This is a genomic window from Pseudomonas sp. MWU13-2862 (genome assembly GCF_023242495.1).
In the GTDB taxonomy this organism is placed as follows: Bacteria; Pseudomonadota; Gammaproteobacteria; order Pseudomonadales; family Pseudomonadaceae; genus Aquipseudomonas; species Aquipseudomonas gingeri_D.
In genome coordinates this window covers 282,006-394,902 of the sequence record NZ_JALMEZ010000001.1, presented here as the reverse complement: position 1 = coordinate 394,902, position 112,897 = coordinate 282,006, and the positions used below count along the sequence as shown (strand labels likewise).

Annotated in this window: 100 protein-coding genes and 5 tRNA genes (1 of these 105 running past the window's edge); 55 read left to right on the top strand and 50 right to left on the bottom strand. The window is 62.4% G+C overall.

The features are described 5' to 3' along the window. On the top strand, nt 1–867 hold the 3' portion of the coding sequence (cysS, locus tag M5C56_RS01890) for a cysteine--tRNA ligase (protein WP_103499463.1). 516 nt of this gene lie to the left of the window's left edge; only the last 867 of its 1,383 coding nucleotides appear in the window; its start codon lies off the left edge, out of view; it ends in the stop codon at nt 865–867. 94 nt (nt 868–961) lie between these two features. On the opposite strand, the gene folD is transcribed toward cysS, so the two are convergent. Further along, nucleotides 962–1,816 (bottom strand): bifunctional methylenetetrahydrofolate dehydrogenase/methenyltetrahydrofolate cyclohydrolase FolD, encoded by an 855-nt coding sequence (folD, locus tag M5C56_RS01885; protein ID WP_103499462.1) that lies wholly within the window; start codon nt 1,814–1,816, stop codon nt 962–964. A gap of 279 nt (nt 1,817–2,095) precedes the next feature. Here folD and M5C56_RS01880 point away from each other — a divergent pair. The 10 genes from M5C56_RS01880 to M5C56_RS01835 all read left to right on the top strand — a co-directional run bounded on the left by M5C56_RS01880 (nt 2,096) and on the right by M5C56_RS01835 (nt 11,805). Continuing rightward, nucleotides 2,096–2,172 (top strand) — tRNA-Arg (locus M5C56_RS01880). 32 nt (nt 2,173–2,204) lie between these two features. After that, nucleotides 2,205–2,280, top strand: a tRNA-His gene (locus M5C56_RS01875). Nucleotides 2,281–2,336: 56 nt separating this feature from the next. Beyond that, nucleotides 2,337–2,421: transfer RNA gene (locus tag M5C56_RS01870), tRNA-Leu, on the top strand. An 84-nt stretch (nt 2,422–2,505) separates the two neighbouring features. Continuing rightward, a tRNA-His gene (locus tag M5C56_RS01865) sits at nt 2,506–2,581 on the top strand. 730 nt (nt 2,582–3,311) lie between these two features. Further along, on the top strand, nt 3,312–4,622 hold the full coding sequence (tig, locus tag M5C56_RS01860) for a trigger factor (RefSeq protein ID WP_103497806.1): 1,311 nt from the start codon (nt 3,312–3,314) through the stop codon (nt 4,620–4,622). Between the two features lie 92 nt (nt 4,623–4,714). Further along, nucleotides 4,715–5,350, top strand: coding sequence for an ATP-dependent Clp endopeptidase proteolytic subunit ClpP (clpP, locus tag M5C56_RS01855; protein WP_017736926.1), 636 nt, complete (start codon nt 4,715–4,717; stop codon nt 5,348–5,350). Between the two features lie 113 nt (nt 5,351–5,463). Next, nucleotides 5,464–6,747, top strand: a complete 1,284-nt coding sequence (gene clpX / locus M5C56_RS01850) for an ATP-dependent Clp protease ATP-binding subunit ClpX (RefSeq protein WP_103497808.1) — start codon at nt 5,464–5,466, stop codon at nt 6,745–6,747. Between the two features lie 138 nt (nt 6,748–6,885). Next, nucleotides 6,886–9,282 (top strand): endopeptidase La, encoded by a 2,397-nt coding sequence (lon, locus tag M5C56_RS01845; RefSeq protein WP_103497809.1) that lies wholly within the window; start codon nt 6,886–6,888, stop codon nt 9,280–9,282. 148 nt (nt 9,283–9,430) lie between these two features. Further along, nucleotides 9,431–9,703 (top strand): HU family DNA-binding protein, encoded by a 273-nt coding sequence (locus M5C56_RS01840; RefSeq protein ID WP_002552737.1) that lies wholly within the window; start codon nt 9,431–9,433, stop codon nt 9,701–9,703. Between the two features lie 242 nt (nt 9,704–9,945). Further along, nucleotides 9,946–11,805, top strand: coding sequence for a SurA N-terminal domain-containing protein (locus M5C56_RS01835; protein ID WP_103497810.1), 1,860 nt, complete (start codon nt 9,946–9,948; stop codon nt 11,803–11,805). Between the two features lie 97 nt (nt 11,806–11,902). Here the strand turns inward: M5C56_RS01835 and M5C56_RS01830 are convergent, their stop codons facing one another. From M5C56_RS01830 to gloB, 7 genes are all read right to left on the bottom strand, one after another. Then, nucleotides 11,903–13,516 carry an ABC transporter ATP-binding protein gene (locus M5C56_RS01830; RefSeq protein WP_103497811.1) on the bottom strand — a complete coding sequence of 538 codons (1,614 nt, stop codon included), beginning with the start codon at nt 13,514–13,516 and terminating at the stop codon, nt 11,903–11,905. 1 nt (nt 13,517) lies between these two features. Then, on the bottom strand, nt 13,518–14,537 hold the full coding sequence (locus tag M5C56_RS01825; RefSeq protein ID WP_103497813.1) for an ABC transporter permease: 1,020 nt from the start codon (nt 14,535–14,537) through the stop codon (nt 13,518–13,520). Nucleotide 14,538: 1 nt separating this feature from the next. Continuing rightward, entirely contained in the window at nt 14,539–15,612 is a 1,074-nt protein-coding gene (locus tag M5C56_RS01820) for a microcin C ABC transporter permease YejB (RefSeq protein ID WP_103497814.1), read from the bottom strand. Nucleotide 15,613: 1 nt separating this feature from the next. After that, nucleotides 15,614–17,455 carry an extracellular solute-binding protein gene (locus M5C56_RS01815; RefSeq protein WP_103497816.1) on the bottom strand — a complete coding sequence of 614 codons (1,842 nt, stop codon included), beginning with the start codon at nt 17,453–17,455 and terminating at the stop codon, nt 15,614–15,616. After that, complete coding sequence (locus tag M5C56_RS01810; RefSeq protein ID WP_103497817.1) at nt 17,452–19,284, bottom strand: extracellular solute-binding protein; 1,833 nt, start codon at nt 19,282–19,284, stop codon at nt 17,452–17,454. Before M5C56_RS01810 ends, M5C56_RS01815 begins: the two co-directional genes overlap by 4 nt. Before the next feature lie 247 nt (nt 19,285–19,531). Further along, complete coding sequence (locus M5C56_RS01805) at nt 19,532–20,938, bottom strand: transglycosylase SLT domain-containing protein (RefSeq protein ID WP_103497819.1); 1,407 nt, start codon at nt 20,936–20,938, stop codon at nt 19,532–19,534. 98 nt (nt 20,939–21,036) lie between these two features. Continuing rightward, nucleotides 21,037–21,816, bottom strand: coding sequence for a hydroxyacylglutathione hydrolase (gloB, locus tag M5C56_RS01800; RefSeq protein WP_103497820.1), 780 nt, complete (start codon nt 21,814–21,816; stop codon nt 21,037–21,039). A 74-nt stretch (nt 21,817–21,890) separates the two neighbouring features. Here gloB and M5C56_RS01795 point away from each other — a divergent pair, with 74 nt between their 5' ends. From M5C56_RS01795 to M5C56_RS01780, 4 genes are all read left to right on the top strand, one after another. Continuing rightward, nucleotides 21,891–22,649: a methyltransferase domain-containing protein gene (locus M5C56_RS01795; protein ID WP_103497821.1), complete on the top strand. Its 759-nt coding sequence runs from the start codon at nt 21,891–21,893 to the stop codon at nt 22,647–22,649. A 94-nt stretch (nt 22,650–22,743) separates the two neighbouring features. Beyond that, the gene (gene rnhA, locus M5C56_RS01790; RefSeq protein WP_100942753.1) at nt 22,744–23,196 is read left to right on the top strand and encodes a ribonuclease HI; all 453 of its coding nucleotides are present in this window, start codon (nt 22,744–22,746) and stop codon (nt 23,194–23,196) included. Further along, nucleotides 23,189–23,944, top strand: a complete 756-nt coding sequence (dnaQ, locus tag M5C56_RS01785) for a DNA polymerase III subunit epsilon (RefSeq protein ID WP_103497822.1) — start codon at nt 23,189–23,191, stop codon at nt 23,942–23,944. Before rnhA ends, dnaQ begins: the two co-directional genes overlap by 8 nt. 165 nt (nt 23,945–24,109) lie before the next feature. Beyond that, on the top strand, nt 24,110–24,682 hold the full coding sequence (locus M5C56_RS01780) for a GNAT family N-acetyltransferase (RefSeq protein WP_100942751.1): 573 nt from the start codon (nt 24,110–24,112) through the stop codon (nt 24,680–24,682). 12 nt (nt 24,683–24,694) lie between these two features. Here M5C56_RS01780 and M5C56_RS01775 read toward each other — a convergent pair whose 3' ends face one another. Beyond that, nucleotides 24,695–25,585 carry a LysR substrate-binding domain-containing protein gene (locus M5C56_RS01775; RefSeq protein WP_103497823.1) on the bottom strand — a complete coding sequence of 297 codons (891 nt, stop codon included), beginning with the start codon at nt 25,583–25,585 and terminating at the stop codon, nt 24,695–24,697. A 99-nt stretch (nt 25,586–25,684) separates the two neighbouring features. Next, complete coding sequence (locus M5C56_RS01770; protein ID WP_103497825.1) at nt 25,685–25,921, bottom strand: hypothetical protein; 237 nt, start codon at nt 25,919–25,921, stop codon at nt 25,685–25,687. 217 nt (nt 25,922–26,138) lie between these two features. Here M5C56_RS01770 and M5C56_RS01765 point away from each other — a divergent pair, with 217 nt between their 5' ends. Next, on the top strand, nt 26,139–26,699 hold the full coding sequence (locus M5C56_RS01765) for an NADPH-dependent FMN reductase (RefSeq protein ID WP_103497826.1): 561 nt from the start codon (nt 26,139–26,141) through the stop codon (nt 26,697–26,699). Here M5C56_RS01765 and M5C56_RS01760 read toward each other — a convergent pair. Next, nucleotides 26,696–27,358: a TetR/AcrR family transcriptional regulator gene (locus tag M5C56_RS01760; RefSeq protein WP_103497827.1), complete on the bottom strand. Its 663-nt coding sequence runs from the start codon at nt 27,356–27,358 to the stop codon at nt 26,696–26,698. The genes M5C56_RS01765 and M5C56_RS01760 overlap by 4 nt on opposite strands. A 53-nt stretch (nt 27,359–27,411) precedes the next feature. On the opposite strand from M5C56_RS01760, the gene M5C56_RS01755 reads away from it, so the two are divergent. Continuing rightward, nucleotides 27,412–28,515, top strand: coding sequence for a DUF2855 family protein (locus M5C56_RS01755; protein ID WP_103497829.1), 1,104 nt, complete (start codon nt 27,412–27,414; stop codon nt 28,513–28,515). 9 nt (nt 28,516–28,524) lie between these two features. Here M5C56_RS01755 and phnX read toward each other — a convergent pair whose 3' ends face one another. Both phnX and M5C56_RS01745 read right to left on the bottom strand, forming a co-directional pair. Further along, a complete protein-coding gene (phnX, locus tag M5C56_RS01750) occupies nt 28,525–29,352 on the bottom strand; it encodes a phosphonoacetaldehyde hydrolase (RefSeq protein WP_103497830.1) in 828 nt (275 codons plus the stop codon). A gap of 155 nt (nt 29,353–29,507) precedes the next feature. Continuing rightward, complete coding sequence (locus M5C56_RS01745) at nt 29,508–30,617, bottom strand: 2-aminoethylphosphonate--pyruvate transaminase (protein ID WP_103497832.1); 1,110 nt, start codon at nt 30,615–30,617, stop codon at nt 29,508–29,510. A 113-nt stretch (nt 30,618–30,730) separates the two neighbouring features. On the opposite strand from M5C56_RS01745, the gene M5C56_RS01740 reads away from it, so the two are divergent. Next, complete coding sequence (locus M5C56_RS01740; RefSeq protein WP_103497833.1) at nt 30,731–31,615, top strand: LysR substrate-binding domain-containing protein; 885 nt, start codon at nt 30,731–30,733, stop codon at nt 31,613–31,615. Here the strand turns inward: M5C56_RS01740 and tssI (M5C56_RS01735) are convergent. After that, nucleotides 31,561–33,393: a type VI secretion system tip protein TssI/VgrG gene (gene tssI / locus M5C56_RS01735; RefSeq protein ID WP_103497834.1), complete on the bottom strand. Its 1,833-nt coding sequence runs from the start codon at nt 33,391–33,393 to the stop codon at nt 31,561–31,563. The two genes, M5C56_RS01740 and tssI (M5C56_RS01735), sit on opposite strands and share 55 nt — an antisense overlap. Nucleotides 33,394–33,607: 214 nt before the next feature. Here tssI (M5C56_RS01735) and M5C56_RS01730 point away from each other — a divergent pair, with 214 nt between their 5' ends. Continuing rightward, nucleotides 33,608–34,312 carry a YebC/PmpR family DNA-binding transcriptional regulator gene (locus M5C56_RS01730; RefSeq protein ID WP_100942741.1) on the top strand — a complete coding sequence of 235 codons (705 nt, stop codon included), beginning with the start codon at nt 33,608–33,610 and terminating at the stop codon, nt 34,310–34,312. Between the two features lie 44 nt (nt 34,313–34,356). Here the strand turns inward: M5C56_RS01730 and M5C56_RS01725 are convergent, their stop codons facing one another. The 9 genes from M5C56_RS01725 to M5C56_RS01685 all read right to left on the bottom strand — a co-directional run bounded on the left by M5C56_RS01725 (nt 34,357) and on the right by M5C56_RS01685 (nt 43,819). Further along, nucleotides 34,357–35,667, bottom strand: a complete 1,311-nt coding sequence (locus M5C56_RS01725; protein ID WP_103497835.1) for a leucine-rich repeat-containing protein kinase family protein — start codon at nt 35,665–35,667, stop codon at nt 34,357–34,359. 88 nt (nt 35,668–35,755) lie between these two features. Then, nucleotides 35,756–36,901: a cell division protein ZapE gene (gene zapE, locus M5C56_RS01720; protein WP_103497836.1), complete on the bottom strand. Its 1,146-nt coding sequence runs from the start codon at nt 36,899–36,901 to the stop codon at nt 35,756–35,758. Between the two features lie 316 nt (nt 36,902–37,217). Next, complete coding sequence (locus tag M5C56_RS01715) at nt 37,218–38,270, bottom strand: ABC transporter substrate-binding protein (protein ID WP_103497838.1); 1,053 nt, start codon at nt 38,268–38,270, stop codon at nt 37,218–37,220. Between the two features lie 33 nt (nt 38,271–38,303). After that, nucleotides 38,304–39,419: an FAD-dependent oxidoreductase gene (locus tag M5C56_RS01710; protein ID WP_103497839.1), complete on the bottom strand. Its 1,116-nt coding sequence runs from the start codon at nt 39,417–39,419 to the stop codon at nt 38,304–38,306. Continuing rightward, complete coding sequence (locus M5C56_RS01705) at nt 39,416–40,771, bottom strand: FAD/NAD(P)-binding oxidoreductase (RefSeq protein ID WP_103497840.1); 1,356 nt, start codon at nt 40,769–40,771, stop codon at nt 39,416–39,418. Before M5C56_RS01705 ends, M5C56_RS01710 begins: the two co-directional genes overlap by 4 nt. A 54-nt stretch (nt 40,772–40,825) precedes the next feature. Further along, nucleotides 40,826–41,116 carry a (2Fe-2S)-binding protein gene (locus M5C56_RS01700; RefSeq protein ID WP_103497842.1) on the bottom strand — a complete coding sequence of 97 codons (291 nt, stop codon included), beginning with the start codon at nt 41,114–41,116 and terminating at the stop codon, nt 40,826–40,828. 7 nt (nt 41,117–41,123) lie between these two features. Next, entirely contained in the window at nt 41,124–41,918 is a 795-nt protein-coding gene (locus M5C56_RS01695) for an ABC transporter permease (RefSeq protein ID WP_103497845.1), read from the bottom strand. After that, entirely contained in the window at nt 41,919–42,794 is an 876-nt protein-coding gene (locus tag M5C56_RS01690) for an ABC transporter permease (RefSeq protein WP_103497847.1), read from the bottom strand. After that, nucleotides 42,791–43,819, bottom strand: coding sequence for an ABC transporter ATP-binding protein (locus tag M5C56_RS01685; protein ID WP_103497848.1), 1,029 nt, complete (start codon nt 43,817–43,819; stop codon nt 42,791–42,793). Before M5C56_RS01685 ends, M5C56_RS01690 begins: the two co-directional genes overlap by 4 nt. Nucleotides 43,820–44,064: 245 nt before the next feature. Here M5C56_RS01685 and M5C56_RS01680 point away from each other — a divergent pair, with 245 nt between their 5' ends. Then, on the top strand, nt 44,065–44,901 hold the full coding sequence (locus M5C56_RS01680) for an IclR family transcriptional regulator (protein ID WP_103497850.1): 837 nt from the start codon (nt 44,065–44,067) through the stop codon (nt 44,899–44,901). A gap of 13 nt (nt 44,902–44,914) precedes the next feature. Here the strand turns inward: M5C56_RS01680 and M5C56_RS01675 are convergent, their stop codons facing one another. Together M5C56_RS01675 and M5C56_RS01670 are read right to left on the bottom strand one after the other, a co-directional pair. Further along, nucleotides 44,915–45,664, bottom strand: a complete 750-nt coding sequence (locus M5C56_RS01675) for an anti-sigma factor (protein WP_103497852.1) — start codon at nt 45,662–45,664, stop codon at nt 44,915–44,917. Continuing rightward, on the bottom strand, nt 45,661–46,167 hold the full coding sequence (locus M5C56_RS01670) for a sigma-70 family RNA polymerase sigma factor (RefSeq protein WP_103497854.1): 507 nt from the start codon (nt 46,165–46,167) through the stop codon (nt 45,661–45,663). Before M5C56_RS01670 ends, M5C56_RS01675 begins: the two co-directional genes overlap by 4 nt. A 185-nt stretch (nt 46,168–46,352) precedes the next feature. On the opposite strand from M5C56_RS01670, the gene M5C56_RS01665 reads away from it, so the two are divergent. Beyond that, nucleotides 46,353–47,432 (top strand): catalase family peroxidase, encoded by a 1,080-nt coding sequence (locus M5C56_RS01665; RefSeq protein ID WP_103497855.1) that lies wholly within the window; start codon nt 46,353–46,355, stop codon nt 47,430–47,432. Beyond that, nucleotides 47,429–47,968 (top strand): cytochrome b, encoded by a 540-nt coding sequence (locus M5C56_RS01660; protein WP_103497857.1) that lies wholly within the window; start codon nt 47,429–47,431, stop codon nt 47,966–47,968. Before M5C56_RS01665 ends, M5C56_RS01660 begins: the two co-directional genes overlap by 4 nt. Nucleotides 47,969–48,107: 139 nt before the next feature. Here the strand turns inward: M5C56_RS01660 and M5C56_RS01655 are convergent, their stop codons facing one another. Then, the gene (locus M5C56_RS01655) at nt 48,108–49,322 is read right to left on the bottom strand and encodes an MFS transporter (protein WP_103497859.1); all 1,215 of its coding nucleotides are present in this window, start codon (nt 49,320–49,322) and stop codon (nt 48,108–48,110) included. A gap of 98 nt (nt 49,323–49,420) precedes the next feature. On the opposite strand from M5C56_RS01655, the gene M5C56_RS01650 reads away from it, so the two are divergent. Then, nucleotides 49,421–49,873: a helix-turn-helix domain-containing protein gene (locus M5C56_RS01650; protein ID WP_103497860.1), complete on the top strand. Its 453-nt coding sequence runs from the start codon at nt 49,421–49,423 to the stop codon at nt 49,871–49,873. A gap of 137 nt (nt 49,874–50,010) precedes the next feature. On the opposite strand, the gene M5C56_RS01645 is transcribed toward M5C56_RS01650, so the two are convergent. After that, nucleotides 50,011–50,727 (bottom strand): FadR/GntR family transcriptional regulator, encoded by a 717-nt coding sequence (locus M5C56_RS01645; protein WP_103497862.1) that lies wholly within the window; start codon nt 50,725–50,727, stop codon nt 50,011–50,013. 352 nt (nt 50,728–51,079) lie between these two features. Between M5C56_RS01645 and M5C56_RS01640 the strand changes: the two genes are divergently transcribed. The 4 genes from M5C56_RS01640 to M5C56_RS01625 all read left to right on the top strand — a co-directional run bounded on the left by M5C56_RS01640 (nt 51,080) and on the right by M5C56_RS01625 (nt 55,814). After that, nucleotides 51,080–52,435: an MFS transporter gene (locus tag M5C56_RS01640; protein ID WP_103497863.1), complete on the top strand. Its 1,356-nt coding sequence runs from the start codon at nt 51,080–51,082 to the stop codon at nt 52,433–52,435. Nucleotides 52,436–52,463: 28 nt separating this feature from the next. Further along, nucleotides 52,464–53,816: a glucarate dehydratase gene (gudD, locus tag M5C56_RS01635; protein ID WP_103497864.1), complete on the top strand. Its 1,353-nt coding sequence runs from the start codon at nt 52,464–52,466 to the stop codon at nt 53,814–53,816. A gap of 242 nt (nt 53,817–54,058) precedes the next feature. After that, on the top strand, nt 54,059–55,051 hold the full coding sequence (locus M5C56_RS01630) for a diaminopimelate epimerase (protein WP_103497865.1): 993 nt from the start codon (nt 54,059–54,061) through the stop codon (nt 55,049–55,051). Between the two features lie 172 nt (nt 55,052–55,223). After that, a complete protein-coding gene (locus M5C56_RS01625) occupies nt 55,224–55,814 on the top strand; it encodes a hypothetical protein (RefSeq protein WP_103497867.1) in 591 nt (196 codons plus the stop codon). A gap of 6 nt (nt 55,815–55,820) precedes the next feature. On the opposite strand, the gene M5C56_RS01620 is transcribed toward M5C56_RS01625, so the two are convergent. From M5C56_RS01620 to M5C56_RS01610, 3 genes are read right to left on the bottom strand one after another with little or no spacing between them, the layout of a single operon-like run. Then, complete coding sequence (locus tag M5C56_RS01620; RefSeq protein ID WP_103497869.1) at nt 55,821–56,792, bottom strand: hypothetical protein; 972 nt, start codon at nt 56,790–56,792, stop codon at nt 55,821–55,823. After that, nucleotides 56,789–58,033 carry a cytosine deaminase gene (gene codA / locus M5C56_RS01615; protein ID WP_103497870.1) on the bottom strand — a complete coding sequence of 415 codons (1,245 nt, stop codon included), beginning with the start codon at nt 58,031–58,033 and terminating at the stop codon, nt 56,789–56,791. The genes M5C56_RS01620 and codA overlap by 4 nt, the downstream gene beginning before the upstream one ends. Before the next feature lie 26 nt (nt 58,034–58,059). Then, nucleotides 58,060–58,836: a helix-turn-helix transcriptional regulator gene (locus tag M5C56_RS01610; RefSeq protein WP_103497872.1), complete on the bottom strand. Its 777-nt coding sequence runs from the start codon at nt 58,834–58,836 to the stop codon at nt 58,060–58,062. A gap of 110 nt (nt 58,837–58,946) precedes the next feature. On the opposite strand from M5C56_RS01610, the gene M5C56_RS01605 reads away from it, so the two are divergent. Then, a complete protein-coding gene (locus tag M5C56_RS01605) occupies nt 58,947–59,756 on the top strand; it encodes a sulfite exporter TauE/SafE family protein (RefSeq protein WP_103497873.1) in 810 nt (269 codons plus the stop codon). A 122-nt stretch (nt 59,757–59,878) separates the two neighbouring features. Here the strand turns inward: M5C56_RS01605 and uvrB are convergent, their stop codons facing one another. Continuing rightward, entirely contained in the window at nt 59,879–61,894 is a 2,016-nt protein-coding gene (uvrB, locus tag M5C56_RS01600) for an excinuclease ABC subunit UvrB (RefSeq protein ID WP_103494202.1), read from the bottom strand. A 325-nt stretch (nt 61,895–62,219) separates the two neighbouring features. On the opposite strand from uvrB, the gene M5C56_RS01595 reads away from it, so the two are divergent. Continuing rightward, nucleotides 62,220–63,416, top strand: a complete 1,197-nt coding sequence (locus M5C56_RS01595) for an amino acid aminotransferase (RefSeq protein ID WP_103494201.1) — start codon at nt 62,220–62,222, stop codon at nt 63,414–63,416. A gap of 346 nt (nt 63,417–63,762) precedes the next feature. After that, entirely contained in the window at nt 63,763–65,091 is a 1,329-nt protein-coding gene (locus M5C56_RS01590) for an OprD family porin (RefSeq protein WP_178129749.1), read from the top strand. Here M5C56_RS01590 and M5C56_RS01585 read toward each other — a convergent pair whose 3' ends face one another. The 4 genes from M5C56_RS01585 to M5C56_RS01570 are packed head-to-tail and all read right to left on the bottom strand — an operon-like array spanning nt 65,092 to nt 68,124. Next, nucleotides 65,092–65,907: a GGDEF domain-containing protein gene (locus M5C56_RS01585; RefSeq protein ID WP_103494200.1), complete on the bottom strand. Its 816-nt coding sequence runs from the start codon at nt 65,905–65,907 to the stop codon at nt 65,092–65,094. 22 nt (nt 65,908–65,929) lie between these two features. Beyond that, nucleotides 65,930–66,319 (bottom strand): DUF1987 domain-containing protein, encoded by a 390-nt coding sequence (locus M5C56_RS01580; RefSeq protein WP_100942705.1) that lies wholly within the window; start codon nt 66,317–66,319, stop codon nt 65,930–65,932. Between the two features lie 19 nt (nt 66,320–66,338). Then, a complete protein-coding gene (locus M5C56_RS01575) occupies nt 66,339–66,908 on the bottom strand; it encodes a SiaB family protein kinase (RefSeq protein ID WP_103494199.1) in 570 nt (189 codons plus the stop codon). Then, complete coding sequence (locus tag M5C56_RS01570; RefSeq protein WP_247263017.1) at nt 66,901–68,124, bottom strand: SpoIIE family protein phosphatase; 1,224 nt, start codon at nt 68,122–68,124, stop codon at nt 66,901–66,903. The genes M5C56_RS01575 and M5C56_RS01570 overlap by 8 nt, the downstream gene beginning before the upstream one ends. Nucleotides 68,125–68,435: 311 nt before the next feature. Here M5C56_RS01570 and M5C56_RS01565 point away from each other — a divergent pair, with 311 nt between their 5' ends. The 9 genes from M5C56_RS01565 to M5C56_RS01525 all read left to right on the top strand — a co-directional run bounded on the left by M5C56_RS01565 (nt 68,436) and on the right by M5C56_RS01525 (nt 73,972). Further along, entirely contained in the window at nt 68,436–68,708 is a 273-nt protein-coding gene (locus M5C56_RS01565) for a DUF2282 domain-containing protein (RefSeq protein ID WP_103494197.1), read from the top strand. Further along, nucleotides 68,705–69,142, top strand: coding sequence for a DoxX family protein (locus M5C56_RS01560; RefSeq protein ID WP_103494196.1), 438 nt, complete (start codon nt 68,705–68,707; stop codon nt 69,140–69,142). The genes M5C56_RS01565 and M5C56_RS01560 overlap by 4 nt, the downstream gene beginning before the upstream one ends. Before the next feature lie 56 nt (nt 69,143–69,198). Further along, the gene (locus M5C56_RS01555) at nt 69,199–69,963 is read left to right on the top strand and encodes an alpha/beta hydrolase (protein WP_103494195.1); all 765 of its coding nucleotides are present in this window, start codon (nt 69,199–69,201) and stop codon (nt 69,961–69,963) included. Nucleotides 69,964–70,022: 59 nt separating this feature from the next. Then, nucleotides 70,023–70,289: a hypothetical protein gene (locus M5C56_RS01550; protein ID WP_103494194.1), complete on the top strand. Its 267-nt coding sequence runs from the start codon at nt 70,023–70,025 to the stop codon at nt 70,287–70,289. 193 nt (nt 70,290–70,482) lie between these two features. Next, nucleotides 70,483–71,328 carry a DUF692 domain-containing protein gene (locus M5C56_RS01545; RefSeq protein ID WP_103498965.1) on the top strand — a complete coding sequence of 282 codons (846 nt, stop codon included), beginning with the start codon at nt 70,483–70,485 and terminating at the stop codon, nt 71,326–71,328. Next, entirely contained in the window at nt 71,325–72,071 is a 747-nt protein-coding gene (locus M5C56_RS01540) for a DNA-binding domain-containing protein (RefSeq protein WP_247262999.1), read from the top strand. The genes M5C56_RS01545 and M5C56_RS01540 overlap by 4 nt, the downstream gene beginning before the upstream one ends. A gap of 98 nt (nt 72,072–72,169) precedes the next feature. Next, nucleotides 72,170–72,451, top strand: coding sequence for a metal-sensing transcriptional repressor (locus M5C56_RS01535; RefSeq protein WP_103498967.1), 282 nt, complete (start codon nt 72,170–72,172; stop codon nt 72,449–72,451). A gap of 64 nt (nt 72,452–72,515) precedes the next feature. Continuing rightward, entirely contained in the window at nt 72,516–73,823 is a 1,308-nt protein-coding gene (locus M5C56_RS01530; protein ID WP_103498968.1) for an MFS transporter, read from the top strand. A gap of 73 nt (nt 73,824–73,896) precedes the next feature. Then, nucleotides 73,897–73,972: transfer RNA gene (locus M5C56_RS01525), tRNA-Asn, on the top strand. Between the two features lie 103 nt (nt 73,973–74,075). Here M5C56_RS01525 and M5C56_RS01520 read toward each other — a convergent pair. After that, nucleotides 74,076–75,467, bottom strand: a complete 1,392-nt coding sequence (locus M5C56_RS01520; protein ID WP_103498969.1) for an aldehyde dehydrogenase family protein — start codon at nt 75,465–75,467, stop codon at nt 74,076–74,078. A 100-nt stretch (nt 75,468–75,567) separates the two neighbouring features. On the opposite strand from M5C56_RS01520, the gene M5C56_RS01515 reads away from it, so the two are divergent. Further along, nucleotides 75,568–76,446: a LysR family transcriptional regulator gene (locus M5C56_RS01515; RefSeq protein ID WP_103498970.1), complete on the top strand. Its 879-nt coding sequence runs from the start codon at nt 75,568–75,570 to the stop codon at nt 76,444–76,446. A gap of 36 nt (nt 76,447–76,482) precedes the next feature. On the opposite strand, the gene M5C56_RS01510 is transcribed toward M5C56_RS01515, so the two are convergent. After that, on the bottom strand, nt 76,483–77,022 hold the full coding sequence (locus M5C56_RS01510) for a hypothetical protein (protein ID WP_103498971.1): 540 nt from the start codon (nt 77,020–77,022) through the stop codon (nt 76,483–76,485). Between the two features lie 247 nt (nt 77,023–77,269). Between M5C56_RS01510 and M5C56_RS01505 the strand changes: the two genes are divergently transcribed. The 9 genes from M5C56_RS01505 (at nt 77,270) to M5C56_RS01465 (ending at nt 88,071) form a co-directional block, all read left to right on the top strand. Beyond that, nucleotides 77,270–77,692, top strand: a complete 423-nt coding sequence (locus M5C56_RS01505; RefSeq protein WP_103498980.1) for a hypothetical protein — start codon at nt 77,270–77,272, stop codon at nt 77,690–77,692. A 102-nt stretch (nt 77,693–77,794) separates the two neighbouring features. Continuing rightward, complete coding sequence (locus tag M5C56_RS01500; protein WP_247262998.1) at nt 77,795–78,136, top strand: hypothetical protein; 342 nt, start codon at nt 77,795–77,797, stop codon at nt 78,134–78,136. A gap of 101 nt (nt 78,137–78,237) precedes the next feature. Next, nucleotides 78,238–79,503: a TolC family protein gene (locus M5C56_RS01495; RefSeq protein ID WP_103498972.1), complete on the top strand. Its 1,266-nt coding sequence runs from the start codon at nt 78,238–78,240 to the stop codon at nt 79,501–79,503. Then, nucleotides 79,500–80,759, top strand: coding sequence for an efflux RND transporter periplasmic adaptor subunit (locus M5C56_RS01490; RefSeq protein WP_103498973.1), 1,260 nt, complete (start codon nt 79,500–79,502; stop codon nt 80,757–80,759). The genes M5C56_RS01495 and M5C56_RS01490 overlap by 4 nt, the downstream gene beginning before the upstream one ends. Beyond that, on the top strand, nt 80,756–83,875 hold the full coding sequence (locus M5C56_RS01485; RefSeq protein ID WP_103498974.1) for an efflux RND transporter permease subunit: 3,120 nt from the start codon (nt 80,756–80,758) through the stop codon (nt 83,873–83,875). The genes M5C56_RS01490 and M5C56_RS01485 overlap by 4 nt, the downstream gene beginning before the upstream one ends. Nucleotides 83,876–84,132: 257 nt before the next feature. Beyond that, nucleotides 84,133–84,447 (top strand): cyanide-forming glycine dehydrogenase subunit HcnA, encoded by a 315-nt coding sequence (gene hcnA, locus M5C56_RS01480; RefSeq protein WP_103498975.1) that lies wholly within the window; start codon nt 84,133–84,135, stop codon nt 84,445–84,447. Continuing rightward, complete coding sequence (hcnB, locus tag M5C56_RS01475; RefSeq protein ID WP_103498976.1) at nt 84,444–85,844, top strand: cyanide-forming glycine dehydrogenase subunit HcnB; 1,401 nt, start codon at nt 84,444–84,446, stop codon at nt 85,842–85,844. Before hcnA ends, hcnB begins: the two co-directional genes overlap by 4 nt. A gap of 3 nt (nt 85,845–85,847) precedes the next feature. Continuing rightward, nucleotides 85,848–87,089, top strand: a complete 1,242-nt coding sequence (gene hcnC / locus M5C56_RS01470) for a cyanide-forming glycine dehydrogenase subunit HcnC (RefSeq protein WP_103498977.1) — start codon at nt 85,848–85,850, stop codon at nt 87,087–87,089. A 61-nt stretch (nt 87,090–87,150) separates the two neighbouring features. Beyond that, the gene (locus M5C56_RS01465; RefSeq protein ID WP_103498978.1) at nt 87,151–88,071 is read left to right on the top strand and encodes a LysR family transcriptional regulator; all 921 of its coding nucleotides are present in this window, start codon (nt 87,151–87,153) and stop codon (nt 88,069–88,071) included. A gap of 6 nt (nt 88,072–88,077) precedes the next feature. Here the strand turns inward: M5C56_RS01465 and M5C56_RS01460 are convergent, their stop codons facing one another. Continuing rightward, nucleotides 88,078–89,019: a cupin gene (locus M5C56_RS01460; protein WP_247262997.1), complete on the bottom strand. Its 942-nt coding sequence runs from the start codon at nt 89,017–89,019 to the stop codon at nt 88,078–88,080. Nucleotides 89,020–89,263: 244 nt separating this feature from the next. On the opposite strand from M5C56_RS01460, the gene M5C56_RS01455 reads away from it, so the two are divergent. Then, nucleotides 89,264–89,659 (top strand): DUF4280 domain-containing protein, encoded by a 396-nt coding sequence (locus tag M5C56_RS01455; protein ID WP_103498584.1) that lies wholly within the window; start codon nt 89,264–89,266, stop codon nt 89,657–89,659. Between the two features lie 3 nt (nt 89,660–89,662). Here M5C56_RS01455 and M5C56_RS01450 read toward each other — a convergent pair whose 3' ends face one another. From M5C56_RS01450 to tssB, 10 genes are all read right to left on the bottom strand, one after another. Further along, complete coding sequence (locus M5C56_RS01450) at nt 89,663–90,208, bottom strand: toxin-antitoxin system YwqK family antitoxin (RefSeq protein ID WP_103498583.1); 546 nt, start codon at nt 90,206–90,208, stop codon at nt 89,663–89,665. Between the two features lie 9 nt (nt 90,209–90,217). Continuing rightward, on the bottom strand, nt 90,218–92,227 hold the full coding sequence (tssI, locus tag M5C56_RS01445; protein WP_103498582.1) for a type VI secretion system tip protein TssI/VgrG: 2,010 nt from the start codon (nt 92,225–92,227) through the stop codon (nt 90,218–90,220). 87 nt (nt 92,228–92,314) lie between these two features. Then, on the bottom strand, nt 92,315–93,274 hold the full coding sequence (locus tag M5C56_RS01440; RefSeq protein WP_103498581.1) for a hypothetical protein: 960 nt from the start codon (nt 93,272–93,274) through the stop codon (nt 92,315–92,317). A 52-nt stretch (nt 93,275–93,326) separates the two neighbouring features. Further along, on the bottom strand, nt 93,327–95,882 hold the full coding sequence (tssH, locus tag M5C56_RS01435) for a type VI secretion system ATPase TssH (protein WP_103498580.1): 2,556 nt from the start codon (nt 95,880–95,882) through the stop codon (nt 93,327–93,329). A 2-nt stretch (nt 95,883–95,884) separates the two neighbouring features. After that, complete coding sequence (gene tssG / locus M5C56_RS01430; RefSeq protein WP_103498579.1) at nt 95,885–96,904, bottom strand: type VI secretion system baseplate subunit TssG; 1,020 nt, start codon at nt 96,902–96,904, stop codon at nt 95,885–95,887. After that, the gene (gene tssF, locus M5C56_RS01425) at nt 96,868–98,661 is read right to left on the bottom strand and encodes a type VI secretion system baseplate subunit TssF (RefSeq protein WP_103498578.1); all 1,794 of its coding nucleotides are present in this window, start codon (nt 98,659–98,661) and stop codon (nt 96,868–96,870) included. The genes tssG and tssF overlap by 37 nt, the downstream gene beginning before the upstream one ends. Then, a complete protein-coding gene (tssE, locus tag M5C56_RS01420) occupies nt 98,645–99,094 on the bottom strand; it encodes a type VI secretion system baseplate subunit TssE (RefSeq protein ID WP_103498577.1) in 450 nt (149 codons plus the stop codon). Before tssE ends, tssF begins: the two co-directional genes overlap by 17 nt. 15 nt (nt 99,095–99,109) lie before the next feature. After that, the gene (locus tag M5C56_RS01415) at nt 99,110–99,607 is read right to left on the bottom strand and encodes an Hcp family type VI secretion system effector (RefSeq protein WP_103498576.1); all 498 of its coding nucleotides are present in this window, start codon (nt 99,605–99,607) and stop codon (nt 99,110–99,112) included. Nucleotides 99,608–99,683: 76 nt separating this feature from the next. Further along, complete coding sequence (gene tssC, locus M5C56_RS01410) at nt 99,684–101,171, bottom strand: type VI secretion system contractile sheath large subunit (RefSeq protein WP_103498575.1); 1,488 nt, start codon at nt 101,169–101,171, stop codon at nt 99,684–99,686. Between the two features lie 28 nt (nt 101,172–101,199). After that, nucleotides 101,200–101,751, bottom strand: coding sequence for a type VI secretion system contractile sheath small subunit (tssB, locus tag M5C56_RS01405; RefSeq protein WP_103498574.1), 552 nt, complete (start codon nt 101,749–101,751; stop codon nt 101,200–101,202). 251 nt (nt 101,752–102,002) lie between these two features. On the opposite strand from tssB, the gene M5C56_RS01400 reads away from it, so the two are divergent. Genes M5C56_RS01400 through tssA form a run of 5 tightly spaced genes read left to right on the top strand, consistent with a single transcriptional unit; the run spans nt 102,003 to nt 109,483 of the window. Further along, nucleotides 102,003–102,428, top strand: a complete 426-nt coding sequence (locus M5C56_RS01400; protein WP_103498586.1) for a type VI secretion protein — start codon at nt 102,003–102,005, stop codon at nt 102,426–102,428. A 43-nt stretch (nt 102,429–102,471) separates the two neighbouring features. Beyond that, complete coding sequence (tssK, locus tag M5C56_RS01395; protein WP_103498573.1) at nt 102,472–103,803, top strand: type VI secretion system baseplate subunit TssK; 1,332 nt, start codon at nt 102,472–102,474, stop codon at nt 103,801–103,803. An 18-nt stretch (nt 103,804–103,821) separates the two neighbouring features. After that, a complete protein-coding gene (locus M5C56_RS01390; RefSeq protein WP_103498572.1) occupies nt 103,822–104,583 on the top strand; it encodes a DotU/TssL family secretion system protein in 762 nt (253 codons plus the stop codon). Then, on the top strand, nt 104,580–108,389 hold the full coding sequence (locus tag M5C56_RS01385; RefSeq protein ID WP_103498571.1) for a type VI secretion protein IcmF/TssM N-terminal domain-containing protein: 3,810 nt from the start codon (nt 104,580–104,582) through the stop codon (nt 108,387–108,389). The genes M5C56_RS01390 and M5C56_RS01385 overlap by 4 nt, the downstream gene beginning before the upstream one ends. Beyond that, a complete protein-coding gene (tssA, locus tag M5C56_RS01380; RefSeq protein ID WP_103498570.1) occupies nt 108,386–109,483 on the top strand; it encodes a type VI secretion system protein TssA in 1,098 nt (365 codons plus the stop codon). The genes M5C56_RS01385 and tssA overlap by 4 nt, the downstream gene beginning before the upstream one ends. A 34-nt stretch (nt 109,484–109,517) precedes the next feature. Here tssA and M5C56_RS01375 read toward each other — a convergent pair whose 3' ends face one another. Together M5C56_RS01375 and M5C56_RS01370 are read right to left on the bottom strand one after the other, a co-directional pair. Next, nucleotides 109,518–110,840: an Nramp family divalent metal transporter gene (locus M5C56_RS01375; protein ID WP_103498569.1), complete on the bottom strand. Its 1,323-nt coding sequence runs from the start codon at nt 110,838–110,840 to the stop codon at nt 109,518–109,520. A 154-nt stretch (nt 110,841–110,994) separates the two neighbouring features. Then, nucleotides 110,995–112,821 carry a glycoside hydrolase family 15 protein gene (locus tag M5C56_RS01370; protein WP_103498568.1) on the bottom strand — a complete coding sequence of 609 codons (1,827 nt, stop codon included), beginning with the start codon at nt 112,819–112,821 and terminating at the stop codon, nt 110,995–110,997. Nucleotides 112,822–112,897 lie beyond the last annotated feature (76 nt).

The following is a 112,897-nucleotide window of genomic DNA, read 5'->3' as shown; positions in this document are numbered from 1 at the left end:
GAAGCCAAGCAGGATCCGCTGGACTTCGTCCTGTGGAAAGGCACCAAGCCCGGCGAGCCGAGCTGGGAGTCGCCATGGGGCGCTGGGCGTCCGGGCTGGCATATCGAGTGCTCGGTGATGTCCACCTGCTGCCTGGGCGAGACCTTCGATATTCATGGCGGCGGCAGCGACCTCGAGTTCCCGCACCATGAAAACGAAATCGCCCAGAGCGAGGCGGCCACCGGCAAGACCTACGCCAATGCCTGGATGCACTGCGGCATGATCCGCATCAATGGCGAGAAGATGTCCAAGTCCTTGAACAACTTCTTCACCATTCGCGATGTGCTGGACAAGTACCACCCGGAAGTCGTGCGTTACCTGCTGGTGTCGAGCCACTACCGCAGCGCCATCAACTACTCGGAAGACAACCTCAAGGATGCCAAGGGCGCCCTGGAGCGTTTCTACCATGCGCTCAAAGGCCTGCCGAATGTGCCGGCAGCCGGTGGCGAGGCGTTCGTCGAGCGTTTCACCCGGGTGATGAACGATGACTTCGGCACGCCGGAAGCCTGTGCGGTGCTGTTCGAGATGGTGCGTGAGATCAACCGTCTGCGCGAGAGTGATCTGGCTGCGGCGGCCGGTCTGGCGGCGCGTCTGAAAGAGCTGGCCAGCGTGCTCGGCGTCTTGCAGTTGCAAGCCGACGACTTCCTGCAGGCGGGTGCCGAAGGGCGGGTCGATGGGGCTGAAGTCGACGCGCTGATCCAGGCACGTCTGGCAGCACGGGCCAACAAGGACTGGGCGGAATCCGACCGTATCCGCGACCAGATCACCGCCATGGGCGTGGTGCTGGAAGACGGCAAGGGCGGGACCACCTGGCGTCTGGCTGACTGAGCCGGGTTCCTGTGGCAACAAAAAACCGCCGATTGGCGGTTTTTTGTTGGGTGAAGGCCTTCAGCGTTGTGGTGTCGCTGAAGGCTCCATCGCCTCAGGCATGCAGCGTTTCGGCGGCATACAAGGTGTTTTCCAGCAGGCAGGCGCGGGTCATCGGGCCGACGCCACCCGGAACCGGAGTGATCCAGCCGGCACGGGGCAGGGCGGTCTCGTAGACCACGTCACCCACCAGCTTGCCGTCTTCCTGGCGGTTGATGCCGACGTCGATGACGATGGCGCCTTCCTTGATCCACTCGCCCTTGACCAGGCCCGGCTTGCCGGCGGCCACCACCACCAGATCGGCGCGGCCGACGTGGCCGGCCAGGTCCCGGGTGAAGCGGTGGGTGACGGTCACGGTGCAGCCGGCCAACAGCAGCTCCATGGCCATCGGCCGACCGACGATATTGGAGGCGCCGACAATCACCGCATCCATCCCGTACAGATCGACCCCGGTGCTTTCCAGCAGGGTCATGATGCCTTTCGGGGTGCACGGGCGCAGCAGCGGAATGCGCTGGGCCAGGCGACCGACATTATAAGGGTGGAAGCCGTCGACGTCCTTGTCCGGGCGAATGCGTTCCAGCAGCTTGGAGGCGTCCAGATGTTCGGGCAGCGGCAATTGCAGCAGCACGCCGTCGATCTGCGGATCGTCATTGAGGCGATCGATCAGGTCGGTGAGCGCCTGTTGGGTGGTGTCGCTAGGCAAGTCGTAGGCTTGTGAAATGAAGCCGACCTCTTCGCAGTCTTTACGCTTGTGCGAAACATAAACCTGAGAGGCAGGATCGCTGCCGACCAGAATCACCGCGAGGCCTGGCGTACGCAGGCCCTGCTGGCGACGCTCGGCGACACGTTGGGCGATCTGCTGGCGCAGACGGGCGGCGATCGCTTTGCCGTCGATTAGTTGTGCAGTCATGACGCGTGATTAACCATCGAGAGGGGTTGAAAAAGAGTGCGCATTCTCGCATGTCGTGGCGCGAGGGCAAAGGCGCTTGGTCCGGATATTCCCCTAAGCCCTTTATATATCTGAATTTTTTTTAGAAAAGAGTTGACGATCTTTCGGCTCGTCTATAACATTTGTCGCGCTTGTCGGGCATAGCCTAGCACTGGTTGAGAAGGTCGAGCAGAGTTGATGTCTGGCTCAGCAAGATTGAAGCACTTGGTTTGTAGTCGTCACCGAGTACAGATTAATAAGGCGCCCGTAGCTCAGCTGGATAGAGCATCCGCCTTCTAAGCGGATGGTCGCAGGTTCGAGTCCTGCCGGGTGCGCCATTAGGCAGCTTTGGCACAAGTAACGCAATATGGTGGGCGTAGCTCAGTTGGTAGAGCACAGGATTGTGACTCCTGTTGTCGTGGGTTCGATCCCCATCGTCCACCCCATATTTCGAAAAGCGCTAGATTAACAGTCTGGCGTTTTTGCTTTAAAGGCTTCATGCGCGGATGTGGTGGAATTGGTAGACACACTGGATTTAGGTTCCAGCGCCGCGAGGCGTAAGAGTTCGAGTCTCTTCATCCGCACCAAATAAAGTTTCATCAAGGCCGCTGGGTGTTGGTGAGGCTTAACAAGGAGGTCGATCTGATCGGTCTTTTTGAACAGGCAATATGGTGGGCGTAGCTCAGTTGGTAGAGCACAGGATTGTGACTCCTGTTGTCGTGGGTTCGATCCCCATCGTCCACCCCATATTCGAATAAAAACGCCAGATTAATTATCTGGCGTTTTTTTTTTCATCAGGTTTCGCCAAGGTCCGCTGACTTTTGCAAGGCCCAGTAAAGAAGCCGCCTTGAGCGGCTTTTTTATTGTCTCGAATTTCGCCATTCCTCGTTGCCTTGGGCACATTTCCAGCTTGTTCGTGAAGGTGTCTCTGTGCCTCGATCGGAATTTACTTGGCTGCAGCCTTCCAGTCCTTTTATCGGGTGGAGAGGGTTGCCTGGTGGCGTGGCTGATCTTGCCGAGTCAAGGCGTGGGATATAACGACGGCGATAATGGCGATGGCACGAAGGCCATCGATGTCCTGGCGATACGCAATAGGCGAATGGCTGGCGGCATGCTTCTGTGGCGGCGAACGTCCTGGTGAGGTCATCGTTGCCGGTTGCTCCAGTGCATGGCTTGCATGATAAATCGGCGCAGGTTGACTGTTAACCCGCCAAGGCAAAAGGCGGATCGCCGACCTGCGGGGGTCTGTCGGTGTGCTGGCGCAATGCTCTCCCGCGGCTCTTCTATATAGTAGAAAGGTGATTGAGTGACCGCCTGTCCGGGACGCCTGGCTCAAGGGTGGCCCATGCCCAATGATTACCTGCTGTTTTTAGCCCTTTTCAGTAGGGTGACTTCTTGAGTCTGACCCTCTAGAATGCTTGCCCTTGCTTCTGAGGTCGGAAACGGCCGGCTAATGTCTGTGCAACGAGGAATATCCATGCAAGTTTCTGTTGAAAATACATCGGCTCTTGAGCGCCGCATGAGCATCACCGTGCCAGCTGAGCGCATCGAGACCCAGGTCAACAAGCGTCTGCAGCAGACTGCCCAAAAGGCCAAGATTGCAGGCTTCCGCCCTGGCAAGGTGCCAATGAGCGTGATTCGCCAGCGTTACGAGGCGGATGCCCGCCAGGAAGCCGTGGGCGATGTGATCCAGTCCTCCTTCTACGAAGCCGTGGTTGAGCAGAAGCTGAACCCGGCTGGTCAGCCTTCTGTCGAGCCGAAAGTGCTGGAGAAGGGCAAAGACCTGGAATACGTTGCTACGTTCGAAGTGTTCCCTGAGTTCACCGTTGCCGGTTTCGACTCCATCGCTGTCGAGCGCCTGAGCGCCGACGTGGCGGACTCGGATCTGGACAACATGCTGGAAATCCTGCGCAAGCAGAACACCCGTTTCGAAGTGGCCGATCGCGCCGCCCAGAACGAAGACCAGCTGAACATCGATTTCGTCGGCAAGGTCGACGGTGAAGTCTTCGCCGGTGGTTCCGCCAAGGGCACCCAACTGGTGCTGGGCTCCAATCGCATGATCCCGGGCTTCGAAGATGGCCTGGTAGGCGCTAAAGCCGGTGAAGAACGCGTTCTGAGCCTGACTTTCCCTGCTGACTACCAGAACCTGGACCTGGCTGGCAAAGCTGCCGAGTTCACCGTGACCGTCAATACTGTGTCCGCACCGACCCTGCCTGAGCTGAACGAAGCCTTCTTCGCCCAGTTCGGCATCAAGGAAAGCGGCATTGACGGCTTCCGCACCGAAGTTCGCAAGAACATGGAGCGTGAGCTGCGCCAGGCGATCAAATCCAAGGTCAAGAACCAGGTCATGGACGGTCTGCTGGCCGCCAACCCGATCGAAGTGCCGAAGGCCCTGCTGTCCAACGAAGTGGATCGTCTGCGCGTGCAGGCCGTTCAGCAGTTCGGCGGCAACATCAAGCCTGACCAGCTGCCGGCCGAGCTGTTCGAAGAACAAGCCAAGCGCCGCGTCGTGCTGGGCCTGATCGTGGCTGAGGTGGTCAAGCAGTTCGAGCTCAAGCCTGACGAAACCCGCGTGCGTGAGCTGATCCAGGAAATGGCCTCGGCCTACCAGGAACCAGAGCAGGTTGTGTCGTGGTACTACAAGAACGACCAGCAACTGAACGAAGTTCGTTCGGTTGTGCTGGAAGAACAAGTTGTGGATACTGTTCTGCAGAAGGCGAATGTGACCGATAAATCGGTCTCCTACGAAGAAGCAGTCAAGCCGGTGGAAGCTCCACAAGCCGACTGATTTTCTGACTCGTTGGAAATACACACCATAAGCCAGCCTCGCGCTGGCTTATGCGTATTCAAGACATGACTATTTGGGAGTGACTGCAGAGCATGTTCCGTAATTCTTATATTCAGCAGAACTCTGATATCCAGGCCGCAGGCGGCCTGGTCCCGATGGTTGTCGAGCAGTCCGCTCGTGGCGAGCGCGCCTATGACATCTACTCGCGCCTTCTCAAGGAGCGGGTGATTTTTCTGGTGGGCCCGGTAGAGGACTACATGGCCAACCTGATCTGTGCGCAGCTGCTGTTCCTTGAAGCGGAAAACCCGGACAAGGACATCCATCTCTATATCAACTCCCCGGGCGGTTCGGTGACAGCGGGCATGTCGATCTACGACACCATGCAGTTCATCAAGCCAAACGTGTCGACCACCTGTATCGGCCAGGCGTGCAGCATGGGCGCGTTCCTGCTGACGGCCGGTGCCGAAGGCAAGCGTTTCTGCCTGCCGAACTCGCGTGTGATGATTCACCAGCCACTGGGCGGTTTCCAGGGCCAGGCGTCGGATATCGAAATCCATGCCAAGGAAATCCTCTTCATTCGCGAGCGTCTCAACACGCTGATGGCCAAGCATAGCGGGCGCACGCTGGAAGAAATCGAGCGCGATACCAACCGTGACAACTTCATGAGCGCAGAAGCCGCGCGTGACTACGGGTTGATCGATGCAGTGATCGACAAGCGCCCCGCTTAACATTAAGCAGCGCAAAATAGGGCTGGTCGGCTGTTCCGATCACCAGCGGGCTTGAAAAAGCCCGCAATAGCCTTCATCTTGTGTTGCAAGCCTATCGGATTTGGATCGAACGAATGACTGACACCCGCAACGGCGAGGACAACGGCAAGCTGCTCTATTGCTCCTTCTGCGGCAAAAGCCAGCATGAAGTACGCAAGTTGATCGCCGGCCCCTCGGTCTTTATCTGCGACGAGTGCGTCGACCTGTGCAATGACATCATCCGTGAGGAGGTGCAGGAAGCACAGGCTGAAAGCAGCGCGCATAAATTGCCTTCGCCTAAAGAAATCAGCGGCATCCTTGATCAGTATGTGATTGGTCAGGAACGTGCGAAAAAGGTTCTGGCGGTAGCGGTCTACAACCACTACAAGCGTCTGAACCAGCGTGACAAGAAAAGTGACGACGTCGAGCTCGGCAAAAGCAACATCCTGCTGATCGGTCCGACCGGCTCGGGTAAGACCTTGCTGGCTGAAACCCTCGCTCGCCTGCTGAATGTGCCGTTCACCATCGCTGACGCAACCACCCTCACCGAGGCGGGTTATGTGGGCGAAGACGTGGAAAACATTATTCAGAAACTGTTGCAGAAGTGCGACTACGATGTGGAAAAGGCCCAGATGGGCATTGTCTACATCGACGAAATCGACAAGATTTCCCGCAAGTCCGATAACCCGTCGATCACCCGGGACGTTTCCGGTGAAGGCGTGCAACAGGCCTTGCTGAAGTTGATCGAAGGCACGGTGGCCTCCGTTCCGCCCCAGGGCGGTCGCAAGCACCCACAGCAGGAATTCCTGCAAGTGGACACCCGCAACATCCTGTTTATCTGTGGTGGTGCGTTCTCAGGTCTGGAAAAGGTTATTCAGAACCGTTCCACCCGTGGTGGCATCGGTTTCAGCGCCGAAGTGCGTAGCAAGGAAGAAGGCAAGAAGGTGGGCGAGTCCCTGCGTGAAGTCGAACCTGACGATCTGGTCAAGTTCGGTCTGATCCCGGAATTCGTCGGTCGCCTGCCGGTCCTGGCCACGCTCGACGAGCTGGATGAGGCTGCGTTGATGCAGATTCTCACCGAGCCGAAGAACGCCTTGACCAAGCAGTATGCCAAGCTGTTCGAAATGGAAGGGGTTGACCTGGAATTCCGTGCCGATGCACTGAAATCCGTCGCCAAGCGTGCCCTGGAGCGTAAAACCGGTGCCCGTGGTCTTCGTTCGATCCTCGAAGGCGTCCTGCTCGACACCATGTATGAAATCCCCTCGCAGTCCGAGGTGAGCAAAGTGGTGATCGATGAAAGCGTGATCGAGGGTAAATCCAAGCCGCTGTACATCTACGAGAACAGTGAGCTGCAGGCAAAGGCCGCGCCTGACGCCTGAGTGCGGCAGACTGTGACCTGACAAGGGGCCTTCGGGCCCCTTTTCTTTTGGCGCTTGTTTTTTTCCGAACAAGCCCCCATCTTGGTTTCAAGCTTATCCATCTGTTTCCGGCCGTACGGCCGCCGTAGAGGCGAAATCATGAAGACAACCATCGAATTGCCTCTCCTGCCATTGCGTGATGTCGTGGTGTATCCGCACATGGTGATCCCGCTGTTCGTGGGGCGCGAGAAGTCTATCGAAGCCCTCGAGGCCGCGATGACGGGCGACAAGCAGATCCTGCTGTTGGCCCAACGTAATCCTGCCGATGATGACCCGGGCGAAGATGCGCTGTATCGCGTAGGTACAGTCGCCACCGTATTGCAGTTGCTGAAATTGCCTGATGGCACCGTCAAGGTGCTGGTCGAGGGCGAGCAGCGCGGCACCGTCGAGCGTTTCAGCGAGGTTGACGGCTACTGCCGCGCCGAAGTGGCGCTGATCGACGAGGTCGATGCCCCGGACCGTGAGTCCGAAGTCTTTGTCCGCAGCCTGCTGGCACAGTTCGAACAATATGTGCAGTTGGGCAAGAAAGTCCCGGCTGAAGTACTGTCGTCGTTGAACAGCATCGACGAGCCGAGCCGCCTGGTCGATACCATGGCCGCGCACATGGCCTTGAAGATCGAACAGAAGCAGGAAATTCTCGAAATCGTCGACCTGTCGGCCCGTGTCGAGCACGTGCTGGCCCTGCTCGACGCCGAAATCGACCTGCTGCAGGTCGAGAAACGCATCCGTGGTCGCGTCAAGAAGCAGATGGAGCGCAGTCAGCGCGAGTACTACCTGAATGAGCAAATGAAAGCCATTCAGAAGGAACTGGGCGACAGCGACGAAGGCCATAATGAAGTCGAAGAGCTGAAAAAGCGCATCGATGCCGCCGGTCTGCCGAAAGATGCCATGACCAAGGCCCTGGCCGAGTTGAACAAGCTCAAGCAGATGTCGCCGATGTCCGCGGAAGCGACCGTGGTGCGCTCCTACCTCGACTGGTTGGTGCAGGTGCCGTGGAAGGCCCAGAGCAAGGTGCGCCTGGACCTGGCGCGGGCCGAAGATATTCTCGACGCGGACCATTATGGCCTGGACGAAGTCAAGGAACGTATCCTCGAATACCTCGCCGTGCAGAAGCGCGTGAAGAAAATTCGGGGGCCGGTACTGTGCCTCGTCGGACCTCCGGGCGTGGGTAAAACTTCCCTGGCTGAGTCGATTGCTCACGCGACCAATCGAAAATTCGTACGCATGGCCCTCGGTGGTGTGCGTGACGAAGCGGAAATTCGTGGTCATCGACGGACTTATATCGGTTCGATGCCAGGAAGATTGATACAAAAGATGACAAAGGTTGGCGTGCGCAACCCGCTGTTCCTGCTCGATGAAATCGACAAGATGGGCAGCGACATGCGTGGCGATCCGGCCTCGGCGCTGCTCGAGGTGCTGGACCCGGAACAGAACCACAATTTCAACGACCACTACCTGGAAGTTGACTACGACCTGTCCGATGTCATGTTCCTCTGCACCTCCAACTCGATGAACATCCCGCCGGCGCTGCTCGACCGGATGGAAGTGATCCGCCTGCCGGGTTACACCGAGGACGAGAAGATCAACATCGCCACCAAGTACCTGTCGCCCAAGCAGATCCAGGCCAATGGCCTGAAGAAGGGCGAGCTGGAATTCGAGGTCGAGGCGATTCGCGACATCATTCGCTACTACACCCGCGAAGCCGGTGTGCGGGGGCTGGAGCGGCAAATCGCCAAGGTCTGCCGCAAGGCGGTGAAAGAGCACTCCTTGGAAAAACGCTTCTCGGTCAAGGTCACCTCCGACCTGCTGGAGCATTTCCTCGGCGTGCGTAAATTCCGCTACGGCCTGGCCGAGCAACAGGATCAGATCGGTCAGGTCACGGGCCTGGCCTGGACCCAGGTCGGTGGCGAGTTGTTGACCATCGAAGCCGCCGTGGTACCGGGCAAGGGCCAGTTGATCAAGACCGGCTCCCTGGGCGATGTCATGGTCGAGTCGATCACCGCCGCGTTGACCGTGGTGCGCAGCCGCGCCAAGAGCCTGGGGATCCCCCTGGACTTCCATGAGAAGCGCGACACCCATATCCATATGCCGGAAGGGGCGACGCCGAAAGACGGCCCTAGCGCTGGTGTAGGAATGTGTACGGCCCTGGTGTCAGCCTTGACTGGCATTCCTGTGCGTGCCGACGTGGCCATGACCGGTGAAATTACCTTGCGCGGTCAGGTGCTGGCCATTGGTGGTTTGAAGGAAAAATTGCTGGCGGCACATCGTGGTGGGATCAAGACCGTCATCATTCCAGAAGAGAATGTGCGCGATCTGAAGGAAATTCCTGACAATATCAAGCAGGATCTTCAGATTAAACCGGTTAAATGGATTGACGAGGTCCTGCAAATTGCGCTGCAATACGCGCCGGAGCCCTTGCCAGATGTGGTTCCGGAGATCGTCGCGAAAGATGAGAAGCGCGACTCCGATTCTAAGGAAAGAATCAGCACGCATTAAGTACGGATCAAGCCTGGGTGGCTTCCTTGACAGCTTTTTAGAGCCCTTGTTATAAAGCGGCTCTTAAGTGTCTGTAGGCCATTCAGCACAGGTTTAGCTTTCACCCAAAAACTTAGAAATATACTCAATAGATATAAGGGGACTTAGAGTGAACAAGTCGGAACTGATTGATGCTATCGCTGCATCCGCTGATATCCCGAAAGCTGCTGCTGGCCGTGCGCTGGATGCAGTCATCGAATCCGTCACTGGCGCTCTGAAGGCTGGCGACTCCGTTGTACTGGTAGGTTTCGGCACCTTCTCCGTGACCGACCGTCCTGCTCGCATCGGTCGCAACCCTCAGACCGGTAAGACGCTGGAAATCGCTGCTGCCAAAAAGCCAGGTTTCAAAGCCGGCAAAGCACTGAAAGAAGCTGTCAACTGACATTCGTTCAAGCCTTTGCCTATCCGGGTCGGGTTATTGCCTGATCTGGCCGCGGAGCGGTGAAGCGGTCGGCCAGGGTCCTTTTTCAGGGCCGGCCTGACACGCCGAGGGACGCGTATCGAGCCCTCATCCGCTCTGCCAGTTACGAGAAGGCGCATCCTCGGATGCGCCTTTCTTCTATCCGGATTCTACCCACGCTCCACGGTTGCCCACATTGAAGTTCAACCGTTTCTGGGGGACGCATGCTGCAAAATATCAGGGACAATTCACAAGGCTGGATTGCCAAGACCATCATCGGAGTCATCGTCGCATTGATGGCGCTGACCGGTTTCGATGCCATTTTCAGGGCCACCTCCACTAGCCAGGACGCGGCCAAGGTCAACGGTGACGAGATCACCCAGACCGAGCTGAGCCAGGCGGTCGACATGCAACGTCGCCAACTCATGCAACAGCTGGGCAAGGATTTCGATGCCTCGTTGCTGGATGAGAAAATGCTCCGCGAATCCGCCCTCAAGGGGCTGATCGATCGCAAGCTGCTGCTGCAGGGCGCCGAGAAGTCGAAGTTCGCTTTCTCCGAGGGTGCTCTGGACCAGGTCATCCTGCAAACCCCTGAATTCCAGGTGGACGGCAAGTTCAGCTCCGATCGTTTCGACCAGGTGATTCGTCAACTGGGCTACGGTCGTATGCAATTCCGCCAGATGCTGGCTCAGGAAATGCTGATCGGCCAGATCCGTGCCGGTCTGGCGGGCAGTGGTTTCGTCACTGATGCCCAGGTACTGGCGTTTGCCCGTCTGGAAAAACAGACCCGCGATTTCGCTTCGCTGAACGTGCCGGTCGATCTGTCGGCGGTCAAGCTGACCGATGACGAGGTCAAGGCCTACTACGACAAGCACGCCAAGGAGTTCATGACGCCGGACCAGGTGGTCGTCGATTACCTGGAGCTGAAGAAGTCCTCGTTCTTCGATCAGGTCACCGTCAAGGATGAAGACCTGCAGGCGCTGTATCAGAAAGAAACCGCGAACCTCGCTGAACAGCGTCGTGCCGCGCACATTCTGATCGAAGTGAATGACAAGGTGAACGACGCACAGGCCAAGGCGAAGATCGAAGAGATCCAGCAGCGCCTGGCCAAGGGTGAGCATTTCGACGCCCTGGCCAAGGAGTTCTCCCAGGACCCGGGTTCGGCCAGCCATGGCGGTGACCTCGGTTTCGCCGGCCCGGGTGTCTATGACCCGGCCTTTGAAAAGGCGCTGTATGCCTTGACCAAGGACCAGGTGTCGGGACCGGTGCGCAGCGAGTTCGGTTATCACCTGATCAAGTTGCTGGGCGTCGAGGCACCGCAAGTGCCGACCTTCGCCAGCCTGAAGGACAAGCTGACCCGCGAGCTGAAAAACCAGCAAGTGGAACAGCGTTTCGTCGAGGCGACCAAGCAGCTCGAAGACGCCTCGTTCGAAGCTTCCGACCTGGCCCAGCCGGCCCAGGACCTGAACCTGAAGGTGCACACCTCAGCGCCGTTCGGGCGTGAAGGTGGTGAAGGTGTAGCAGCCAACCGTGCCGTCGTGACGGCGGCGTTCAGTCCGGAAGTGCTGGATGAGGGTGCCAACAGCACCGCCCTCGAGCTGGATCCGGACACCGTGGTGGTATTGCGTGCCAAGGAACACCACAAGCCTGAGCAACTGCCTCTGGCCAGCGTGGATGCGCCGATTCGCAAGCAATTGACCAAGGAGCACGCCACGGCGGCGGCCAAGGTCAAGGCTGACGAACTGATCGCCAGCCTGCGTGAAGGCAAGGCACTGCCGGCCGGCCAGACCTGGAAAACCCAGGAAGCCGTCACCCGCGGTCAGGAAGGTGTTGATCCGGCAGTGCTGCAAGCGCTGTTCCGCATGCCCAAGCCCGAAGGCAAGGACAAGCCGACCTTCAGCACCGTGACCCTGGCTGATGGCAGCCTGGTGCTGGTGCGTCTGAACGGCGTGAACGAAGGCGCGGCACCAAGCGAAGAAGAGAAGGCGTCCTATCGTCGCTTCCTCGCCTCCCGTGCCGGCCAGCAGGACTTCGCGGCCTACCGCAAGCAGCTGGAAGGCCAGGCGGACATCAAGCGCTTCTGAGGCACTTGATTCAGCCAACGCTCGCTACATAAAAAAAGACCGCTCATTGAGCGGTCTTTTTTTATGTCCGGGAAACAGGAGTCGTCGCTCGGCGTACCTACACTGGACCCGTCCCGGGCACCAGGAACGCCGCTTCCAGCAACTGTTTTGTATAAGGATGTTGCGGCGCGGCAAAGATGTCCTTTGCGTCGCCTTGTTCAACGGCCTTGCCATGCTTGACCACCATCAGCTGGTGGCTCAGCGCCTTGACCACCGCCAGGTCGTGGCTGATAAACAGGTAGGTCAGGTTGTACTTGATCTGCAACGAGCGCAGCAGTTCGACGACCTGGCGCTGCACCGTGCGGTCGAGGGCCGAGGTCGGCTCGTCGAGCAGGATCAACGCCGGCTTGAGCACCAGCGCCCGGGCAATGGCGATGCGCTGGCGTTGTCCGCCGGAGAACTCGTGGGGGTAGCGGTTGCGGGTTTCCGGATCCAGGCCGACTTCTTTCAGCGCCGCGATGATCGCCGCTTCCTGTTCCTGCTCGTTACCGATCTTATGGATGCGCAGACCTTCGCCGACAATCTGGCTGACGCACATGCGCGGGCTGAGGCTGCCGAACGGGTCCTGGAACACCACCTGCATTTCCCGACGCAACGGTCGCACCTGCTTCTGCGACAGGCCGCTCAACGACTGGCCTTCGAAACGGATATCGCCCTGGCTGCCGATCAGTCGCAGGATCGCCAGGCCGAGGGTGGATTTGCCCGAGCCGCTTTCGCCGACAATGCCCAGGGTCTGGCCCCGGGGCAGGCTGAACTGGATGCCGTCCACGGCCTTCACATGGTCCACGGTGCTACGCAACAGGCCTTTCTTGATGGGGAACCAGACCTTGAGGTCGTCCACCTCCAGCAGCGGCTCACCGACCTCGGTCACGGCCGGTTCGCCACGGGGTTCGGCGCTGAGCAGTTCACAGGTGTAGGGATGTTGCGGGGCCTGGAACAGGGCTTCGCAGTCGGCCTGCTCGACGATCCGGCCGCGCTGCATGACGCACACCCGGTGGGCGATCCGGCGTACCAGGTTGAGGTCATGGCTGATCAGCAGCAGGGCCATGCCCAGGCGTGCCTGCAGTTCCTTGAGCAATTCGAGGATTTTCAACTGCACCGTCACATCGAGGGCGGTGGTCGGTTCGTCGGCGATCAGCAGCTCCGGCTCGTTGGCCAGGGCCATGGCGATCATTACACGCTGGCGCTGGCCGCCTGAGAGCTCGTGTGGGAGGGCTCTGAGGCGTTTGTGTGGCTCGGGGATGCCCACCAGCTCCAGCAGCTCCAGGGTGCGTCGAGTGGCCACCTTGCCGGTCAGGCCCTTGTGTATGCCGAGCACTTCGTTGATCTGCTTCTCGATGGAGTGCAGCGGGTTCAGCGAGGTCATCGGCTCCTGGAAGATCATCGCGATGCGATTGCCGCGGATGTGGCGGATGGTCTTCTCTTTCAGGGTCAGCAGGTCCTGCCCGGAATACTGGATCGTGCCGCTGGGATGATGGGCCAGGGGGTAGGGCAGCAGGCGCAGGATCGAGTGCGCGGTGACCGACTTGCCCGAGCCGCTTTCGCCCACCAGGGCCAGGGTTTCACCGCGACGGATATCGAAGCTGATGTTTTCCACTACCCGCTGGCGCTGCTCGCCGACCACGAACTCCACCGAGAGGTCGCGCACTTCGATCAGATTGTCCTGATTCATCTTACTTCCTCGGGTCGAAGGCATCGCGAGCGGACTCGCCGATAAACACCAGCAGGCTGAGCATCAAGGCCAGCACGGCGAACGCGCTCATGCCCAGCCAGGGCGCCTGCAGATTGGATTTGCCCTGGGCCACCAGTTCGCCCAGGGACGGCGAGCCGGCCGGCAGGCCGAAGCCGAGGAAGTCCAGGGCGGTCAAGGTGCCGATGGCGCCGGTGAGGATGAACGGCATGAAGGTCATGGTCGAGACCATGGCGTTGGGCAGGATATGGCGGAACATGATCGCGCCGTTCTGCATGCCCAGGGCCCGGGCCGCGCGGACATATTCCAGGTTGCGCCCACGGAGGAACTCGGCGCGCACCACGTCCACCAGGCTCATCCAGGAAAACAGCAGCATGATCCCCAGTAGCCACCAGAAGTTCGGCTGGACGAAGCTGGCGAGGATGATCAGCAGGTAGAGCACCGGCAGCCCGGACCAGATTTCCAGGAAACGCTGCCCGGCCAGGTCGACCCAGCCGCCATAGAAGCCCTGCAAGGCGCCGGCGATCACGCCGATGATGGAACTGAGCACGGTCAGGGTCAGGGCGAACAGCACCGAGATGCGGAAGCCGTAGATCACCCGGGCGAGCACGTCGCGGCCCTGGTCATCGGTGCCCAGCAGGTTGTCCGCCGATGGCGGGGCGGGGGCCGGGACACGCAGGTCGTAGTTGATGCTCTGATAGCTGAACGGAATCGGCGCCCACAACGTCCAGGCGTCCTTGGCCTTGAGCAGTTCGCGGATGTACGGGCTCTTGTAGTTGGCTTCCAGCGGGAACTCACCGCCGAAGGTGGTTTCCGGATACCGCTTGAGGGCCGGGAAATACCAGCCGCCGTCGTAGTGCACCAGCAGTGGCTTGTCGTTGGCGATCAGTTCGGCGCCGAGGCTCAGGACGAACAGCACCAGGAACAGCCATAGCGACCACCAGCCGCGCTTGTTGGCCTTGAAACGTTCGAAGCGTCGGCGATTGAGGGGGGATAACTGCATCTCAATGCTCCCGATGTTCGAAGTCGATCCGCGGATCGACCAGGGTGTAGGTAATGTCGCCGATCAGTTTCACCACCAGCCCCAGCAGGGTGAAGATGAACAGGGTGCCGAAGACGATCGGATAGTCGCGGTTGATCGCCGCCTCGAAGCTCATCAGGCCCAGGCCGTCGAGGGAGAAGATCACTTCCACCAGCAGGGAGCCGGTGAAGAAGATGCCGATGAAGGCCGAGGGGAAACCGGCGATAACCAGCAGCATGGCGTTGCGAAACACATGACCGTAGAGCACGCGGCGCTGGGTCAGGCCCTTGGCCTTGGCGGTGACCACGTACTGCTTGTTGATTTCATCGAGGAAGCTGTTCTTGGTCAGCAGGGTCATGGTGGCGAAGTTGCCGATGACCAGGGCAGTGACCGGCAGCGCCAGGTGCCAGAAGTAGTCGAGAATCTTCCCGCCGAAGCCCAACTGATCGAAGTTGTTCGAGGTCAGTCCGCGCAAGGGGAACCAGTTCAGGTAGCTGCCTCCGGCGAACACCACGATCAGCAGGATCGCGAACAGGAACGCCGGAATCGCATAACCGACGATGATCGCCGAACTGGTCCAGACATCGAAATGACTGCCATGGCGAGTGGCTTTGGCAATGCCCAGCGGAATGGAGACCAGGTACATGATCAGGGTGCTCCAGAGCCCGAGGGAAATTGATACCGGCATCTTTTCCTTGATCAGGTCGACGACCTTGGCATCGCGGAAGAAGCTGTTGCCGAAGTCCAGGGTCGCGTAGTTCTTGATCATGATCCACAAGCGTTCCGGCGCCGACTTGTCGAAGCCGTACATGTGCTCGATTTCCTTGATCAGGGCCGGGTCCAGGCCCTGGGCGCCGCGATAGCTGGAACCGGCCACCGAGACTTCCGCACCGCCGCCAGCGATCCGGCTGGTGGCGCCTTCGAAGCCTTCGAGCTTGGCGATCATCTGTTCCACGGGGCCGCCGGGGGCGGCCTGGATGATCACGAAATTGATCAGCAGGATGCCGAACAGGGTCGGGATGATCAGTAGCAGTCGGCGAAAAATATAGGCCAGCATCTTATTGCTCCGCGCTCGTGCTGTCGGTTTGTAGCGGTACCGCCGGCTTGGCATCCGGCTTGATCCACCAGGTGTCGAGGCCGATATCGTAGGCCGGCGAGACTTTCGGGTGGCCGATATGGTCCCAGTAGGCCACGCGCCAGGTCTTGATATGCCAGTTGGGGATCACGTAGAAGCCCCATTGCAGCACGCGGTCGAGGGCGCGGGCATGCTCCACCAGGCTCTGCCGGGAGTCGGAATCGATCAGCGCTTCCACCAGCTCATCCACCGCCGGGTCCTTGAGGCCCATGAGGTTGCGGCTGCCGGGTTTGTCGGCGCTGGAAGATTTCCAGAACTCGCGTTGCTCGTTGCCCGGTGAGTTGGACTGCGGGAAGCTGCCGACGACCATGTCGAAGTCCCGCGAGCGCAGGCGGTTGATGTACTGGGAAACATCGACCCGGCGAATCACCAGATCGATGCCGATGTCGGCGAGGTTGCGCTTGAACGGCAGCAGCACCCGCTCGAAATCGGTCTGGGCGAGGAGGAACTCGATGCTCACCGGCTTGCCCTGGGCGTCGACCATCTTGTCGTCGACGATGCGCCAGCCGGCCTCCAGCAACAGCTGGTAGGCACGGCGTTGTTGCGGACGGATCATGCCGCTGGCGTCGCACACCGAGGGTTCGAAGGCCTGGGTGAAGACCTGTTCGGGAATCTTGCCCCGCAGTGGTTCGAGGATGGCCAGCTGGGCGGCGTCCGGCAGGCCGGTGGCGGCCATTTCCGAGTTTTCGAAATAGCTGCGGGTACGGTGGTAGGCGCCGTTGAACAGCTGCTTGTTGGTCCACTCGAAGTCGAACAGCAGGCTCAGGGCCTCGCGCACGCGGATATCCTGGAACATCGGTTTGCGCAGGTTGTAGATGAAGCCCTGCATGCCCGTCGGATTGCGATTGGGGATCTGCTCCTTGATCAACCGACCCTGGGCGACCGCCGGGGTGTTGTAGGCGTTGGCCCAGTTCTTCGCGCTGTTCTCCAACCAGTAGTCGAATTGCCCGGCCTTGAGGGCTTCCAGGGCTACGGTGCCGTCACGGTAGTAGTCCATGACCATGGCATCGAAGTTGTAGAAACCGCGGTTGATCGGCAGGTCCCTGGCCCAGTAGTCCTTGACCCGCTCATAGCGTACCGAGCGTCCGGCCCTGACCTCGGCCAGCTTGTACGGCCCGCTGCCGAGGGGGAACTCCAGGTTGCCCTTGTTGAAGTCACGGTCGGCCCACCAGTGCTTGGGCAGCACCGGCAGCTGGCCGAGGATCATCGGCAGTTCACGGTTGGTGGTGCGCTTGAACTTGAACAGCACCCGCAACGGGTCTTCGGCGATGACGTCGTCGACGTCGGCGTAGTAGGTCCGGTACAGCGGGGCGCCATCCTTGATCAGGGTCTGGAAGCTGAACACCACGTCTTCGGCGCGCATCGGGTGGCCGTCGTGGAAGCGTGCCTCAGGGCGCAGGTAAAAGCGCACCCAGCTGTTGTCCGGGGCCCTTTCGATTTTTTCCGCCACCAGCCCGTATTCGGTGAAGGGCTCGTCCAGGCCATGGCGCATCAGGGTGTCGTAGATCAGGTCGAGACCATCGGCCGGCACGCCCTTGCTGATAAAGGGGTTGAGACTGTCGAAACCGCCCATGGACGACTGGCGGAAGGTACCGCCCTTGGGGGCGTCGGGATTGACGAAGTCGACATGCTGGAAATCGGCCGGGTATTTCGGGGGTTCGTTGTAGAGCGTCAGGGCATGTTGTGGAGCAGCGACGGCAAGGCCGGCCAGGGCGCTGAACAGCAGGCCGCTGAAGGGCAGGAACAGGACGCGCGAAAACATCATTGGGCTTTCTCCGAAGCTTTCATCCACCAGGCGCTCAGGCCCAGGGTGTACGGCGGCGTGGTGACGAAGGCGAACCGGTTGCGGTAGGCCAGGCGATGATAGTCAAGGTACCAGTTGGGAATCATGATGTGTTGCCAGAGCAGGACCCGGTCCAGGGCACGACCGGCGGCCAGTTGCTCGTCGCGGGTGTGGGCCGCCAGCAGGGCTTCGAGCAGATGGTCGATCACGGGGCTTGCGACCCCCGCGTAGTTCTTGCTGCCCTTGACGCCGGCCTGGCTGGAATGGAAGTACTGCCACTGCTCGAGTCCCGGGCTGAGGTTCTGGTCCAGGGTCATCAGGATCATGTCGAAATCGAACTGGTCGAGACGTTGTTTGTACTGGGCACGATCCACTGTTCGCAGGCGGGCGTCTACACCTATGCTCGCGAGGTTTTCGACGTAGGGCTGGAGGATCCGTTCCAGGTTCGGATTGACCAGCAGTATTTCAACGCGCAGGGGTTGGCCGTTCTTGTTCAGCAGGCGCTGGCCGTCGAGTTTCCAGCCGGCGTCGCCGAGCAGGGCGAGGGCGCGGCGCAGGGTTTCGCGGGGGATGCCGCGACCATCGGTCTGCGGCAGGCTGAAGGGTTCGCTGAATAGCCGGGCCGGCAGTTGTTCGCGGTAAGGCGCCAGCAGCAGCCATTCCTGCCCGGCTGGCACGCCCGTGGCGGAAAACTCGCTGTTGGGATAAAAGCTCATGGCCCGCCGGTAGGCTCCGCCGAACAGCGTGCGGTTGGTCCATTCGAAGTCGAACATAAGGCCCAGGGCTTCGCGCACCGGGTCCTGGGCAAAGCTGGCACGGCGGCTGTTCATGAACAGACCCTGGGTCTGGGTCGGGATCCGGTGGGGGATCCGGGTCTGGATCACTTCGCCCCGCTCGACGGCTGGAAAGCGGTAGCCGCTGGCCCAGTTCTTGGCCTGGTGTTCGATATAGATATCGAACTCACCGGCCTTGAAGGCTTCGAAGGCGACGTCGCTGTCGCGATAGAACTCCACTTCGACGCGATCGAAATTGTATTTGCCGCGATTGACCGGAAGGTTTTCGCCCCACCAGTTCCTGACCCGTTCAAAGACCAACTGGCGACCCGGTTGCACCTTGCTGATGCGATAGGGGCCACTGCCCAGTGGCGGCTCGAAGGTGGTGGCGGTGAAGTCGCGGCCTTGCCAGTAGTGCTGCGCCAGCACCGGCAGTTCACCCAGGCGCAGGATCAGCAGCGGATTGCCCGAGCGTTTGAAGACGAAGCGGATCCGCTGAGGCGTAAGCACGTCGACCCGGGCCACTTCCTGCAGGCTGGTGCGGTACTGCGGATGACCTTCCTTGAGTAGCAGGCGGTAGGAAAAGGCCACGTCGTAGGCGGTAATTGGCGTGCCGTCGTGGAAACGCGCCTCGGGCCGCAGGTTGAACACCACCCAGCTGCGATCCTCGCTGTACTCCACCGACTGGGCGATCAGGCCGTAGCTGGCGTTCGGTTCATCCCCCGAGGGTGCGTACTGGCCGGTGCCGGCCATCAGGGTGGCGTTGAGCTCGTTGACGCCGTATTGCAGGAAATTGGGCGTGCTGACCGGGCTGGTGCCCTTGAAGGTATAGGGGTTGAGGGTGTCGAAGGTGCCGAACGCCATCACCCGCAAGGTGCCGCCTTTGGGGGCATCGGGGTTGACCCAGTCGAAGTGGGTGAACCTGGCGGGGTACTTGAGCGTGCCGAACTGCGCATAACCATGGCTTTCGCTGATCGTCGCGCTTGCGGGAGAGCTCAAGGCCAGGCTGATGAACAGCAGGAGGAGGGGACGCGTCAAGGCAGAGATCCGATCCAGGCGGCTTGGGCTATAGGGCCAGTACCTTAACAGCTTGTATCGGGTGGAAAAAGGCGTGCCGGAAGAGGCGCAATCCCCTTGTGAATGTCAGGTTGGAAATCTGGGCTTGCAGGCGACGCCGAACCTGTAGGAGCAGGGCTTGCCCGCGAAGCTTTTGGCGGTATCGAGGCCGCCTTCGCGGGCAAGCCCTGCTCCTACAGGGGCGTGATGTTTTCGCGGTCGTTGGCGATTAGCGCGGTTGGGAAACCGTCAGGATCTGCCCGGGCTTGAGCGCCTGGCCAGTGCGCGGGTTCAAGCGCTTGAGGTGCTGCATCTCGACATTGAAACGCTTGGCGACGATATACAGCGAATCGCCTTTCTGCACCTTGTAGGTGGTAGCGGCCTTCTTGCTGGCCACGGCCTTGACGTTGTCCTGCATGACCAGGGTCTGGCCGACCTTGAGGTGATGCCCGGAAAGCTTGTTCCAGTGTTGCAGGTCCTTGACGTCGACCCGGTTGGCCTTGGCGATCGAGGTCAGGTTGTCGCCGGTCCTCACCTTGTAGCGGCGGGTCAGGCGTGCCGGTGAATTGCCGGCGAGGGATTCGAACACCGGCTTCTTCGGCCGCAGGCTGATCAGCTCTTCGGGGTTCATTCGCGACAGGCTGGCGGTCAGCAGTTGCGCCTTGGAGCTGGGCACCAGCAGGTGCTGCGGGCCGTCCATCGTGGCTTTCTGCTTGAAGGCCGGGTTGAGCTGGATCATCTCGTCTTCGTCGATCTCGGCCAGGGCCGCGACCCGGCTGAGGTCCATGGGCTGGTTGACTTCGACGGTGGCGAAATACGGTTCGTTGGCAATCGGGTTCAGGTTCACGCCGTAGGCTTCGGGGGCCATGACCACCTGGGACAGGGCCAGCAGCTTGGGCACGTAGTCGCGGGTTTCCTGGGGCAGCGGCAGGTTCCAGTAGTCGGTGGGCAGGCCGAGCTTTTCATTGCGCTCGATGGCCCGGCTGACCGTGCCTTCGCCGGCATTGTAGGCGGCCAGGGCCAGCAGCCAGTCACCGTTGAACATGTCGTGCAGGCGGGTCAGGTAGTTCATCGCTGCGATGGTCGACGCAGTGATGTCCTTGCGCCCGTCGTAGAAACGGTCCTGGCGCAGGTTGAAAGAGCGGCCGGTGGACGGAATGAACTGCCACAGGCCGACGGCATCGGCTCGTGAATAGGCCATCGGGTTGTAGGCGCTTTCGATCACCGGCAGCAGCGCCAGCTCCAGCGGCATATTGCGTTCTTCCAGGCGCTCGACGATGTAATGAATGTAGAGGCTACCGCGGGAGCTGGCGTTTTCCAGGAATTCGGGGTTACTGGCGAACCACAGGCGCTGTTGTTCGATACGCGGGTTCACACCCAGGCCGTCCTGCAACTGGAAGCCCTGGCGCATGCGCTCCCAGACGTCCTGGGGCGGCGTGTGCTTGGCCTTTTCGCTGAGCCAGATCGGTTTCTGCTTGATCCGGGCGCTGAGGTTCGGGGTCGGTTCGTTGTTGCTGTCCACCGGGGTATGAAGGCTTGAACAGCCGGCCAGGGCGGCGGACACAGCCACGGCAACAGCTTGAGCCAATCGCGTCAATGCGTCTGAATGGGTGGGTTTTCGGTTGGATGACGACATTGGCTGGAAGTGAGTTCCGGGCGAAAATGTCGGGCGATTCTAGAAAGCGCTCAGGGTGCGGTCAACCATTCAGATTTTTTGTGTTGACCGCACCTCGATCAGAAGCTGTCTTTCCAGCGGCGCAGGGCCGCAAAAACCTCACTCGGCGAGCCGTTGTCGAGGCCGTTCCGTTCGTCTGCTTTTTCTTTAACAGATGTTTCGCCGACCCGCAGAAACGGGTTGGTCTTCAATTCCAGTGCCAGGTTCGAGGGCAGGCTGATGCGTCCCTCGGCCCGCCATTGGCTGACCTGTGCCATTCGTTCGGCGATGTCCGGGTTCTGCGGTTCGACCGCCTGGGCAAAACGCAGGTTGCTCAGGGTGTACTCGTGGGTGCAGTACACGCCGGTGGTCGCCGGCAGCGCCGCCAACCGGCCGAGGGAATGGTGCATTTGTTCTGGCGTGCCTTCGAACAGGCGACCGCAGCCGGCGGCGAACAGCGTGTCGCCGCAGAACAGCAGCGGGCGGGCGGCATCGCCATGGTAGAAAGCGATATGCCCCAGGGTATGACCGGGCACGGCGAATACCTGGAACTCGAGGCCGAGCACCGTGACGCTGTCGTTATCGCTCAGTGCCAGGTCGCGAGCCGGGATGTTTTCGCTGGCCGGACCCAGTACCCGGGCGCCACTGGCCTGTTTCAGGCGCTCGACACCGCCGACATGGTCGTGGTGGTGATGGGTGACCAGGATGTCCTCGAGTTGCCAGCCCGGATGCTGTTCCAGCCAGGCCAGCACCGGCCCGGCATCGCCCGGGTCGACCACGGCGCAGCGGCGGCGGGCGGTATCCTGTAACAACCAGATGTAGTTGTCGGTGAAGGCGGGCAGCGCGTCGATCTGTATCATGGTGCAATTCCCAAGCGCAAAACAATGGCGCATCTTAGTGCTTGTAAAGCACCTGTGGCGAGTTGGAGAAGGCAATGACCGATAAAGCGTTCGCTCAGGCTGATCCTGACTGGCTGGCACTGATCAGCGCGGCCCGCGACTGGCTGTCCGGTCCCCTCGGGCAACTGCTGCTCGATGAGGAGCGGCGCATGCTCGAGGACGAGTTGGGGCGGTATTTCGGCGGCTACCTGGTGCATTACGGCCCCTCGGCCGAGACCCCGCCGCAGGCCGACCAGGTGCGCCGCAACGTGCGCCTCGGCGCGCCGCTGCCGGGGGTGGAGATCGTCTGCGAGGAGCAGGCCTGGCCGCTGAGCGAGCATGCCGCCGATGTGGTGGTGCTGCAGCACGGCCTGGATTTCTGCCTGTCGCCCCATGGCCTGCTGCGTGAGGCGGCCGCCGCCGTGCGTCCCGGCGGGCACCTGCTGATCCTCGGCATCAATCCCTGGAGCGCCTGGGGGCTGCGCCATGTTTTCGCCCATGACGCGCTGCGCCAGGCCCGCTGTATTTCACCCTCGCGGGTGGCTGACTGGCTCAACCTGCTGGGCTTCGCGCTGGAGAAACGCCGCTTCGGATGCTATCGTCCGCCGCTGGCGTCGGCCGCCTGGCAAGCGCGGTTGGCGGGCTGGGAGCGGATCGCCGGCGGCTGGCAGCTGTCGGGTGGCGGCTTCTATCTGTTGGTCGCGCGCAAGATCGTGGTCGGCCTGCGGCCCGTGCGCCAGGTACGCCGCGAACCGGTCGGCAAGCTGGTACCGCTGCCGATGGCCAAGGTCAACCGGCGACAAAGCGAAGAGTAAGCATTTTTTTCCTTGAGGGTCGAGCCTGCTCGGCCCGGGATGCGTCGGTCAGTTACCGGCGCGCCACGGGGTCATTTTCGATGGAAAGGTTGTAATGAGCGATACTGTTGAACTCTTCACCGACGGTGCCTGCAAGGGCAATCCCGGCCCAGGCGGCTGGGGTGCCTTGCTGGTCTGCAAGGGCATCGAGAAAGAACTCTGGGGCGGCGAAGCCAACACCACCAACAACCGCATGGAGTTGATGGGGGCGATTCGCGGCCTCGAAGAGCTCAAGCGTCCCTGCGAAGTGTTGCTGGTGACAGACTCGCAGTACGTGATGAAAGGCATCACCGAGTGGATGGTCAACTGGAAGAAACGCGGTTGGAAGACCGCGGCCAAGGAACCGGTGAAAAACGCCGACCTTTGGCAGCTGCTCGACGAGCAGGTCAGTCGGCACACGGTGAAATGGAAGTGGGTCCGCGGGCATATCGGCCATCACGGCAACGAGCGTGCCGACCAGTTGGCCAACCGTGGCGTGGATGAAATACGGGGGATCAAACATGCGTAGCGTGGTGCTCGATACCGAAACCACCGGTATGCCGGTCACCGACGGCCATCGTGTCATCGAGATCGGTTGCGTCGAGTTGATGGGGCGCCGCCTCACCGGCCGGCATTTCCACGTGTACCTGCAACCTGACCGCGAAAGTGATGAAGGCGCCATTGGCGTCCACGGTATCACCAACGAATTCCTGGTGGGCAAGCCGCGTTTCGCCGAGGTGGCCGACGAGTTCTTCGAATTCATCAAGGGCGCCCAGCTGATCATCCACAACGCGGCGTTCGACGTGGGGTTCATCAACAACGAATTCGCCTTGATCGGTCAGCAGGACCGTGCGGACATCACCCGCCACTGCAGCATCCTCGACACCCTGATGATGGCCCGGGAACGTCACCCGGGGCAGCGCAACAGCCTCGATGCCCTGTGCAAGCGCTACGGCGTCGACAACTCCGGCCGCGAACTGCACGGCGCCTTGCTCGACTCGGAGATTCTCGCCGACGTCTACCTGACCATGACCGGCGGTCAGACCAGCCTGTCCCTGGCCGGCAACGCCACCGATGGCAATGGTTCCGGTGAAGGCTCGGGCAACCAGGCCAGTGAAATCCGCCGCCTGCCGGCCGATCGCCAGCCGGCGCGGATCATTCGTGCCAGCGAAAGCGACCTGGCCGAACACCTCGTGCGTCTCGAAGCGATTGCCAAGTCCGCCGGCGCCCCGGCGCTCTGGACCCAACTGGCCGAGGCCGACGCGCAACGCCACTGAGCAGCGCGCGGATGATCTTTTGTGCAGCGGCGATTGACCTTCTAAGCTGAAGGGACCGGTGCAGCGAGGTCCACTGTCCGGGGACCGGATGTCCCCGGACAGGACCCCGACGTTTCTCCTCCCGATCGTGCACCGTGACATCAAGGCTTGAGGATGATTGGCCCAATGCATTTAGTCACGAACCCGAAGTATCCCGAGGTATCGGTCCGTGTAGCTGACGCTGGTTTCTCCGAGTACATCTGGGGCAGCGATTTCAGTTTTCAGGTCAAGGCCCATGGCTTGGCTGAAATCGGCAAGCGGGTCGACCAATGGCCACTGGTGCCGGTGGCGCCCTATCGCAAGTGTTATGGCATCGACCCCGAGGAGTTCGCCAGCTATCGCGCGGCGGTGGACAGCGAAATCTTCATGGCCTACCTGGACGGTCGTGCGGTCGGCCATGTGGTGGTCAGTACCAACTGGAACGGTTTTGCCCATGTCGATGAGCTGGCGGTCGACGCCTCGGCGCGGCGTCACGGCGTGGCCCGGGCGCTGCTGGATGTAGTGCGCTTCTGGAGCCACAAGAAGAACCTGCCGGGGATCATGCTGGAAACCCAGAACAACAACCTGGGCGCCTGCCGCCTGTACGAACGTTGCGGTTATGTACTGGGCGGGATCGATCATCTGCGTTATCGCGGAATCGATGCGCAAACCGCCGAGGTGGCGGTCTTCTGGTACCTGTTGTTTGCCGGACAGCCCTGACGGGCGGCCGGCTCAGAGCAGCATCGCGGTGGCTTTCTCGCCGACGATTTCCAGCAGGGCCTTCAAGGCGGCGCTCGGTTCGCGGTCCTTGAGGGTCAGGGCGTACAGGGTGACACCAATGGCCGGCGACACCGGGCAGACATCCAGTCCGCCGGCCCTGGCCCCGACCGCTGTGAACGGGTCGACAATCGCCAACCCTTCACCGGCTTCGACCATGCTGCGCATCATCTGGTAGGTCTGCACCCGCGTCTGTACCTGGGGTGCCGGCCGCAGGGCCTGCAGCTTGCTGTCGAGCATCAGGCTGAGGGTGTCCTGCTCCTCCAGGCCGACCATCGATTGCCCGGCCAACTCCTGCAGGGCGATGTATTTCTGCTTGGGTTGCAGCCAGCCGTGGGGCGCCAGCAATTGCAGCTTGCCCTCGGCCAGGGCCTGGGCGTGGATCTGTGGATGATCGGGATTGTGCAGGCTCAGGCCCAGTTCGACCTCCCTGAGCAGTAGCTCACGGACGATCTCGCGGGTGTGCTGGCTGGCGAGGGTGCAGGGGGTTTCGCGAAAGCGTCGGCGCAAGGCCGCCAGGCTCTGGGGCAGCAGTTGCTGGGCCAGGGTCGGTGTGCAGACCACCCGCAGGGCGGGGTCCTGATGTTGACGCAGGCTGCCGGCCAGTCGCCGCAGCGGTTCCACTTCCGCGTACAGGCGGTGGAGCAGGGGTTGCAGCTCGCGGGTTTCCCGGGTCGCCTGCATCCGCCCGCGCACGCTGGCGAACAACAGGAAGCCCAACTGCTGCTCGGCGTCCTGCAGGGTCGCGCTGACGGTGGCCGCTGGCAGTTGCAGCAACTCGGCGGCGGTGCCGAGGTTGCCGGTCTGCAGGAGGGCCTGGATTACTTCGATATGGCGTAAACGCATGCTTGAAGTCCGTGTCCAGCCGGGAGGGGGTCAGTGGACTGATCCTAACTCAAGTCTGCGCACATGACTTCAGGTGGCTGTTGCGCCTGTTGTCCCAGATCAGGAAGCGGTCGAGGTCTCGGGTTCACGGGTGAGCGTGACCCCGGATTGAACCAGCTGAAATGAGTTGTGGTCGATTTTGTTGACGCGATCGCCAATGGCCAGTTTGTAGGTGGTGACAGGCTCCGTGCCGGCCAGGCCTTCGGCTGAAGGCGTGGATTCCTGGAATTCATGCACGGAATAGACGCGACCTTCCGCATCCCTGGCATGAAATTGTCCGACGAGTACTGCGGCCATCTGTTTAGAACCTCTGGAAATGAAAACCCGATTTGCGGCTCAGTAGACCGTGGTTTGGCGGGGGAAGTTTTGCAAGGTGGAAAATATAGTCGCTCTACTCTACAGGCTCCGGGGCATCGAAGGGGAAAGCAGTGGACTGACGGGAGAAAATCGTCGGAACAATAGCGGCCGATCATCTATAACTACTGTTCCTTCGCCCAGATAGTCGGGAGTTCTTATGAGCAACGTCTACACGGTCGCTGTGCTGGTTGGCAGCTTGAGAAAACAATCCATCAATCGCAAGGTGGCGCTGGCCCTGGCCGGGCTGGCACCGGCGAACCTGAAGCTGACGATTGTCGAGATTGGCGATCTGCCACTTTACAGCGAGGATATCGATACCGACGCGCCGCCGGCGGCCTACAAGGTCTTTCGCGAACAGGTCCGGGCCACCGATGCGGTGCTGTTTGTCACCCCGGAATACAACCGTTCGGTGCCTGGAGTCCTGAAAAACGCCATTGATGTTGGCTCGCGGCCCTATGGCAAAAGTGTCTGGAGCGGCAAGCCGGGGGCGGTGATCAGCGCCTCGCCGGGAGCGATTGGCGGTTTTGGCGCCAATCACCACTTGCGCCAATCCCTGGTGTTCCTCGACGTACCGTGCATGCAACAGCCGGAAGCCTATCTGAGTGGGGCGGGCAGTGCGTTCGACGAGGCGGGCCACCTGTCGGAGACGGTCAAACCTTTCCTGCAGAGCTTTATCAATGCCTATGGGCACTGGGTCGAGCGCAACAGGAAGATCTAGAGGGGATTTGCCAGGCGCTGATGGATCAGCCCCTGGGTTTCCCGCAGCCAAGCCTCCACCTGTGTCGCGGACAATTGCGCGGTGATGCAGTAACGCCGCCCGCCCCAGACCAGCACCAGCCAGGCATCGATGGCCTGGTCCGAAGGTCTGGAGGCGAGGTCCGTGCAGGCGTCGAAGGCCTCCCGCCATTTCTGCGACAGTTCCTGGAATACCCGTTGATGGTGCTTGGGCTCCGCGATCTCATGTTCGAGCATCAGCAGCGGGTAGTCGAACAGCGGCTGCTCGGAGCTTGCCGGATGACCGCTGAGCTGTACCAGACGCTCGACCCGTGCCTGCCAGTCCAGGCCCTCGGCACGGATCACCTGGTCATCGAGCTGACACAGCAAGCGCTCGACGCTATGGCGCACATAACCGGACAGCAGCGCGGCCTTGCTCGGGAAATAATCGTACAGCGTACCGATGGCCACCCCGGCTTCCAGGGCGACCGCGCGGGTGGTCAGGGCGGACCAGCCGTTGTGCTGCCAAATCCGAACAAAGGCTTCGTAAATGGCCTCGACGGTGAATATCGCCCGGGCCTGACTGGGCCGCTTGAGCGGCTTGGCGCGGGGCTTGAGGCTATGTGCAGCCGGCTTGCCGGCGTTTCCGAACCCGTTCTTCATGGTCTGCCATTAAGCTGGTTCCACCCGCAATCGTCGCAGAGAGGAGTCTGATTATGCCAAGTGCCAGCACGGTAACACGACTGATCACCCGCAAGAACGACCTCGGCCAGAGCCGGATCGAAACGCAGGAACGTGCCCTGGTGGTCGGTCCCGGCGAGGCGATCCTCAAGGTCGAACGTTGCTCCCTGACCACCAACAACATCACCTACGCCGCCTATGGCGACTCGATGAACTACTGGGGCTTTTTTCCTACCGCGGAGGCGGAGTGGGGGCATATACCGGTCTGGGGCTTTGCCGATGTTTTGCTGTCGAATGTCGATGGGGTGGCGGTGGGGGAACGCTTCTACGGTTACTTTCCGATGGCCAGCCATTTGTGGATGAAACCGGAACGGGTGACCGAACGGGGCTTTTATGACGGTGCCGAGCACCGCAAGGACCTGACCTCGGCCTACAACCAGTACACCCGTTGCAGTTGGGACCCTTACTACAGCCCGGATACCGAGGACCTGCAGATCCTGCTCAAGCCGTTGTTCCTGACCTCGGCGATGCTCGCCGACTTCCTTCAGGACAACCAGTTCTTCGGCGCCACGCGCCTGGTGTTTTCCAGTGCGTCGAGCAAGACCGCCTTTGGTACGGCGGTGTGCCTGGAGGGGCGGCCCGAGTTGACCCGTGTGGCGTTGACGTCCTCGGCCAATCGGGCGTTTGTCGCCGAGCTGGGCTGTTATGAGCAGACCTTGGCCTACGATGAACTGGACCGGCTGGAAACCGACCAGCCGACGCTGTATGTGGATTTTTCCGGTGATCTGGCGTTGCGTGACCGGGTGCATCAACGCCTGGGCCGGCAACTGGTCTACAGCTGTTTCGCCGGCTCCGCGCAAACCACGGGGGAGGCGCAACTCACGGCGATCGAGGGACCGCAGCCGGTGTTCTTCTTTGCGCCGATCCAGATCCGCAAGCGCAATGCCGAATGGGGGCCGGAACGGGTCAGTCAGTATATCGGCGAAGGCCTGCAGCGGTTCTATCAGACGGTGAGCGAAGGGCCGGCGCCGCTGCTGGAGGTGGTCGTCGATGAAGGCTACGAGGCCGCCCGACAGTTGGTCTCACGCCTCTATCACGGGCAGGTGCCGCCGACCCAGGGCAATATCATCAAGCTCTGAAGCCCTGCATCAGTTGCCCTGGGGCATTTCACCCTTCGCCAGACGCTTGTTGATATCGTCGATTACCTGCGGCAGATCGTTGAGGGTGTCGATCAGGTAATGCGGCCGGGAGCCGGCGAACAGTTCGTGGATACGTTGGCGTTCGGCGTCCAGGGTCGCCCGGTCGAGGTCGCGGTACTGCTCGTAGGTCAGCCCCAGCGCGTTGCCCGAACATACCAGGGCGACGGTCCACATGCCGGCTCGACGGCCTTCGAGGATTCCCGGTACGGTGTCGTCGACCTTGACGCAGGCGGCGACATCGTCGATGCCCAGCGCGATCACGTTGGCCAGGGCCTGGGCCGGCCAGGGGCGACCGTTCGGCACCTCGTCGGTGGCCACTACATGGTCGGCAACATAACCGTTGCCAGCGGCCAGGGCCACGACCTTTTCCATGACCCGGGCCGGATAACCCGAGCACGAACCGATCTTCAGGCCTTGCTGGCGCAGTGTGGCGATGGTCTCCAGGGCTCCTGGAATCAGCGCCGAGTGTTCGGCGATCTTCTCGATCTGCAGGGGCATGAAGCGCTGGTAGATGGCGGTGACGTCTTCATCGCTCGGGGCGCGGCCGAAGGCTTGGCGGTAGCGTTCGGTGATCGCCGGTTGGTCGCACAGCGTGCGGATATGGTCCCATTTGCCCATGCCCATGGGGCCGCGGGCTTCTTCGATGGAGACTTGCACGTCGAACTCGGCGAAGGCCTCGACAAAGATCTGGGTCGGGGCGAACGAACCGAAATCGACGACGGTGCCGGCCCAGTCGAGGATCGCGGCTTGCAGTTGGGTGGGGTTGCGGTAGTTCATGTCGATCAGCCTTGAATACAATAAAAGAGTTGGAATACAAACCTGTAGGAGCCGGCTTGCTGGCGATGCGATCTGATCGTCGCCATCGTTGTCGCCTGGAAAAACGCTATCGCCAGCAAGCCGGCTCCTACAGGGGGCGTGTTCAGTCTTGGGCTCTAGATATCCAGCACTTCCATTTCCCGCAGGACCTCGGCGATAGCGGCAACCGCCGCCTGCATATCGCCGCGCCCGACCTGGCCGATACAGCCCACGCGAAACGTCTCGACCCGGGTCAGCTTGCCCGGATAAAGAATGAAACCCTTGGCCTTGACCCGTTCGTAGAACGCCTTGAACTGGTAGCGCGGATCTTTCGGCGCATGGAAGGTCACGATGATCGGCGCCTGGATCGCCGCCGGCAGGAAACTGCGCAAGCCGAGCCTGGCCATTTCTTCCAGCAGCACCTGGCAGTTGTCGGCATAACGCCCGAGGCGGGTGGGCAGGCCACCTTCCTCGTGGTATTGCAACAGTGCCTCGTGCAGCGCCGCGACCACATGGGTCGGCGGGGTGAAACGCCATTGGCCGGTCTTGGCCATATAGGCGTGCTGATCGTGCAGATCCATCGCCAGCGAATGGGAGTTGCCGGCGGCCGCGGCCAACGCTTCCTTGCGGGCAAACACAAAACCCATCCCGGGCACGCCTTCCAGGCATTTGCCGGAAGCGGCGATCAGCGCATCGAACGGCACCTGGCGGGCGTCGATGGGCAAGGCGCCGAACGAGCTCATGGCGTCGATGATCAGGCGTTTGCCGTGGCGCGCGACCACCTCGGCGATCTCCGCCAGCGGGTTGAGAATGCCGGTGCTGGTTTCGCAGTGGATCAGCGCGACATGGCTGACGGTCGGGTCGGCGAGCAGCAGGTGCTCGACATCAACGGCGGTGGTCGGTTGGTCTTCGGCGGTTTCGAAGGTGCTGAACGAACGGCCCAGCACTGCGCAGATCTTCGCCAGGCGCTGGCCGTAGGCACCGTTGATCAGCACCAGCACTTTGCCGTCCCGTGGCACCAGGGTACCGATGGCCGCCTCCACGGCAAAGGTGCCGCTGCCTTGCAAGGGTACGCAGTGATGGCTGTCGGCACCCTTGACGATTGCCAGTAGTTGCTCGCACAGGCTCGCGGTCAGCTGGTTGAAGCCTTCATCCCAGGAGCCCCAGTCCTGGCTCATCGCCTGGCGAGTGCGGGCCGAAGTGGTCAGGGGGCCCGGGGTGAGCAGGATGGGAGCGGCAGTACGCATGCGGGTTTCTCGCGGCGGGGATCGTTGACGGGATACAGGGCATAAATTGCCGTTTGGCTTGTCATCAATCAAATTGTTTGTTGTTATGCGAGCTATCAGTGAGGCCGATAGCTATGAACCTGTTCCAACTGCGCGCATTCGATGCCGTGGCCCGCGAGGGCAGTTTTACCCGTGCCGCGGCCCGGTTGTTCATCAGCCAGCCGGCGGTGACCGGACATATCAAGGCCCTGGAAGAGCACTACCAGATCACCTTGCTCAGGCGCACGGCGCGACGGGTGGAACTGACCGCCGAGGGCACCCGGCTGGCGGCGATCACCCGGGCCATGTTCGGTCTGGTGGAGGAAGCCCAGGCGATGCTCGAAGCCAATCGACAACTGCTGACCGGACGCCTGGAGATTGCCGCGGACGGGCCCCATATGGTCATGCCGATGCTTGCGCGGCTGCGGGCGCGATACCCGGGGATCACCGTCAACCTGAGGCTCGGCAATGCCCAGGAAACCCTGGCGGCGCTGTTGTCCGAGCATGCCGATGTGGCGGTGCTGACCGAGGTGGAGCCGCGCAAGGGCCTGTACCTGCAACCCCTGAGCGAGTCGCGGATCTGTGCGCTGGTGCCCCAGGGGCATCCGTGGTTGGCCGAACCACAGGGCATTGCCCTGGAGCAACTGGACCAGGTGATCATGGTGCTGCGCGAGCCGAGCTCGATCACCCGGCGCACCTTCGATCAGGCCTGTGCCCTGGCCGCCGTGAGTCCACGGGTGCTGCTGGAACTGGACAGCCGCGAGGCGGTGACCGAAGCGGTGGCCGCGGAGCTGGGGGTGGGTATCGTCTCGTCGTTGGAAGTCAGTCCCGACCCCCGGGTACGGGCGCTGCCGATCAGCGGTGAGGGGCTGGGCAACCGGCACCAGATCGGTTGCCTGGAGCGCCGCAAGGAACTGCGGCTGATTCAGGCATTCCTTGGGCTGGTGCCGCAAACGCCGGGGGCATTCAGCCCGTCCTGAAGAAAGGCCTGGCGCTGGCGCTGGCTCCAGTGCTGCTGGATGTAGGCGTGCAGGGCCACGCATTGTCCTGGGTAGAGCAACCACAGCTGTTCCGGCGTGGCGGCCAACTCCAGGGCCAGTCGCCGTCTGTCGGCGGGGCTCAGCAAGGCCGCGCCACGGCTGTCACTGCGGCCTTCCAGAAGGATGTCATCACGGCTCAGGCGCGCCAGTTCCTTGAGTCCGGGCCGGGGCATTCGCACGACGTACCAGATGTTTTCGCCCAGGCAACGGGCGGTGGTTGTCGGCGGTTCATGGGGTTGCTCATACAGATAGAACTCCCCGGGGTCATCATCCGGTGCGCCGCCGCTCTCCTGTCCCTCCCACGGCGCGGCGCCGCCAGGCGGCCGGTCGGCCAGGGGCGGCGGGTCAATGGCGGCGTACAGGTCCCGATCGGTGAGAAAACCACAGATCACCGGTTGCTCCGCCTCGTTCTCGACAAAGTCGATCAGCACCTGGCTGCCAACCCGGGGGGCCTGGCTTTGCGCGACGCCGGGCGAGGCCCAGCAGCCCGGTGCGCAGTCCGCGGGCTGGACGCTGTTCGACAACTGTACCCGCAGGCGCCCCTGGGCATCCGGCCGGGCGGTGCCGGCATGCGCACCCAGTAGCGTGCCGATCTGATAACCCTGCGCCGCCGGGCGTTTTTCCCGTAAGGAGGGGCGAAACGGCGTGGCCCAGGGGATGGCCCTGAAGTGATTGCTGTAGCCGTCGCTGAAACACTCGTCATGCAGGCCGTCGTCCGCCTCGACACTGAAGGCGTCGACGGGGTATCGATCCAGGCACTGTTCGCCCAGATGCTGCACCTCGGTGATCAGCCATTGATCGTTGAGCGCCTGTCGTGGATGGCCGCCGATCCGCCGGACTTCGCCGCTGCGCAGGCTGTCCAGGTTGCTGTAGCCCTGGATCTGGCGTTGTTCGCAACGCAACCGTTCGAGGCTGCGCTGGCTGCGTTGCTGTTCGTGGCGCTGGCGCGGTGTGGGGGGGGCGGTGTGCAGGCCATAGGCGTTGGCCTGGTTGGCGGCGCCGTCGTCGGGTGCTTCCGGCGGCCAGGCGGGAGCATGCCCGGGCAGTCGGCTGTCATGGCTGGCGAGCATCTGGTGACGCTCGTAGAGTTGGCTGATAAAGGGCTGTTCCAGTCCCGCGGCACTGTCGTGACAAGGCACCACGCCGGCTCGTTCGGGAAAGCTTTGCGGGTCTTCGGCGAACACCAGGACATGTCGGTGCGACGCCTGTTCGAAGTGATAGTGGATGCCTTCTTCCTCGCAGAGCCGGTTCAGCAACTGCAGGTCGTTTTCATCCTGTTGCAGGCACAGGGCCCGGCGTGGGTACAGGCCACGCTCAAGCTCGAAGCGGTAATCGGCGGCCTCCAGGTCGTGGGCTTCAAGCAGTCGCAGGAGAATCGCCGGTACGCTCAGATCGCAGAAGGCCCGACGTCGTTGGCAACGTGCCAGGGCTTGCAGGCGCGGCACCAGCACCACCTGGTAATGACAGAGCCGTGGCTCCAGGTAGCGACTGCTGATCTCCTCAATGATCCCATGCCAGCTGGCCTGCCCGCGGCCCAGGCTCAACAGGGCCGGACGATGCAGCAGGGGTTCCAGGTCCAGGGCGGTGTCGCCCAGCAGTTCCATTTCGAAGCGGAAGGGTTCGTTCAAGGCCTCGCGGCCCTTGAAGCGGATGACCGGCAAGGGGTCAGGGAGCAGGCCGATGGTCAGTGAGATCTGTCGTTCCTTGTCCTGAGGCATTTCGTCTCTTCTCCACGGATTTGTGGCAGAGGGTACGAAAAGCCGTGGGCGCCTGGACACCGCAAAACGATGTTTGGGAAATTGCCTACGAACATCAGGGTAGAGTCGTAATCTTCGTCAGGTTTTGGTCGATTGGCGGGGACTGGCCGTATAAACTGGGCGGCAAAGCGTCGGCCAATAAATGTCACGACGCCTCTGATCGAGAGAGTGAGTAATGGGCGCACAGTGGAAGGTTAAACACAAAGAAGCGGCGGCCAACGCCAAGGGCAAGATTTTTGGCAAGCTGGTCAAGGAAATCACCATCGCCGCGCGCAACGGTGCGGATGTCTCCACCAACGCACACCTGCGGCTGGTGGTCGAACAGGCGAAAAAGGCCTCGATGCCTCGCGAGACCCTGGAACGCGCCATCAAGAAAGGCTCGGGCCAGTTGGGCGAAACCGTGCAGTATCACCGCGTGACCTACGAAGGCTTCGCCCCGCACCAGGTGCCGCTGATCGTTGAATGCGTCACCGACAACATCAACCGTACCGTGGCGGAAATCCGCGTGGCGTTCCGCAAGGGCCAGTTGGGCGCGTCGGGCTCGGTGTCCTGGGACTTCAACCATGTCGGCCTGATCGAGGCGTCCCCGGATAGCCCGGATGCCGACCCGGAAATGGCGGCGATCGAAGCCGGTGCCCAGGATTTCGAGCCGGGCGAAGAGGGCGCGACCCTGTTCCTCACCGAACCGACCGATCTCGACGCGGTGCAGAAAGCCCTGCCGGAGCAAGGTTTCACCGTGTTGTCGGCCAAGCTGGGTTACCAGGCGAAGAACCCGGTCAGCGGCCTGAGCGACGAGCAGATGGCCGAAGTCGAGGCTTTCCTCGAAGGCCTGGACAACCACGACGACGTGCAAGACATGTTTGTCGGCCTGGCGGGCTGATCCGCCAAGCCCCCCTTGTCACAAGGGGGGCTGATGCCCGGCAGTTATGCCAGGGTTGCGCAGATCGCCTCGAACCCCGGTCGCGCCAGCACATCCGGCTGGATGCAGCGCAACTGCAGGTCCTTGAGCGATTCAAGCACGCGCGGCTCCATCGCCCCGTCGATCCGTTCCAGCAGTTCGCCGAGCAGAATCCCGAACGCACGCACCTCGATCCGTTGCAGCGCGCGGGTTTCCAGGCTGTCGGTCGGTGCATGGAACGACGCGGCGCCAAAATCCCCGAGCAGGCAATCCCCGGCCTCGTTGTAGAGAATATTGTGTGCGTACAGGTCGCCATGGCAGAGCCCCAGGCGATGCAGATGCGCGCCCACCGAGGCGATCCCGCGGGCCATGCGCAAGGCTTGTTCCGGGCTGAAGCGGGTCTCGTCCCGGTACACATCACGGCTGCACGAATCGAGGCTCGGCAGTGCCGCAAGATTGGCGAACTGCGGATCGATCAGTTCCATCACCAGGCCGGCCTGGGCATCGGGGTGACCGCCGATGCGCCCTTCGACCTTGATCAGGTTCGGATGCAGGCCCGCCGCGATGCAGGCATTCATTTCATTCAAGGGCGAACCGTCGCTGGTCATGCTGCCCTTGTACAGCTTGACCGCCACCGGCAAGGCCGGCGCCTCTGGACGGCTCCAGCGTGCCTGGCTGATCACCCCCGAGGCGCCTTCGCCCAAGCGTTGCGCCAGTTGCAGCTGGCTCCAGTCGATGCTCGGGGTGGTGTCGCCGACCAGCACCTCACCGGTGTGATCAAGCTTCGGGTTACCGGCATAGGCGATCCAGGCCAGGCCCGGCAGGGTCAGCAGCCACTCGGGCAACTCGTCCAGCTGGTTGGCGGCGATGCGGATCAGCTCCAGCCGGTGACAGTCCGCCAGGCTGGCGGGCAGGGTGCGCAGGCGATTGCCTGCCAGCATGAGTTTCTGCAGCAGGGGCCGGCGGCCGAGTTCTTCCGGTAGCTCGGTGATGCGGTTGTCGGTCAGGATCAGCCAGCGCAGCTGGGGCGGCAGGGCGGCGGCCGGCACTTGCTCGATGCGGTTGGCCTTGAAGGCGACCATGCTCAGTCTGGCGCACTGGCCCAGGCACACCGGCAACTCGGTGAACTGGTTGTCCGAGCAGAACAGGATGCGCAGGTGTGGCAGCCGGTACAAGTCGTCCGGCAGGCTGCTCAGGGCATTGCCGCTCAGATTGAGGATTTCCAGGGAGTCGGCCAGCTGGAAAATCTCCCGGGGGAACTCGGTCAGCCCGCAGGACAGGTCGAGTCGCTTGATACCGGTCAGTTGACCGGCGCGCAATTGGGCAAGGGTATCCATAAGCGGGCGTGAGTACTCGTCGCGATCATCAAAAAAAGATCGCCATGATAGCAATGTTGTTCAGCAACGGCGCTGTGATGAGTGGGTGTCAGCCCTGGTTGAGGGACTCGGGTCCGACTTCGACCAGTTGCCCCAGGCGGCTGCGGGTCCGTGCCAGGTCGATGGCATTACCGCCCAGGCTGTCGCGCAGCGGCCGTTCGCCGATCAGCAGCAGGCGTTTGTCCTGGTCGTACAGCACGTCGATCAGGTTGATAAAACGCTGCTGGGCCGCGATCGAACAGTCTTCCAGGCTGGGCAGTTCATCGACGATCCAGGTGTCGAAGCGTCGGCACAGTTCCAGGTAGTCCATCACGGCGGTGGGCTGGTCGCAGAGGTCGGTGAACTCGAAACGCACGGTGCGCTCGCTACACAGACGCGCCTTCAGTTGCCGGGCGCCGACCTGCAGGGCAAAGGCCGGAGCCTGGCGCTGCGGCAATAGCAAGGCCTGGCGTTGTTCCGCAGTGCCCGGCCAGACGTACTGGCCCTGGGTGAATTGCTGTTGGCTATGGCTGCGTGGTTGGCTGCGGTAGTCATGGGGGCCGCCGACCTCCATGACCTCCATGCGGGCGTTGATCAGGTCGATTACCGGCTTGAAGCGGGCGTGATAGAGCGGGTTGGGCAACAGGCCTTCGGGCGGGTAGTTGGAGGTCACCAACAGCAGCACGCCACGTTGGAACAGCGCCTTGAACAGCCGATTGATGAGCATGGCATCGCCGATGTCATGGACATGGAACTCGTCGAAGCACAGCAGCCGGCAGTCTTTGAGCAGCTCATCGAGGGTCCGGCCCAGGGCATCGGGGGTTTCCCGGTGGAGGAACATGCCCTGGTGCAGGTGGGTAAAGAAGTCGTGGAAGTGCACCCGCTGTTTCTCGGCAATCGGCACGGCCTGGAAAAAGCCGTCCAGCAACCAGCTCTTGCCACGTCCGACCGCGCCGTGCAGGTACAGGCTGCGTTGGCGGCCCTGGTGCGCGCTGTACAGCAGCGCGCTGGCCTGCTGTGCCATGCGTTCGATGACCCGCTGCTGGCTCAGGCTCAGGGTGTAGCCCTGGTGGTTGGCCTTGCGTCGGAAATACTCGTGCACGTCGTGGGACAGCGGTGCGGCGCTGCCCTTGCCGGCGAAAGCCTTGCCGAAAAAGCGGCGCAAGGCTGGCCAACGGGATTTCACGCCAGGGCGATGGGGGGGCAGAGCAGCCAACGGAGAGAATCCCCTTGCATGAAGGTCCGGAGCGAGTTCATTCGTCAGATAGATCAGAAAAGGCGTGAAGGCATATCGATTAATCTTTAACCAGTTTCAAGTTTTACCGTGACGCTTCAATCAAGGCAACCACTATCCAACAGGAATGATGCCTTGGAAGGCTCTATTGTTTTGGTATTGTCCCTTGTGCATCGACGATGCATTTGTGGTGGCTGGCACCAAGGGTTGCTCGAGGGTCTACACCGACCAGAGCACGCCGTCGGCAGGGACCTGCACCGACAACGTGATTCTGGATGTGGGTTTTTGAAGGGGGGGTCTAGCGCTCGATACTGCGGTTCCAGCGCGCGTTCCACTCAGGCCGCAGCAGGTTGACCTGATCCCAGTCGATGGCCACCGCGGTGTCCAGGTATTTTTTCATGGCCTCGACCTGGCCGCGGGTCTTGTCGGTGGTCGGGGTGTTGGGGTTGGACGGGATCTGGTCGCCATCTTCCAGCGCCGCCGCCTGGGCCTCGGGAGTCAGGAGGAACTCGGCGAGTTTCTGCGCCAACGCCGGCTCAGTGTTGTTGGCGATCGCACATTCGGCGACGTTCAGCACCACCGCGCCTTCCTTGGGTTGCGCGTACTCCACCGGGATGCCCTTGAGCTTGAGCGCGGTAACCTGGGTCGGGGTCAGCGGGAACAGTGCCGCTTCATCGGTCTGGACCATCTCCGAAAGCTTGGCCGAACTCGGGATGTACTCCAGCACATTACGCCCTACGCTGTTCGGCCAGGCCTTGAAACCCGGTTCGACATTGGTCTCGCTGCCGCCCTGGAGCCGGTTGAACATCAGGAAACCGTGCAGGCCGAAGGTCGAGGACGACATCGACTGGAACACCAGCTTGTCCTTGTACTTGCTGTCCGCCATGTCCATCCACGAGGTCGGCGCGGCCCAGCCTTTGGCCTTGAACAGCCGCGTGTTGTAGGCCAGCCCGGTCACCCCCAGGCTGACCGCCACGGCCTGGTCCTTGATCCGGCCCTTGGCCGGGATCTGTGCCAGGGTCGGGCTGTCTTCGAGCTTGCTGCACAGGCCCATGGAGATCGCCCGGTACATGATCCCGTCATCGAGGAAGATCACGTGCAACTGCGGATTGTCCTTGCTCGCCTGGACCTTGGCGAGGATGTCGGCGGAGGTGCCCGGCACAATGACTACCTTGACGTGATTGGCCTTTTCGAAGGGCGGCAGCACCTCGTCGGTGTACAAGCGTTCCATGGTCCCGCCGTTCATGCCCAGGTACAGCGTGGGCTCGGCCTGGGCCGGCGCGGCGCCCAGCAGGGCCATGAGAGGCAGGCAGGACAAACCGATCAGGGCATTGCGTTGAGTCTTCTTCATGGCGCGATCTTCCTCTGGGTTCTGACGGCCCGCTCAAACGGCGGGAGTGGCGTGGAAACGGGTAATGGAAAAAGCTTCTATCGGCGTCGACGACTGGCCCTGGCACACCAGTTCGGCGAGGACTTCACCCACCGCCGGAGCGATCTGGAAGCCCGCCCCGGCAAAACCGAAGGCGTGCAGCAGGCCGGGTTGGGTACTGCTCGGGCCGATCACCGGCTGGCGGTCGGGCAGGTAGCCTTCGGTGCCGCTCCAGGTGCGGATCGCCTGGGCCCCTTGCAGAAACGGATAGAGCTCGACGGCCTGGCGCAGAATCTCCAGCACGGCGCTTTGTCCCGGTCGGGCACGGGCGTGGTCGAGGGCAAAACCCTGGCCGCCACCCAATACACAGTTGCCGCGACTGACCTGGCGGGCATAGATGCCACCGCCCTCGACACCGGTGCTGGCGTCCATCACCAGGGGCAAGGGCTCGGTCACCAGCATCGCCGGATGGCCGGAGTGCATCGGCACCGCCTCACCGAACTGTGCGGCGAGTCCGCCGGCCCAGGCGCCGGCGCAATTGAGCAGCCAGGGCGCGCGGACTTCGAGGCCCTTTTGCGTGCGCAGGAGAAAACCTTGGCCGTCGTGCTCGACCTGGGTCACTTCGCTCTGTTCCAGCACCGTCGCGCCGAGCAGACGAGCCGCCCGGGCAAACGCCGGGGAGACCAGCCGGGGGTTGGCATGACCGTCGTCGGGGCAGAAGGACGCGCCCTCGGCGACCTGGCCGACCCACGGAAAACGTCGGTGCAACTGTTCGCGGTCAAGCACTTGCAGATCGAGCCCGAAGCCCTGGCTGCTGTCGGCATAGGCTTGCAGGGCGGCCAGGTCGTCGAGGCTGCGGGCCAGCTTGAGATGCCCCGAGCGCTGGTATTCGCCGTCGATGCCGATCAACTCAGGCAGGCGAGCCCAGATCCCGTGGGCACGCTGGGACAGCGGCAACTGCGACAGCGGCCGACCCTGGCGGCGCACACCGCCGTAGTTCACGCCGCTGGAATGCGAGCCGCAGAAGTCCCGCTCCAGCAACGCCACGCTGCGGCCTTGGCGACTCAAGGCGAGGGCCGCCGAAGCACCGACAATGCCGCCGCCGAGAATTACTACGTCGACTTCGATCATGGTGCGACCTCCACGCCGAACGGCAGCGGCTTGATCGGCGCCTGGGCCCGCAGACGGCCAATACTGTCCAGGGCCAGGCCGCTTTCACAGGCAATGATTTCCGCTGTCGCCGCGCCGCAGATCCGCCCCTGGCAGCGGCCCATGCCGACCCGGCAATGGGCCTTGACCCGATTGATTTCCCAGTGGCCTTCGCGGACCACCGCACGCACCTCGCCGACGCTGACTTCCTCGCAGCGGCACAGCATCAGCGTGTCAGGGACGTTCGCCGCCCAGCGCTCGGGGAAGGGGAAGGCCTGTTCCAAGCCTTGGCGGAAGCCATCGATACGTTGCAGTTGGCTCTCCAGAAACGCTATTCGATGGGGATCGACGGCGCGTCCCAGGTCTTCCAGCAGGGCCAGGGCGGCGCGCTCGCCGGCCATTTCCGCCGCATCGGCGCCCATGATTCCAGCGCCATCACCGGCCAGGTAAACCCCCGCCACACTGCTACGCCCGGCGCTATCGCGCTCCGGCAGCCAGGCGCGGTTCAAGGGGTTCCAGGCGAAACGACAGCCGAGCAGATCGGCCAATTGGGTTTCGCTGCGCAGCCCGTGGGCGAAGGCCAGTGCGTCGCAGTCAAGCGAGCGCAGGAGGCCGCCCTGGCGCCAGCGCAACGACTGCACGCGTTGTTCGCCGTCAATCTGTTGCAGATGGGCGTTCTGATGTACCGGAATACCGTGGGCCGTCAGCCAACCGCGGTAATACAGGCCCTTGGCGAGGGTCAGCGGCTGCCTGAGCAGACCGGGCAGGGCGCGGCACTGGGCGCTGAACGGCGTGCTGTCGAGCACCGCGACCACCTTGGCCCCGGCCTTGGCGTATTGGTAGGCCACCAGGTACAGCAGCGGTCCGCTGCCGGCGAACACCACCCGTTGGCCGATGGCACAGCCCTGGTATTTCAGGGCAATCTGCGCGGCACCGAGACTGTAGGCACCGGGCAAGGTCCAGCCGGGGATCGGCAACACCCGGTCGGTGGCGCCTGTGGCGACGATCACCTTCGTGTAGTCCAGGCGCCCGGCACGGCCTTGCTGCAAGGTGTCGAGGGCGCCGTCTTCGGCATTCCACACCAGTGTGTCGGGCCGGTAGTCGAGTTGTTCGCGCAGACGGTCCAGGGTCTGGTGAATCGCTACCGCCTTGCGGGCTTCGAACCCATAGAGTTTCACCGGAGAACGGCGGAAGTTCTCCGGTTGACGGCGATAGATCTGCCCGCCGCCGCGTGCGGCTTCATCCAGCAGGCAGGGGCGCAGGCCATGGGCAACCAGGGTTTGTGCGGCGCGGATACCGGCCGGTCCGGCACCGACGATCACTATCTCAGACATGCTCGACCCGCCGTCTTCTGGAAAAAATGCCACGGCCTTTTACCGACGTGCGGGTCATGCTGGCTTTCTCCCTTCCCGACTCACCTGCTGCCCGGCTTCGAGCATCGTCGAACAGGCGCGCACCCGGCGCCCGTCGGCCAGCCTGACCCAGCAATCCTGGCAAGCGCCCATCAGGCAGAACCCGGCACGGGGTTCGCCACTGAAGTCGCTGTGGCGCAGATATTCACCGGCGGTCAGCAGCGCGGTCAGCAGGGTATCGCCCTGCAATCCGCTGGCCGGTTCGCCGTCGAGGGTAAAGTCCAGGGCCGGGCGATCGCCTTCGGCCAGTCGTGTCAGCAGCGCCATGTCGGCCTCATTGTTTGCCTACCAGTACCCGGTCCAGGCCATAGACCCGGTCGAGCAGAATCATCGTCAGCGCGGTCAGCGCGATCACCAGGGCCGAGACCGCCGCCATCATCGGATCGATGGATTCGGTGGCGTACACGTACATGCGCACCGGCAGGGTCTGGGTCGAGGGGGAGGTGACGAAGACCGACAGCGTCACTTCGTCGAAGCTGTTGATAAAGGCCAGCAGCCAACCACCGGCCACGCCGGGGAGGATCATCGGCAGGGTGATCTGGCGGAACAGCGTGAAGCGCCCGGCCCCCAGGGATTCGGCGGCCTGCTCGGCGCTGCGGTCCATGCCGATGGCGGCGGCCAGTACCAGGCGCAGCACATAAGGCGTGATCACCAGCACATGGGCGGCGATCAACCAGGCGAAGCTGCCGTTGACCCCCATCAGGGCGAACAGGCGCAACAAGGCGACCCCGAGCACCAGGTGCGGGATGATGATCGGCGAGAGAAACAGGCCATTGAGAAAGTCCCGCCCGGGAAACTGATGACGGGTCATCGCCAGGGCCGCCGGGACCGCGATCAGGGTCGCCAGGCTGGCGGCGCTGAAGGCCAGGATCAGGCTGTTGTAGAACGCCTGGACAAAGTCCGCGCGTTCGAACACCGCGCGGAACCAGCGCAGCGAGAAGTGCGTGGTCGGCAGGCTCAGGGTGTTTTCCGGGGTGAAGGCCACCAGGCACACCACCACCAGCGGCGCCATCATGAACACCACGATCAGGCTATGGAACAGCAGGGCCAACGGGCCGTTTCTGGACATTTACGCGGCCCCCAGGGATTTTTTGTAGCGACGCTCGATCATCCGGTTCCACGACAGCATGATCAGCAGGTTGAGCAGCAACAGCACCACGGCAATCGCCGCGCCCATCGGCCAGTTGAGTTCCGAGAGGTACTGGTCGTAGACCAGGGTCGCGACCATCTTCAGCCGGCGTCCGCCGAGCAGGCCGGGAATCGCGAAGGAACTGGCGGACAGGCCGAACACGATCAGCGTTCCGGACAGCACCCCGGGCATCACCTGCGGCAACACCACCAGGCGCATCACCGTGGTGTGGCTGGCACCGAGGGACAGCGCGGCCTGTTCGGCGGCCGGATCGAGCTTTTGCAGCGAGGTCCAGACCGGAATGATCATGAACGGCAACATCACGTGGACCAGGGCGATTACCACCGCGAACGGCGTGTAGAGCAGTTTCATCGGCGCCAGGCCGAAGGCTTGCAGGCTCTGGTTGACCAGGCCGTCGGCACCCAGCAGCAGGCTCCAGCCGAAAGCCCGGACCACCACCGAAATCAGCAACGGGGTGAGGATCAGGATCAGGAAGATCGAGCGCCAGGGCGTGCCCATGCGGCTGAGGATGTAGGCTTCGGGCACCCCGATCAGCACGCAGAGCAGGGTGGTCAGGCCGCTGATCCAGAAGGTCCGCAGGAAGATTTCATAGAAGTACGGATCGCTGAACAGCAGGCCGTAGTGTTCCAGGGTGTAGGCGTGGTTTTTGACCCCGGTCTGGTAATCGAAGACGTTGAACGACAGCACGGCGGTCAGGCCCAGCGGCAGGATCAGCAGGCCGAGGTAGAGCAGCAGGGCCGGCGCCGACAACAGGTAGCCACGGCGCCCCTGGCGCATCCGCACGAGCAGGTTCATGCCGGCACCTCGCCGTGCTCCAGCACCCGCAGCAGCTCGGCCGGCCAATCCAGGCCCACCGCCGTGCCTTCGTTCAGCGGTGCCGAACCGTCATTGCGGCGCACCACCGTGATCTCGCCGATGGCGGTGTCGATCCGGTACAGCCACTGGCTGCCGAGAAAGAACCGGCTGAGGATTTTGCCGGGCAGACGTCCGCTACCCGCGGCCAGCAGGTCGATCTTTTCCGGGCGCAGGCTCAGGGTCAATTCGCCTTCGCCCGGCAGTTGCCGCACTTGCGGGCAACCACTGGCATCGCGGTCTCCCGGTAGCAGGTTGGCCTTGCCGACGAAGCCGGAAATAAAGCGCGTGCGCGGGTGTTCGTAGAGTTTGTAGGGTTCGTCGATCTGGGTGATGCGCCCGGCCTGCATTACCACCACGCGGTCGCTGATGGACAGAGCTTCGGCCTGGTCGTGGGTGACCATCAGGGTGGTGATACCGACTTCGCGCTGGATGCGGCGAATCTCGAACTGCATCTCTTCGCGCAGATTGGCGTCGAGGTTGGACAGCGGTTCGTCGAGCAACAGCACCGGCGGTTCGATCACCAGGGCCCGGGCCAGGGCGACCCGCTGGCGCTGGCCGCCGGACAGTTCGCGCGGATAACGCTCGGCGTGCTGGTGCAGGCGCACCAGCTGCAACACCGTCGCCACCCGCTTGCGCACTTCGGCGGCCGGTACCTTGCGCATGCGCAGGCCGAAGGCGACGTTGTCCTCGACACTCATATGGGGAAACAGCGCGTAGCTCTGGAATACCACACCGAGGCCGCGACTGCTGGGCTTGGCGTGGGTGATATCGCGGTTGTCGAGAAGAATCGCGCCGGCGCTGACTTCGACGAAGCCGGCGATCATTTGCAGGGTCGTGGTCTTGCCGCAACCGGAGGGACCGAGCAGCGAGACGAACTCGCCCTTGTCCACCGAGAGATGCGTGGCGACTACGGCTTCGATCTCGCCATAACGCTTGCACACGCCTTCAAGTCGTAGAAAGGCCATAACTGCGTTCCACCTGTGTGTTGTTGTGTACGCCGGGGCGCACTTTTTTGTCATGGGCAGAGACGAAAGGGTATTGCCGGGGTGCGTGGTGCTCGACGTGTGTCGGCTACCGGTGTTGTTCGAATCGCCCCTTGTGGACGCAGAGTAGGACGAAGCCTAGGATGTGCGAAAGAGTGAATTTCACTGAAAGAATGATTATTTTCACTTTCATTCATTGAATAAATTTTCAGTCGAGAAAAGTGCCAATGGATTCCACTGAGCGGAATGACAAGAAAAACGAAGTGGGTGTCAGCGCGGTGTCTCGGCTGTTTGCCGTGTTGCGCAGCCTGGGGGAGACACCGGAGGGCGGCGAACGGGTGACCCAGTTGGCCGAGCGGGTCGGTTTGTCCCAGCCGACCACGCATCGGTTGCTGCGCAGCCTGGTGGACGAGGGCATGGTCGAGCAGGACGGGCGCAGCAAACGTTATCGCCTGAGCCTGGATTTTTTTGCCCTGGCGGCCCGGGCCGGGCAGACCGGCAATCTGCGTGAACTGGTGCGGCCGGCGTTATTGCGTTTGTCGGCATCGCTGGGGGATTCGTTGTTTCTCCTGGCCCGCAGCGGCTTTGATGCGATCTGCCTGGACCGTAGCGAAGGACCGTTTCCGATCCGCACCTTTACCGGCGATATCGGTGGGCGCGTGGCCCTGGGGGTGGGGCAGGGCAGTTTGGCGATTCTCGCCTTCCTGCCGGAGGAGGAGCGGGAAACGGTGATCCGCTACAACCTGCCGCGTCTGCGGGATTTCCATCTGTATGACGAAGTGCTGCTGCGTTCGGAAGTGGAGAATGTGCGCAAGCTCGGGTATGCCGGTCGCAATACCGGGGTGCTGCAGGGCATGGCCGGGGTGGCGGTACCGATCCTGGATCGCGAGGGACGGGCGGTGGCGGCGTTGAGCGTGGCCACCATCAGCGACCGCCTGGGACCGGATCGCCTGCCGACGGTGGTGGAGTTGCTCAAGCGCGAGGCGGCGACGATCGGGCCGCGGATCAATCCGTTTGATCCGTTGTTGCGGCGGCCGTCGCAGATATTTGCTGCCGCGCAGTAGTGGTTTGCCTTACCTAGAACCGCGTGGTCTGCTGCAACAGCTGCGCCGCCGGGCTGTCCGCCGGGGTCACCATCGCGTAGTTGTAGCCGCTGCCGGACCAGTACTCGGCCCGCAGTTCACCATCCCGCCGCCCACCGCGCTCCAGCAGATGATTCTGCGGTCCCGGCGGTCGTACGTAGTAGCTGATCCGTTGCCCTTGCGGGTTCTCATACAGCACCATCGCCGCCGCGCCCTGCTCGGTGCTCAGCAAACGTGCACTGACCGGCTTGAACCCGGCGTTCTGCAAGTTCGGCAAGCGGTTGGCCTGGGTGAAATAGCGGTCGAGCCAGCCTTGCAGGTCGCCGCTCTGCTCGACCTTGAAGTCCGCCGGCAAAATGTCCTGGGTGGCGAACATGCGATAGGCCTGCACCGCATCGGCCATTGGCGCAGGCTGCGGGAAAGTCATCTGCCGCGCCTGCCAGCCGCTGACACCACCGATGCTCACGGCAATCAGCAGCACCGCGGCACTGGCCAGGTGCCGGCGGGACTGACCACGCAGGCGTCGGCGAATCACGCTCGGATCCAGCGCCGGGTTCGCCGGCATCTGCAAGGCACCGCCCAGGGCCGCGCGCAAGTGCTGGGCATCACGCTGCCAGTCGCGGACCTGTTCGGCCAGTTCCGGGTGGCTCGCCAGGTACGTCTCCAGCAACTGCCGGTCGGCATCGCTGAGCTGATGATCGACGTAGGCGTGCAGGTCGCGTTCGCTTGGAGGAATAGTGATCATTTCAATATCCGCAGGGAGGGGCTGGTGATTTCGCCTTCGCTGAGCTGACGCAGGGCCTGGCGGGCGCGGGACAGACGCGACATCACGGTGCCGGTGGGGACGTCGAGAATCTCGGCGACCTCCTTATAACTCAAACCTTCCACCGAGACCCAGAGCAACAAGGCCCGTTGCTCGGTGGGCAGCAGCTCGAAGGCTTCCAGGGTCGACTGGGCCACCACCGTGCGTTCCACCGAGGGCTGGGCATCGTCGCGGTCGGTAAAGAACTCGAGCATCCGCGCATAACGCTTGCCGCGACGGTGGGCGTCGATGAATTGGCGATACAGGATCGAGAACAGCCAGGCCCGCAGGTCGCCCTCGGCACGCTTGTCGCCCCAACTGGACAGGGCGCGCTCCAGGCTGGCCTGGACCAGGTCGTCGGCGCTGCTGGGATTGCGCGTCAACGACACGGCGAAACGCCGCATTCGCGGGATCAATTCACGTAACTGCTCATCGAGATCGTTCATGGAATCCTGCGGGTTTTTAACCAGTCACTACGCTTGGACTAGCAAGACGCCTGGCCTCGAAGGTTATTCCAACGGCCGGAAAATAAATATTCGAAAAATAAATCGGGGCGCCTGGAATAAACCGGGACGGCCTTCGTCTTATAGCTCCTTCACCCTGTGGCCGCCTGAGGCCCTGGAGTTTTTTCATGGTAGATCACACACCACCGCCCCTCAGCGGTTCGAGCAAGGTCTTGCGCCTGGCGGGCATCGCCGCCGTGCTCGCCGTCCTGGTCGGGGCCTTTGCCTATGTCAACGGTCGGCTCGATCCGGCGCGCCTGACCCCCGGACGGATCGTCAATACCTTCGAGAAAAACAACGGCCTGCATGCCGGCTTCAGGCGTAATCATGCCAAGGGCGTGTGTGTGGCCGGGTATTTTGAAAGCAGCGATGCCGCCCGTGCCTATTCCACCGCCCAGGTCTTCCGCGAAGGCAGCGTGCCGGTGGAAGGACGCTTCGCCTTGCCCAGCGGTAACCCTTACGCGCCGGACAGCAGCGTACCGATTCGCAGCCTCGGTTTGCGCTTCACCCAGGCCAACGGCCAGCAATGGCGCACCGGGATGAACAGCATGCCGGTGTTTCCGGTGGGCACCCCCGAGGCATTTTTCCAGCAACTCAAGGCGGCCTCGCCCGATCCGAGCACCGGCAAGCCGAACCCGGCGGCCATGGCGGCGTTCTTCGCCAGCCACCCGGAAACCGCGCCATTCCTGCAATGGGTCAAGACCGCCAAGCCGTCGGCCAGCTATGCCACCGAAAGCTATAACGGTTTGAATGCCTTCTATCTGGTCGACGCGGCCGGCCGGCGCCAGGCCGTGCGCTGGGGACTGCTGCCGTTGAGCCAGGATGCCGCGGGGGCGACGGCGCCGGACGGTGCCGACTTTCTCGCCAAGGACCTGGCCCAGCGCCTGGCGGCAGGCCCGCTGAAATGGCAATTGCGCCTGACCCTGGCCAATCCCGGCGATCCGACGGACGATGCCAGTCGGCAATGGACCGGCGAACACAAGGTGCTCAACGCCGGCACCCTGGTGCTGGAAAGCACCCAGCCCCAGGACGACGGCGATTGCCGCGATATCAACTACGACCCGCTGATCCTGCCGAGCGGTATCGAGGCTTCGGCCGATCCCCTGTTGGCGGCGCGTTCGGCGGCCTATGCCAGTTCCTATCTGCGTCGCACCAGTGAAGTCGGCTCCCTGCCTGCCGCCCATTCGTCACAGGAGTCCCGCCCATGAGCGCCCCTTCGAATCACTTCGCGCCCCTGGCGCGCCTGCTGCATTGGTTGATGGCACTGATGATCCTGGCGATGCTGTTTATCGGTGCTGGCATGGTGGCCTCGGTGTCCGAGCGGCATGAATGGTTGCTGCACCTGCACAAGCCGCTGGGGATTGCGATTCTGCTGCTGGTGGTGGTGCGCCTGCTGGTGCGTTTCAGTACCCGCCAACCGCCGTTGCCGAAAGACTTGCCGGGCTGGCAGGCGCTGGCGGCGAAGCTGTCCCATGTGTTGCTGTATGCGTTGATGCTGGTATTGCCGCTGCTGGGTTGGGCAATGATTTCGGCGGCGGGGGATCCGGTGATGCTGAGCAGTTCGCTGCAATTGCCGGCGATCATGTCGGCCAATCCGACGACTTTTGCCTTTTTGCGCAAGGCCCATGGGTACCTGGCATATCTGTTGTTCCTGACGGTGTTGGTGCACCTGGCCGCGGCGCTGTTCCATGGCTGGATTCGTCGGGATGGGGTGTTGGAAAGCATGGTGCGCGGTAAGGATTGAAGTCATTGGTTGTTCGGGAGGGCCTCTTCGCGGGCAAGCCCTGCTCCTACAAGTTCCGGGTGTACGCAAGATTTCGGTACGACTCGATCCTGTAGGAGCAGGGCTTGCCCGCGAAGGCGTCCGTCCCGGCACCACTGATTCAATGGTTTTTCACCACCCTCAGCGACCACCCCCAATACCCCAACGCCAGCGTATTGAGGCCCGCCCCCAACAGACAAACCCCCAACCAACCTGCCCAGGCATACATCGCCGTCGCCCCGATCGACCCCGCCGCGCTACCCACTGAATAAAACACCATATAACCCGCCGCCAGCCGGCTTTGCGCCTGCGGCCTGACGCTATAGATCAGCGTCTGGCTGGTGACATGCACCGCCTGCAAGCCCAGGTCCAGGGCAATCACTCCCAGCAGCAAGGCCCACAGCGACGATTGGGTAAAGGCAATCGGCAGCCAGGACAACAGCATCAGCAACAAGGCGCCGCCGCTGGTCCACTGCGCCCAGCCGCGATCCGCCAGTTGTCCGGCCCGGGCGGCGCCCAGGGCGCTGGCGGCACCGGCCAGGCCGAACAGACCGATCTCGGTATGGGACAGCGACAGCGGCGGGGCGCTCAGGGGCAACACCAATGGCGTCCACAACACCGTCGCGGCGGCAAAGATCAACATCGCCAGCACGGCTCGATCCCGCAGGACCTTTTCCTCCTTGAACAGCGTGAAGACCGAAACGATCAGCGCTCCATACGCCCGCCGTGGCCGGGGCGGCTCGACCCGCGGCAGGGCCCGCCACAGCAGGCCCGCCATTAACAGCGTCAGGGCACCGGACAACCCATAGACCGAGCGCCAGCCGGCCAGGTCGGCCATGCCGCCGGCCACACTGCGGGCCAGCAGCAGGCCGACCACGATGCCACTGGTGACCGCCCCGACCACCTGGCCGCGCTCACCCGGTGCTGCCAGATGGGTGGCGTAGGCCACCAGCACCTGGGTCACCACGGCCAGCAAGCCGACGCCGGCCAACCCGATCAGCAGCCAGGCACTGCTGGGGGCCAGGGCAGTGACCAGCAGCGCCACCACCGAAAGCAGCATCTGCCCGACGATCAGACGTCGGCGGTTGAACAGGTCGCCGAGGGGGACCAGCAACAGCAGGCCCAGTCCATAGCCGATCTGGGTCAGGCTGATCACGATGCCGACGCTGGCAGGGTCCATGGCAAAGGTCTCGGCCATGGCGTCCAGCAGCGGCTGGGCGTAGTAGACATTGCCCACCGACAGCCCGCAGGCAAAGGCGAACAGCAGCACCACCGCGCCGGGCAGGTGTGTGGCAGTGTCCAGGGCATGGGAGGTGAGCGGTGCTTCAGATTCCATGATCGGCTCCGGGATTTGTGGTTGCTTTTTGAAACCAGTTGTACCCTAGAGTGACTGGTTTTATATTGCAACCACATTTATCGGCGGAGCTTCAGGCCATGGTCAAGCGTTCGAGTCTGGAGGGGGGCGAATGTCCGGTGGCCCGGTCACTGGACGCCATCGGTGATGGTTGGTCATTGTTGATCATCCGTGATGCATTTGACGGCATCCGTCGTTTTGGCGAGTTCCAGCGCAATCTGGGCATGGCCAAGAATATTCTCGCGACGCGACTAAAAAGCCTGGTGGCCCATGGCGTGCTGGAGATCGTCCCGGCGTCCGATGGCAGTGCGTATCAGGAGTACGTGTTGACGACGAAGGGTAAGGCCCTGTTTCACCTGATCATCGGTTTGCGCCAGTGGGGCGAGGCGTATCTCTACGAGCCGGGAGAGCGCCATTCAGTGATGGTGGATCAGCAGCAGGGTGCGGCGTTGCGACCGCTGGAGTTGCGTGCCGAGGATGGCCGCTTGCTGGGGCCGGAGGATTGTCGGCGGATTCCGGCGGATGAGGTGTGACCACCGCTGACCTTGAAGTCGACGCCGCTTTTGTAGGAGCCGGCTTGCTGGCGATAGCGATCTGCGGGGCGCCGCCAGAACCTCAGCCTATCGGCTGATCGCCTGCAAGCCGGCTCATAAAGATCAGCGTATGGCGGTTATTCGCGGGAAAACCGCTCGCGGCTGTTGCTCAAGTGCGTCCACATCGCTGCCCGCGCCGCATCCGGGTCCTGGCGGCGGATGGCGTTGAGGATCGCCTCGTGCTCCAGGCTGGCGAGCTGGCCCAGTTGCGCCAGGTCGGCATCGCCGCGCTCCGCCCCCGGCACCCGGGTGCGCGGAATCATCGAGCTGCCCAGGTGCAGCAAAATCTCGGAAAAATAGGCGTTGCCGGTGGCTTCGGCGATCAGCAGGTGAAAACGCTGGTCGGCCGCCACACAGCTATCGTTGTTGGCCAGCAGGCTCCGATACTCGTCCAGCGCCGCACGCATCTGCTTGAGGTGCTCATCGCTGCGCCGCCGCGCCGCCAGCGCCGCCGCCTGGGTTTCCAGACCCAGGCGCAGTTCCAGCAGATCGCGCACGCTCAACGCGGTTTCCACATTCAGGCGCAAGCCGTGGGGCTCCTGGCGCTCCAGCACGAAACTGCCGACACCATGATGGGTTTCCACCCAGCCGGCGGCCTGCAATTTGGAAATTGCTTCGCGCACCACCGTACGGCTGACCTTGTGCTCAGACACGATGGCACTTTCCGACGGCAGTTTGTCGCCCGCTTTCAAATGTCCCAGGCGAATCTGCTGGGTCAGATGATCGACCAGGTCATGGGCCAGGTTGGGGCTGCGTTTGCGCCGCGGCGCAGAAGGGGCGGTTTCAGTGTTCATGGGCGTGTCACACAGGAGCGAGGGCAAAGCTTAACACTCGTATGACAAGAGGCGTAGGGGGGGGCGCCAGCATGTATGACAACTTGAAATCAGGAGCGTCTGACTTCGAATGATGGCTTTGGCCAAACATCCCCGGATGATTTTTTTGGGTATTTTGATTTTATAAAAAATACTTATAAATCAATTAGATAGATATTTTTTTTGAATGATTTTACGTTCAGCATCGGTCATTTGTCCCAGGAAACCCCGCAGGAGCACTTGTTGAGCTATTTTTCTACTCGTATGATGACTGTCGACTGGCTCGTCTGATCCAGCACCCCCGCACACAAAAATAACCCGTGGGAGACCTGTCGTGAACAACACCCTAGATCCGTCCGCAGCAGCGGAACGCGATTCCCTGCTGGCCGTCGCCGTGGCGAAGGTCAAGCGCCATGTGCTGCCGCTGTTCGTCATCATGTTTATCGTCAACTACATCGACCGGGTGAACATCGGTTTCGTGCGCACGCACCTGGAACACGACCTGGGGATCGGCGCCGCCGCCTACGGTTTTGGTGCCGGATTGTTCTTTATCGGTTATGCGCTGTTCGAAGTGCCGTCCAATATCCTCTTGCAGAAGGTCGGCGCACGGCTCTGGCTGACCCGCATCATGTTCACCTGGGGATTGGTCGCCACGGCCATGGCCTTTGTCCAGAACGAAACCCACTTCTACATCCTGCGTTTCCTGCTCGGGGTGGCCGAGGCCGGCTTCTTTCCCGGGGTGATCTACTACTTCACCCGCTGGTTGCCAGGGGTCGAGCGCGGTAAGGCGATCGCCATCTTCCTCAGCGGCTCGGCCGTGGCCTCGCTGATTTCCGGTCCGCTGTCGGGGGCCTTGTTGCAGATCGAAGGCTTCGGCTGGCACGGCTGGCAGTGGATGTTCGTCATCGAAGGGCTGGCGTCGGTGGTGCTCTGCGGTTTCACCTGGTTCTGGCTCGATTCCTCTCCCAAGGACGCCAAGTGGTTGAGCGTCGCCGAACAGCAACGGTTGGTGCAGGTCATCGAGGATGAACAGCAGCAGCGCGACGCCTCGATGCCGGTCAAACCGTCGATCTGGAGCCTGCTCAAGGACCGCCAGATCCTGCTGTTCTGCGTGTTGTATTTCTGTATCCAGCTGACCATCTATGCCGCCACTTTCTGGCTGCCGAGCATCATCAAGAAGATGGGCCAGATGAGCGACCTGCAGGTGGGCTTCTTCAACTCGATTCCCTGGCTGATCTCGATCATCGCCATGTATGCCTTCGCGGCTGCCTCGGGCAAGTGGAAACACCAGCAGGCCTGGGTCGCCTCGGCCCTGCTGATCGCGGCGCTGGGGATGTTCATGTCCACCACCGGCGGGCCGATCTTCGCCTTTGTCGCGGTGTGCTTCGCGGCCATCGGCTTCAAGTCCGCCTCGTCGCTGTTCTGGCCGATTCCCCAGGCCTACCTGGATGCGCGCATCGCCGCGGCGGTGATTGCCCTGATCAACTCCACAGGCAACCTCGGCGGCTTTGTCGCGCCGGCCACCTTCGGCCTGCTGGAGGAGCGCACCGGCTCGATCCAGGGCGGCTTGTACGGCCTGGCGGCGGCCTCGGTGATCGCCGCGATCCTGGTGTTCTTTGCCCGGACCCAGCCCAAGCCGACCCAGACATTACCGGGATCGGTCAGCCCGGCCCTGAACAAATCCCATTGAAGACTGCGGTTGAACACAGGTACGAATCATGACGACAAATACTCTCCACGCGGCCGGCCAGGCCCCCGTCATCACTGGCTTGCAGGTCATCCCGGTGGCCGGCCACGACAGCATGTTGCTGAACCTGAGCGGTGCCCACGGCCCGTTTTTTACCCGCAATATCGTGATCATCACCGACAGCAGCGGCCGCACCGGCGTCGGTGAAGTGCCGGGAGGCGAACGTATCCGCGCGACCCTGGAGGACGCCCGCTCGCTGTTGCTGGGGCAGTCCATCGGCAACTACCAGAAGCTGCTCAACGAGGTGCGCCGCACGTTCGCCGAACGCGATGCCGGCGGTCGTGGCCAGCAGACTTTCGACCTGCGGATTACCATCCATGCGGTGACGGCACTGGAAGCCGCGCTGCTCGACCTGCTCGGTCAGTTCCTCGGCGTACCCGTGGCAGCCTTGCTGGGCGAGGGGCAACAGCGTGATGCGGTGAAGGTGTTGGGTTACCTGTTCTATATCGGTGATCGCGGCAAGACCGACCTGGCCTACCGTCACGAAGCCGAGGCGGATGACGCCTGGTTCCGCCTGCGTCATGAAGAGGCGATGACCCCCGAAGCCATCGTCAAGCTGGCTGAAGCCGCCCAGGCGCGCTACGGCTTCAATGACTTCAAACTCAAGGGCGGCGTGCTCAGTGGCGCGGCGGAAATCGAAGCGGTCACGGCGCTGGCCGAGCGCTTCCCCCTGGCGCGGATCACCCTCGACCCCAATGGTGCCTGGTCGCTGAAGGAAGCCATCGCCCTGTGCCGTGATCAGCATCATGTGCTGGCCTATGCCGAGGACCCTTGCGGTGCCGAGAACGGCTATTCGGGTCGTGAAGTCATGGCCGAGTTCCGCCGGGCCACGGGCCTGCCGACGGCGACCAATATGATCGCCACCGACTGGCGGGAAATGGGCCATGCGATTCAGTTGCATGCCGTCGATATTCCCCTGGCCGATCCGCATTTCTGGACCATGCAGGGCTCGGTTCGGGTCGCGCAGATGTGCCATGAATGGGGGCTGACCTGGGGTTCGCACTCCAACAACCACTTCGATATTTCCCTGGCGATGTTCACCCATGTCGCCGCTGCCGCGCCGGGTGAGATCACTGCCATCGACACCCACTGGATCTGGCAGGACGGCCAGGGCCTGACCCGGGATCCGCTGCAGATCGTCGACGGTTTTATCCAGGTTCCGCAAAAGCCGGGGTTGGGCATCGAACTGGATATGGACGCGGTCGGCCGTGCCCATGAGTGCTACAAGAACATGGGCCTCGGTGCCCGCGATGACGCCGTGGCGATGCAGTTCCTGATTCCCGGCTGGTCGTTCAACAACAAGCGCCCGTGCCTGGTGCGCTGAGGCCTATTCGGGGCTGAACAGGGTCACGGCGACGATCTGCTCGCCGTCGACGCGTACTTGCAACACGCTACGGAGGCCTTGCTGTTCATGCTCTGTCCTCTGCGAAAAAGTAGGGTTCGCGCGTCGACGTCAGCAGGATATCGACGGGTGGACACCTAGCCAATCCGTTGGAAAATACTCCCGGGAAGCAAGGTTTTGCCACTAGAGTGGCGGGTCTGAAAGCAGGATTGCGGAGAGGCTGCATGCCAACGTTTTACGATGCGCGCGGGAATATCTATGCCGTGGCCAGTCCCGGGGAAGTGCGGGCATTGGGTCTGGATGTGCCGACGAATGCCGCGCAGGCGGCGCTGTCACGCCAGGACTGGGCGCTTGAGGCGGTGGAGGCACTTTGTGGCTGGGGAGGGCAGGTGCCTGCGCGAGGTGGCAAACACCATCGTTCCGATGGCCTGCTGGTCGGGCCGTTCCAGAGCGAAGCGCCGTTCGACCTGTTGATTATCAATACCGACGGCACCCTGGCCGAGCGCAGCGGCAACGGCTTGACGATTTTCGCCCAGGCGCTGACCGAGCAGGGCTTGATGCCGGTTCAGGGCGCTTGTCTGTTGCGGGTTCATCACGATCAGCCGGGGGGCCTCTCTCCGGTCGCCACCTTGGTCGAGCCGGCACAGGTCGAGGATCAACAGGGGTTCTGGCTGGACCTGGGGAAACCGGCGTTCGGTCCGGAGGCAGTGTCTGCCCGGCGTGTCGGTGAGGCGCAGTTGAATGGCCGCCAGTTGAGCCATGTCGCACAGTTGTCGAGTTTGAACGCCGGCTGGCAGCGCAGCCAGTTTGTGCGTATCGGCAATCCGCATTGCGTCACCCTGGTCGACGAGCCGACGTTGCTACCGAGCAACGCACAAATGGGCGAGTCGGCCCTGGAGCCTGGCCTGACCCGCATCGCCTTTGCCCCACCGACCGGTGCCGGCGAACCCTGTCCGGCGGGAGTGAATCTGCAATGGGCAACCCGGGTGGCGCCGGGACAATTGCAGGCCCGGGTGTTCGAGCGCGGTGAAGGACCGACGGCGTCTTCCGGCACCAGTGCCAGCGCGGTGGCCTGTGCGGCCTGGCGGGTCGGTTGGGTCGAGGCCGGCGAAGTCCGGGTCGGCATGCCGGGCGGCACGGCGCCGATCCGCCTGGTGGCCCTGGACGACGAGTTGCAGAGTGTCCACCTGTTTGGCGCGGCCCGGCGTCAATCCTGAGGCCGACATCGAGACCAGAAAAAGTCCCCCCTGCGCAGGCCTGTTCGGCCCTTGTCCGACCCTGGCGGTTTTGGCTTGATGAGTCGACAGGGTGGAAGGCCGACGAGCGCCTTGCCCTGATCGGCCCGTGAGAACGGGTCCGAATTTCCGACTCGTTTAAAGGGAATTTACGATGAGAGCAATCAAAGGTTTATTCAGCGCGCTGGTGTGTGCCGGGCTGGTGTTCAGCACCGCCTCCACGTGCGCTCAGGCGGTGCCCGAGCCGGCCATCAGCGATAAGAAAGTGGTTTCCTCCACCACTACCGATGCGGTTGAGTCCAGTCCGGCGGAACTGCTGGAGGGCAGTCGAACCGACTATTTTTCATGCTCGGTGGGCCGCTTCAGGGGCGAACTCGAGGCGAGGGTGGTGTTCGCCTCCGCCGGCAGCACGGCTTACTTCGATGTCAGTACGGTGCGCTACCGGATTGTCCGCAGCAGCGGCCAGGGTGGCGGCAACAAGGCCAATATCAACTTTCACCTGGACACCCTGAACAAGCAGGGGGTGACCAGGGCCAGCGACCAATACCGTTCGCCGGACTCCTTGCGCCAGGATGGCAGCTGGCACCTGCTGGACGTCAACCGGATCGTCCGCACGGATTATCAGGGCGCGGTGACCTTCGAGTTCGTGTTCGACCGCTCGGTGGCCAGTGACACCCGATGTGCGGCCCACAAGACCTACCAGTGGGCCGGTGCCTCGACCGCGCGCACCGGCGCGGCGGATTGAGCCGGTTCAAGGGGCATCAAGTCCTGGCGCCTGGCGAATCAGGAAGTGATCCAGGTTGTCGATTTCACAACTGAACACGCTGAAGGTCTGGTCCGGGTTCTTCTTGCTCGGCACTTGCTTCAATTGCGGCGTGACACCGTAGAAGAAGCAATACAGGTCTTCAGCCTGGTCGATGACACTCTTGATCTCTTCCAGGAACACCGTGCGCTGGCGGTAGTTCTCGATCAGGCTTTTGCTCAGGTAGACATTGATCGAGTAGCGCTTCTTGTCGGCCCACACCGGTTTGTCGAAAACCACGCTGAAGCTGGTCTTGTAGTCCTTGATTTCCTTTATTTTTCCCCAGTAGATCAGGCCCTGGCGGTCCTGGCAGTATTCGACCTTCTTGAAGAAGGTGTTGTAGTTCAGGGTCAGGTCGCCAATGGTCAGGGGCATGCGTTTGAGCAGGTCCTTGTTGGCGTGGTTGGAGACGAAGCACTCCACCGGATGGGCGAACACGCTGGTGCGGTTCGGTGGGGCCTTGGTTTCCTGGACGGCGGGAGTATCGATGATGACTGGCGTCGGTTCCGCTATTGGTTGCGCCGGTCGGGTGTCGACGCTGGCCGGCGTCTTGCGGGCATAGGTGCGGCGGGTCAGCAGCAGCTCGACGGGGAAGTTCTGTTCGCCTTCGATATCGTCCGGCGGCTGTTCCCCATCGAGCCCGCTCGGTGCGGTTTCCGCGCTCAGGTACGGGCAGTCCGCCAGGTGCCGGGTACTGGGCATGTTCTTGAAATGCGGGGTGCGTTTGAAGCGTGGGTTGCTGGCGTTGTAGGTGGTCAGCCGGTTGCTGCTGTCGAACGCCGCGCGGCAGGCATCGTTCGGGCACTGGAAGCTTTCCCGGCTGGAGTCGAACTCCACCGTCTCGTCGAAGTTCAGATCGCGGACGTCATAGATCGTCAGTTTTTCGTCGAGGCTGATGCAGTAGGCCTTGTCGAATTTCATAGCGGGTCCTGCCACTGCAACTGCGCCGGCTGGCGTTTCACCAGGACCTTGCCGTCACGGATCGAATACAGCGGCAGGCCCTGGCTGCGGATCATCTCGTAGTCGCTGTCGGCCGAGAGGATCAGCAAGTTGGCCGGGCGTCCGACTTCCAGCCCGTAGCGTTCACCCAGGGCCATGGCCTTGGCACTGTTGTCGGTGACCAGGTCCAGCGCGCTTTGCAGATTGCGATAACCGAGCATATGGCAGATATGCAGCCCGGCCTCCAGCACCCGCAGGATATTGCCGTTGCCCAAGGGGTACCAGGGGTCGACGATGGAGTCCTGGCCGAAACAGACATTCATCCCGGAGTCCAGCAACTCGCCCACCCGGGTCACGCCCCGCCGCTTCGGAAAGTTATCGAAGCGGCCCTGCAAGTGAATGCTCTCGGTGGGGCAGGAGACAAAACTGATCCCCGAGGCTTTCAGCAAACGGAACAGCTTGGCGCAGTAGGCATTGTCGTAGGAGCCCATGGCCGTGGTGTGGCTGGCGGTCACCCGTGAACCCATGTCGCGGCTGCGGGCTTCTTCGGCCAGCACTTCAAGGAAACGCGAGTGCGGATCGTCGGTTTCGTCGCAATGCACGTCCACCAGGCAGCCGGTTTTTTCCGCCAGGTCCATCAGGAACTTCACTGAGGACACGCCCTGGTCCCGGGTGTATTCGAAGTGCGGGATGCCGCCCACCACGTCGGCACCGAGATTGATCGCCTCGACCATCAGTTCCCGGCCATTGCGATAGGACTCGATGCCTTCCTGGGGAAACGCCACGATCTGCAGGTCGATCAGGTGCCGGCTTTCCTCGCGCACTTCGAGCATGGCCTTGAGCGCGGTCAGCTGCGGATCGGTGACGTCGACATGGGTCCGCACATGCTGGATGCCATGGGCGGCAAGGCTGCGAATGGTTTTCTTCGCGCGGGTCTTGGTGTCTTCATGGGTGATGGTCGCCTTGCGTTCGCCCCAGCACTCGATGCCTTCGAACAGGGTGCCGCTCATGTTCCAGCGTGGCTCGCCGGCGGTGAGGGTGGCGTCGAGGTGGATATGCGGTTCGACGAAAGGCGGGACCACCAGGTTGCCCTGGGCGTCGAGATCATCTGGGCCGGCGCTCAACGGGCCGGTTTGCGGGGTGATGCTCGCGATCCGTGCGTGTTCCAGGTGCAGGTCATACAGGCCTTCGCGGTGACGCAGCTTGGCGTTGAGGATATGCATGGGCGGGGTCCTTGTCGTACGTGTCGTCATAAGGTATCCGAAGTCTGCAGGAAACTGCTCGGAGATCGGCCGAGAACTCGGCGGAACATGGTCGAAAACGCCGCCGGGCTCTGGTAGCCGAAATCCAGGGCAATCCGCGTGACCGACTCGCCTTGACTCAACCGGGCCAGGGCCAGGACCACGCAGACCCGTTGTCGCCATTGGGAAAAGCTCAGGACGGTCTGGTCCTGGAACAGGCGCCCGAAGCTGCGCAGGCTCAGGTGCAGGCGGTCCGCCCAGGCCCGGGGGGACTGGCGGATGTCCGGTTGCCCGACGAAGGCCTGGCACAGCGGCAGCAGGCGCGGGTCCTGGGGCAGGGGGATATGCAGAGGCAGGCTGTGGGCGCGGGCCAACTCATGCAGCAACAGGGTGATCAGCGCGCCATCGCGGCCCTGTGGGTCGTAGTCCACCGGCATGTCGACGGCGGCGATCAGCAACTGCCGTAGCAGGGCCGAGACTTCCAGTACCTGGCAGGCCTGGCTCATCTCGCCGACGGCATCGGGCTCGATATACAGGCTGCGGGTGCTGACACCGAGCATCAGCACCTGATGGGGCACGCCGGGAGGAATCCACACCGCGCGTTGCGGCGGGACGATCCAGTTGCCGCCATCGGTGAGCACATGCATCACCCCCGTGGCGCCATAGAGCAATTGCGCCCGACGGTGCTGGTGGCGGGCCAGCAGGTGCCCGTGGGGGTAGTCGGTGCCGATGGCGATCACGGCCTGGGGCAGGTGATCGAACTGAGCGAGGGACGTGTTGCGCATGGCAGGGTCTGTCTGGCCGAAACGCAAACAGTATTGACGGACTTGCGCAAGCGCGCCAAGTGTCAGCTGCTTAAGGTTGGGGTTCTCTCTTTCTGAAAGGACCCGACGTGATGCTTTATGGGCTGTTGGCACTGTTTGGCGGACTGGCAGGGGTGACCAGCGTGCTGTTCGGTTTTGGTGGCGGTTTTGTGGTGGTGCCGTTGTTGTACTGGGCCCTGAGCGGCAGCCCGGACCCGGCGATCAGCACGGCGGCGATGCAGATTGCCGTGGCGACCTCGACCTGCGTGATGATCGCCAATGCCCTGATCGCCACGGGCAAGCACCGGCGTGCCGGAAATCTGCGGCGCGCTTATATCTGGCCGCTGGCGGGGTTTATCGGGCTGGGTTCGGTGTTGGGGGCGGTGCTGGCCAGTTTGGTCAGCAGCGGGACGGTACGTTGGGCCTTTATCGCTTATCTGGCGCTGACCATTGTCGATTGTCTGGTACGGCGCGGGTTTATGCAGCAGGGCGCGACGGGGTTGGTGCAACCGCTCAAGCCCTTTGTCACGGTGGGCGGAGGGGTGGTGATCGGTGTCGTGGCGACTTTTCTCGGTGTCGGTGGCAGCGTCATGACGGTGCCGCTGTTGCGACGCAACGGCTTGAGCATGAACCTCGCTACGGCCATGGCCAATCCACTGAGCGTGCCGGTGGCGGTGGTCGGGACCCTGACTTATGTGGCGCTGGCCGGGTTCCGGCCACTGGGGCTGGGGCCCTGGTTTGCCGGGTATGTGGATCTGCTGGCGTTCGCGGTGCTGATCCTTGGATCGCTGGCGGGGATGCGCCTGGCGACGCCTTGGATCGGGCGCTTGCCGGACCGTTTGCATGCCAGGGTCTACATCGGCTTGCTGGCGCTGGTGCTGTTGGCGATGTTACTGAACTGACTCGCCCATCAATACACCCCGAACCTGTAGGAGCAGGGCTTGCCCGCGAAGAGGCCCGCAAGATCGCTAAAAGCTTCGCGGGCAAGCCCTGCTCCTACAGGGGGCGGTGCTCGGCCTCAGGATCAGACGGTCAACAAACGCTCGCGCAACTTGGCGACCTCGTCGCGCATCTGCGCCGCCGCCTCGAACTCCAGGTCGCGGGCCAACTGGTACATCTTCTCTTCCAACTGGCGGATACGCTTGGTGATCTCGCTCGGCGAACGCAGTTCGTTTTCGTAGCGGGCGTTTTCCTCGGCGGCCTTGGCCATGCCCTTGCGCTTCTTGCTGCGCGAACCGGGCACGGTGGCGCCTTCCATGATATCGGCGACATCCTTGAACACGCCCTTGGGCGTGATGCCATTGGCCAGGTTGTGGGCAATCTGTTTGTCGCGGCGGCGCTCGGTCTCGCCGATCGCCCGTTCCATGGAACCGGTGATGCGGTCCGCATAAAGGATCGCCCGGCCGTTGAGGTTGCGCGCCGCCCGCCCGATGGTCTGGATCAGCGAGCGCTCGGAGCGCAGGAAACCTTCCTTGTCCGCATCGAGGATCGCCACCAGCGACACCTCGGGCATGTCCAGGCCCTCGCGCAGCAGGTTGATCCCCACCAGCACATCGAAGGTGCCCAGGCGCAGGTCGCGGATGATTTCCACGCGCTCCACGGTGTCGATGTCCGAGTGCAGGTAACGTACCCGTACGCCATGGTCGGCGAGGTAGTCGGTAAGGTCTTCGGCCATGCGCTTGGTCAGGGTGGTGACCAGTACGCGCTCCTCCACGGCCACACGTTTGGCGATTTCCGAGAGCAGGTCGTCGACCTGGGTCAGCGCCGGGCGGATCTCCACCTGGGGGTCCACCAGGCCGGTGGGACGCACCACTTGCTCGATGACCCGGCCGGCGTGTTCGGCTTCGTAGTTGCCGGGGGTGGCGGAGACAAAAATGGTCTGCGGGCTCACCGCTTCCCACTCGTCGAAGCGCATCGGCCGGTTGTCCAGCGCCGAGGGCAGGCGGAAGCCGTATTCCACCAGGGTTTCCTTGCGCGAGCGGTCGCCCTTGTACATGGCGCCGACTTGCGGAACGCTGACGTGGGATTCGTCGATCACCAGCAGCGCGTCGGCCGGCAGGTAGTCGTAGAGGGTCGGCGGCGCCTCTCCGGAAGCGCGGCCGGAGAGGTAGCGCGAGTAGTTTTCGATACCGTTGCAGTAACCCAGTTCGAGGATCATTTCCAGGTCGAAGCGGGTGCGCTGTTCCAGGCGCTGGGCTTCCACCAGCTTGTTGTTGTCGCGCAGGTAGTCCAGGCGCTCCTTGAGTTCCTCCTTGATCCCGTCGATGGCACCGAGCAGGGTTTCCCGTGGCGTCACGTAGTGGCTTTTCGGATAGAAGGTAAAGCGCGGCAGCTTGCGGATCACTTCGCCGGTCAGCGGATCGAAGGCCGAGAGGCTTTCCACTTCGTCGTCGAACAGCTCGATGCGGATCGCTTCCAGGTCGGATTCGGCCGGGTACACGTCGATCACATCCCCGCGCACACGGAAGGTGGCACGGGCGAAGTCCATATCGTTGCGAGTGTATTGCAGGTCGGCCAGGCGGCGCAGCAGGGCGCGCTGGTCGAGCTTGTCGCCGCGGTCCACGTGCAGGACCATCTTCAGGTAGGTTTCCGGGCTGCCCAGGCCATAGATGCAGGACACCGTGGTGACGATGATGGCGTCCTTGCGCTCCAGCAGCGCCTTGGTCGCCGACAGGCGCATCTGTTCGATATGGTCGTTGATCGAGGCATCCTTCTCGATAAAGGTATCGGAGGAGGGCACATAGGCTTCCGGCTGGTAGTAGTCGTAGTAGGAAACGAAATACTCCACGGCGTTGTTCGGGAAAAATGCCTTGAACTCGCCGTACAACTGCGCGGCCAGGGTCTTGTTCGGCGCCAGCACCAGGGTCGGGCGTTGCACCTGGGCGATGACGTTGGCGATGCTGAAGGTCTTGCCCGAGCCGGTCACCCCGAGCAGGGTCTGGTGAGCCAGGCCGGCTTCGATGCCCTCGACCATCTGACGGATGGCTTCAGGCTGGTCGCCGGCGGGCTGGAAGCGGGTGACGAGCTGGAATTCGGACATAACCTACCTCTGGGTTCATTCCCACCTGACAGTCGCGGCGAAAACGAGAAAGACCTCTTACGACCGATGTCGTAGGGAAAAAACATGATAATGCTGGATATGGTGCCCGGGAGGACAGCTTTCAAGGCAATCGCCACCCGGGCAGCTTGTTGCAATTGGACGGGCGTCCCGCAAATAAATCAAAAAACTTGTCACATTCCGACAATAGTCGGTCGCCCTGGCCGGTGATGGCCTCTATACTAGCTCCCCGTTTGTGCACCGCTCTAGTGCAATCGGCCGGAGCGTTGTCACTTCCCTCCACCCCCCATTCAGAGCCGCCGCAATAATGAGCCTGTTCTCCGCTGTCGAAATGGCACCACGCGATCCTATCCTGGGCCTCAACGAAGCATTCAATGCCGATACCCGTACCGACAAGGTCAATCTGGGTGTGGGTGTTTACTGTGACGAAAGTGGGAAAATTCCACTGTTGCGGGCCGTTGTCGAAGCCGAAACCCAGCGCGCGGCTCAGCATGCCTCCCGTGGCTACTTGCCGATCGACGGTATTGCCGCCTACGACAAGGCCGTGCAAACCCTGTTGTTCGGTCAGGATTCGCCGCTGATCGCCGCCGGTCGTGTGCTCACCACCCAAGCGGTGGGCGGTACCGGTGCGCTGAAAATCGGTGCGGACTTCCTCAAGCAACTGCTGCCGGACGCTACCGTCGCCATCAGCGACCCGAGCTGGGAAAACCATCGCGCGCTGTTCGAAACCGCCGGTTTCCCGGTGCAGAATTATCGTTATTACGATGCCGCGAGCAACGGTGTGAACCGTGCCGGTCTGCTGGAAGACCTCAACGCGCTGCCGGCCAAGTCCATCGTCGTGCTGCACGCCTGCTGTCACAACCCGACCGGTGTCGACCTGACCCCGGCCGACTGGCAGGACGTACTGAACGTCGTCAAAACCAAGGATCTGGTGCCGTTCCTCGATATGGCGTACCAGGGTTTTGGTGATGGCATTGATGAAGACGCCGCCGCCGTGCGTCTGTTCGCTGAATCGGGCCTGACCTTCTTTGTCTCCAGCTCGTTCTCCAAATCGTTCTCGCTGTACGGCGAGCGGGTTGGTGCACTGTCGATCGTCAGTGAGTCGAAAGAAGAGACCGCCCGCGTCCTGTCCCAGGTCAAGCGCGTGATCCGCACCAACTACTCCAACCCGCCGACCCATGGTGCGACCATCGTCGCGGCGGTGTTGAACAACCCTGAGCTGCGCGCCCAGTGGGAAGCGGAGCTGGCGGAGATGCGCCTGCGTATTCGCGGCATGCGCATGCAGATGGTCGACCTGCTGGCCCAGTACGGCGCCAAGCGTGACTTCAGCTTCGTCGGTCGCCAGCGCGGGATGTTCTCCTACTCCGGCCTGACGGTCGAGCAAGTGGCCCGCCTGAAAAACGAGTTCGGCATCTATGCCCTGGATACCGGCCGTATCTGCGTGGCGTCGTTGAACCAGCGCAATATCGAAGCGGTGGTGAAGGCGATCGTTCAGGTGATCTGACTCCGCCGGTAATACCCTGGCGCCCCATGAAAAAGGCCTGCAGCGATGCAGGCCTTTTTTTTGTCTGGAGCAACATGAACCACAACTTAAAACTCGGTGAAGAAATTTTCACCGCTACTTAAATCAGTGTTCATGAAGGCCATGGGCAAAAAATTATATATAGGTGCTGGCAATCACAATAACAGCTGCACCCGCCACCTCCTTCGCTGACGCGAAGATTGTCCTTGCCTTCGGGCACTTTCTGCCCTTTACCGCTTTACGTTTCCACCCCTTCGCGCGGAGGACGGAGTGTATCCGTCGTTTGCACTAACAAGAGGGTGAAACATTATTAACCAGGGGAATTACAATGATGTCGACCAAACTCAACTTCCTGACGCTGGCGGTCTCGCTGGGCATGGCCCAGGCGGCCATGGCGACCACCGTGACGGATCAAGACGAGGCCAAGGGTTTCGTCGAGGACAGCAGCCTCAACCTGCATCTGAAGAACCAGTACTTTGACCGTGACGTGAAAAACGGTCCGGCGGACAAGAAGGACTGGACCCAGGGCATCTTCGGCAACTACAGCTCCGGCTTCACCCAGGGCACCGTCGGTTTTGGCGTGGATGCCTTCGGTTACTGGGGGATCAAGCTCGATGGCGGCGCCGGCACGGCCGGTACCGGTAACCTGCCGGTGGGTCGCAATGGCGAGCCCGAGGACGATTACGCCAAGGCCGGCGGCGCGGTGAAGATGCGGATTTCCAAGACCGAATTGCTCTACGGCGATATGCAGCCCACCGCGCCGGTCTTCGCCGCCGGCGGTACCCGGCTGATTCCGCAAACCGCCACCGGCTTCAACCTGCTGAGCAGCGAGATCAAGGACCTGGACCTGGAAGCCGGGCATTTCACCAGTGGCACCGGGGTGGTCTCCACCAGCAACGATCACTCGCTGTATGCCACCTACGCCAACGTCACCGCCAGCGCCGTCAACTACCTCGGTGGCAAGTACAAGGTCAACGACAACCTCAACTTCACTCTCTACGGTTCCGAGTTCGAAGACGTCTGGCGCCAGTACTACACCAACGGCAACTACACCCTGGCGCTTTCGCCGGGTCAGTCGCTGAACTTCGACTTCAACCTGTACAAGACCAATGACGAAGGTTCGGCCAAGGCTGGTCCGATCAACAACACCGCGTTCTCCTTCGCCACGGCCTACACCTTCCTGACGGCGCATACCGTGACCCTGGCGTTCCAGAAGATCCATGGCGACACGCCGTTCGACTATGTCGGCTTCGGCACCAACGGCCCTGGCGACGGCGGCGACTCGATCATGCTGGCCAACTCCGTGCAGTACTCGGACTTCAACGGTCCGGGCGAGAAATCCTGGCAGGCGCGTTATGACCTGAACATGTTGACTTATGGCGTGCCGGGCCTGAGCTTCATGACCCGTTATATCTACGGTGACGATATCGACGGCACCAAGATGGCCGCGGACAGCGCGTACAACCAGCTGCACTACGGTGCCAACGGTACGCACCACGAGACCGATGTCGAGGCCAAGTACGTGGTGCAAAGCGGTCCGGCGAAGGACCTGGCGTTGCGCCTGCGCCAGTCGTTCCACCGTGCCAATGCCGATCAGCCTGAAGGCGACAACAACGAATTGCGCCTGATCGCCGATTACCCTATCTCGATCTTCTGATCACAGGGTGGGAAGAGGAGGGCTCAGGCGCTCTTCTTCCTGTTGTTCCAGCGGGCAGACATCCGCTTCTGGCCGCGCTGCCTCGACGCGATTCCTGCCCGAGCGCTTGGCCTGGTACAGGGCCGCATCCGCCAAGCCATAGGCCGTGTCGAAACTGGTGCCCATGGGACTGGCACTGACCCCGAAACTGGCGGTGATCTGCCGGTTCACCGGTTGCCCGAAGACATGCGAGGCAATGCAGTCACGCAGGGTCTCGGCAAGACTGAGGCCTTCCTCCAGCGTGCCGGCGGGAATCAGCACGGTAAATTCCTCTCCGCCCACGCGACCAATAAATCCCGCATTGCCCACGGCCCGGCGCAGGCAGCCGACGATGCCTTGAATCACCGCATCGCCCGCCGGATGGCCGAATTCGTCGTTGACTTGCTTGAAGTGGTCGATGTCCAGCACCACCATCGCCGCCCCGGTCTTGCGCAGCGCTTGCACGGTCAGGTCAATCACCGCGCCGCGGTTCAGCACATCGGTCAGTGCATCGTGGGTGGCACGGTATTCGAGCTGGCGGGCGAGGGTTTGCAACTGCGCATTGAGGGCGTTCATTTCGCGCTCGGCACGGTCGCTGCGGCGTATCAGCCGGCGCGTCTCGCGCATGAGCCGCTCGAAGTGCACGGTCAGCTCGCCGAGGGCTTGCTGGTACACCGGGGCGTCGGCTTCAGTCAGGGCCAGAATCGAACGGGCGTGTTCCAGGGCGTCGGTTTCGCTCCTGAACAGGTCGTGTGCCGCGTCATCCTGTGCGCCGGCGGAAGTGACTGAAGCGGTCATGCTCACCATCCTTCTCCAGGAATCATTGGAGAGTCGTTGCGTGGTCGTTGAAGATGATGGCGGTAAAATCGGCCTTCAGTTCTTCACCGAATTCGAAGATGGTTTCATCTTCTTCGTCGTGGTACCAGTTCACCTGCATCTCGTTACCCGATTGGGCGGCCTTGTCCAGGGCATCGAAAATGCTGAACAGCATCTTGGTGCTGGAGCTGTTGAAGTAGGCCAGCGCAATATGGGTGGTGATGGTGGTGTCCTCGCGGGCGGCGAGGTAGGTGCGCAGTTGCTGGAGGACAGGGGCATAGAAGGCGGCGGCATTTTCCGGGTAGGACTCGCCTTTTATCGTCAGCAGATTCTGATCGAAACGAAAGTCGACTTCCGGAGATGTGGCAGTTGCTTCAATGTAGAAATTATCCATGGCGATTGCGTCACTCTACTTAGATAGTGGCTTTAAGGCAGAACAGCGTGGTTCCCGGCTCGTCCGCTCTTGGGTAGAAATCGAATTCCAACGGTGCGCAGGCATCGCGCGCCATTGTCAGGAAGCCCAGGCCGGCCCCCTTGCTGTCCGCAGGGGTTTCCGCACGCAAGGTCACTTTGTACGCTTGCTTGATCTCCTCCAGCGACATGTTGCGCAGGGGCTCGAGCTTTTCCCGCAGGCGGTCGACATCACTGGTGGCGATCGGGTTGGCACAGAGCATCAGGTGGCGATCACCTTCTGCGCTGATGCACACGGCACCCTGGCGCAGCGACGACTCTTCACGCGGCTCGGTGGGCAACGAGTCGGAGGAATAGTGAATGATGTTTTGCGACAATTCGACGAAGGAGGAAAACAGTTTGCGCCGTGTCGGCCCGTTCACCCCTGAAATCTCCAGCTGCAGCCGCACCACCTCGGCCATCGCGGTAATGATGGTGTGGGAGAAATAACCCATGTGATAGAAAATCACATTACGTTGCTGGGCCAGGTCGAAGAAGTGGCAATCGGCGTGGGCTGTGTTCGAATTAATCATGATTGTTTCCAAGACGCGCGCAGAAGAGGGTGAGATCGTCACGCCGGTTTTGCTCTCCTTGCCAATTGGCCAGCGTGCGTTGCAAGGCTTCGCAGATGACGGTCGCTGGCTGATTGCGGTGTTCCAGTATCGTGTCGAAGGTCTTGCTCTTGCCGAACGCAATGTTGCGCGGGCCGCCAATCTGGTCGGTCAGGCCGTCGGTGGCGATGAATACCAGGCTGTCCGGCACGATCGTCACCTGGCTTACCGGCCATTGGTAGTTGATGTCACTGTCGACGTAGCCGACGCCGACACGCTGACCGGCGAGGGTTTCCAGTTGTTGGGCATCAGGCGGCAAGAGGTTGAGGGACATGCGCGCGCCGGCAAAGCTCAGGGTCTGGCTGGCGCTGTCGAACCAGAAGAAAGCGGCATCCAGGCCATCGTCGGACTCGGGGGTTTCATCGACGCCCTGGACCTGCCCCAGCAGTTCCTTGACGCTTTTATTCACCGCCGATAACAGCGCGCCGGGATCACGCGGTCCGAGCTTGGCCAGTGCCTGGGTCAGCGAGGAGGAGGCGATCAGGGTCATGAAGGCGCCGGGAACACCGTGCCCGGTGCAGTCGGCAATCGCCCCGAACCAGCCATCGGGGTAGGCGCAGAAATGGTAGAAGTCGCCGCCGACCACATCCCGTGGTTCCCACAGCAGGGTGGCATCGTCCAGGGTCGACTTCAGGGCATCCCGCGAAGCGCGCAGCATGGCGCGCTGGATAACGCTCGCATACTCGATGCTCTGCATGATCTGGCGATTTTTTTCGGCCTGCATGGCCGCGACCACTTCCATCAGTTGCAGGCCACTGCCCAGTCCGGCGAATTGGCCGTTGCGGGTAATGATAAAACCGTCGGCCAGGGTCTTTTCGCCAAATTCCACGGTCTTGAACGTCAGCTCTTCGATGCTCATTCCGGCATCGACGATCAAGGGTTCCTTGTCCATGAAGGCAATGCAGCTTTTCTTGTCGTACAGCTCGCGGTGAAACGGCTTGCTCATCATCGACAGGAAGATATTGCGGTTGATCAGGCCGATCGGGCGCTCGTCTTCGAGTACTGCCAGGCAGACGATTTCCTTGTGCGCGTTGAAGGTCTCCATCACCAGGGCATTGGTGCTGTTGGAGTCGATCACCGGCACTTCAATGCACAAGTCACCGGCGCAGCGATGATCTCTAGGCCGCTGTGGACGCATAAAGGGGAAGTTTTCTGCGCGCATGCTGGGGTCGCCGGGCGAGGTGAAGGCACAATGCTATCTGCGGAATATGAAGCTTATATGACGGCCTCCCGCTTGGTCGCCGAGTCGAGTCCGCGACGGGATGGCGGTCGTTGCACGGCAGGTGATGTATCACACTGTGTACGAACCGGCGGCGGATACATCCCGCGACGTGCTGCCCGGGTCCGCGACACAGAAGGGATACACGCTCGCGGTTAACTTTGCTGGTCGAACAACGCAGCCCACGACGCTGCTGGTTCGCGCCATTCATTGTTGATCGGGAGATGTCCATGAAGCGCCCCTACGCGGCCCTTGCCGCCACCCTTGCATTCTCGCTGACGGTTCTCGCCAGCGCTGCCCATGCCGCCGATGAAAGCCCTAAGGAAAAATGCTACGGCGTGTCCAAGGCCGGCCAGAACGATTGTGCCGCCGGCAAAGGCACCTCCTGTGCCGGCACCGCCGAGGCCGACTACCAGGGCAATGCCTGGGTGCTGGTGGACAAGGGCACCTGCCTCCAGATCAAGACGCCCAAGGGCGTCGGCTCCCTGACGGAGCAGCCATGAACCGCGGCAACAGCGGCGCGACTGCCGGCCTGAGGCGCCTGCTGCCTGAGCCACTGTTGCTGCTGGTGGCGCGCCTGGGGATCGCCTCGGTGTTCTTTCTTTCCGGGCGCACCAAGGTGCAAGGCCTGTTGACGATCAAACCGTCGACCTACGTGCTGTTTCGTTCGGAGTACGTGTTGCCGTTGATTCCGTCCGACCTGGCGGCGCACCTGGCGACCTATGCCGAGCACCTGCTTCCGATCCTGCTGGTGCTGGGTCTGCTGACACGACCGGCCGCCGCCGCACTGCTGGGCATGACCCTGGTCATCGAGATCTTCGTTTATCCCGATGCCTGGCCGACGCACCTGACCTGGGTAGGCCTGCTGTTGCCACTGATCGCTTATGGCGGCGGTCACTGGTCGCTCGATGCGCTGCTGCAGCGCCAACGCCGCTAACGCACCACCCATCATCCACCATCACATCAGGCCCTGGCGGCCTGTGGGGAAACACCATGCGCAAGATTCCAACCCTGGCCCTGGCCGCACTGGCCCTGGCGACACCGATGTTTGCCGGTGCCGCCGAGGCGACGCCGCCCGCTGGCGCGAAAAACATCGTCATCGTCCACGGCTCCTTCGTCGACGGGTCGGGCTGGCGGGTCGTTCACGACATCCTGATCCACAAGGGCTACAAGGTCACCGTCGTGCACCAGCCGGCGACCAATATGGACGAAGACGTCGCCGCCACCCGCCTGGTCCTCGACCAGCAGGTCGGTCCGGTGGTGCTGGTCGGTCACAGTTCCGGTGGTGCGGTGATCGGCATGGCCGGTGATCGCGACAAGGTCAAGGCACTGGTCTATGTCGCCGCGCTGCAACCGGAAGTGGGCGAAAGCCTGACCCAGTTGCTGGACTCCATGCCGGCGCCGAACAACGACATCCATGCCACCCGTGACGGGCACCTGTTCGTCGACCGCGCCAAGTTCGGCGAAGACTTCGCCGCCGACCAGACCAGCAATCGCACCGATTTCCTCGCGGCCTCGCAAGTACCGGCGACCACCGAGACTTTCGGCGCGCGGACCTGGGCCGCGGCCTGGCACCAGAAACCCAGCTACGGGATTGTCGCCACTGAGGACAAGGCCCTGAACCCGGATCTGCAGCGCTGGATGTACAAGCGCGCCGGTTCCACGGTGACCGAGATCAAGGGCAGCCACACGCTGTACATCTCGCAGCCCGAGGCGGTGGCGAAAGTCATCGAGCAGGCCGCGTTGAACGTCAAGTAACACCCATCCGGCACCTGAACTTTCACTGTTGTACCCCCTGACTGAACTGGAGAAACATCATGGCTAGCACCGCATCCCGTTTGAGCCTTGCCACCGCCGCCGCGTTGATTGCACTGGCATCCGCATCCTTTGCCGTATCGGCCAGTGCCGCCGAGAAAGAGCAGCCGGGCCGCTGCTACGGCGTCAACAGTTGCAAGGGCGAAAGCCTCTGCGCCACCGCCAGGAACGACTGCAAGGGACTGAACAGCTGCAAGGGGCAGGGCGTTATCGTCAAGACCCCGAGTGAGTGCCTCAAGGCCGGCGGCACCCTGACTGAGCCGAAGTAAGGGCAGGGCACGGACGTAGTGCCCTACGCAAAATTTGCCTTCGACACCATCCTTGTAGGAGCAGGGCTTGCCCGCGAAAGGGCCCGTGAGAACGCCAAAGCTTCACGGGCAAGCCGGGACGCCGGACCGCCTGCTCCTACAGGTTGCGCGGTGTTTTCAAAACAGTATTCCTCTCTCAAGCCGAGTACATGCGATGTCCACTACCCCCTTCTCGGGCTACGGCCTGGGCCTGCGCAAGGAGCACTATCGGGACTTCCTGGAGAACCGGATCCCCGTCGACTTCGTCGAGGTGATTTCGGAGAACTTCATGGTCGACGGCGGTCAACCGCGGCATATCCTGCGCCAGATCCGCGAGCGTTATCCGGTCGCGCTGCACGGTGTCTCGATGTCCGTCGGCTCGGCGGACGGGCTCGACTCCGCTTACCTGCATCGCTTGAAGGCACTGGTCGACGAGATCGAACCCGTGTTCGTCTCCGACCACCTGAGCTGGTCGCGCATCGATCACTTCAATTCCCATGACCTGTTGCCCGTGCCTTATACCGACGAGGCGCTGGATCTGGTCTGCGCGAATATTTCCCGCGCCCAGGATGTCCTGGGTCGCACCCTGCTCTTTGAAAACCCCTCCAGCTACCTGGCCTTCGACGGCGCTTCGATGACCGAGTGGGAATTTATTGCTGCCATGTCCAGGCGCACCGGCTGCGAGCTGCTGCTCGACGTCAACAATCTCTTCGTCAGTGCAAGCAACCACCACTTTGACGCCCTGGCGTTTCTCGATGGCCTGCCGGCCGACCGGGTAAGGCAGATCCACCTGGCCGGCCACAGCCAGGGCAAGGAGCTGCTGATCGATACCCATGACAGCCCGGTCTGTGCCGAGGTCTGGGCGTTATACACCCTGGCGATGGCCCGCTTCGGCCCGTTGGCGACAATGATCGAGCGCGATGACCGGATCCCGCCGCTGGCCGACCTGCTCAAGGAACTGACGATAGCCCGGACCCTCGGCGGCCTCGATGGGCGGGCCTGCTCGCGGAGTGGCGCATGAACCTGGCGCAATGGCAGCGTGAGCTGCGCAACTCTCTGGTCAGCGCCTCGGCGCAAGCGGCCGCCAATCTTGGCGCTACGGCGCAAGCCGGATTGTCCGTCTACCAGAACAACTACCGCGCGCAGTTGCTGGGATGCCTTGAGGAGGCTTTTCCCCAGGTCCGTACATGGATCGGCGCCGAGGCTTTTTTTACCGCCGCCGTCACCTATATCGATCAGCATCCGCCCCATGCCTGGACCCTGGATGCCTACCCGCAAGGATTCGCCGCGACCCTGGCGACGTTGTTTCCCGACAGCCCCGAGGTGCACGAGCTGGCCTGGATCGAGCGGGCACTCGATGAGTCGTTCGTGGCCGCCGATGCCGAGCCGCTGCCCATGGCTGTGCTGGCGAGCATGGATTGGGAGACGGCCTGCCTGAGATTTACAGCGTCCCTCAGAACTGGTGCCCTGACCAGCAACGCCGAGCCGATCTGGTCGGCCCTCAGCGAAGGGCTGCCGCTACCCGCGCCCGAGCGCTTGGCCGAGACAGCGGGCCTGCTGGTCTGGCGTCGGCAGAGGGTGGTGCGCCTGCGACCTGTCGAGGCACTGGAACACCAGGCGCTGTTGCGCTTGCAGGAGAACGGCAGTTTTTCCGGGTTGTGCGAATGGCTCGTTGAACGCCTTGGCGAAACCGCCGGTATTGCCAAGGCCGGATCGCTACTCGCCAGTTGGTTGGCCGGCGAGCTGATTGTCGGCGTCGACTGATCTCGCTCGACGTCGCTCGAAAACCGGGCGCCTGCCCGATTGACTGTATCCTATGGGGGGGGATAGGATAAAAGCACATTCATTCGGAAACCGGCGCCATGAGCGAATCCTTGCACGTGCATCAGACACACGAGGCGATCATCAAACGGCTCAAGCGTGCCGAAGGGCACCTGCGCAGCATCATCGGCATGATCGAAACGGGGCGGCCCTGCGTGGACGTGGCCCAGCAACTCCATGCGGTGGAAAAGGCCGTGTGCCAGGCCAAGCGCACGCTGATCCAGGACCATATCGACCATTGCCTTGAAGACACCGTCGGGGCGATGACCGCTGCCGAACGGGCACCGCTGGAAGCATTCAAGCAGATCACCAAATACCTGTAGACGGGGGTGGGTGTTCATCCCCGCTGCACGGGGTTGAAGGGCCCGGACACGTCGGAGCATCGCCATGCTGGATATCCTGAAAAACACTACCTATCGGCATCTGTTTCTCGCTCAGATCATTGCGCTGGTGGGGACTGGCCTGGCCACGGTTGCCCTTGGCTTGCTGGCCTACGACCTGGCCGGCGCCCAGGCCGGGGTCGTGCTGGGCACCGCCCTGGCGATCAAGATGAGTGCCTATATCGGCGTCGCCCCCGTGGCTGCTGCCTTTGCCGAACGCCTGCCGCGCCGGGCAATGCTGGTGGCATTGGATCTGATTCGGGCCCTGGTGGCGCTGGCCTTGCCCTTTGTCAGCGAGATCTGGCAGATCTATGTGCTGATCTTCGTGCTGCAATCGGCCTCGGCAGCGTTTACCCCGACGTTCCAGGCGACCATTCCCGACATTCTTCCCGACGAGGAGCAATACACCCGCGCTCTGTCGTTGGCGCGTCTGGCCTACGACCTGGAAAGCCTGGTCAGCCCGATGCTTGCCGCCGCGCTCCTCGGCGTGATCAGTTTCCATGGCCTGTTCGGCGGCACCGCGCTGGGATTTTTCGCTTCGGCCATGCTGGTCGGCTCGGTGGTGCTGCCCAAGGCCAGGAGAGGCGTGCGGCGCAGCATTTATGAGCGCACCACCCGTGGCGTGCGGCTGTTCCTGGCCACCCCGCGTTTGCGCGGGCTGCTGGCCCTGAACCTGGCGGTGGCTGCCGCCAGCGCTATGGTGATCGTCAATACCGTGGTGTTGGTGCAGGCGCATTTTTCCCTGCCGCAGCGGTTTACTGCCTTTGCCCTGGCGGCCTTTGGCGCGGGGTCGATGCTCACCGCCCTGGCGTTGCCGCGTCTGTTGAGCCGAGTGGCGGACCGCACGGTGATGCTGCTGGGCGCCGGGTTGCTGGTGATCGGCCTGGGCATCGGTGCGACGCTGGCTTCCTATAGCGCGCTGTTGCCGCTGTGGTTCCTGCTCGGAGTTGGTTATTCCCTGGCGCAGACTCCCGGCGGCAGGCTATTGCGTCGCTCGTCCCACGCAGAAGACCGTCCGGCATTGTTCGCGGCACAGTTTGCGCTGTCCCATGCCTGCTGGCTGATCACCTATCCGCTTGCCGGCTGGTTGGGCGCGCAGGTCGGTCTCGGTGCTTCGTTCATGGTCTTGAGCCTGCTTGCTGCCATGGCAGTGCTGGCCTGCCTGGTCATCTGGCGGCCGGCTCACGAGCAGGCCGCGCTCAGGCATAGCCATGATGACCTGCCATTGGATCACCCGCACCTGCACGACGCCGGCGGTAAAATCCACGAACACGCCTATATTATTGACGACGAGCATCGTCGCTGGCCGGTGTGACGGGCGGGCAGCGGCCTGTTGCCGATCCGGCAGGGGTTGACTTCTCTTTTTATATCAGTAACATACACGGCATTCCGCAATAGCTCAGTTGGTAGAGCAAGTGACTGTTAATCACTGGGTCCCTGGTTCGAGTCCAGGTTGTGGAGCCAGATAGAAGAAAAGCCTGCAGCGATGCAGGCTTTTTTTTGCGTTTTTTTCAGCCCTGTCGTCTATAGGCCCGGAGGCGGGTGCCCCCGGGGCCGGGCAATACCTTCAGCGGCGATCCAGCCACACCGTCTGCGCATTGCAGAATTCGCGGACTCCGAAGTGCGACAGTTCACGACCAAAACCGCTTTTTTTCACGCCGCCGAAGCTGACCCGAGGGTCGCTGGCGCTATAGCCATTGATGAACACGCCGCCGGTTTCCAACTCGTCAGCGAACTTGCGGGCCAGCTCCAGATCCGCGGTGTAGACGGTTGCCGTCAGTCCGAACTCGCTGTCATTGGCCAGCGCCAGCGCATGCTCGGCATCCCGCGCGGTAATGATGGATGCCACCGGGCCGAACAACTCCTGTTTGAACGAGGTCATCTGGTCGGTGACATCGGCCAATACCGTGGGCTCGTAGAAATTGCCGGAGCCGTCGGCCTTCTTGCCGCCGAGCAATAGGGTCGCGCCTTGCGCCAGGGTGTCCTGGACCTGTTGATCCAGCTCGTCACGCAGATCGAAGCGGGCCATGGGACCGATATAGGTCTCGGTTGCCAGCGGGTCGCCGACCACCAGGCGACGGGTGGCCTCGACGAACTTCTCGGTGAAGGCTGCGACTACGCCTTGCTCGATAATCAAGCGTTTGGCAGCCGCGCAGACTTGCCCGGTGTTCTGGTAACGACCGATCACGGCGGCCTTGACCGCTTCGTCGAGGTCGGCGTCATTGAGCACGATAAAGGGGTCCGAACCGCCCAGTTCCAACACGCATTTCTTCAAGGCCGCACCGGCCTGGGCGCCGATGGCCATGCCAGCGCGTACGCTGCCGGTGAGAGTGACCGCCGCAATACGTGGGTCGGCGATGGCCCGGGAAACGCCCTCCGGGGTGACATTGATGACTTCGAAGACGCCTTCGGGGAAACCGGCGCGCTTGATGGCATCCAGCAGCAGGTAGGCGCTGCCCATGACGTTGGGCGCATGCTTGAGCACGAAGGTGTTACCGGCCAGCAGCGTCGGCACTGCACCGCGCAGTACCTGCCAGATTGGGAAGTTCCATGGCATCACGGCGAGGATCGGACCCAGCGGGCGATACTCGATACGGGCCTTGCCGCCTTCCACCGGGGTCGCTTCGGCACTGAGCATGGCCGGGCCGTTTTCCGCGTACCACACGCACAGCTGCGCACATTTTTCAATTTCACTGCGGGCCTGGGCGATGGGCTTGCCCATTTCCAGGGTGATCATCTCGGCCATCTTCGTGGCGTTGTCACGCAGCGCCTGGGCCAGGGCGAGCAACGCCTGTGAGCGTTGTTCCAGCGCGGTACGGCGCCAGAGCGAAAACCCGGCCGCGGCCCGGGACAGGGCGGCATCCAGGGCCGAATCGGATTCGAAAGGGTAGTGGCCGATCTGTTCACCGTTGGCGGGGTTGATCGACAGGGCATGGGTGAGGCTGGAAATCGAAGACATGGCACCGTCCTGCTGTGTGGGTATGGCCTCAGATTACGGTGGCGTTAGTTTTCTGGAAACTGAATAATGGTGAGCATATCGTTCACGATTGGAGAATGACTTGGATCTGGTCCAGTTGGAGATTTTCAAAGCCGTTGCCGAGCACGGCAGCATCAGTGCGGCCGCCCAGCAGATCCATCGGGTGCCGTCGAACCTGACCACGCGGATCAAGCAGTTGGAGCAGGATCTGGGGGTGGATCTGTTTATCCGCGAGAAGAGTCGCCTGCGGCTGTCACCGGCGGGCTGGAGTTTCCTCGACTATGCCCGGCGCATCCTCGACCTGGTCGGCGAGGCGCGGGCCACCGTGGCCGGCGAGGAACCACAAGGCGCCTTTGCCCTGGGGTCGCTGGAGAGCACGGCGGCGGTGCGTATTCCGCAACTGCTGGCGGCCTATAACCAGCGCTATGCCAAGGTTGACCTGGACCTGTCCACCGGCCCGTCCGGGACCATGATCGATGGCGTGTTGTCGGGGCGCCTGGCGGCTGCGTTTGTCGATGGGCCGGTGCTGCATCCGGCGCTGGAAGGAGTGCCGGCCTTTGAAGAGGAGATGGTGCTGATCGCGCCGTTGCAGCATGCGCCTGTCCGGCGTGCGCAAGAGGTCAACGGCGAGAGCATCTATGCCTTTCGCGCCAACTGTTCCTACCGGCACCATTTCGAAAGCTGGTTTACCAAGGACGGCGCGGTGCCCGGCAAGATCCATGAGATGGAGTCCTACCACGGCATGCTCGCCTGCGTGAGCGCCGGGGCCGGCCTGGCGCTGATGCCCCGCAGCATGCTGGAAAGCATGCCGGGCTGCAGCACCGTGAGTGTCTGGCCGTTGACCGAGTCCATGCGTTATCTGCGAACCTGGCTGGTGTGGCGCCGAGGCACGGTGTCGCAAAGCCTGAGCATGTTCGTGCGCCTGCTCGAGGAGCAGGGCGTGGTCCGCGAGGAGGCCTGAGCCCCAGGGTAGGTTGGGAAAGTTGCTGCTGGCGGCTTAGCTGACCTCCAGTAAGTAATAGCCGGCGAAGCCCGTGTCGTTGACGGCGGTGACGGTCGCCTTGGGGTTGCTGGTGGTCACCTCGTCGGTGGTGACACCGTTGATCACTGCATGGATCGAGAAGGTGTTGCTGATGTCCAGCGTCTGGGTCTGGAAGCTACTGGTCACTACGATGTTTTGCAGAGGTTTGCCATTCTTGCTGATGGTGAAGGTCACTGGGTTGAGGCAGGTTTTCTGAAAGGCCAGTTGATTGGGGGCGACGTTTTGAAACATGACCATGTCGAAGTCATAAGCCTCTTGAGAGGGCGATTGCAGCACTTGCGCCAGAAAACCCATGCCGCCTGAAGCTGTCATCGGAGCAGAAGTGTAGGTGTTGCCATCGATCAGGGTGGTGGCGCTAACTTCATAGATGTCGTCCACCGGAATGATCGCCTGGGCGTTCGGGTTGACGTCGAGTTGCCTCACAATGACCTTTTGGTCTTTTAGGACGAGGTAAATAGCAGGGTATCGAGTCTGGTTGAGCAAGGTAATACTCATGGACGGCTCCTGGGTACGCGGTTGGCCTTCGCCCGAACAGGATCTCGGTGGCCGCTGCAAAAAACGCTCTGGAGCTTGGCTGAAATATCCAGAATGTCCAGGCTTGCCTCGATTGGGCTGGCGGTGGAGCTCTGGACCGGCGGTTGCCCGCTGCTTTGACATCAGGCAGTCAAGGGATTAACTTCGCGACTTTTTACCCGGGGCTCCAAAGGGTTGCGGGCAGTTATGGTTAAGGAAGGGCACGATGATGGAAGAAATGGTACTGCAGGACGATTTGTTTCAGACGGACAAGCGACTCTCCCTCAAGCCCGTGACGGACTTCAATGCCTTCCTGCTCCAGGCGTTTGCCGACGGGCCGTGCAAATGCCTGCGCTGTGTGGAAGCAGCGGGTGTGGAAACCGGCTATGCCTTCCAGCACAGCTTCGAACTGGGCAAGGTGGTCAACCGCCAGTTCGCCAGGACCACCCCAAGCGAGGTCCTTCTGGTGCTGAAGAAGGCCTGGCTGTCGTTCTTCAAGAGCGAACTGGAGGTTCCAGGTTTACTGGACTTGTCCAAGGTGCATGAGTTCGTGAAGCCGGAGTTGCACGTCCGGTTGCGCCCGCTGCTGCTGGCCTGTGGCCTGATCGTGGAGCAGGAAGGTGGATGGGTGTTGCAGGCGGTTGCCGAGTAACCCATAGGCAAGCGCCGCCGGCACGAAGATTAATGCTCACTTAACCTGCAACCGTTCAAGTAGCGTATCTTTTCCCGCAACCCTTCTTCATTGGCGTCCTCGATGTTCAGGTTTCAGCTGATCTTGACCCTGGTGCTCAGCCTGATGCTGCCGATCTTCGGCAGCGTGGCCGCGGCCGCGTCTTTTGCTGAACCTTGCCCGATGCCGTTGATGAACCACGCCGGGTCGAAAATGACCGGCGCCCCCTGCTGTAATGATATGGAGCATGGTGCCGCGTCCAAGTCGCCCTGCAAATCCGGCGAGGAGTGCAAGATCGGTGGACTGGTTCAGGTCCTGACGATCAGCACCTTTACCCCTGTTCCGCCGCTCCCGCTTACCCTGCAGGCGCCCGCCGTGCTCCAGTCGGCGCCGGCCGATCTGTGGCGCCCTCCGCGTTACCTCTGATGCCTTGATCCGAATCCCTGCACGCCTGCACAAAGCGGCGTAGGGGCCATCGCGACCGCTATTTGCAGCGGACGCGTCGATCCTGCATTGGAGATGAAAGCATGTTCGCTTTCCTTCCCTCACACCGCGTATTGGCCGGTGTGATCGCTGTTGTCCTGGGCGCCAGCCCACTGGTGGCCGTCAGGGCCGAGCCGCTGAGTTTCGAGCGGGCCCAGCACCTGGCCGAAAACACCGCCCCCGAAAACCTTGCACGCCTGGCGCAGGTCGAGTCGGCACAGTCCTCGGTCGGGCCCGCCGATGCGTTGCCCGATCCCAAGTTGATGCTGGGGATCCAGGACCTGCCGATCCAGGGTTCCGGGCGTTATTCCTTTGACGGCGACTCGATGACCGAGCGCCAGATCGGCCTGCGCCAGGAGGTGCCCAACAGTGACAAGCGCCTGGCCCGCAAGCAGCTGGCGCTGGCCAGCGTGGACGTCGCCGAAGCCGAGCGTCGGGCCTCGCTGCTGGAGGTCAAGCGGCAAACCGCGCTGGCCTGGCTGAATGTCTATTACGCCGAGCTCAGCGTGAAAAGCTTCGATCAACTGGATCATCAGGTCGCGCTGTTGCGCAGCACCACACCCTCTCGTATCGCCGCCGGCACCGCACAGTCGGGCGATCTGTTCCAGGCCGACCAGGAGGCCCTGGCCCTTGCCGACCGCCGTGACGAACTGGTACAGAACATCGCCATGGCCCGGGCCAAGCTGCGCCGCTGGATCGGTGCCGATGCCGACCAGCCCCTGGCCGACGGACCGCCGACCTGGGGCCCGATCCTGCCACATACCCAGCACACCCTGGCCCGCCATCCGGACCTGCAGGCCGCCACGGCCCGGGTCAGCGAAGCCAATGCCGAACTGGCCGATGCCATCGCGCAGAAGAAGCCCGACTGGGGCGTCGAGCTGGTCTACGGTCACCGTGACCGACAGTTCGGCGGCGACATGGCGTCGCTGCAATTCACCTTCGACCTGCCGCTGTTCACCGGTTCCCGCCAAGGGCCGCGGATCAATGCGCGGCAGCATGAGGTCGAGCAGCGGGAGGCCGAACAGGAAGTCATGTTGCGTGAGCACAAGGCCGAGCTGGAAAGTGGGTTGGCCGAGCTTGAGCGTTTGAAGAAAGCCCTGGAGCGCTCGCAGCAGTCAGCGATTCCCCTGGCCGAGCGCCGCGCCGAGCTTTCATTGGCCTCCTACAAGGCCGGCAAGAGCCCGTTGAACGAAGTGATCGGCGCCCGTCGCGATCTGATCGAGGCGCGGCTGCGCAGCGTCAGCCAACAGAGTCAGTTCAGCCAATTGTCCGCCAGCCTGTACTACGCCTATGTCGAGGGCCTGAAATGAACAAGCTCACTTACTCGCTGTTGACCCTCACGCTGGCCGGACTCGGTGTTGCCGGTGGCTATTGGCTCGGCCACGGTGGGCCCCTGATGTCCGCTGCGGCCGATGGCGCAAAAAAGGAACGCCCGACCCTGTACTGGTTTGACCCGATGTACCCGACCCAGCACTTCAATGCACCGGGGAAGTCGCCGTTCATGGATATGCAACTGGTGCCCAAGTATGTCGATGGCGCCGAGGACACCTCGTCCATCAGCGTGTCGCCGCAACTGGCCCAGAACCTCGGCATGCGCACGGCCTCGGTGGTACGTGAACGCCTGCCCGGCGGTCTTGATGCCGTCGGTTCGCTGGGCTACAACCAGCGCGATATCGCCAATCTGCAAGCCCGTGCGGCGGGCTTTGTCGAGCGCGTCTATGACCGCGCGCCCGGTGATGTACTGCCGGCCGGCGCGCCCCTGGTGGATCTGTTGATACCCGAGTGGTCGGCCGCGCAACTGGAGTTCGTCGCGGTCCTTGCCAGCGGCGACAGCCGTTTGATCCAGGCCTCGCGCCAACGCCTGCAACTGCTCGGCATGCCCGAGGCAGTGATCGCCCAGGTGGCGAAGACCCGCACGGTGCGTCCGCTGCTGACCCTGACCACGCCGATTGCCGGTGAGCTGCAAAGCCTGGAGGTGCGCGCGGGCATGAGCGTATCCGCCGGGATGAGTCTGGCGCGGATCAACGGGCTGGGCAGCGTCTGGCTCGATAGCGCGATCCCGGAGGCGCAGGCGACCCTGGTCCAGGTAGGGGCCCCGGTGTCCGTGGCCTTGTCCGCTTATCCCGCACAGACCTTGACGGGAAAGGTGGTGGCGATATTACCGAGTGTCGATCCGCAGAACCGCACCCTGACGGTACGCAGCCAGTTGCCCAACCCGGACGGCAAATTGCGTCCGGGCATGTTCGCCAGTGTGCGCCTCGCCGATCCCGATCCGACCCCGAGCCTGCTGGTGCCCAGCGAAGCGGTGATCCGCACGGGCAAGCGCACCCTGGTGATGCTGGCCGGGGATCAGGGCCGCTACAAACCGATGGAAATCCGTATCGGACGCGAGTCCGCCGGGCGTATCGAAGTGCTCGACGGTCTGAGCGAAGGTCAGAAAGTGGTGACCTCCGGGCAGTTCCTGCTCGACTCGGAAGCCAGCCTGCAAGGCATAGTTCCAACCGATGAAGCAATGGCTCCGATGGCACCAATGGAAGCGACGGACTCGATGGAGGGCAGGAAATGATCAAGCGCCTGATCCACTGGTCCATCGGTAATCGTTTCCTGATCCTGCTGGCGACTCTGTTTATTGTCGCCTGGGGTATCTGGTCGGTGCGCAACACGCCGCTCGATGCACTGCCGGACCTGTCCGACACCCAGGTAATCGTCCGTACCAGCTTTCCCGGACAAGCGCCGCAGATCGTCGAAAACCAGATCACCTATCCGCTGGCCAGTACCTTGCTGTCGGTCCCCGGGGCGAAGACCGTGCGCGGTTACTCGTTCTTCGGCGACTCCTTTGTCTATGTGATTTTCGAGGACGGCACCGACCTGTACTGGGCCCGTTCGCGGGTACTGGAATACCTCAACCAGGCCCAGGGTCGTTTGCCCTGGGGCGTCACCAGCACCCTCGGCCCGGACGCCACCGGTGTCGGCTGGATCTATCAGTACGCCCTGGTGGACCGCACCGGGCAGCATGACCTGGCGCAGTTGCGCGGGATCCAGGACTGGTTCCTCAAATACGAGCTCAAGACCGTGCCCAATGTGGCTGAGGTCGCCACCATCGGCGGCATGGTCAAGGAATACCAGGTGCTGCTCGACCCGCAGAAGATGGTGACCTACGGCATCACCCAGCAGCAGGTGAACGAGGCGCTGAAGAGCGCCAACCAGGAGGCTGGCGGTTCGGTACTGGAGCTGGCCGAACGCGAATATATGGTGCGGGCCTCGGGCTACCTGAAGAGCCTGGAGGACTTTCGCAATATCCCGCTGAAAACCTCGGCGCAAGGCGTGCCGGTGTTGCTTGGCCAGGTGGCGACGATCCAGGTCGGCCCCGAGATGCGCCGTGGCATCGCCGAGCTGGACGGTCAAGGCGAGGCGGTCGGTGGCGTGGTGATCCTGCGTTCCGGCAAGAGCGCCGATGAAACACTCCAGGCGGTGAAAGCCCGTATCGACAGCTTGCGCGGCAGCCTGCCGTCCGGGGTAGAACTGATCACCACCTACGACCGTTCGCAGCTGATCGACCGGGCGGTGCACAACCTCAGCTTCAAACTGCTGGAAGAGTTCGGTGTGGTGGCGCTGGTCTGCCTGCTGTTCCTCTGGCACTGGCGCTCGTCCCTGGTGGCGATCATCACCCTGCCGTTGGGGGTGTTGATGGCCTTTATCGTGATGCGCATCGAGGGCGTCAACGCCAATATCATGTCCCTCGGCGGTATCGCCATTGCCATCGGCGCGATGGTCGATGCGGCGGTGGTGATGATCGAGAACGCCCATAAACATATCGAGGCCTGGCAACTGCGCCATCCCGGCCAGAAGCTGCAAGGCGAGGCCCATTGGCGGGTGATCGGCGAGGCGGCGGCGGAGGTCGGGCCGGCGCTGTTTTTCAGCCTGTTGATCATCACCTTGTCGTTCCTGCCGGTGTTTACCCTGGAGGCCCAGGAAGGGCGGTTGTTCGGGCCTCTGGCGTTTACCAAGTCCTATTCGATGGCGGCGGCGGCGGGATTGTCGGTGACCCTGGTGCCGGTGCTGATGGGCTACTGGATTCGCGGTCATATTCCCAGCGAGCAGCAGAACCCGCTTAATCGCTGGCTGATCGCGGCCTATCGTCCGCTGCTGGATGCGGTGCTGAAATGGCCGAAAATGACCCTGGCGCTGGCGCTGCTGATCTTCCTTTCCAGCCTCTGGCCCTTGAGCCAGTTGGGTGGGGAATTTATGCCGGCGCTGGATGAAGGCGACCTGTTGTACATGCCTTCGGCGTTGCCGGGATTACCGGCGAGCAAGGCCAGCGAGTTGCTGCAGCAGACCAATCGGATGATTCGCACGGTGCCGGAAGTCGAGCATGTCTTCGGCAAATCCGGGCGGGCGGAAAGCGCCACTGATCCGGCCCCCCTGGAGATGTTCGAAACCACCATCAAGTTCAAGCCTCGTGAGCAATGGCGTGCCGGTATGACCCCGGAAAAGCTGATCGAAGCGCTGGACCAGGCGGTCAAGGTGCCGGGGCTGTCGAACCTCTGGGTGCCGCCGATCCGCAACCGTATCGATATGCTCGCCACCGGTATCAAGAGCCCGATCGGGGTCAAGGTGGCCGGCACGTCGCTGGCCGATATAGATGAGGTCGCCCATCAGGTCGAAGCGGTCGCCAAGCAGGTGCCCGGGGTCAGTTCGGCCCTGGCGGAACGCTTGACCGGAGGCAGCTACCTCGACATTCGGATCAATCGCCTGGCGGCGGCCCGCTACGGGCTGAGCATTGCCGATGTGCAGGCGGTGGTGTCCGGTGCCGTGGGTGGCAGTACGGTGGGGGAGACGGTCGAGGGCGTGGCCCGTTATCCGATCAATCTGCGTTATCCGAGGGAATGGCGCGACAGCCCGCAGGTCTTGCAGCAATTGCCGATGCTCACCGCCAGTGGGCAGCAGATCACCCTCGGTGCGGTAGCGGATATCAGCGTGAGCGCGGGGCCGCCCATGCTGCGCAGCGAAAATGGCCGGCTGTCCGGTTGGGTCTATGTGGATGTCCGGGGCCGCGACCTGGCGTCGACCGCTCGTGACCTGCAGCAACAGGTGGCGCAGCAGGTGAGGCTCAAGGCCGGGATGACGGTGTCCTATTCCGGGCAGTATGAGTTCCTGGAGCGGGCCAATGCCCGTCTGATGTGGGTGGTGCCGGCCACCTTGCTGATCATTTTCGTGCTGCTGTACCTGACCTTCGGGCGTTTCAGTGAGGCGGGCCTGATCATGCTGACCTTGCCTTTTGCGCTGTCCGGCGGTGTCTGGTTGCTCTACCTGTTGGGCTTCAATCTGTCGGTGGCCACGGGAGTGGGGTTTATCGCCCTGGCCGGGGTGTCGGCGGAGTTTGGTGTGATCATGCTGCTGTATCTGAAGAATGCCTGGACGGCGCGTCTGGATGCCGGACGGGAGGAGAACGGCGATTTGCTGGAGGCCATCGGCGAGGGCGCGGTGTTGCGGGTCCGGCCCAAGGTGATGACGGTGGCGGTGATTGTCGCCGGTCTGCTGCCGATTCTCTGGGGCAGCGGTACCGGGTCCGAGGTGATGAAGCGGATTGCCGCGCCGATGGTTGGCGGCATGATCACCGCGCCGTTGTTGTCGATGCTGGTGCTGCCGGCGGCGTACTGGTTGATGAAGCGTCGGCGTTAGAGCGATGGACCGTGTCGCCTGCTTCGCGGGCAAGCTCCGCTCCCACATTGTCCGAGTCAAACACAAAACCTGTGTACGACCGCAGACCTGTGGGAGCGGAGCTTGCCCGCGAACGGCGCGACGGGGAGCCTCTGACACCACCGGAGCGCCGAAGCGGCCCCCAGGACTTTTGTTCCTCTTTACTGGCCTGGATCAAATGGCCGAAGCGCCGAATCCCTTAGCGTGCACCTTTCACGCTAGTCATGGATGATGCACCTATGCAAAACCTGGATCGACAACACGATATCCAACCCCTTTCCCAGGTGGACATGACCGTCCACCTCAACGGTCAACCCGTACCGGCCGCTGCCGGTGAGACCGTCCTCAGCGTGCTGCAATCGGTCGGCCTGCGACAACTGGCGCGCAACGATCATGGCGAGATCGCCGGAGCCTTCTGCGGCATGGGCGTTTGCCAGTGCTGCCTGGTCTCGATTGATGGCCGGCACAAGCGCCGGGCCTGCCAGACGCTGGTACGGCCCGGCATGCAGATCGAAACCGCTGTCAGCCGCTTCCCCGTGCTGGAGGTGCTATGAGCCGCCTGCCCGTGGTGATTGTCGGCGGAGGTCCGGCGGGCATGGCCGCCGCCGCCGAGCTGGCCCGGCACGCGGTACCCAGCGTGCTGTTCGAGGAAGCCTCGCGCCTGGGGGGCGTGGTCTATCGCGGACCGTTGCGCCGCGGCGTCGACCTCGGCTATCTGGGCACGCGCTACCGCCAAGTACTGGAGCGTCTGCACGGTGAGTTCGCGCGGTATTCCGACCGGGTCGATGTGCGCCTGGGCACGCGGATTCTCGGTGGTGAAGGCACGCGAACGCTGATGGCGCTGGATGCCGACGAGCACCTGCAGCAGATCGAGTATTCGCAACTGTTGCTGGCGGCCGGCTGCCATGAGCGCAACGTGCCGTTTCCCGGCTGGACCTTGCCCGGGGTCATGCTGCTCGGCGGTTTGCAGTTGCAGATCAAGAGCGGCGTGGTCAAGCCGTTGGGCGCCACGGTGATTACCGGTACCGGTCCCTTGTTGCCGTTGGTGGCCTGTCAGTTGCACGCGGCCGGGGTGCCGGTGGCGGGTGTCTATGAGGCCAGCGCCTTGGGCCGGATCGCCCGCGAAAGCCTGGCTCTGCTGAACAAGCCGCAGATGTTTCTCGACGGTTTGAGCATGCTCGCCTATCTGAAATTGCACGGCATCCCGTTTTACTACGGCTGGGGTGTGGTCGAAGCCCAGGGGCAGGAAGAGTTGACCAGCGTGACCCTGGCGCCGTATTCCAGCGATTGGCAGCCGGACCTCGCCCAGGCGCGGCGGGTCGAAGCGCAGACCCTGGCGGTCGGTTATGGTTTTGTCCCGCGCACCCAACTCAGTCAGCAGATGGGCTTGGCCCATGGCGTCGGCGAGGACGGCTGCCTGCGGCCCGAGAGCAACGTCTGGCAGCAGAGCAGCGAACCGACCATCCATCTGGCCGGCGATATGGGCGGGATTCGCGGCGGCGAGGCGGCGATGCTGGCCGGCAGGATTGCCGCCGTGTCGATCCTGATGCAACGCGATGTGCTCGACGCCGAGGGGGCCCTGGTCCTGCGCCAGATCTACCTGGACAAACTGACGAAAATCCGCAAGTTCCGCGCCGGTGTTGATCGCTACACCCGGCGCGGTACCCGGCAGATCGACTTGCCCCGCGCCGACACATTGATTTGCCGTTGCGAACACACGACTCGCGCCGAGATCGACCTTGCTCTGTCCCAGGGCGTCGAGGACATGGCTGGGCTGAAGATGCGTACGCGGGTCAGCATGGGTGATTGCCAGGGGCGCATGTGCGTCGGTTATTGCAGCGACCGCCTGCGGCAGGCCACCGGACGCGCCGATGTCGGCTGGCTGCGCCCGCGTTTTCCCATCGAGCCAATTCCCTTTTCCGCCTTCGAGAGCCTGGGTAAGGACGCCTGAACCATGAACAGAACCTATGATGTGGTGATTGCCGGTGGCGGCGTGATCGGTGCTTCCTGTGCCTACCACCTGTCCCGGCGCCAGAACCTGCGGATCGCCCTGATCGACGCCAAGCGTCCCGGCAATGCGACCCGCGCTTCGGCCGGCGGCCTGTGGGCCATCGGCGAGTCGGTGGGGCTGGGCTGCGGGGTGATCTTCTTCCGCATGATGTCGGCCCAGCGTCGCCAGGCCCATGGTGCGGCGGTGGCGGTGGACGCAAGTACCCCGCATATCCTGCCGCCGGCATTCTTCGAGTTCGCCTTGCAATCCAACGCGCTCTATCCGCAGTTGCACCGTGAACTGATCGAACGCCATGGCATGGACTTCAAGTTTGAACGCACCGGCTTGAAATACGTGATCTATGACGATGAGGACCGGCAGTATGCCGAGCATATCGTTTCACGCATTCCGCACCTGGCGGACCAGCTGCGCTGGCTGGATCGTGAAGCACTGCGCGAAGCGGAACCGGCGGTAAGCCATGAGGCGCAGGGGGCGCTGGAGTTTCTCTGCGATCACCAGGTCAGCCCGTTCCGCCTGGCCGATGCCTACACCGAGGCCGCGCGGCAGAATGGCGTGGACCTCTACTTCAACACCAATGTCATCGGCGTTCTGCATCAGGGCGACCGGGTCAGCGGCGTGCGCACCGCCGAGCAGGGCACCTTCCATTGCGGCACATTGATCAATGCCGCCGGGGCCTGGGCCGCCGAGCTCGGCGAGCAGGCCACCGGGATCAGGCTGCCGGTCAAGCCGGTGAAGGGGCAGATCCTCCTGACCGAGCGCATGCCCAAGCTGCTGGAGGGCTGCCTGACCACCAGCGATTGTTATATGGCGCAAAAGGACAACGGTGAAATCCTGATCGGCAGCACCACCGAGGACAAGGGCTTCGATGTCAGTACGACCTTTGCGGAAGTCGCCGGCCTGGTCCAGGGGGCCATTCGCTGTGTGCCGCAACTCAAGGACATCAATCTCAAGCGCTGCTGGGCCGGCCTGCGTCCGGGCTCGCCTGACGAACTACCGATACTTGGGCCGATGGCGGGTGTCGGGGGTTATCTCAATGCCTGCGGACATTTCCGTACCGGTATCCTGACGTCGGCAATCACCGGTGTGATGCTGGAGCGGCTGGTCCATCAGGAGCCGCTGCCCCTGGATATCACGCCGTTCCTGGCGGATCGCTTCGAGGTGGGCTTGCTCAAAGGCGTCGGATAACGGTATCTATCCAGGTGTTTCGCTGGCTCACGCATTGAGCCGCACCCGAGTGGATACCCGCATGGACTATTTCGCTGCTCTCACGGCCTTTGTCGAGGCCGCCCAGGCCAACAATTTTTCCCGGGCGGCCGAGAAGCTTTCGATCAAGGCCTCGACCGTCTCGCGTTATATCAAGGACCTGGAGCAGGACCTGGGCATCGCCCTGTTCAATCGTTCCACCCGTACCCTGCGCCTGACCGAGGGCGGCGAAACCTTTCTGCATCACGCCTTGCGGGTACTCGCCGAACTGGATCAGGCCAGGGCCGCGACCTCGGCCCTCAACCAGCAACCCCGGGGGCTGCTCAAGCTCAACCTGCCACCGGCCTTTGCCCGGCATCATGTGTTGCCGCTGCTGGGCGACTTTGCCGAGCGCTTTCCGCAAATCCGCCTGGAGCTGACCCTGGAAGACAGTCACGTCAACCTGATCAGTGCCGGTGTCGACCTGGCCCTGCGGGTCGGAGTGCTGCCGGACTCGTCGCTCAAGGCGCGCAAGCTGGCGGCCGAGCACACGCTGCTGTGCGTCAGCCCCGAGTACGCCCGGCAGCATTCGCCGCCACGCTCGCCGCAAGCGCTGGCGGAGTGTGCTGCGATACTGAATGGCAACCTGCCTGACGAGGTGTTTTTCGTTGCGCGGCAGTCCCCCGGTGCCCAGGCCGAGCGCGTTGCAATCAAGGGCCATCTGCGGATCAACGATCTGGATGCGCAACTGCTGGCGGTGCGCCAGGGGTTGGGCATGGCGTTGTTGCCGGACTGGCTGGTGGCCGATCTGCTCAGGCGAGGCGAACTGGTGCACTGGCTGCCCGATTGGCAGGCCCAGGCCACACAGATCGCCGCATCACTCTGGTTTGTCTATCCGCCCAAGCGCACCGTCTCGTCGAAGGTGCGCAGTTTTATCGACTTCATGCTCGAACGTATCGGCACGCCACCTTATTGGCAGCCCTGATTCAGCTCAGCTGAAGCGAATGTCCAGGGCGCGCAGGTAGGTCTGCAGGCCGGCATCCTGGATCGGAATCAGGAAGGCTTCGCGGTCCGACTCGTTGTAGTGCGCATGCCAATAGCCCGGCGGCGTCACGAACGCCAGTCCGGGCGCCCAGTCGACCTGGGTCGGGTTGCGGATCTGGCCGTGTTCATCGACCTCGGTGCCGACCAGGCTGTAGCAGCCGGGCGGGCAGTCGATGATGAAGTCCAGGGCGATCGACTGGTGACGATGGGGTTTCTGCACCGAGCCCGGCGGCAGGATGCCGTACATCGCCCAGAGCACATGGGTCACGGTGCGAGTCTGGGGGAAGTGCCGATTGCCCAGCAGGATGCTGATCCGGCTGCGGTCCTGGGCGCGTGGGTCGTCGGCGGCTTCGCGCAGCTTGGCATTGGCGGTCTGCGCCGGGTACAGGGTGGCACTGAAGCGGTCCTGCTGGCTGCTGACACCGAGGTAACGCAGCAGCGGTTCGTCGTGCACGTAGTAGAAGCGGCTGTCCTCGCCGGCGGCCAGTTCGACCGCCTGGCGGCCGGGCAGGGCGATAAAGCAGCCCTTGTCCCACTCGAAGCGGGCCTCGCCCTGTACCAGGCGGCCATGCCCGGCAATCACATAAAGCACCTGGGACGTGGCGTTGGGTTGCAGTGTCAGCGAATCGCCGGCATTCAAGCGGATAAAGTTCGCGCACAGCCCGGGACCGGTGGCCGGGCCTTCGCAGCCGAGGGCCTCGCTCAGGTCCAATGGCACCAGCCGCGACGGCCCGCTGTTGTAGAGCGAGGCGGGAAAGTCCTGATAGGGGATGCGCGAGATCAATCCGGCGCTGATCGGGTTGGCGGCCTTGCTGTACTCGAAGTACTCGGCGTCCTGTTCGCAGGCGGGCAGTTCGGTGCTGGCGATCATCGGCTGTTGAAGGTTCATGCTCGGGCCTCTCGACGTTGTGGTTATGGGGCGCAGAGCACTCACTATACGAAGCGCATCGCCGTGGGTTAAAGCCTCAACGGGAACAGCAGTTATGCGCAAAAGGGCAGCGGGGCGATGCCGCCGCCCTGCAAGCTCGTCCGTCGCCTCTACAGGGCGAACGCCGCCCGTGACGTTGACGTGATTGTGGCGATTGTGGTCTACGCTGGCAGTGTCGCGCAGCCAACAGTAAAAGGAGATCCCCATGGGCAGTCCCCAGGTGTGCAGCGGCGCCACCCTGCAATGCAGCTTTGGCGCCGCGCCCGGCATGCTGAACGTGCTGCCGATCAACCGGGCCCTGACCAGCAGCATGCCCGCCGCCAATATCATGGATTACATCCCGCTGGTGAATATCGGCACTTTTGCCGTGTGCCAGAGCATCGCCAATCCGATGGTGGCCGCCGCGACCGCCGCCGCCCTTGGCGTCCTGACACCCATGCCGTGTATCCCGGCCACCGCCGCGCCCTGGATTCCCGGCGGCCCGCCGACCCTGCTGCTGGGCAATATGCCAGCCCTGGACGCCAACAGCTGCGTGATGTGCATGTGGGGCGGGGTGATCAAGATCGTCGTGCCTGGCCAGGTGCAGATGCTGATTCCCTGAGGCTCAGGCTTCCTCCGGACCTTCACGCCGCAACCACCACCAGCGCCAGCGCGAGATCGGTTTGCCCTCGGCATCCAGGGGGCGGCCATCCTCGGCATAGGGCTGTCCAGCATCGAGCAACTGGCCATTGAGATAACGGCTGCTCAGGGCGATTTGTCCGTTCTGATGAAAGCGCTGGTACAGGCCGTCGCGCACGCCGTCGCGGTTGTGCTCGACGTCCGCCACGCTGCCATCGGCAAAGTAGTTGGTCGCCTCGCCATGCAGCAGCCCGTTGCGATAACCCGCCTTGCGCTGCAAGCCGCCTTCCGGGCTGAAGAAACTGGCAATGCCGTGGGTTTTTCCGGCCACATAGGGCACCTGCGCCGAGACCTTGCCGTTGGGGTGATAGAGCGTCGACAACCCTTGCAACTTGCCCTGGCTGTAGCTCAGGTTGGCTTGGGGACGCCCGGACTCCTCGATCTTCAGCGGACCTTCGAGCTGATCGTCCAGAAGGCGCCCGGTGAGATGGCTGTCGCCGCGTATCAGATCCAGTTTGGTCGACTCACTCATGTGCGCTCCTCAATTGACCTTCACCAGGCCGCCCTTGATGGTCAGCATGCCGCCGCCGTCCACGGTCTGCTCGGCGCCACCCTTGTTCATCAGGCTGACGCCGGCATCATTGGTCAGGGTGGTCCCGGCCTTGTTCTCCAGCGACGTGCCGGCCTGGTTGCTCAGGGAGGTGCCGGCCTTCTGGCTGATGGAAGTCGCGGCCTGGGCTGCCAGGTCGGCATCGCTCTTGATGGCGAAACTGCCGCCGCTCTGCAGGGTCAGGGTGCCGGTCACCTTGATTGTCAGGTTGCCGTCGACGGTCAGGTTGTAGTTGCCGGTGACCTTGTGCTCGTAATTGCCGCCGGTGCTATGGGTCTGGTCGGTACCGACCTTCACCGTGCGGCTGTCCTTGACATCGAGAGTATCGCTGCCGGTCTGGATGGTAACGCTGCGCTTGCCCTTTTCCAGGGTCACGGTTTCGTCGCCCTCCTTTACCGTGCGGGTACGGGCGTTCTGTACGGTGAGGGTTTCATCGTGGCCGACGGTGGCGGTGGTGTCGTTGAGCACATTGATCTTGAAGTCCTTCTGCGCCTGTAAGAACACCTCCTCGGCATCCTTCTTGTCCTCGAAGCGCAGCTCGTTGAAGCCGCCACCGCCCTTGGATGATTGGGTCTTGATCCCGGACTGGGTCTGGTTGGCCGGCAGCGCGTAGGGCAGGGCATTGTCGCCGTTGTAGACGCAGCCGGTGACCAGCGGCCGGTCCGGGTCACCGTCGATAAAGGTGACGATCACTTCCTGGCCGATCCGCGGCACGAACTGCATGCCGAAGCCCTTGCCACTCCAGGGCAGCACCACGCGGACCCAGCAGGAGCTGGTCTCATCGTTCTTGCCGTCGCGGTCCCAGGGAAACTGCAGCTTGATCCGACCGTATTCGTCGGTCCAGATTTCTTCGCCGGACTTGCCCACCACCAAGGCGGTTTGTGTGTGCATGCGCGGTTTTGACGTGTCGCGCATCGGGCGAAAGGGCGTGGCCTTGGGAATCGCCTCGAAGCGATTGCGGTAGTGCTCGTGATTGGCTTCGTGGGTCACCGAGGTCACCAGCCAATCGATATTCAAGCGGGTGTCGTCATGACCGGTGAGGGTGAACCAGTGCCCTGGCACCAGCCAGCGACAATCGCTTTCGCCGACAAAGCGTTTTTCCTGGCTGCGCAGGGCGTCCACCCGCTGCTTGGTCAGGGTATCGCCTCGCGCCTTGGCCGTGTAGCCGCCGGGATGTTCATAGACCGAGCGCGGCCCGGCAACGGCTTCGGCCTGGCCGTAGAGCGAGGTAGTGGGGGTGGTGAACGCGTAGTCGGTGGTCTTGTAGGTCCCGGAGACGGCTTGTAGGCAGAGTTGCCCGGAGCGGATACCGTGCAGTTCTCGTTCGCCCATTCTTTGACCTAGATAGGGCACTTTCGGGCCGTTTGGAATCGGCGGGAAGGCCTCATTGCTGTCCGCCAGCACCAGCGTGTGTTTACCGTCCTCGTGGGTGAAAAACCAGAAGATGCCTTCTTCTTCCAGCAGGCGCGAGACAAAGGCGAAGTCGCTCTCGCCGTACTGGATGCAGTATTCACGGGGGGTGTAGCTGCCGCTCAGCGAGAGTTTGAAATCGCTGAAGGCGTGGGCCTTGAAGATCGTGGTGACGATATCCGAGGTGCTGAGATTCTGGAACACGCGGTTGTTGCTGGCCAGGGTCAGCCACCAGAGCCAGGGCCGCAGCACCAACTGGTAGCGCTCGGCGCTGGCATCGGCGGGAAGCTGGCGGATTTCGGCGACCAGGGCGTCGAGGGGACGCAGTTGGGCATCATTGTGGAAGGTGCTGGTAACGTGGGTGGCGATGGCGGTGGACAGGGTGAGGGGGGGGCCGTCGTTGAGGCCGAGCAGGTTGTGCTGGCCGAGCAGGTTAAGTGCCTCCTCACCGGAAATGGACTCAGGGTAAAGTGCGGCTAATGATGTGGCCGTCAGGGATAGACTGGTGTTGGCATCGATGGTGCGTGGCATCGAGTGACCTCAGTGGAATGACAGAACGGTGTTGCCAGTGCATTTAACGCTGTCCAGCGTTCTCTCTTCTTGGACTGAGTGAAAGGCTTAAGCGACTATGAGTCCTTTGTTTATATATATCCTGACCCCGTCCAATGGTGCGTTTCCGACGGTCATTGCTTCAAGCAGTTTTTCCCATTGCTTGGCGCTTAAAAATGAATATTGCTTGCTCTCTTCGATGTCAAATTCCGTGTATCCGGCGATCAGGTTGTCTCCGGAAAGTAGTTCGGCGCGTCTTACGTAGTGGTCGGCAATGGATTTTTGATATCCTTTGGAGTTTGGGTAGTCGGCGACGCAATAGTAGACGTAATCAGGGGCCGAGAAGGGAACGAATTGAGTGGCCTGTGTGCATTGCCACTTTCCCATCTGAGTTTTGCTCCGTATAACAATGTCGGTGATTAGAGCGTTCGCAAGAGTTCTTTCTTTACGGGTTTTGGCAAGCCATTTGTTTAAGGCTTTGAAAAAGCCAGCCGTATTCAGATCCCTGACCTCATCGTTAAACGTACGAGCATCGGTTGGAAGTAGGAACGAACTGACAACGACCGTGTGGTCCGCATTGTAACGTTGCGTGGCTCGTTGTTGGGCTACCTCGGTTGTCTTTGCAACATGTCTTTGAGAAAAGCGCTCGCTGAGATATGGGTAGGTGGCATCTGCCTTTGGGGCTTCGAAGCTGATGACTGTGGCGGCTTGCGGCTGAATAACTTCAAATAACACAATGACCGCCATAAGCTTCTGGACCTTGGAGGCGGGAGCGGGGGGAGTACCTACACCTACGTGCATTAGGAAATTTACCCCGGCAGTTGTTGGCAAGGCTCCGAGGGTTGTTATGTTGGTGTGGGGCGGGATGACAACCAATATGTCCTTGATTTGCCCTTCTGCCTCAATGATTTTTTGATTGAGCAGTTTTTGTTTTTTTGAATAGTAATCATCTTTCGCTACAGATTTTAGATAGGTAATGTCTACCCGCTGTGCGACGAGGTTGTTGGATATTTTATTCAATAATGTCATTTGTCGTCTCCGTCTTGTTTCTGTGAGCTGATCGGCTGGTAGAGGGGCGATTTTATCCGAGTGCCCATTCAGCAAGCTTTCCAGTCACCTGCGTCATCAATACATTTTCGATGTCCCTGGCACCTGCTACGCTGCATTTGGCGAGCACCGCTTTAACGATTCCGGCATCGAACTCGAATGGTTTTCCGGTTGCCGCCTTGTACCGCTCACGCAACTTTTCTAACTTCGCCAGAACAATCCCTTCCAATGTCACCTCATCCAGTGCTCGATAAGGCACCACCGTCATCCGCGCCAGAAACGCCGGTCTGAAGGCTTGTAGCAACACCTTGCGCAGATGCTCGTTAAAAACATCGGTGCTCAATTGCGAGACGGGTGTGTCAAGAATCAACTCCGCGCCGACATTGCTGGTCGCCAGCATCACGGTGTTCTTGAAGTCCACCACCAAACCGGTGCCGTCCTCCATCACGCCCTTGTCGAACACGTTGTAGAACGCCTCCAGCACATCCGGGTGGGCCTTTTCGATTTCATCCAGCAACACCACCGAATACGGCTTGCGCCGTACCGCTTCGGTCAGCACGCCGCCACTGCCATAGCCGACGTAGCCAGGAGGGGCGCCTTTGAGTTGGCTGACGGTATGGGCTTCCTGGTATTCCGAGAGGTTGATGCTGATCAGGTTGCGTTCGCCGCCATACAGGGCATCGGCCAGGGCATAGGCGGTTTCGGTTTTGCCGACGCCCGTGGGGCCGAGCAGCAGGAACACGCCGACCGGTTTTTGCGGGTCGGTCAACCCGGCGCGATAGGCTTGCAAGCGTTGGGCGATGGTCCCCAGCGCCGTGGTCTGGCCCATCACCCGCAGGCCCATGCGCTGGCCGAGGGTACGCACGGCATGGGCTTCGTCGGCGAGCATCTTGCCCACTGGAATCCCGGTCCAGCCGGCGATCACCGCAGCCACGGTTTTTGAATCGACCTGTTCCGGTACCAGTGGATCATCCTGGCGAATGGCATCGAGCCCGGCCTCCAGTCGAACCAACTCGGCGGCCAGGGTGTCGATGCGGCCATCGGTGTCTTCATCGGACTTGCCGCTCTCCACACGGTCGCTCAACATCAGCAGCTCACGGCGTTTTTCCAACAGTTCACGCACCGCCTCGCGCTCTTCGCCCCATCGGGTTTCCAGTTCGCGTATGGCTTGCAGATTGCCGATGGATTCACTCTCCAGCGCGGTGATGCGCTCACGATGATCCAGCCCGGTGGCCTGTTCACGGCGCAGGCGGTCGACTTCTTCCTTCAGGCTCTGCTGACGATGACGCAGGCTTTCCAGCGGCGGCGGTACATCGTGCTGGCCGAGGGCGACCCGGGCGCAGGCGGTGTCGAGAATGCTAATGGCCTTGTCCGGCAACTGTCGCCCGGAGATATAACGGTGGGACAGCTTCACCGCATCATGAATCGCCGCATCCAGCACCTGCACGCCATGGTGCTGTTCCAGCTTGGCGGCCACGCCCCGGAGCATTTCCACGGCGGTGGTTTCGTCCGGTTCTTCCACCTGCACCAGCTGGAAACGCCGGGCCAGGGCCGGGTCTTTCTCGAAGTATTTCTTGTATTCCATCCAGGTGGTGGCAGCCAGGGTGCGCAATTCGCCCCGGGCCAGCGCCGGCTTGAGCAGGTTGGCCGCGTCGCTGCCGCCTTCCGCGCCGCCCGCGCCGATCAGGGTATGGGCCTCGTCGATGAACAGGATGATCGGTTTGTCGGCACTGCGCACCGCGTCGATCACGCCCTTGAGACGCTGCTCGAATTCGCCCTTGACCCCGGCCCCGGCCTGCAACAAACCCAGGTCCAGTACCCGCAGGCTGACTTCCTGCAACGATGGAGGTACATCCCCGGCGGCAATCCGCAGGGCCAGTCCTTCGACCACCGCCGTCTTGCCGACACCCGGCGCGCCCACCAGAATCGGGTTGTTCTGCCGACGACGCAGCAGAATATCGATGCACTGGCGGATCTCCCCATCACGGCCAACGATGGGATCGATGCGTCCGGCATGGGCATCGGCGGTCAGGTCCTGGGTGTATTGGTCCAGAACCGAGTCCTGCGCTGTGTTTCGGGCAGCGGGTTTTTCCAGCGTCGTCGCCGAGCGTTTCGGCCCGGTATGTTCGCGGGAGTTTTCCGTCCACTCCAGCAAATGGCTGCGCAATGCATCCCGAGGAATCTTCAGCAGCGACGAAGCACTATTGAGTAGCAGGCTGCGTCGCTCATCGCGGTCAAGCAGCGCCAGCAGCAGTAAACCGGAACGAATGCTCTCGAGCCCGAGCACGCTGGCCTGGACCACCGCATCCTCCAGCAAGCCGATGGTCTGTGCCGACAGTGATGGCGTGCGGGTGCTGCCGGACTTGAACAGTTCCAGCGCCTTGTTGATCTCCGCCGACAAGGCATCTCGCTCCAGCCCGAAACGCGGTAGCAACCAGGCAAAATCACCGCCTTCGATTTCCAGCAGCTCGAGCAACAGGTGCTCGATTTCCACATAGTGATGACCCCGTTGCAGGCAGCGCTGGGCGGCCTTTTCCAGGGCACGACGGTTGTCGGCGTTGAGGCGTCCGATCAGGCTGCCCAGTTCCATGTTCAAGCGATCTCCAGTTGGCGCAAACGGGTTTCGATCCGTTGTACATGGTCAGTGGGCTGCTGCTGCAGGCCGCCGTTCCAACTCAGTTGTGGCGGTGCGGCGCTGTCGAGGATCATCGGCGAGGCACCTCGTATCAGCAGGGCCAGCGTGCAATCCAGGTCGGGGCCGAAGTACAGGGCGGCGAGTGCGGCCAGGGCCGCATGGGCGCCGCCGTCCGGGAGAAAGCGCACGACCTGGCTGCCAGGCAGGGGACCGAGGGTCAGGCGAATGCCGGCATGTTCATCCCAGACCCGCGTTCCCGCCACGGCATCGCGGCCAAGCGTCAGATTGGGGCCACCGGCAAGCATGCAACTGCGACTGGCCTGGGGGATATCCCGCCAGGCGCCGATATAAGCCTCGACCGTCACCGGTATATTGAAATGCTGGCGTACCACTGCCGCAAACCCTGCCAATGAACGACGCCCGCCGGCAAACAGTGCAGTGCGCGCCAATACCGCGGCATCCGGCAGGGCCCCACGATCATGCAGGGCCTTGGGCAGTAATCCGCTCAGTGCGCGCAACTGGTTGTGTACCGGCGTCGCGGTGGGCGACGAAAAACCCACGGCGATCCGGTGTTTGCGCATCACCCGATACAGCAGGCTGATCAGCCGGTGCTGGAACAGGTTGAGGAATTCGGCGGGGGCGTGGTCCTTCTGCCGTGCTCGCTGTTGCAGCCATTCCTGATCGGCGTAAGGCAGCGGCCCATCGGGGCCGCCGAGGCCGAACACCGGCGTGGTCAGTACCGGTTGCTGGCCTTCGGTTTCCCTCAGGCTTTGCACTTCACTGCTGGGGAACAGCGGCGTCAGCGGTCCGCGCAGACGCACTGCCTCGGCTTGGGGCGCGGTGCCGGTGCCCAGCGGTACGGCCTGTGGATGTTCACATTCCAGCAGCAATAACGCCTGTAACAATTCGAAAGCCTGCGGGTCATCCCGCAGTTGCCGACTCAGAGGGACAGTGGCTGGCCGGGTTGGGGTTGCCATGTCTTGACCTCCTTGTCGGACTGGACCAGCACCGTTCGCACAAAGCGATTGGCGGTGGCATAGAGTGAAAAGAACTGTGCCAGCACTGCGGAAAACAGCACCGCGCTATTACCGACAAAGCGTTGCGGATCGAGTTGCACGCGTACTTCCAATCCATTGCGCCAGCCGCGCCAGGCATCCTCGCCGACATGGGCGACCACTCGCTCGCAGGTCAGCCCCAGCAAACCTTCGACCTGCCGGCGGGCATTCGCCTCGTCGCGCAGGTTGTGCAGTTCGAGGATTTCCTTGAGGGCGTCCAGCGCCTGGGGGCCTTCCACCAGCGACAGGTGATTGAGGGTCAGTTGCGACACCAGCTTCCAACGTGACTCACCGCCCAGATGCGGCAGGCTCTGCGGAGTTGGCGGGTTGCGCAGGCGCGCCCAGGCTACCGGTCCCGGGCGCTCGAAGCCCAGTGCCGTGCCGGCTCCGAGGCTTTGTGCCAGATGTCGGTTGGTGCACAGCAGTTCGGCGGTGACGCTGTAGTCCGGCGCCTCCTCGCGAGGCTTGAACTGGGTGTCCACCAGACTCAGCATCAGGTCGCTGCCCAGCCGATTGGGGGTCAGGCCGCTGATGCGCCGGGCATGCCAGTACAGGCGGCTTTCACCCAGCGCGTGCTGGCTGCCGTAGTAGGCCGGGACCTTCAGCACGCCATGCGGGGTCATGGCGCGCAGGCCTCGGATGCTGTGGATTTCGACACTGTTTTCCCGATGACTGTCGGCGATCAAACGGTGTTCGCTGCGGGTGCCGTCTGGACGCAGGGGTTCGGAGGTGCGCGGGAACAGGTTGAGCACTGGACTGCAGCCCAGCACGATATCGCTGGCTTGCAGATGCAGGCGACTGCCGGGCGTGTGATCGAATACCAGGTACAGGTAGAGTATTTCGCTATCGTCCCGTCCCCCGCCGAAGGGCACGTCGAAGAAGCTGAATTTGTCCGGAAAGGCAAAGTATTCGGCCAGCAGGCGCAGGCCCGGATGGACGCCATCCTCTTCCGGCAGCAAGGCTTCGTTGTTGGCGAAACCGACGATCTGTGGCAAGCCGACGAGGGGGCGTGGCGGGGTGCCGGGTGGGCCAGCCAGTATTTGGGTGGTGTGGGCACCGAGCAGGTCATACAGCCGGGCGTTGACCACGGGCGAGGCGGCCAGGTGCAGGCGCAGCCGCTGTGCCTGCAACTCCGACCAGAGGGTTTTCCCCTGGCAGCGAAAGCTCAGGCGCAGGGCCGAGCGCGCCTGATTCACCCCGGTCAGGGCTTGGGTCTCATCGCTGTCGAGCAGCAGTACCTCGGTGATTTCCAGCGGCCACAGATTGACCTCGGCGGTACTGCGAAAATGGATGCTTTCACCCTTCTGGGTGGTGACAAACAGCGGCGTGTCCCGGGGCAGGCGATAACCGGCCGCCAGGTTGCCCTTGCTCGGGTCCGGCTGGAACTGGACGATGGCGCAGGAGGGCAGGGGCCGCACCGCCAGGGGATAGAGTTGCTCGAGCAGGGCGTCGCTGAATTCCGCGTAGTCATCGTCCAGCCGTCGTTGCAGGCGCGCGGCCAGCAGGGCGAAGCCTTCCAGCAGGCGCTCGACATGCGGGTCGGGGCATTCGCCGGGCGACAGTTCCAGGCGTCGGGCCACCTTGGGGTACTGCTGCGCGAAGATATCGCCGGCATGCCGCAGCCAGGTCAGTTCCCGCTGGTAGTAGTCAAGCAGTTCGGCGTCAATCGAGTCGCTCATGGCTGACCTCCAGGCCCTGGCGGGTTTTCTCGATGACAAAGGCCACCGGCCAATGTTGATGACCACTGCGCAGGGCGCCATGCAGGACAATATTCAACTGCTGGGGTTGACCTTCCACCGGCTGCACATCGACTGCATCCAGTGCCAGGCGGGGTTCGAAGTGCTCCACGGCCAGGCGGATTTCCCGGGCCAGCCTGCGGCGGTCATCGCTGCGCTGGCCCTGCAGCGCGGTCCAGTCGGCGATACCGTAGTCGAGAATGCTGGGCGGCGAGGTCATGGCCTCGCGCGCCCGGCGGGTGTTGAACAGCCGCAGCAATTCGCTGCGCACCGAGTCGACCAGGGCTTGACGGTCGTACGCCTCCACGAACGATGCCTGGTCTTCGTGGGAAGCCAGGCGCTCGAACAGGGGCGGAAGAATGCCGGTCGCTGACATGACCGCCCGGCTCCCTTACTTGACCAGCTTGTTGGCAGCCATGTCCCAGGTCGAGGCGGCGGTGCCTTCCTTGGTGCCGTCGTCTTTCTGGGCGGTGAGTTCCCATTTGATCTTGGTGAAGTTCAGCGAGATGGTTTCCACCGGTTTGCCGCCGGCGCCGCCACTGACACTGACGTTGGACAGCACCACGTTGGTCAGGGTGTAGATGATGAAGGGCAGCAACTGCCCGCTGCCCTCTGAGGCGTTACGGCCGATGGTGATCTTGGCTTCCGGGATAGGTTTGCCGGCGCAGCAGTATTCATTGAGCGACGGGGTCGAGGTGTCGACGAACTTGGTCAGGGTGAACTCGCCGATATGCGGCTTGCCCGAAGTCCGTTCCGAGTTGCTGACGTCGTTGGTCACTTGCATTGCCACATTGTGGCTGTAGGACATGATCTCGATCTTGTCCTTGTAACCCTCGAGCAGGCTGTCGCCTTTGATGTCGCCGCCGAGGTCGAGAATGATTGCATCCATCGCCTGAAACTCCAGAAAGTGTTCGCACTAGAAGGAAGGGAAAACCCCGCCGGCCAACGGGCCGGCGGGCACAGGCTCAGGCTGCAACCGGCGGTGGCAGGCTGGCGACCAGGCGGATCGAGGCGGTCAGTTCTTCCAGCTGGAAGTGCGGCCGCAGGAACACCGTGGCGCGGTATGCGCCGGGCTTTCCGGCGATTTCCGTCACGTCGACCCGGGCTTCGCGCAACGGGTATTGCGCCTTGATTTCCTGGGGCGCGTTGTCGTTGATCAGCACGTAGTCGGCGATCCAGTTGTTGAGGTAGGTCTGCACGTTGTCGCGGGTCATGAAGCTGCCGACCTTGTCGCGCATGATCACTTTCAGGTAGTGAGCGAAGCGCGACGCCGCCAGCACGTAGGGCAGCATCGCCGAGATCCGCGCGTTGGCATTGGCCTCATTGGTGTTGTACAGCCTGGACTTGTTGGTGGTCTGGCCGCCGAAGAACACCGCCACGTCGCTGTTCTTCTTGTGGCACAGGGCGATAAACCCGAGGTCGTTGAGCTCTTTTTCGCGACGGTCGGTGATCGCCACTTCGGTCGGGCACTTGAGCGACAGGTCGCCGGAACTGGTGCGGAAGGTATGAGCCGGCAGCCCTTCCACCGCGCCACCGCCTTCGGCGCCACGGATGGCCGCGCACCAACCGTACTTGGCGAACGCTTGGGTGATGCGCTGGGACAAGGCCCAGGCGGCATTGCCCCAGAGGTACTTGCTGTGGTCGGAGCCGTTTACATCTTCGACGTAGTTGATACCTTCCACTGGCTTGGTGTCCGGGCCGTAGGGCAGGCGCAGCAGGGTGTGCGGCAGCACCAGGGAGACATAACGCGAGTCTTCGCTTTCGCGGAAGGAGCGCCACTTGATCAGTTCCTGGCTCTCGAAGATTTTCGACAGATCACGGGGCACGGCCAGTTCGGTGAAGCTGGTCATGTCGAACAGTTTCGGGCTGGCGGCGGCGATGAACGGCGCGTGGGCCGCGGCGGCGACATTCGAGAGTTTCTCCAGCAGACCGATGTCCTGCGGATGGCGACCGAAGGTGTAGTCCCCCACCAGCAGGCTGTAGGGGTGCCCGCCCAGGGTGCCGTATTCGTCTTCATAGATCTTCTTGAACAGTGCGCTCTGATCAAAATCGACGGCTTTTTCCAGGTCGTTCTGCAGTTCCTTCTGGCTGACATTGAGCAACCGCAGCTTCAACCGTGAACTGGTCTCGGTGTTCTGCACCAGCATGTGCAGGCCGCGCCAGGAGGCTTCGAGGGCCTGCATGTCCGGGTGGTGATAGATTTCGTTGAGCTGGGCGCTGATCAGCTTGTCGATCTGGCTGATGCGATCGTTGATCATCGCCACGGTGTCTTTGTCGATCGCCATGTCCTTGTCGAGGACTTGGGTGGCGAACTCCGCGAGCATGTCACGGGCATATTCCTGCTGGCTGTCGTCGTGGGCCATGCGCCCATCGGCAATGATCTTGTCCAGCAGGGACAGGGTCTGGGTATTGCTCTCGCTGCTTGAACCTTCGGTACTGGCGGAACTGGGCATGACAAATCCTCCGAGAATGGATAGGCGATCAGGCTTGCGGTTCTTCGGCAGGGGCGGCGGTGTCCTTGTCTGCGGCTGGGGCATCCTGCACGCGGGCGGACGACTTGATCTCCTGCAAGCCTTCGGTGTTGGCGATCACGTCACGCAGCAGTCTGTCCAGGTCGTCGTTGCCGTCGAGTTTGGTCAGCAGGTCGCGCAGGCGCTGGCGAGCCTCGAACAGGCGGCGCAGCGGGACAACCTGCCCCACCACCTTGACCGGGTCGAAGTCATCGATATGGTTGAACTTGAGCTCGATATTGAGCTTGCTGTCGTCCGTGGCGAAGGTGTTCCTGACCTGTAGCACCGAGCGCGGGGCGATGGACGCGAGGACTTCGTTGAAGTTGTCGCGATCGATCTCGACGAAGCGGCGGTCGCTCAGTTTCGCCGGAGGTTTTTCTGGCTTGCCGGACAAATCGGCGAGGATGCCGACCACCAGGGGCAGTTCCTTTTTCTCGATGGCACCGCCCGTCTCTACGTCATAGGTAATCTGGACGCGCGGCGGACGAATCCGGTCGAGCTTGTGCTGGGTACTTTCGGCCATGTTGGCTGACTCCGATGCGTTGAGCGGGCGCAATGCATCGGTTACCCGTGATCGCTCCCTTGCTGAACCGTGAAGCCAGACAGGGGGGTGGAGAATGCGATCCTGTCAATCCTTCGACGGTCCCTCCAATTCGTCGTGCTGACGAACTACCCAAGACGCTAGAACAGGTCTATAAAAAAGCAAGGCAAACTGCCATATGAGCTGCACGAAAAAAGGAAAATTCAATTTTGTGTAAGAAGATCCTTATCTGCATGGTGTTGTTGTTTCTGTCCGGGTGCTCATTTTTCGGACCCTCGGTCGGTGTGGCGAGCCTTACGCTGGACGTGGCGCCCCTGGCTAACGACAACACACCGATTGCCGTGGATTTCGTCGCGGTGAAGGATCCCGACCTCCTCAAGCAATTGGCCGGAGTGAGCGCCAAGCAGTGGTTCGGCGAGCGTGAGCAGTTCCAGCGCGACTATCGTCAGCAACTGAGCGTGTGGGGACTGGAACTGGTCCCCGGGCAGTTTGTTGCCAAGCAGGACTTTCCGTTGAGGGGCCAGAGTGCGGTTGGACTTTTGGTGTTCGCCAGCTATAACACTCCCGGTGCGCACCGGCTCAGGCTAGACGATCAGCATGATGCCTGGCTGAAGTTCGACAGTCGGGAGATGAGTCTGTTGAACCCAGCCGAGCGCTGATCAGCGCCGCTCAGGAACATTATCGGATGTCGAAGGGAGTCGTATGAGCCTGTTACCTGATGCGGTTTGCTGGTACGAGGGGATGCAATTGCAGCCCCAGCACTTCCAGTTGCAAGGGCTGCGTGCCGAGGTTCTGGCCGCGCATTTCGCCCAGGCGGCCAATCCCTGGTTCTGGGGCGTCGAGAAACTGGAGATCGATCCTTCCGCGCTGTGCGCCGGGCAGGTACGCATCCTGGTCCTGGACGCCACCTTGCCCGACGGCTTGCCCGTAAGTCTCAACGCCGCCGATGGTGCGCAGCTTGAATTGGAAGTGGGCGATGCCATCGCCCAGTCGATACATTCGATGGTCACGGTGTACCTGGCGGTCAGCCCGCTGTGGCGCGCAGGGCACTTGCGCGATTTCAAGGGGCGCCTGCAGTCGCTGACCAGCGAGGCGTTGCCGGACCTCACCAGTGGCCATAACCCGCAGTCGATCACGGTCTGGCGGCCGAATCCGCACCTGTGCACGGACTCGAACAAGGCCGACTCGATCTGCCTGCCGCTGCTGCGCATCCGCAAGGAGGGCGGTGGGTTTGTCCAGGTGCCGTATGTGCCGCCGACCCCCAGGTTGCTACCGGAGTCGCCGTTGGGGCGGCGGGTTGCAGCGTTGTGCGCGCGGACCCGGGAAAAGTGCCTGTTTCTCGCCGGCCGCCTGCGTCAGGCACAGCAGGCGGGCAACCAGGAGGATGCGCTGGAAATTCGTCGACAGCTCGGTGCCCTCTGGGCCCGTCTGCCGGAAGTCGAAGGCCTGCTGAACACGCGTGTCGCCACGTCCCAGGCTCTGCACGGGCTATTGCTCGGGATGGCCGGCAGTTGGTCGGCGCTCGACCCGTTGGCCGGGGTGCCAGCCTTCATGCCGTTGGACTATCTGGATCTGCAACGCGGTTATGAAGAAGTACTGAACTGGCTCGAATTGGGCTTGGAACTGATCCGCGTTGGCTATCGCTGCCTGCCGTTCGAGCAGACCGGCGAACTGTTTTCCCTGCAATTACCCGGGCGCGAGCCCGAGCAGCGCCTGGTGATCGGCCTGCGGATGCCCGCCGGAGCCGGCGAAAGCGCGGCGATCGAATGGCTGGAGCGCACCATCATCGCCTCCGACAGCAACCTGACCGTGCTGGCCCGGCAACGCATGCCCGGGCTGCGGCACCAGGTCATGAGCCGCCAGGAGCAAGTGGCCTACAGCGTCGGCAGCGACACCCGGCTGTTTGTCGTCGAGGCCCGGGGTGAGTGGTTCGATCCCGAGCAACCGCTGCACATCATCGCGCCGGCCTCGAAGCTGGCGCTCAACCCGTGGCAGATCGTCCTGTTCGTCAAGCAGGTCAGCGAAGCACTTTAGTCAAGGAAGGGGAAGGCAATGCCAGAGGGAAGCGTCGGCACGGGGTTACCGCAGTCACCGTTGAGCAACGCCTTTCGCCAGGCCTGGTTGGAGTGGTTGGTGGCCTGGGACGGCTTGAACAAGGACGACGAAGACCTGGCGCGGCAGGTCGGCACGGCGGTGGAGTTCTCCACGAAGATCAGCCGCAAGCTCTGGCGCAGCGCCTTCGCCAGTGTCGGCGACTCGGCGGAACATCAGGTCAAGGCCACGGTGTATGCCTTTGTCGCGCTGGTGGATGAAACCCTGTTGTACGCTGACTGGCCGGGGCAGCGGACCTGGCAGAGCGATCCCCTGGAGTCGCTGTTGTATGCCTCGCGCCATGCCGGCGAGCACCTGCCCCAGGCGATCGAAAAACTGCTGGTCGACGAGGTCCCCACCAGTCGCGATCTGGCCAATGTCTATCTGCAATGCTTGATTCTCGGTTTTCACGGGCGCCTGCGCGGGGAGTCCGGGCTGGCACAGCATGAAAAATGGCGTCACGCGCTGTTCGCTTTCGCCTGGCAGCGCGAGCCGGACTATGTCGATGTCAGCGATTGCCTCGAACGACCGAGCAATGCGCCCGTGCGGCGACTGCCGATTCGTCAGTCCCTGCCGGACGGCCTGCGCCTGGGGCTGGTGATTCTCGGTGTAACACTGGTGATGCTCGGTGTCAGTCACTACTTCTGGTACGACATCAATCTGCAGGTGCAATCGGTGTTGAACCAGGCCAGCCCCGACGCTCTTGCGGAGCGGAATCCATGACTCCTCTTGCGATTGTCGCGTGGGTGGTCGGCGTGTTGCTGGTGCTGGTGTTGCTGGTCTTGGCTATCTGGTGGTTGCGGACCCAGAGCGGGGCGGCGATTCGCAGCTTCTACGGTGCCGTGCGCAATATGGAGCAGGAGCAAGGGGTGCAGGACCGTTACCAGTCACCCTGGCTGTTGATGCTGGGCAATGATGCCCAGGGTTCGCAACTCTGCTCCTGCTGGCACCTGCTACCCACGGATAAACCGGCCTGGTTCGGGCGCTGGTGGTCCGACCCCGATGGGGCGGTGCTGGTGGTGCCGGAGTCGTTGTTCATGCCGGATGAGGGACTGAAGCTCAAGCGTGGAAGTTGGTGGCGATTACTCGGGCTGATTCTGCGCCTGCGTGCCCGACGTCCGCTGGACGGAGTGATCTGGACGGTCTCGGCCAGCCGCCTTTGGGATGACGAACAGGCAGCAGCCCTGGGAATCGCCGCGCGCCGGCGCTTTATCGACCTGCTGCTGCGCCTGGGCCTGAGCCTGCCGGTGTATGTGGTGGTCACCGATATGGAGCAGGTTCCCGGCTTTCAGGAACTGATCGCCGCGCTGCCTAAAGAGTCCCATGAACGAATCCTGGGTTGGACCTCGCCGTTTGCTCCGGAAACCCTCTGGCAATCGGAGTGGAGCGATCAGGCGCTGGAGCAGGTTACCCGGGCGCTGGCGGAGGCAATCACCGAGGTCGGAGCGCTGTCCGGGCAACTGAGCGAAGACCTGTATCGCCTGCCGGAGCGTTTCGAGGCTCTGCGTCGTAACCTGCAGGTCCTGCTTGATCCGGTGTTCCAGGGCAATGCGCAGAACGAGGCAGCGCGTTTTCGCGGGGTGTATTTCACCGCCAGCGAGGCACCGACTTCGACTCCGGTTTTTTCGGCCAGCGATATTCCATTGCTGCAAAGCACCTTCGCCCGGCAGCTCTGGCAGCGACGAATTGTCGCCGAGCAAGGGCTGGCCCAGGTGGTCCCACGGCTGTTGCGGTTGCGTCAGCGCTGGCAGTGGGTAGTGGGTGTGACGGCGGCGGTGGTCGGGCTGATCTGGGCGGTGGCGATGGTCTGGGTCTGGCAGGACTCGCTCAAGGACGCCCGCGAGCTGTCGAGGCTCTTGCAAGAGGCGCAGAAGAGCTATGTCACGGTCAACGACGAAACCCACCGGCTGGGGCCGACCCGGCGCAATGTGCAGGCGTTCTGGCAACTCATGGAGCAGTCGCCGCGTTGGCACTTCGCCTCGCTGGTGTTGCCGACCTCGTGGTTTTCTTCCCTCGATCATCAACGTGACCAGGTGCTGCGCAACGTTGCCATGAGCCAGATGATGCTGCCGCTGCGCGATCTGTTGCAGGCGAATCTGACCCGACTCAAAGCGATCCAGAGTACCGACCGCCGTCCCAACCTGGAAAGCGAGGACCCGGCGCAATGGCAGACTTATATCAAGTCCAAAGAGCTGGTGGAGCAGGCCACGGCACTGGAGCAGCAATACCAGTTGTTGAACAAGGCGATCAACAACCACAAGACACCGCTGGACGAGCTGGCCTCCCTGAGCAACCTGGCCCTGGGCCTGAACCTCAATGCCGCGACGTTGCACAAGGCGGCCTTCTATAACCAGCACCTGGCGAAGATGGACATCTCGAACCTGATCCGCCTGGACCTGCCGGCAGAGCGACTGACCATTGGTGCGAACTTCAAGGAATTGATGGGGCGCTGGCTGGATCAGTACTTCCTGGCCGAGAACTTCGTGCGCCAGGCCGGCTACCTGAAACTGCACCTGGAGCAACTGGAATCCGGTGCGCTGAACTCACCCGCGGACCTGGAAGACCTCAAGGCGATGATCGACGACTTGCAGACGGTGGTCAGCCAGACCAACTCGGCCTGGAGTCGCGGCAAGGGCCAGGACCTGGTCCCCGGCTACAGCGCGTTGATGGACAAGGTGCGCCAGAGTGCCTTGCTCGGTACGCCGTTGGAGCAGAGCCTGGAAGACCAGGCGACCCAGTTGCAGCAGAGCTTTCGCGACCAATGGATCGCCAAGGCCGGCTCCCGGGGCAATCTGCTGACCCAGCAAGGCAACGGACAACTGCTGTTGCAAGAGTCGGTGTCGCAACTGAACAACGCGATCTCGGCGCTGTTTCGCCGCGACTTCGTGGCAATGGCCATGCGTGCCGATGACAGCGCCGGCGGGACCTATCAAAGCCTCGACAGCGATGGTCTGAACAATGCGCTCGCCTACTTCGCCAGCTACAAGAGTTACGCCGGCGAAGAGATGCCACACATCCCGCCGGCCTATCGCGGGCCGATGCTGCGTGTAGCGGAAAGTGCGGCGGCCAAGGCCATGTGGCTGAGCCTGGAAAGCAACCGCGGTCGGTTGCAGGGGACGGCGGCGTTCAATATCAAGACCGATCAGGCGCTGGCGTTACAAAGCGCGTTTATCGAACTCAAGCGGGCGGACCTGGCGAGCAACCTGCAAAACTCCCTCAACCGGCGGGCGCTGGCCGAGGTGGATAGCGGGCTGGAACAGATCAATGCCCAGGCGGTGTTCCATGAACGGGTCGATATCGACAGTTGGGACGGCTCGAAGAATCTCGGCCTGCAGTTGTTCAGGGCCAGTGATGTGCAGGGTCTGAAGCTGGATCTCAAGCAGCAGTTCAGCAGCATGCAGGCGATTGCCGAGGCGAGGGCTCCGGCGCTGGATTGGCTCAGGGCCCAGCAGCAGAACCTGGCGGCGGGCGACTTTGAACGGTTCACGCGTTTGAGCGACTTGTACGACGAACTGCTCAAGTACAAAGAGCAGAATCCGGCCAGTTCACCGGCACTGATGGAGCAGTTGGTCAGTCGTGACTTTATCGACATGGATGCCGGCTCCTGTGGGCAGATTCTGTCGTCGGTCAACCTGCCGGCCGGCCAGGGTGAACTGGCGTTGCGGGTACAGGCCTTGCAACAGGGGGCCATGCGCCGCTGCCAGGCGTTACAGCAGGAGCAGGCGGTCAAGGCCTGGAACGAGTTGGCGGGCTACTTCAACCAGTACCTGGCCGAGCGTTTTCCGTTTTCCCTGGGATTACAGGCCGTGGATGCGGAGCCCGCGCGGGTCCAGCACTTGCTGGAGTTGATCGACACGCGCTTGCCGCTGGCCCAGGCTGGCTTGGTGTTGAGCCAGTCACCCGATCGGCTGGCGGCGGCTGATTTCCTCGATCGCCTGAAACAGGCCAGGGCCTGGCTCGGGCCACTGTTCCAGCGCGACCCGAGCGGGATGATCGGCTTTGACCTGGACGTGCGCTGGCGCACCGACCGTGATGAAGAACGCGGCGCCAATCAGGTGATTGCCTGGGGCCTGAATGCCGGCAGCCAGCAGATAAACTACCCGGGCGATGCCCAGCAGCGTTTGCGCTGGATGGTCGGGCAGCCGATCCGGTTGACCCTGCGCTGGGCCCGCAACGGACCCGAGCGGCCGGTCAGCGATCCGTCGCAGCCGAGTCTGGCGGTGGCCGACGTGGACGCCGGCTGGGAATACGGCGGGCCCTGGGCTTTGCTGCGGATGATGCGTTCACACCTGTCGGTGGTACGCCAGCCGAGCATGGATTACACCGACTTCCCATTGACCTTGCGCCTGCCGGTACGTGGCGCGACCAACGGCGATGCCCTGACCACGATGTTCCTGCGCCTGTCGTTGATGACCCAGGGTGGCAAGTTACCGTTGTCGTTGGCACCGCTGCCGGTGCGGGCTCCGTTGTCACCTTTTTCAAGTTTCGGCACGGCGAGCACGGCTGCCGGTAATCAGGGGGTATTATGAGCCAGTCGATCGCCGGGCTGCCGTTGTCGGTGGAGCCCCTGCTCGAGGCGATTTCCGAGGACTCGCCGTGCGGGCAGAACCTGCGCTATGAAGCCGACTATGATCGGCTGCGTGAGTTGCGGCGCGAGGATGACACCAGTTTGCCCAACGGGGTCTGGGAAAAGGAGATCAAGCGGGCGGAGTGGGAGAGCGTCGAACAGTTGGCCAGCGAAATCCTGCAGGGCCGCAGCAAGGACCTGATGGTCGCGGCCTGGCTCGGTGAGGCCTGGCTGCATCGTCATGGGCTGGAGGGGCTGCAGGCGGCCTTGGCGTTGCTGCTGGGGTTGTGCGAGCGCTATCCCGAGCAGGTCCATCCGCAGGCGGAGGAGGGCGACCAGTCCTGGCGGGTGACGCCGGTGGACTGGGTGGTACGGCGTTACGCCGAGGTGTTGCATACGCGGGTGCCATTGTTCGCCCCGGGCGGCAGCCACGGGTTTTCCGGGTTGAGCCTGTATGGCTGGCAGCAGTTGCAGGCGCGGCAGGTGCTGGCCGGGGACAACAAGAGCGCCAGGAGCATTGTCGAGACCGCGCGGCTCGAGCAGCAAAAGGTCAATGAGTTGATCCGCGCAACGCCGTTGTCCTGGTGGCTGCACAGCCAGAATCTGGTGCAGGCGTCGTTGCGCCAGTTGCAGGGACTGGAGCAGTGGACTGATCGCTATCTGAGGGAACTGGCCCCGACATGCGGGCCCTTGCGTGACGTCATGCAGGCATTGAGCACACTGAACCGGGAGTTTATTGCCATGCACCCTCAACAGCCGGAACCGCCTGTGACTACCATCGAGGAGGAGACGGCTTCAGCGCCGCAAGGCGCCGCGTCACCGGAGCCGGCGGAGCAACCGCTGCTCTCGGCGACGCCGCGTAGTCGGGAGGAGGCTTATCGGCAATTGTTGTTGATCGCCGATTACCTGGCGAGAACCGAGCCCCACAGCCCGGTGCCCTATGTGGTCAAGAAGGCGGTGGAGTGGGGCAACAAACCGTTGAACGAACTGTTGTCGGAACTGATTTCTTCCGACGCGGAGGCGCGACGGGTCTGGGCGTTGCTGGGGGTGCTTTGAGCGGGTGAGGAGGGCAGGCGGGACCTGCCCACGATCACTCGACAAACAACTGCGCGATCAACCAGGTATTTGCCGCGCTGATCACCACGAACAGGCCCCAGGCCAGAGCCTTGGTGTACCAGCGATTGACGAAAGGTCCCATCAGGCGTTCATCGCCGGTCATGCGGATCAACGGGTACAGCGCAAAGGGCAACTGCAGGCTCAGCACCACCTGGCTCAGCACCAGCAATTTGCCCACCGCGTCTTCGCCCATCAGCCAGACCCCGACGAAGGCCGGGATCAGTGCCAGGCCACGGGTGATCAATCGGCGCTGCCAGCAGGGAATCTTCAGGTTCAGGTAGCCTTCCATGATCACCTGGCCAGCGATGGTGCCGGTAAAGGTCGAACTCTGCCCGGACGCCAGCAGCGCGATGCCGAATAAAGTGCTGGCGAACGCGCCGCCCACCAGCGGGTCGAGCAGGTGGTAGGCGTCCTGGATCTCCACCACGGCGGTATGCCCGTTCTGGTGGAAGGCCGCCGCGGCCAGGATCAGGATCGCCGCGTTCACCAGCAAGGCCAGGGCCAGGGAACCCAGGGTGTCGATACGCGCCAGTTGCACAGCGTCCTGGCGGCTGGCCAGGTCCGTGCCGATCAACCGGGTCTGCACCACCGAGGTGTGCAGGTAGAGGTTATGGGGCATCACCGTGGCCCCGAGAATGCCGATGGCCAGGTACAGCGGTGCGGCGTCGCTGATGGCCGAGAGGGACGGCTTGAAACCCTGGAACACGTCCGGCCAGTAGGGTTTGATCAGCACCAGTTCGATAAAAAAACACACGCCGATGGTCGCCACCAGCACCAGCATGATCGCTTCCAGGCGCCGGAAGCCGCGGTTCTGCAGGGCCAGGATCAGCACCGTATCGAAGGCCGTCAGGGCAATGCCGAAGGTCAGCGAGCAGCCCAGCAGCAGATGAAAGGCCAGGGCACAACCGAGGACTTCGGCCAGGTCCGTGGCGATGATCGAGATTTCCGCCAGCAGCCATTGGAGTTTGGCGGAGCGCGGGCTGTAGCGCTCACGGCAGAGCTGCGCCAGGTCGCGGCCGGTGGCGATCCCCAGGCGCGAGCAAAGGCATTGCACCGCCATCCCGGCGAGGCTCGCCAGCAGCACCACGAACAGCAGGTTGTAGCCGTAACGCGAGCCGGCCTCGATCGCCGTGGCCCAGTTGCCCGGGTCCATGTAACCGATGGAAATCAGCAGGCCGGGCCCGGCGAAGCGCAGGGCGCGCTTGAAGAACGGTGCCCCGCGGTCGACAGCAATGGAGCCGTTCACTTCAGAGGGACAGAAGGGGGCGGTGGCAACTTTCGGCAGGCTGAATTTCACACGGCGTTCCAGAACAACAGGCGGGAAATGCCAGCTTAGACGTTTGGCGCGCGTGGCCCAAGCTATCGAGGTGATTGAAAAGGATATTCAATCTGAAAAGCTCCGCTCCCACACAAGCACCGCCCCTCACAAGATATGGGTTCAGCAAGCGGCGTCAGGGTTGCCACGGCGTGACCTCGCCGCTGAGTTTGCGGTCGAGGAAACACGCGGCGCTGATCAGCGCCAGGTGGGTCAGTGCTTGCGGGGGATTACCGAGGTGCCGGGCTTGCGGGTCGAACTCTTCGGCGTACAGTCCCAGCGGGTTGGCATAGCGCAGCAGTTGCTCGAACTCCAGGTGCGCCTGCTCCACCCGTCCGGCCCGGGCCAGGCATTCGACGTACCAGAACGAGCAGGCAGCGAAGGCCCCTTCGCTGCCCGGCAAGCCGTCGATGGGGTGATCGTCGTTGCGATAGCGATAGACCATGCCGTCGCGCACCAGGCTTTTCTGAATCGCCTCCAGGGTCGCCAGCCAGCGCGGATCGGTGGCGCCGACAAAGCGCACCAGTGGCATCAGCAGCATCGAGCCGTCGAGGCCGGTGCCGCCGATATGCTGGACGAAATGTCCAAGTTCGGCGTTCCAGAAGTTGCTCCAGATATCGGCGTGGATCGCCTGGCGAGTCTGGTCCCAGCGGGCGAACGGGGCCGGCAGCGAGCGCTTGGAGGCCAGGCGAATGGCGCGGTCCAGGGCGACCCAGCACATCAGCCGCGAGTGCAGGAAGTGGTGTTTCTCGCCGCGCATTTCCCAGATCCCGACATCAGTCTGGTTCCAGGTGTCGCAGACCTGATCGACAATCTGGCCGACATGCAGCCAGCCTTCATGGGAAATCGCCTCGCCGTATTTGTTGGTCAGGTACACCGCGTCCAGCAACTCGCCGAAGATATCCAGTTGGACCTGCTCGTAGGCCTGGTTGCCGATACGCACCGGACGGGCATTACCGTGGCCGGACAGGTGCGTCAGTTCGGTTTCCGGCAGTTCCTGGGTGCCATCGATGGCGTAGAGAATGTTCAGCTTCAACGGCTGATCGCTGCAATCGCCGACCCGTCCGCGCAACCAGCGCATGAAACCGTTGGCTTCCTCGACATAACCCAGGCGCATAAAGGCGTAGATGGTGAAGGAGGCGTCACGGATCCAGGTATAGCGATAGTCCCAGTTACGCTGGCCGCCGGGGCTTTCCGGCAGGCCGAAGGTAACGGCGGCGAGGATCGCGCCGTGCTTGCGCGAGGTCAGCAACTTGAGGGCCAGGGCCGAGCGGTTGACCGCTTCGCGCCAGCGCCCGCGATAGTTCGAGCGTCCGAGCCAATGGCGCCAGAAGGTCAGGGTGCGTTGCAGGGCGAGGTCACTGCTGCCGACCTTGATGCGTGGATCGTCGACCGCACCGAGAAGGAATTCGGCGTTCTGTTGCTGTTCCAGGGTGAAGCGGGCGACGGCGGCCTGCCGCTCCAGTTGCAGCGGTTGGTCGGAGCACAGGCGCAGGCTGGGCTGGCCCGGCGCCTCGAAGCACACATCGTCGCCGTCGAGACGGGCACGGGTCGCGGCGCGGGCATAGTCATGGCGCACGGCGCAACGCACGTGGAAGGTGGCCCGGCCGCTGATCACCCGGACCCGACGGATCAGCATCGGCAGGTCGTTTTCATCATCGCTGACCGGCAGCAGATCGGTGATTTCCACCACCGCGCTGGCGCTCAGCCAGCGGGTTTGCAGGACATTGGTGTCCGGCAGGTAGATCTGTTCGCGACGGGCATCGGGCAGGTCCGGGGCCAGTTGGAAAATCCCGGCTTCGGGGCTGTCGAGCAAGGCGCAGAAGATCGAGGGGCTGTCGAAAGCCGGCCAGCAGAAAAAGTCGACGCTGCCGCGATCGTTGACCAGCGCGGCGCTACTCATGTCGCCAATGACGCCGTGGGCCTCGATCGCGCTCTGGGGTTCGTTGGAAAGATCAGGCATGGCCGCGAAACTCCGGGTAGAGAGGCCTGCCGCTGTCAGCGCAGGCCTTTGAATGCACTTATTGAGCTGACTGGCA

Coding starts and splice junctions, on each gene's coding strand:
- M5C56_RS01465 (WP_103498978.1), top strand. CDS start 87,151: ATGGACTATTTCGCTGCTCTCACGGCCTTTGTCGAGGCCGCCCAGGCC.
- M5C56_RS01675 (WP_103497852.1), bottom strand. CDS start 45,664: ATGATCACTATTCCTCCAAGCGAACGCGACCTGCACGCCTACGTCGAT.
- M5C56_RS01555 (WP_103494195.1), top strand. CDS start 69,199: ATGCGCAAGATTCCAACCCTGGCCCTGGCCGCACTGGCCCTGGCGACA.
- tssC (WP_103498575.1), bottom strand. CDS start 101,171: ATGCCCAGTTCCGCCAGTACCGAAGGTTCAAGCAGCGAGAGCAATACC.
- M5C56_RS01815 (WP_103497816.1), bottom strand. CDS start 17,455: ATGATGTTTTCGCGCGTCCTGTTCCTGCCCTTCAGCGGCCTGCTGTTC.
- M5C56_RS01440 (WP_103498581.1), bottom strand. CDS start 93,274: ATGACATTATTGAATAAAATATCCAACAACCTCGTCGCACAGCGGGTA.
- rnhA (WP_100942753.1), top strand. CDS start 22,744: ATGAGCGATACTGTTGAACTCTTCACCGACGGTGCCTGCAAGGGCAAT.
- M5C56_RS01605 (WP_103497873.1), top strand. CDS start 58,947: ATGCTTTATGGGCTGTTGGCACTGTTTGGCGGACTGGCAGGGGTGACC.
- M5C56_RS01760 (WP_103497827.1), bottom strand. CDS start 27,358: ATGAAGAACGGGTTCGGAAACGCCGGCAAGCCGGCTGCACATAGCCTC.
- M5C56_RS01560 (WP_103494196.1), top strand. CDS start 68,705: ATGAACCGCGGCAACAGCGGCGCGACTGCCGGCCTGAGGCGCCTGCTG.
- codA (WP_103497870.1), bottom strand. CDS start 58,033: ATGCATATCCTCAACGCCAAGCTGCGTCACCGCGAAGGCCTGTATGAC.
- tssG (WP_103498579.1), bottom strand. CDS start 96,904: ATGGCAACCCCAACCCGGCCAGCCACTGTCCCTCTGAGTCGGCAACTG.
- M5C56_RS01520 (WP_103498969.1), bottom strand. CDS start 75,467: ATGTCTTCGATTTCCAGCCTCACCCATGCCCTGTCGATCAACCCCGCC.
- dnaQ (WP_103497822.1), top strand. CDS start 23,189: ATGCGTAGCGTGGTGCTCGATACCGAAACCACCGGTATGCCGGTCACC.
- M5C56_RS01710 (WP_103497839.1), bottom strand. CDS start 39,419: ATGATCGAAGTCGACGTAGTAATTCTCGGCGGCGGCATTGTCGGTGCT.
- M5C56_RS01770 (WP_103497825.1), bottom strand. CDS start 25,921: ATGGCCGCAGTACTCGTCGGACAATTTCATGCCAGGGATGCGGAAGGT.
- M5C56_RS01370 (WP_103498568.1), bottom strand. CDS start 112,821: ATGCCTGATCTTTCCAACGAACCCCAGAGCGCGATCGAGGCCCACGGC.
- M5C56_RS01625 (WP_103497867.1), top strand. CDS start 55,224: ATGAGAGCAATCAAAGGTTTATTCAGCGCGCTGGTGTGTGCCGGGCTG.
- M5C56_RS01685 (WP_103497848.1), bottom strand. CDS start 43,819: ATGGCCTTTCTACGACTTGAAGGCGTGTGCAAGCGTTATGGCGAGATC.
- M5C56_RS01545 (WP_103498965.1), top strand. CDS start 70,483: ATGTCCACTACCCCCTTCTCGGGCTACGGCCTGGGCCTGCGCAAGGAG.
- M5C56_RS01650 (WP_103497860.1), top strand. CDS start 49,421: ATGGTCAAGCGTTCGAGTCTGGAGGGGGGCGAATGTCCGGTGGCCCGG.
- M5C56_RS01620 (WP_103497869.1), bottom strand. CDS start 56,792: ATGAAATTCGACAAGGCCTACTGCATCAGCCTCGACGAAAAACTGACG.
- M5C56_RS01830 (WP_103497811.1), bottom strand. CDS start 13,516: ATGAATCAGGACAATCTGATCGAAGTGCGCGACCTCTCGGTGGAGTTC.
- M5C56_RS01530 (WP_103498968.1), top strand. CDS start 72,516: ATGCTGGATATCCTGAAAAACACTACCTATCGGCATCTGTTTCTCGCT.
- M5C56_RS01660 (WP_103497857.1), top strand. CDS start 47,429: ATGAGCGCCCCTTCGAATCACTTCGCGCCCCTGGCGCGCCTGCTGCAT.
- M5C56_RS01590 (WP_178129749.1), top strand. CDS start 63,763: ATGATGTCGACCAAACTCAACTTCCTGACGCTGGCGGTCTCGCTGGGC.
- M5C56_RS01415 (WP_103498576.1), bottom strand. CDS start 99,607: ATGGATGCAATCATTCTCGACCTCGGCGGCGACATCAAAGGCGACAGC.
- M5C56_RS01585 (WP_103494200.1), bottom strand. CDS start 65,907: ATGACCGCTTCAGTCACTTCCGCCGGCGCACAGGATGACGCGGCACAC.
- M5C56_RS01730 (WP_100942741.1), top strand. CDS start 33,608: ATGGGCGCACAGTGGAAGGTTAAACACAAAGAAGCGGCGGCCAACGCC.
- M5C56_RS01780 (WP_100942751.1), top strand. CDS start 24,110: ATGCATTTAGTCACGAACCCGAAGTATCCCGAGGTATCGGTCCGTGTA.
- M5C56_RS01610 (WP_103497872.1), bottom strand. CDS start 58,836: ATGCGCAACACGTCCCTCGCTCAGTTCGATCACCTGCCCCAGGCCGTG.
- M5C56_RS01500 (WP_247262998.1), top strand. CDS start 77,795: ATGTTCAGGTTTCAGCTGATCTTGACCCTGGTGCTCAGCCTGATGCTG.
- clpP (WP_017736926.1), top strand. CDS start 4,715: ATGTTCCGTAATTCTTATATTCAGCAGAACTCTGATATCCAGGCCGCA.
- phnX (WP_103497830.1), bottom strand. CDS start 29,352: ATGAACTACCGCAACCCCACCCAACTGCAAGCCGCGATCCTCGACTGG.
- M5C56_RS01495 (WP_103498972.1), top strand. CDS start 78,238: ATGTTCGCTTTCCTTCCCTCACACCGCGTATTGGCCGGTGTGATCGCT.
- M5C56_RS01505 (WP_103498980.1), top strand. CDS start 77,270: ATGGAAGAAATGGTACTGCAGGACGATTTGTTTCAGACGGACAAGCGA.
- tssF (WP_103498578.1), bottom strand. CDS start 98,661: ATGAGCGACTCGATTGACGCCGAACTGCTTGACTACTACCAGCGGGAA.
- M5C56_RS01705 (WP_103497840.1), bottom strand. CDS start 40,771: ATGTCTGAGATAGTGATCGTCGGTGCCGGACCGGCCGGTATCCGCGCC.
- M5C56_RS01490 (WP_103498973.1), top strand. CDS start 79,500: ATGAACAAGCTCACTTACTCGCTGTTGACCCTCACGCTGGCCGGACTC.
- tssA (WP_103498570.1), top strand. CDS start 108,386: ATGAGCCAGTCGATCGCCGGGCTGCCGTTGTCGGTGGAGCCCCTGCTC.
- M5C56_RS01740 (WP_103497833.1), top strand. CDS start 30,731: ATGAACCTGTTCCAACTGCGCGCATTCGATGCCGTGGCCCGCGAGGGC.
- M5C56_RS01390 (WP_103498572.1), top strand. CDS start 103,822: ATGCCAGAGGGAAGCGTCGGCACGGGGTTACCGCAGTCACCGTTGAGC.
- M5C56_RS01385 (WP_103498571.1), top strand. CDS start 104,580: ATGACTCCTCTTGCGATTGTCGCGTGGGTGGTCGGCGTGTTGCTGGTG.
- M5C56_RS01570 (WP_247263017.1), bottom strand. CDS start 68,124: ATGCGTCCACAGCGGCCTAGAGATCATCGCTGCGCCGGTGACTTGTGC.
- gloB (WP_103497820.1), bottom strand. CDS start 21,816: ATGATACAGATCGACGCGCTGCCCGCCTTCACCGACAACTACATCTGG.
- tssI (WP_103497834.1), bottom strand. CDS start 33,393: ATGCCTCAGGACAAGGAACGACAGATCTCACTGACCATCGGCCTGCTC.
- gudD (WP_103497864.1), top strand. CDS start 52,464: ATGACGACAAATACTCTCCACGCGGCCGGCCAGGCCCCCGTCATCACT.
- clpX (WP_103497808.1), top strand. CDS start 5,464: ATGACTGACACCCGCAACGGCGAGGACAACGGCAAGCTGCTCTATTGC.
- M5C56_RS01835 (WP_103497810.1), top strand. CDS start 9,946: ATGCTGCAAAATATCAGGGACAATTCACAAGGCTGGATTGCCAAGACC.
- M5C56_RS01680 (WP_103497850.1), top strand. CDS start 44,065: ATGGATTCCACTGAGCGGAATGACAAGAAAAACGAAGTGGGTGTCAGC.
- tssK (WP_103498573.1), top strand. CDS start 102,472: ATGAGCCTGTTACCTGATGCGGTTTGCTGGTACGAGGGGATGCAATTG.
- M5C56_RS01645 (WP_103497862.1), bottom strand. CDS start 50,727: ATGAACACTGAAACCGCCCCTTCTGCGCCGCGGCGCAAACGCAGCCCC.
- tssH (WP_103498580.1), bottom strand. CDS start 95,882: ATGGAACTGGGCAGCCTGATCGGACGCCTCAACGCCGACAACCGTCGT.
- M5C56_RS01455 (WP_103498584.1), top strand. CDS start 89,264: ATGGGCAGTCCCCAGGTGTGCAGCGGCGCCACCCTGCAATGCAGCTTT.
- M5C56_RS01665 (WP_103497855.1), top strand. CDS start 46,353: ATGGTAGATCACACACCACCGCCCCTCAGCGGTTCGAGCAAGGTCTTG.
- tssB (WP_103498574.1), bottom strand. CDS start 101,751: ATGGCCGAAAGTACCCAGCACAAGCTCGACCGGATTCGTCCGCCGCGC.
- M5C56_RS01795 (WP_103497821.1), top strand. CDS start 21,891: ATGACCGATAAAGCGTTCGCTCAGGCTGATCCTGACTGGCTGGCACTG.
- M5C56_RS01450 (WP_103498583.1), bottom strand. CDS start 90,208: ATGAGTGAGTCGACCAAACTGGATCTGATACGCGGCGACAGCCATCTC.
- M5C56_RS01550 (WP_103494194.1), top strand. CDS start 70,023: ATGGCTAGCACCGCATCCCGTTTGAGCCTTGCCACCGCCGCCGCGTTG.
- M5C56_RS01535 (WP_103498967.1), top strand. CDS start 72,170: ATGAGCGAATCCTTGCACGTGCATCAGACACACGAGGCGATCATCAAA.
- folD (WP_103499462.1), bottom strand. CDS start 1,816: ATGACTGCACAACTAATCGACGGCAAAGCGATCGCCGCCCGTCTGCGC.
- M5C56_RS01690 (WP_103497847.1), bottom strand. CDS start 42,794: ATGAACCTGCTCGTGCGGATGCGCCAGGGGCGCCGTGGCTACCTGTTG.
- hcnB (WP_103498976.1), top strand. CDS start 84,444: ATGAGCCGCCTGCCCGTGGTGATTGTCGGCGGAGGTCCGGCGGGCATG.
- hcnA (WP_103498975.1), top strand. CDS start 84,133: ATGCAAAACCTGGATCGACAACACGATATCCAACCCCTTTCCCAGGTG.
- M5C56_RS01725 (WP_103497835.1), bottom strand. CDS start 35,667: ATGGATACCCTTGCCCAATTGCGCGCCGGTCAACTGACCGGTATCAAG.
- tssI (WP_103498582.1), bottom strand. CDS start 92,227: ATGCCACGCACCATCGATGCCAACACCAGTCTATCCCTGACGGCCACA.
- M5C56_RS01695 (WP_103497845.1), bottom strand. CDS start 41,918: ATGTCCAGAAACGGCCCGTTGGCCCTGCTGTTCCATAGCCTGATCGTG.
- hcnC (WP_103498977.1), top strand. CDS start 85,848: ATGAACAGAACCTATGATGTGGTGATTGCCGGTGGCGGCGTGATCGGT.
- M5C56_RS01630 (WP_103497865.1), top strand. CDS start 54,059: ATGCCAACGTTTTACGATGCGCGCGGGAATATCTATGCCGTGGCCAGT.
- M5C56_RS01825 (WP_103497813.1), bottom strand. CDS start 14,537: ATGCAGTTATCCCCCCTCAATCGCCGACGCTTCGAACGTTTCAAGGCC.
- M5C56_RS01655 (WP_103497859.1), bottom strand. CDS start 49,322: ATGGAATCTGAAGCACCGCTCACCTCCCATGCCCTGGACACTGCCACA.
- M5C56_RS01565 (WP_103494197.1), top strand. CDS start 68,436: ATGAAGCGCCCCTACGCGGCCCTTGCCGCCACCCTTGCATTCTCGCTG.
- M5C56_RS01805 (WP_103497819.1), bottom strand. CDS start 20,938: ATGTCGTCATCCAACCGAAAACCCACCCATTCAGACGCATTGACGCGA.
- M5C56_RS01595 (WP_103494201.1), top strand. CDS start 62,220: ATGAGCCTGTTCTCCGCTGTCGAAATGGCACCACGCGATCCTATCCTG.
- M5C56_RS01485 (WP_103498974.1), top strand. CDS start 80,756: ATGATCAAGCGCCTGATCCACTGGTCCATCGGTAATCGTTTCCTGATC.
- M5C56_RS01765 (WP_103497826.1), top strand. CDS start 26,139: ATGAGCAACGTCTACACGGTCGCTGTGCTGGTTGGCAGCTTGAGAAAA.
- M5C56_RS01820 (WP_103497814.1), bottom strand. CDS start 15,612: ATGCTGGCCTATATTTTTCGCCGACTGCTACTGATCATCCCGACCCTG.
- M5C56_RS01510 (WP_103498971.1), bottom strand. CDS start 77,022: ATGAGTATTACCTTGCTCAACCAGACTCGATACCCTGCTATTTACCTC.
- uvrB (WP_103494202.1), bottom strand. CDS start 61,894: ATGTCCGAATTCCAGCTCGTCACCCGCTTCCAGCCCGCCGGCGACCAG.
- lon (WP_103497809.1), top strand. CDS start 6,886: ATGAAGACAACCATCGAATTGCCTCTCCTGCCATTGCGTGATGTCGTG.
- M5C56_RS01775 (WP_103497823.1), bottom strand. CDS start 25,585: ATGCGTTTACGCCATATCGAAGTAATCCAGGCCCTCCTGCAGACCGGC.
- M5C56_RS01670 (WP_103497854.1), bottom strand. CDS start 46,167: ATGAACGATCTCGATGAGCAGTTACGTGAATTGATCCCGCGAATGCGG.
- M5C56_RS01580 (WP_100942705.1), bottom strand. CDS start 66,319: ATGGATAATTTCTACATTGAAGCAACTGCCACATCTCCGGAAGTCGAC.
- M5C56_RS01540 (WP_247262999.1), top strand. CDS start 71,325: ATGAACCTGGCGCAATGGCAGCGTGAGCTGCGCAACTCTCTGGTCAGC.
- M5C56_RS01400 (WP_103498586.1), top strand. CDS start 102,003: ATGGTGTTGTTGTTTCTGTCCGGGTGCTCATTTTTCGGACCCTCGGTC.
- M5C56_RS01745 (WP_103497832.1), bottom strand. CDS start 30,617: ATGCGTACTGCCGCTCCCATCCTGCTCACCCCGGGCCCCCTGACCACT.
- M5C56_RS01460 (WP_247262997.1), bottom strand. CDS start 89,019: ATGAACCTTCAACAGCCGATGATCGCCAGCACCGAACTGCCCGCCTGC.
- M5C56_RS01700 (WP_103497842.1), bottom strand. CDS start 41,116: ATGGCGCTGCTGACACGACTGGCCGAAGGCGATCGCCCGGCCCTGGAC.
- tssE (WP_103498577.1), bottom strand. CDS start 99,094: ATGTCAGCGACCGGCATTCTTCCGCCCCTGTTCGAGCGCCTGGCTTCC.
- M5C56_RS01755 (WP_103497829.1), top strand. CDS start 27,412: ATGCCAAGTGCCAGCACGGTAACACGACTGATCACCCGCAAGAACGAC.
- M5C56_RS01715 (WP_103497838.1), bottom strand. CDS start 38,270: ATGAAGAAGACTCAACGCAATGCCCTGATCGGTTTGTCCTGCCTGCCT.
- tig (WP_103497806.1), top strand. CDS start 3,312: ATGCAAGTTTCTGTTGAAAATACATCGGCTCTTGAGCGCCGCATGAGC.
- M5C56_RS01575 (WP_103494199.1), bottom strand. CDS start 66,908: ATGATTAATTCGAACACAGCCCACGCCGATTGCCACTTCTTCGACCTG.